Raw genomic sequence first — 115343 nt, 5'->3', positions numbered from 1 at the left:
GCTGGTCATATTAGAGAGCTGGGAAGAACTGCCTTCATACATGAAGCAGACGTCACGAATAAAAACCATGTCGAATCCATTTTTAGTGAGCTGGATTCAAAACAACTCAGCATCGATATTTTAGTCAATAATGCAGGCATGAACATACGTTCAAAGGCTCTGGACGTGTCTGATGATGAATGGGACACAATTATGAATACGAATCTTAGATCTGCCTTCTGGTTTTCGCAAAAAGCTGGAGAACGCATGAAAGAAAACGGCGGAGGGAAAATTATTACGATTTCTTCTGTTGCTGGCCATGTTGCGCTTAGAACCGGAGTTGTCTATGCTTCAACGAAAGCTGCGATTATCCAGATGACTAAGAATCTGGCATTGGAGTGGGGACAGTTCGGTATCAATGTGAACAGCATCGGTCCTTGGTACTTTAAAACACCGTTAACAGAAAAACTGCTCGCTGATCAAGAATACTTGAATGATATTTTGGCTGTTACTCCGCAAAAGAGAGTGGGAGAATTGCCGGATCTCGTTGGCCCCGCTGTCTTTTTAGCAAGTGATGCCGCAAATTATGTGAATGGACAGACTTTGTTTGTAGACGGCGGAATGACCATTCAAGGTTTTTAAACAATTGTTTTAGTAAACTAGTGAAATATTTTTCGGAATTTTGTATCTTCCTGTATGAAAATTTCATTTTTCGTTAATAATGGAGCTACGCAAGCAATAATTCTTTATGTTTGAAGGAGGATTTCTATTATGAAAAAAATGGATTTAGTAGATGCAGTACGTAATGCAACAAGCATGAACAAAAAGGAATCAGCTCTTGCGGTTGATGCGGTATTAAATGCAATTACAGATGCTTTGAAAAACGGTGAAAGTGTTCAGTTGATTGGATTTGGAACATTTGAAACCCGCAACCGCAACGCACGTAAAGGACGCAATCCTTTAACTGGTGAAGAAATCATGATCCAGGCAAGCAATGTTCCTGCATTTAAGCCAGGGAAATCGCTAAAAGAAGCAGTAAAAGCGGTATAAATGTCACTATTTTTCAGAGACACTTCCTTCATTGGGAGTGTCTTTTTGTATTTTCAGTAGGCTGCTATCGCCATTTTTGTTGTTTTGGAAGAAGTTGATTTCTGTTTCAGGATGCTCACTTTCCGAGGCGTGCGGTAAACCACCTTCGCGCCTTGCGAATTTGAGTGGTATTCCTGTCTAAATTCAACATCTAGCTCTTCGAATAGATTTTGGGAATAGGAATAAAGTCCAAATTTGACTAAGAGTGACATATAAAAATGTCGTTAGCCAAGTTTCTTTTGTCATTTAAAGGCGAAAAAAGTTGAAATTTGACGTTCGAATTAAAAAAAATGAAGAAGGAAACGGGCTGTCTATCTTTAAATAGTACACAATAAGAAGTTCTAGTAAAAAAGGGTGAGAGAAATGAACATATTAGAACACGACGAACTTCCTTCAGTAAGTACATTTAAAGAAATGATAGATGTTCTTCCTGAATTTGTGTGTTTGAAATATCCGAATGGAACTTGGGCAGAAGCAAACCGCTTTGCATTAAATATTTATGGAATATATGAAAATCCTTACAAAGGAAAACAACTGGACGAACTTCAAACAAGGCTTCCTCAAGAAATGATTGAGCGCTGTAAATTATCTGATCAAAAGGCATGGAGCACCAGGAAAAACATTAAAATAATGGAAAAGATCACATTGGAGAACGGCCGCATCGTTATGCTGGAATTAATTAAGCATCCAACATATACAGATGACGGAGAACCTCAGATGCTGGTTGTAACGGGAAGAGATATAACGTCACATAAGCAAAAAGAAGAAGAGTTGAGCGTGGCACTAGATTTATTAGAATCTGTTTTAAAAGGAACAACTGATGCTATTCTTATTTTAAATACAAGACAAGAAGTTATTAAGGTCAACGATGCTTTTGTGCAGATGTTCGGCTGGGCTGAGGAAGATTTTGCAGAAGATAATCCTTCACAGCCAGTCATTACACCAGATTATTTAAAAGAAGAATCTATTGAAATCATACAGCTTCTTAAGCAAGGACAGTCTGTTCCCCTCCATGAAACACAAAGAATTCATAAGGATGGAACAGTTTTTGATGTGTCTGCTTCTTTTTCAAACATCTGTGATATGAAAGGGAAAATAATGGGGTTTGTTATCGTCTACAGGGATATTACATCACAGAAAAAAGTGGAAAGAGCATTGCGCGAAAGTGAAGCAAAGTATCGTTTAATTGCGGAAAACTCTACTGACTTGATTACTGTTATTGATCCTGACGGGTCTGTTCAATATGTATCCCCATCCCACTTCGCTGTTCTAGGTTACGAAGAAGGTGAAGTTAAAGGGTCGATATTAGACCTTATTCATCCTGATGATATTGAAGGGATAAGTGAGCATTTTTCAAAGTCTCTTACTAATAAAGAGATGTTTCAAACTGAATTCAGATTATGTCATCGTAATGGAAACTGGATGTTAATAGAAGTGAGCGGTGTTCCTGTTATGACAAAAGATGGGCAAGTAGAAAGTTTAGTAACCTTTGCGCGAGATGTGACGAAAGCGAAACAAACTGAAGAACTTATGCTTAAATCAGAGAAGTTATCTGTCCTTGGTGAATTGGCTGCAGGCGTTGCGCATGAAATCAGGAATCCACTGACTTCATTAAAAGGGTTTACGAAATTACTATCTGATGCTGATGATGGAATTCGGCAAGAATATTTACGGATTATGGAGTCAGAACTCAACCGGATCAACGATATCGTGAGTGAATTAATGTTAGTAGCCAAACCGCAGGCAGTCAGTTTTGAATATACGAACATGAAAGACTTAATTTATAGTGTTGTCAGGCTTTTGGAAACACAAGCGATTATTAAAAACATTCAAATCTGGGTTAACATCCAAGACAATATTCCGCCAGTATATGGGGTGGAGAACCAGTTGAAGCAGCTTTTTATCAATCTACTGAAAAACGCGATAGAGAGCATGGATGCTGATGGTGAAATTCACATCAAAATCGAGAGGCGGGATAATTCTATTGTGATCGTTATGAAGGATGAGGGATGCGGAATTCCTCCAGAGCGTCTAAAAACTTTAGGAGAACCTTTTTATACAACGAAAGAGAAAGGAACTGGCCTTGGCTTAATGGTTTGTTTTAAAATCATAGAAGAACATGGCGGCGAGATTCGTTTCTCTTCTGTTGAAGGTCAAGGAACTAAGGTGGAAATCGAAGTTCCAACATATCCTGTTCATGAGGTTTAATCGTTATAAAACCAGACCACACTGTTCATAAGGGAGTGTGATCTAAATGGGGAAATACCGAATATTTTTTGTCTACCGCATTAAAGATTTAAATTATATTCATGTTCACGGAATGAATATGGATGAGAAAAAGCTATTTACTGTGATGATTTCGTCACCTATGGATCAAGTTGATCTCACTAGTCATTATCATCAGCTGCCGGACGATTTGCTAACTGTTCTGGAAACCGAAAGCGGCCGCATTAATAATGGTGTATATGACTTAGTACATTGGGAACCGTACACGTATCATTGAACTCCTTTCCTTTTTGTAGGAAGGAGTTTTTTTGTGTAAAATGTTCCTAAAAGAATAAAAGGAGAACATGGATGACACAGAGTGAGATTATCGACCTGTTGACTAATAAAATTAAACTCGTTCGAACAGAACTAGGTTATACACAAGATAAAATGGCGGATATTTTAGGGATTTCTAAAAAAACACTGGTCCAAATTGAAAAAGAGAGAGTAAAGGCGAGCTGGACGGTGATCGTTGCTTTATGTGCTCTCTTTCGGAATTCTGAAATTTTATATCACTCATTAGGCGGTGATCCGTTGGAAGTGATGGAAGTGGTTGTTCATGATTATGTGGCAAGTCCTAAGGAGAAAACGTGGGGCGGTCATTTGTGGTGGAAAGAAGTGCTTTCACAAAATGGTTTTAAGCTTCAGCAAAATGTGATCAGTAAGCATTATCGAATACTGGATGAAAATGATTACAGAATATACAGCTCTTATGATGAAGATGAGGCAAAAAATCGACTGAAAGAAATATAAGAATTCACACGTATGTGTAATATTTAAATAGTATTTATATTTACGTCATACGATATTTACAATGTACTGTTACTTTTGGAGTGTAAGTTGCTTTAATACACTGAAGGGAGTAACACACATGAAAAAACCAAATAGATGGAAATCAAAGTTAACTGCTTTTATTATTGCTTGTACGATGACGGTGCCGGCAGGACAGGCTTCTGCTTATTTTTCAGGAATTGACAAGCAAGATGGCGGTATAGGTAATACTACTCATTATTTAGATCAAGTTCCAAATATTGCGCTAGATCCGAAAGTTGATAATATTATTTACCCTCTCATGGCTACACCAGCGATTAAGAAAAATGGATCAGAACTTACGGTTAAGGTAGATACAAAAGGGAAAGAACCAGCAGGCTGGGACATTTCCTTAAATCCTACGGAAGCGGCTAAAGTAGATGGTTCTTTTCAGTTACCAGTTAAAAGTGTGAAAAAAGGATCTTCTTACTGGAAAGAAAGCTCATCTATTTATGAAATTACAGTCTCCATACCAGATGATGTACCGGAAGAACTTTTTGATCTGCAGGTTTCCTATACAGGTGATGGTTCGCGAATTACAGATGATGAGCCAAATTCAGTTAAAATCATAAAAGAATATAAAAAAGATTTTACTTTTATTCATTTAACAGATATTCATGTTGGTTCTCCAAGAAACATAGCAGATCCTAAAAATGCAACTGAAGCGGGAATGTGGGATCCCGACCTGAATAAAAGATGGCTGTATCTTCAAAAAACAATTAAACAAGTCAATTTATTAAAACCTGACTTTGTTGTTTTAACAGGTGATCTTATGTTCGGACAAATGAATCCGCAAGAATATATTTATGAATATGAAGAGACTTATCGAATTCTTAAGCAATTCAATGTTCCTGTTTATCTCGTGCCTGGCAACCATGATTATTATGCTCAGGATGCTACATTAGCAGATGGCGCTAAGTATTGGGAGCAATATTTTGGACCGCAGTACTTCTCGTTTGATTATGGCCCTTATGCACATATGATCGGATATAACTCATTTGATTGGGATAAGTTTGACCGGCAGGGACATGGAACGGTTTCTGTTCCTACATGGGGCGGTCAAGTTCGTGATCAGCAAATGGATTGGATAAAAAAAGACCTGGCTGATAATGGTGCAGTGTCGAGTCCAGAACAGATTAAAGGTTTGTTCTCGCATCACAACCCGATTTGGCGCGACCGTGACATCTGGCCGGCATCTGATCCTAATGTGGTGGATTATTGGAAAGAATATGACGCAAAGCATAACCCGCAAAACTTATCTACGTTGTTAAAAGGAGAAAAGCTTGGAAATGATTATGATCAGCAATGGCATGGTGAAGGAGCGCATGAGCTGATTGATGTGATGAAACAAAACGGTGTGGACATATCCCTTCATGGTCATACACATATTGATAACATCACAGAACAAGATGGCATACTTTACTCAACTACGTCGTCTATTGAGTTAACAGGAAAACCATGGGTAGGTTATCGCTTGTTTGAGAAAGATCCTGCAAATAAGAAATTCAACTCGTATATATACGAAGGTCCGGATAAATCAATGCCGGTCTATGAAAATGGAAACACAGCAGCAGGAGTTGTTTCTTTTGAAAATAACTTTAAATTGCCGAATGATGGATCACAAGTTTCTCAAACTGCAACTGTCACAAATCGGTTAAATAAACCGGTAACGATCAGTATTCCTTTCTATATGAAGCAAGGCATCTATACACCGTCTAAGGGAGAAGTGATTGAAACGCAGCTTTACGGAACAAAACAATTTGTAGAAGTAAAAACGACGATCCCGGCCAACTCTACTCAAGCAATCGATCTAAATCGTTAAAGGAAATCACCTAAGCTAAGCGCTTAGGTGTTTTTTTTGTACTTATTAATTGAATATAGATATTTCCTAATTTTCAGCTAAAAGAATTTCTAAATGAAACCGATAAAAAGAATGGAACACGAGACTTTAGGATAACGTCGAAATACCTAGAAAAGGAGCAAGTGAAATGTCACTTAGCACTCAATCTGCCAAAATGGTTATAGTTACATATGCTCAAGAGCAATATAGCCTTAATATCGAACATGTTTCATCCATCGAAAGGGCGATGGATATTACACCAATGCCAGAGATGCCTACTGAAATTTTAGGAGTTATACATCTTAGGGGCAACATCATCCCAATCATTGATTTTGGTCAATTGATCGGAAATGAAAATATTGCAATAACGGATAATTCTAGAATTGTAGTTTTACAAAATGAACAAGGGTTTTTGGGTATTTTAACGGAAGCGGCCACAGATGTCATTGATATTCAAACAGAATCGATTCAGTCACCAGGTAACTTTTCACGAAATGAGGATTCGGTCATTCAAGGTGTAGCCAAGCATCAAGATCAGCTCATTATGGTTCTGAACTGTCCTTATATTTTCAAAATAATAAATGCATAAGAAGAGGTGACTTATGAAATTGACTTTAAGAAAAAAATTAATTGGTTCTTTTTTAACGATTGCCGTGTTGTTTGCTGCAACTTGCGGTGTGTTCTTTTATTTTTTGAAAGATATGCAGAATACGTATAATGACCTTTTGGATAGAAGGGCAGTCATATCGGAAAATGCAAAAGAGATTGAACTGATGGCGACAATTCAGAATAATAGTATTAGAGAATATTTGCTCGATCAGTCTTCTGACAGTAAATCAAAACTTGAAGAAGCATCTGCTAAAATTGATCAGCTTGTAGTGGAAACCCTGAAAATGGTTAAAGCTGAGGCAGATAAAAATAGATTGGAAAAGATCCAGACGTTAAACACAGATTATAAAAATGAATCCAATCGCGTTCTATTAAATTCTTCAAGCAGTATGGAAGCGGCAAATACATATGCTTCAAGTACGCTGTTTCCAATAGGAAAAGAAATGATTAAAGTGACAGATGAAATGGCGAATCGTCAGGATAATTTAATGGCTGAAGGCAAGATGGATGTAGCAGCTGCTGAAAAACAAGTTGTTTCCATCATCACGATATTAGGTATCGCAATTGTCATCGCTGCAGTAGTGATCGGCTACATTATCTCTAGAATGATCGCAAAACCCGTGGTGAAAATGGCAGATATGCTCAATGACATCGCTGACGGAGATCTGACGATGGACCCAATCCAAATAAAAAATAAAGATGAAATCGGCATGCTGGCAGAAGGAATCAATCATATGGGGATGAACCTTGCCGGCTTGATCAGGCAAGTAAGAGCTACTTCTGAACAGTTAGCAGCATCCTCTGAAGAGTTATCTGCTAGTGCTGATCAGACGAGTTTGGCGACAGAACAAATTGCAACAACAATTGGAGAAGTCGCAGGAGGTTCTCAAGAACAAGTCAGGACGGTTGAAAATATTGTTGAAGCAATGAATCAGCTTTCAGCAGGTATTCAGCAAATTTCAGTGAGCATGCAAACCATGTCTGAATCATCATCAAAATCACTTCAAGTGGCAGAAGGCGGAAATACTACAATTCGTAAAACAATCGGACAGATGGATGCGATTCACACGTCGATCTCGAATACTTCTGAAGTCGTTAAGAATTTAGGAGAACAATCTCAAGAGATTACGAACATTGTAGATGTAATTACGGATATCTCAGGTCAAACGAATTTGCTGGCATTGAACGCTGCCATTGAAGCTGCTCGTGCCGGGGAGCAAGGAAGAGGATTTGCGGTCGTTGCGGATGAAGTTCGAAAGCTTGCGGAACAATCATCATCTTCTGCACAGCAGATCGGACAGTTGATTACGAGTATTCAAGAATTAACAGATCAAGCTGTAAAAGCAATGGAAAGCGGTACAGAAGAAGTGGCGAGCGGAAGAAATCTCGTTCATGAATCTGGTGCAGCGTTCCAAAGCCTGTTTGAGAGTGTTGCTGAAGTATCCAATCAAGTTGGCGAAATTTCAGCAGCTACACAGCAGATGTCTGCAAGCACTGAGCACGTGGTACATTCTATCGAAGTTATCTCACACATGGCTGAAACCGCAGCTTCATCTACACAAGAAGTATCTGCATCAGCAGAGGAACAACTAGCAAGTATGGAAGAAATCTCATCATCCTCCAATGCATTATCACAATTGGCAGAAGAGATGAACGAAACGATCAATAAATTTAAGGTATAAATGTAAACCGCCAACCCGGGAACCAATGGTTGGCGGTATTTTTATGGCGTAATCCAATAAACGAAGTGCAAAATCCAACAAACAAAGGCGATAATCCAACAAACGAAGTGAACAATCCAACAAACGAAGACGGTAATCCAACAAACGCCGATGAAAATCCAAAAATCACCTTCACGAAGCCTTTTTAATCGATATCAACCCAAACAAAATTAGTTCCAAAACAAAAACACACGGGATTTCACCGTGTGCTCTTTATAATTGCTATTCTTCTTTATAAAATCGATCGCCTGTATTGGGGTTATAGTAGACACGTTCTTTTTTTCCGGTAGTCGGATCGATCGAAATTTCGTCTGTCCAAATATAACCAGAAGGTACTTTGGATGTGCTGTTTTTCTTATATCGCTTATCATAGTACAGCCATGAAAGTATGAATAAAATGATAAGTGCGACAAAACAAAGGATCTGCCAGCCGATAAATAGGTTGAGCGCCGTCATTCTTTTTCTGCAACAACAGCCGTTCCGTATGCAACGATCTCGCTCATGTTGTTGCCCATTTCGCCAGAGTCAAAACGCATCATGATGATAGCATTTGCTCCCATTTCGGAAGCGTTTTTTACCATGCGATCGATCGCTTGTTTACGAGCATCCTCTAACATGGAGGTGTACTCTTTAATCTCTCCGCCTAATATCCCGCGAAGTCCTGCCATGATGTCGCCGCCGATTCCTCTAGCACGTACAACAACACCGAATGTAGAACCTTTTACTTCTTTTATTTCGTAACCTTTAATGTTTTCCGTAGTGACAACGATCATCAACAGAAACCCCCTATTATTTTTCTACTCATTCAAACGAATAAACAAGCTTTAAGTTTCATTACTATAATATGATTTTGCCTGGATTCAATATGTTATTTGGATCCAATTGTTTTTTTATACCGCTCATGATCGGCAGTGTATCCGCATGTTCTTCTGCTAAATATTTCGCTTTTCCGATACCAATTCCATGTTCACCCGTGCATGTTCCACCTTTTTGAAGGGCATAGTTCACAATACCGGCATTTACCTTGTCCGCTTTTTCACGCTCCAGTAAGTCGTTTGGATCGTACATCAGAATCGCATGGAAATTTCCGTCACCCACATGGCCCAATACAGCACCTGGAACTCCAACAGTATCCATCACTTCCCTTGCATTAACTATAGCGCCTGATAGTTCAGACAATGGGAGACAAACATCTGTGAACATCATCGACTTCCCTGGAAAACCATGTTTAAATGCATATGCTAAATGGTGGCGTGCTTCCCAAAGTTTTGCTCTCGCTAATGAGTCTCGTTCTTCCACCCATTCGATGCCACCGAAACTTTCCAGCAATTCTTTTGTTAAAGCAGCCTCATATGCAACACTCGCAGGATTTCCTTGGAATTCCAAGAAAAGAGTAGGTGCCTCGGTGTAAGAGGTATCGCTGTTTTTGTTTACTTGTACAATCGAACGTTCATCAACAAGCTCCATCCGTGCAATCCCAGTTCCAGATCCAAGAACAGAGGCAGCCGCTTCAACGGCAGATTGCACAGAATCGAACGTACAACGAGCCGCAAGAATCGCTTCAGGAATGCCATAAACTTTTAGTGTGATTTCTGAAAAAACACCGAGAGTTCCCTCTGAACCTACAAACATACTGGTCAGATGATAGCCTGCAGATGATTTTGCAGCTAATCCGCCAGTATTGATGACTTTACCATCAGCTAGAACAACTTTGAGATTACGGACTTGATCACGCATGATTCCATATTTTACACTCGTTGTTCCGCTCGCATTTGTTGCAGCCATTCCACCGATTGTCGCGTCTGCACCTGGATCAACAGGAAAGAATAAGCCGTATTTTTTTAAAGCGAGGTTTAGCTGAGTTCGAGTTACACCAGGCTGAACTTTTACTAAAAAGTCTTCAGGGCGCACTTCGAGGACTTGGTTCATCTCTTGAAAATTAAGTGAAATTCCGCCTTTTACAGGGATACAATGACCTTCGAGGCTTGAACCTGCTCCAAAAGGCACGACAGGAATTTTATGTTCGTTTGCGAATGACATAATAGAAGAAATTTCTTCAGTAGAAGAAGGGTATACGACTACATCAGGTGAAACAGGTGTATGATAGGATTCATCACGGCTATGCTGCTGTAAAATCGTTTCATTTTGGGTAGCTCGTTTTTCAGATGTGCGTTTTTTCATTTCGAGTAATAAATCAACTTGTGCAGTCTTCAAGAAACACACTCCTTTTTTTAGGGTATAGGTATATTTTACATACAAGTAAGCAAAAATCCTTTAAATAACATGAAAATCGACAAAAATGCCTAAACTAAGGATTGAGGTGATGAACGGTGCTGAAAAGAAAGAATTTATGGCATGGTATACTTTTAACAATATGTTTCACGATAGCCATTTCGGGCTGTGGAATGAATAACAGCTCAAACCAATCCGAGGGGAGAGAAGAACCGGTAATGGGTGATGGGAAAAAAAGTGAGAATCCAAAGCGGCCAGAACACCAGCAAAACGGAATTGCAGCCGGCAGGATTGAATCTGCATTGCAGCTGCAAGAAACTCAGAATGAAAAGGGAATCCTTTTTCGCTATACGTTAAAAAATCAAACGGAAAAAGAAAAAGAATTTCATTTTTCAACAAGTCAAAAATTTGATTATGTGATTAAAGACAGCAACGGGAAAGTGATCTACCAATATTCAAAGAATCATATGTTCATGCAAGTTTTGTCTTCATTGAGATTGAAACAAGGAGATACATTTAAACAAGATCTATTAGTTAAAAATTTAGAGCCTGGTTCCTATGAATTGGAAGTTTGGTTAACACCAAAAGGGGAAACAGAAGATTATCGACAAAAAATCACTTTTAAATGGCAGTAAAATAGGGAAAAGATGAGTTAAGAGCTTATCTTTTCTTTTTTTATTTCCAGTAAAAACAAAATACTTGAAAGTCAAAAAAGGTCAAAGTATAATGTGATTAAAGATGAATGGTCAAAGAAGGTCAGAGTTAAACTTTCGTCAGCCATTTCTCAATCTAACAAATCAATTAATTATAGGGGGTTACAAATATGCGTTGTGAACAATGTGAAGTTAATCCTGCTACGATCCAGATGAGTATTTCAATGAACAAAGAGAAGAAGCAATTTGTACTTTGCTCTAATTGCTATCATAAAGTAAAACAAGAAATGAACAGCGGAGGAGGAGTAAACATGAACTTTTCTTCTTTCGATGATATATTCCAACAAATGATGAATGGTCAAGCATTTAATGACCAGCACATTGAAAAGCAGGAACAAACTCAAAAAGGAAAACGCAGCGGAGGCTTTTTAGATAAATTTGGACGTAACTTATCAGACGCGGCAAAAGCAGGAATTATTGATCCAGTCATCGGCAGAGATGACGAAATTCGAAGAGTGATTGAAATTTTAAACAGACGTACGAAAAACAACCCGGTCTTAATCGGGGAACCAGGTGTAGGTAAGACAGCGATAGCAGAAGGTCTGGCAACAAAAATCGTTGAAGGCAATGTGCCAGCTAAACTGCTGAACAAAGAAGTGTACTTACTTGATGTGGCATCACTTGTTGCAGATACTGGTGTAAGAGGCCAGTTTGAAGAACGAATGAAACAACTAATCGCTGAACTGCAAAAGAGAAAGAACGTCATTTTATTCGTTGATGAAGTCCACCAGATCGTTGGTGCAGGATCTGCTGAAGGGTCAATGGATGCAGGTAATATTTTGAAACCGGCACTTGCTCGCGGTGAACTTCAAATGGTTGGTGCGACTACATTAAAAGAATATAGACAGATCGAAAAAGATGCTGCATTAGAAAGACGATTCCAGCCGGTTATTGTTAACGAACCGACTGCGGATGAAGCCTTTGAAATTTTAAAAGGGCTGGCACCTCGATACGAAGAATACCATCAAGTGAAGTTTACAGAAGAAGCTTTGATGGCTTGTGTTCAGTTATCACAACGTTACATCCAAGATCGATTCTTGCCTGACAAAGCAATTGATTTAATGGATGAAGCAGGTTCAAAGAGCAATCTTAAATACATTACAATTGAAAAATCAACTGTAGAAGAGCGTCTAGAACAGATCGTTAAGGAAAAAGAAAAAGCTGCAACAGATGAAAACTATGAACTAGCAGCCAGACTTCGCCAAGAAGAGCTTGTGCTGGAAGAAAACTTAAAATCACAAGAAAATGATAAAGAGGCAGCAATTGTTCAAGTGGAAGACATTCAACATATTGTCGAAACGAAAACGGGAATTCCGGTTCGTAAATTGCAGCATGATGAACAATCTAAAATGAAAGAACTTGCCGAAAAATTATCATCACAAGTCATTGGTCAGACAGAAGCGGTTGAAAAGGTGGCAAAAGCGATCCGCAGAAGCCGTGCAGGCCTAAAAGCGAAAAAACGTCCGATCGGATCGTTCTTGTTTGTCGGACCGACAGGTGTAGGTAAGACAGAACTTACGAAAACTCTAGCAAAAGAACTTTTCGGTGATGAAGACAGCATGATCCGTTTAGACATGAGCGAATATATGGAAAAACACGCCGTTTCCAAGCTTATTGGTTCACCTCCAGGATATGTTGGACACGAAGAAGCGGGACAGCTGACTGAACTGGTTCGCCGTAAGCCATACAGCATTTTGTTATTAGACGAAATCGAAAAGGCTCATCCTGATGTACAGCATATGTTCCTTCAAATCATGGAAGATGGGCGGTTAACTGACAGCCAAGGACGTACAGTAAGTTTTAAGGATACCGTTATTATTATGACAAGTAATGCAGGCGCTGGTGCTAAACAAACTAAGAAACTCGGATTCAACCAAGAACAAGTTGAGAAGGAAACACAAATTCTTGATTCGTTGGGAGGCTATTTCAAGCCAGAGTTTCTCAACCGTTTTGACAGCATCGTTCAGTTTCAGTCGCTAAAAGAAGAACATCTTGTGAAGATTGTAGACTTAATGCTCGAGGAGCTTTCAGAGCAATTGAAAGAGCAAAACATCTCAATCTCTGTAACTTCTGCTGTAAAACAAAAGTTGGCGAAATTAGGCTACCACCCAGCATTTGGGGCAAGACCATTACGCCGTATCATTCAAGAACAGATCGAGGATAAAATAGCGGATGTTTTATTAGATGAAGAAGCATTAGAAAAACTAGTGGTTAATGTAGTAGATGGACAGATTGTGGTTAAGAAAGCTTAAAAACAATAAAACCTTGCAAGGGAGTTTTTCCTCCTGCAAGGTTTTTATTTTATATTTTATGGACTGATAACATCAGCAGTAAAACAAGATTTCTTTACATACATACAAATTCATCTATACAATAGGATAAACGAAAAAATAAGCCATGCGCCGTGCATGGCAGGATTAAACACAAATAAATCTCTATGTTCTTTAAGAGTTGTCTTTGGAGCGGATAATGGTAAGAACAAGCATTGAAAAACCAATCATTAACGACATCGCTTCAAATACTGTCATACAAAATCCCCCCTTAATAAAATAGGTGCTAGAACTCGTACAGAAATTAGAGAAGGAAAACTATTGTATAATTTCCATTTTATCCCGATTTGTATTTTGAAACAAGAATCCTAATGACTATTTCTCAATAACGATATTAGGTATATGGGTTTATTTTCCTAATATGTTTTCTACATAAAAGTTATTTTATTTTTACAAGGAAATGATAATAGTGAAATAGACCTATCAATTATACAATTTACTTATCCAAAAACAGGTGTTGCAAGCAAAAGAGCAATTAGGAAGATGAAGACACCAAATAAAAACAGCAAACTTTTTCTAGCCATTTTTTTCAATCCCCCTTTGTGTATTTCAATGTATAGAAAAAAGGGGAGCTTCATGACAATTATTTAGGGAAAATTTCGAGGAGGAATATGGATTGGATACATCTTATGTTTGGTATGTGAGTTATGGTTCAAACTTAATGGAACATCGATTTTTATGCTATATACTTGGTGAGCAGCCGGAAGGATCCACACTTAAAGAAAGAGGATGCCGAAACCCTGCGAAACCATTGCAGATTGGAAAAGCTATTTTGCCATATCCTCTTTATTTTGCAGGGAAACGTACGAAGTGGGGAGATGGCGGAGTTGCTTTTATTGGCCATGAAAAGAATGATAAATATAAAACGTTAGGCCGTAAATATTTGGTTACTTCTGAACAATTTTTAGATGTGACTGCTCAAGAAAATAGTTGTGAAGAAATCGAGGCAGATTTAGAGGAAGTAAAGGAAAAAGGGTTTATACATGTGGAGGGTGCCGGATGGTATGGCCGAATGGTTTATGTTGGGGAAGAAGAAGGATATCCAATGGTTACCTTTACGTCAAATCTAGACATCGATGAGCAGCCATTAAACAGTCCGCCAGTGCCTTACATGATGACAATCGCGAAAGGTTTGTGCCAAATCGGTTTATCAAAAGAAGAAGCTGTAACTTATTTTGCCGAATGTCCTGGTATTAAAGGGAATATGGAAGAAGAGGAAATATTAAATATCATCGATTCACTATTTTAATGTGACAAAAGGTTTATGCGTTGAAGCATAAAAGAGGATGATTACCGTTTATCGGAATGTATGTAGGCCAAGCGGTATATGACTTATGGAGCTTTCAAGCATGTAATCTTCGTGAGATAATGAAGTCCCCTATACATAGAGAGGTGCTTTCTACATGATGAAGCACCTCTTTTTTTATGCGTTTTTTTATGCATTCACTTCAAGTCTTGTTATGGAAATGATCGTTTCAGAGCAATTAAACTGACTGGCGATTATATATTTCACTTGTTCATGGAGATTTGTATTTCCAGGTTCTAAATCTACAACAACATTACCTTGCGTAATCTGTTCCTGGCCATGGCTGAGTAGGAAATCGACAATAATTTTAGCCATCTGTTTTCTCCTTTTTTATTTGGTGTTTTACCTATTGTTGAGATATTCGAAAAAGTTTTGAAAATAATGTCTGTTTTCTATGAAATCAGGTGAAAAGTATCGAACTAATCTGAATATTTCCATTTTCCTTACTTTTATCACAGGTTATTCCACTTTGATGGAGAAATTTATAGGAAGAAGGTCAGGTGAACTTTTCGAGGGGGAGTCAATGGTGGAGGTCGTTCTTCAGAAAAAGAGCAAACGGAGAAGATTGACGTGGAAAAAGAGTTTAGTAATGATCAGTGTTGCTATAATTGTTATCATTGGCGCAGCTTTCGGATCCGCCTATTATTTGCTGCATAAAAGTCTGCCGCAAATTAGCGGAGCGATTTCTTTAAACGGCCTGGATGCTGAGGTTAATGTACAAAGAGACAAAAACGGTGTTCCCCATATTAATGCAAAAAATATGAAGGACCTCTTTATGGCTCAAGGATTTGTAACTGCTCAAGACAGAATGTTTCAGATGGACTTAAGCCGCCGTCAAGCATCTGGTATGTTAAGTGAAGTGATAGGTGAAAAAACGCTGCAGCGCGACCGGTTTTTTAGAACACTTGGGTTACGAAGAGCTGCAGAAGCATCCTACAATGAATATTCTTCAGAAGCAAAGCAATATCTTCAATGGTATGCAGATGGAGTGAATGCCTATCTTAAAAAAGCAAAGAAAAACAATACATTGCCGATTGAGTTTACCCTTGTTGGCTATGAACCAAAGATTTGGACACCGACAGATTCACTTGTGATTGGAAAATATATGGCATTTGATCTTGGAGGTCACTGGGAGGGTCAAGCGTTCCGTTACTATTTAATGGAAACCTTTAATAAAGAAAAAGCGCTCGATTTGTTTCCGGGCTATCCAGCAGATGCACCTGCGATTATAGATGATTTAAAGAAAAGCGGAATCAATTTTGAAAAAAGTTTTGCTGATGCTGTTATTCCTGACTTTAGTAATGGAAGCAATAACTGGGTTGTTTCAGGCAGTAAAACAAAGTCAGGAAAGCCTCTTCTAGCAAATGACCCTCACTTGCAGCTTGGAACACCAGCGATTTGGTACCAATCCGAATTAAGTGCACCAGATTATAATGTAAGCGGAGTAATCTTTGCAGGAATACCAGGCATTATCGTCGGTCACAATGACACAATCGCATGGGGTGTAACAAACGTAGGTCCAGATGTACAAGAATTATATGTAGAAAAAAGAAATCCTAAAAACCCAAATGAATTTCAGTATATGGCGAATTGGGAAAAAGCAACAATCATAAATGAAGTGATTAAAGTTAAAGACAAACCTGATATAAACCATGAGGTGGTAATTACTCGACATGGTCCGGTTATTTCAGAGTTTGCCCATCATGATCAGCCAGGTGAAGCGCTGGCTTTACAGTGGACGGCACTTCAGCCATCCAAAGAACTTGAAGCAGTTATTCAGATGAATCGATCAAAAAACTGGGAGCAATTTGAAAAAGCGCTTCAGTCTTTCCATACTCCTGCTCAAAACTTTGTCTTTGCCAGTAAGGACGGTACAATTGCTTACAAAGCGAACGGACTGATTCCGGTTCGCAAGCAAAAATATACATCTTTGCCTGTACCGGGCTGGACAGATGAGTATGAATGGAATGGCTACATCCCTTGGGACAAGCTGCCGACTGTAGTGAATCCGGTGAAAGGTTTTGTAGCAACAGCCAACAACAAAGTGACAGATGACTCTTATCCATATCATATTACTGACTCATTCGCACAGCCCTACAGAGAAGAGCGAATCGTGGAAGTGCTGGAACAAAACAAGAAGTTTACGGCAAAAGATATGCAAGCGCTGCAGTTTGATCAATACGATAAACAAGCAGAAGAACTGCTGCCGATATTAATAGAACAGCTGGAAAAGGACCCTCTGGATAAAAGGGAGAAAAAAGCGATAGCAGTATTGAAGAAATGGAATTTGAAGGACAGTAAAGATAGTGCTGCACCGCTTATTTTCCATAGATGGATGGAAGCGTTCAGCGATGAACTCTTTCAAGATGAAATCAGCGAAGATATGCTTAAAATGTTTGATGGGCGTGAGCAGGTTGTTGACGAATTAATTCGCAAAGCATACGCAGGAAACCCTGGCCCATGGATAAAAGAACACGGCGGACTTGAAAACGTAACAAACAAATCGTTCACTCATGTCATGAATGAACTTACTGATCAATACGGTGATGATCTTACAAAATGGAAGTGGGGTTCTTTTCATTCACTTACTTTTGAGCATCCGTTATCTGCTATCAAGCCTCTGAATCTTTTATTTAATCCGGAGACGGAAGAAATGGGAGGAAGCAGAGTAACTGTAGGAGTCGCTGGATGGAACCGTGAGACGGGCAATGTAACTCATGGGGGAGCATGGCGGTATGTTATTGATATGGCAGACACAGCGAAAGCTTACCATGTTGTGGGTCCAGGTCAATCCGGACATGTCTTAAGCCCGTGGTACGATGATCAAGTTAAAGACTGGTCGAGCGGAAAGTACCATGTGACAGATACGATAGTTAAAGATTACGATGATGATGGTCATCTAGTATTAAAGCCTGACCAAGAAAAATAACAATAGTGGACACTTGTCTCAGTCAAAATAATAGGTTGGACATACCTTGTAGAGAAGGGGGAAAATCAGCAGGGAGGTTTAACCTTTGTCTTACGAAGTGTATCACATGTGCCGCCGTTATATTGGCAGGTCAGTTCTAATTACATGCACTGATGGAAAAAAGTATCATGGTATATTAAAACATGTTGACGATCATAAAGTATATATTTTGCCGTACAGAGACGGTATTTATGAAGATGACCGCTTTTTTGTACCAGCACTAATCGGCTTAACACTTGGTGCGATTGCTGGTTTTGCGCTAGCACCACGGCCATATCCAGTATATCCACCGCTTCCTTATCCCGGCTATGGGCCATATCCATATTGATGTTGAATGTGAGTTCTTCTTTTGTTATTTAGGAGAACTCTTATTTTTTGTTAATTGATAAGCGGTGAATCTCTTCGTCATCTTTGTTTCTGCGGTACTCACGTATGTGTAATACGCTTCTGCTCCTGCGATTACTCGTCGCAACTCGAGGTCTTCGTGCAATCTATGCTCGTCGTTCCTCGAAACTACATTTCCTCGACCTTCTTGCTGCTCCTGCGATTACTCGTCGCAAATCGTAGTCTTCGTGCAAGATTTGCTTTTTTCTGAATTAACAAATGATCTGGTTGATAAGCGGCGAATCTCTTCGTATCAAAACTTTTCGTGATTTTTGATTGAAGCCGGCAGGAAATATGAACATACAAATGGAAAATAACGTATACACATCAAATAAGAAGACTACCTTTCTATAGTAAGATTTTTTAGAGTCAAACAAAGGGGGACTTAATATGAAACTGGCTTTTTTGTTTCACCCGGTTAAAGACTTGCAAGAATCACAAAAATATTATGAAGGACTTGGTATGACTGAGGCTTGGAGGGAAGGTAACCATGTTTTAGGGTTAACCATGCCTGAAAGTGAAGTTCAGCTGATGATTGAAGAGGATGAGCATGAGTTAGGTCCGGGAGGCGTTTTCCTCGTTGACAGTGTGGATCACTTTTATGAAGAAAATGAATCAAGGTTAAACTTTATTAAAATGCCGTGTACCATTCCGCCGGGCAGATATGCGATTTATAAAGATGAAACTGGAAATCCGATCCGAATCATTGATTTTACAAATAAAGACTAACGGAAACGCTTGGCATGCCAAGCGTTTTTTATTTGCTATGGTGTCGAAATTTGTAAAAAGACTTAATTATTTTGAATTAGACTCAATTCGGTCTCAAACAGACTCTATAATTAGAAATTAGACTCAATTCGGTCTCAAACAGACTCAATTCTACCTCAATCAGACTTAATTCACCTGCAAGCAGACTTAAAAAAGGAATACACTTATAAGATGCTTATGATTATTCTTCGAGAAGTTCCTTTTATTATTCAAAACAAAAAAATACCGGCCTGCAGAAGCGGCCGATAGATATTAATGATAAAAATCAATGTCCTCGCTTAAATTTGGGTCAGACATGTCTCCTATGTAGTTTATTAAACTTTCGCCTTCAAAGTAATATGGTGAAGTATCCTCAAGCCAGCTCTGATATTCCTCGAAATCTTGATGAAAATCACCAGAAAAGAAGCGGTGAGCGATGTTGTTTGTTAATGTGTCGATAATTACGATACCTCTGTAGCTTTGCCGATCTGGTTCATCATAATCACATGCTATATAATAACTCATCTTTATCACCTCTTTAAATAGACAGTACTAATAATGTTGCAATATAGTCCTTTCTTCATACCATTATTTTAAAAATTGAACATACATTGAAACGGTAAGTCATAAAATACTTACTCATCATTCAAACTGGCTTAACAATCAGGCTGTATGATTTTTATGATGTGGTTGAAATGAGGGAAGAGGAGATGAAGAGTTATTTTATGATCCAGGAGAGAATCGAACCAAAGTGGATCCATGAAATGGTTAGAAAAGCAAATGAGTATGAAAACTGCGAGATTTTTTTGGAATGTCATACGCTAAAAGTTAATGCAAAGAGTCAATTAAGCATGAGTCTATTGAATGGAATGCAAGGGCTTTGTTGTGTATATGCAAGCGGAGAAAATTGCAGAGATGCAGTAGAACAATTAAGGTCTATCGGTACGAGGGTACTTCCTTAAATAATTGCTATGTGAAAAAGGGCAGTTGCGCGCAGCTGCAGGTTAACGTCGATCGTATAAATCCAGCTGTCAGAATAGTAAACAAAGAGCAAAATTTAATGAGAAAAAAGTAAAGGCTGACGTATTATTTACGTCAGCTGGTTTTATGTCAGCGATTCAGCATGGTTTTTATAAAATCATCAACGAAGAATTTGTAATCAAATTTCAGGACAATATCTTGGAATGTTACATCTGGCAGGATTTCCGGCTTCGCCCGGAAATCAGCTATGCTAAGTCCTCTTGAAATACCGTCGTTTACGACAGAGACTTGTTTTGTTACTTTTTGTACTTTTTCAGGATTCATTATAGCCCATACTGTAAATAAGTCATGTAATGGTGTGCCTTCAATTCCTGGGATGAGTTTTTGGTAAGCTTGAAAATAAAAATCAAAAATGGATTTTATTAATTGACCAAATGGTGGCTTCATATTCTGAGCCAAGTAATCAATTGTTTCAGGTTTAATGATTGCATAATTAGTTACGTTGAGCGGAACGACTGTGACGTGGCTGGCCTGAGCCAATACAATGTTAGTTGAGACGGGGTCACCGTGGAAATTCGCCTCAGCTATTGGTGTGACGTTTCCGGGAACTAAAAATGCACCGCCCATAATGTAGTACTCTTTTACTTTTTTCATTGTATCTTCGTTGAGGGTAAATGCTGTAGCTAATGAAGAATTCCTACCAACATCCACAATTGTGACATCTTCATAATAGTCAATTAATTTAAAAATCGTGCAAAATTCTAATAGCTGATCTGTTATATATTCAGGAGGATTGATGGGACCGAGTCCTTCTGCGCCATGAATTTCAGGATAATAGACATTTGCTTCACCTGTTACAGACCGAATAGCGCCTCCAATAACAGGGATATCTTTTCGATTTGCGAGTTCCAGCAAGTAGTAAGCATTTTGAGCTGTTTGTTTTCGGTTTACATTTCCATAACCTGCAACAATGCCGATGAGGTTAATGCTTGGATTGAATAAAGCATAGATAAGAGCAAGCGTATCGTCTATTCCTGGATCACCGAATAAAAGTATGTTCTTTTTCAAAATACTCATCCTTCTTTTATATGATTCTGTACTATATGACTTCATGCGATTCCGTGAAACTTATCTAGGAATAAAAAAGAAAAAGGACTTGTAATCTAATTTAAAGGGTCTAAAATGGAAGCATAAATAAAACGACCTCAATTTCATTGAACGGAAGAAAAGAAGGGATTTTTTTTGCAGAAGACCGTATTTTTATTAGTAGGAGCTTTATTGCAAGGAACGGCGATGGCTGTTTTTTTATTTCCGCATTTTATACCGTCAGGCGGAGTAGCTGGACTTGCTCTATTAAATGAACATTTTTTTAATATATCTCTTGCCCTTACATTATGGGTGATCAACTTCGGGCTGCTTCTCCTAGCAATAAAAAAACTTGGAAAACAAACAGCTTTATGGACCATTTTCTGTGTGGCAGTTACCTCAGTGACAGTAGATTGGCTGAGTGCAATCATAAATGAACCGGTCAACAGTGTGTTTCTGGATGTTTTATACGGAGCAGTTGTTTTTGGCACAGGTGTTGGCCTGTTGTTCCGATTTGGTGCTTCATCTGGCGGAATGGACATTATTGCATTAATTTTAGCAAAATGGACAGGGAAAAAGCCGGGAAACTTCTTGTTTTGGATCAATAGTGTTATATTGCTTCTGACTGCGCTGACGGCAGGTTATGAAATTATCTTATATGCTTTGATTTGTCAGTGGATTTCAACGAGGATTATCGATTTTGTGCGTACTGTGGAAGTGAAAAAGAAAACAAAGCAGTTTATGTAATAAAGGGGTGCCGGTCTTTAAACCAGCACCCATTTTCCGTTCAGTGTATTCTTTTTAGCAATCTACTTTATGGGCCCATGTCGTTCCTACGATAATGAGAAGGATAAATAGAACTACGATGATCGCAAAGCATCTTCCAGCTCCATAACCACCACCACAACCATACCCTCCATACCCCCCGCCATACATGGGAGCGTTTGCTAGTGAAGCATTTGCCATTGAAGCATTTACCGGTGAATTTGCATACATTCTAATATTCCTCCTTACAAATTTTAACTATCAACTTCGATACAGTATATGTATTAGGTGAAAACCGTGTATGGACAAATGCATAGTTTTATTACAAATAGGCGAAAGCGTATTTATGAAAAATTTGGATGTTATGTTTTTGTTTGATTGGGGTAACTATTAATCAAAGGAGGCGTTATCCATGCAAACCGCAAGCGCTGTAAGGACAACAAATAAGTTATTTAAAACTCAATCGTGGGCATTGATCGGGCTTGGTACTGGTGCATTGTTCTGGCTCTCTTTTAAACCAAACCGAATTAAAACGAAGATGAAATTAAAAGATATGAAGAGAAAGATTAGACCGCATGCAATCGAAGGTACTCAGCTTCCGATCAATAAAGCGGGTCATCCTGATCCAATGGATATAGATGACAACAAGATGGTAGAAGAAGGAGCAATGTACTCAGTCAACTATTATAATGATAAAAAGCAATAAAAAGGATGGAGCTGAATCCATCCTTTTTTCTTGTATAATTTTTTAATATGATGGTCAGAGTAATGGCATCCTTAAAGCTTTTTCTATGGGTGAAAAAGGAATGTAAGCAAAAGGAGAAATGAGTCGGATATTGTGAGATTAGGTCCTTGAATGAGGACTTTATGATGATAAAGTCATGTAAATATTTGTCCATAAATGTAACTTTATTTCTTCTTTTGTGGAAACTGTTTTCAAGTGTCATAAAACGGTTCATAATAGCGATAGGATAAATATGTTGTCAAAGAGGAGCCGATCTTGGTGGAAAAAAAAGAATGGGATAACTCTCTTTTAATGGAATGCATAAAAGAAAAGAAAGAAATGCTTGTCGTGCTGGCTTATGAAAATGGACTGACGAATTATAAAACGGTGAAATGCAGTCAAGAACTTGATGTTTTGTTGAACGTTTTTCAAAGGCAGTCATCCTGCTAATTATCGTTTATTAAGGATTAATTCATCTGTTAGCTGATCGATTCGAAATAATATGGCTTTTTTTGTGACTAAAGGATAGTTGCCGTGGAACTCAGATAAGAGTTCTCGAATCTCCTGGATCAGAGAAAGATCCTGGGGTGGGATGTTCTTAGCTGATTCAGCTTTTGCTTTAAAATAAATCAAATTATCCTTCACATGAACACCTCATTTTTAAAAATATGTTGGATACTACTTCCATATAATGGCCGTAATACCTTCTGAAAGTCGAAATGTTTCCTTTCTACAGCAGAATGTGACAGAATTATTTTATCGTTAAAACATCCATGTAGTGTAGGAGGAATAATAATGACCGCAATTAAATCGCTGCAAGACACAACAGTTCTGCATAATGGTGTAGAAATGCCATGGTTCGGGCTGGGTGTATTTAAAGTTGAAGAAGGACAAGAAGTTATTAATTCCGTAAAATGGGCAATTGAAGCTGGATACAAAAGTATCGATACAGCTGCGATTTACAAAAATGAAGAAGGTGTCGGACAAGCCATCAAGGAATCTGGCGTATCTCGTGAGGAACTATTCATCACGACAAAGGTTTGGAACAAAGATCAAGGCTACGAATCAACACTTGCTGCTTTTGAAACAAGTTTGGAAAAGCTTGGCCTGGAATACCTCGATCTATATTTGGTTCACTGGCCTGTAAAAGGAAAGTATAAGGAAACTTGGCGTGCATTAGAAAAGTTATATAAAGATGGAAAAGTAAAAGCAATCGGAGTTTCTAATTTTAAGGTTCACCATTTAGAAGATATTTTGGCTGATTGTGAAGTGAAGCCGATGGTGAATCAAGTAGAATACCATCCTCGCTTATCATTAAAAGATTTGCTTACATTCTGTAAGGAAAACCAAATTCAAATGGAAGCATGGAGTCCGCTTATGCAAGGAGAATTGCTGGACGAGCCAACGCTTGTTGAACTTGCTGACAAATATGGGAAATCGGTTGCGCAAGTGATTCTTCGCTGGGACCTGCAAAATGGAGTGGTTACCATTCCAAAATCAGTAAAACAGCACCGTATTGTTGAGAATGCAGACATTTTTGATTTTGAATTATCTGTTGATGATATGGCGAAAATAGACGCATTGAACGAAGACCGCCGAATCGGACCAGATCCAGATACTTTTGACTTTTAATTGAACTAAAAAGGGGGGTCTGTCCCGGGGACAGACCCCCTACAAATACATAACTTTTATTAGAGGCTGGCCAAAAGTTTTTTACTTTGGAACAGCCTCTTTCGATTTATAAAGGCTGTGTCGTTTTCAGGTGTACATTAAAGATGTGAAAATTAAACATTTGTTTAATTTAATCTTATTTTTGTTTGATCGATACCGTTTTTTGTTTGATTACCTATAATTTTTGTTTGATTCTTAATTTAATTCCTCTGTTGTGTTTTCCTGATGTAGAGTTTTTTATTTTTTAGCCCTTATACTGAATTTCCACTCATCGTTTTAAGTTCACCTCTCTGAATTGCCACTGATTATTAACCACGAAAGAAGATTTTCAGTTATAAGAGGCAGCAGGGTTCCCGTTTCCATCCTCATTGTTTAGGGAAAGGCTAAATAGAGTGGATTTCGTACAATAGAAAACCAGAATAAAGTCATTCGAATTTACGGATTAATATAGTTACTTGACAAAAGTAAGTGATATAATTTACACTTAACTTACAAAAGATAAGTTAGATAAATTGAAAGGATGTTTCTTTTTATGAAAACCGCAGGAATTCACCATATCACTGCTATTGTAGGAAATCCTCAAGAGAACGTGGACTTCTATGCAGGAGTGCTCGGTCTTAGACTTGTAAAGAAAACCGTTAACTTTGATGATCCAGGAACATATCATTTATATTTTGGAAACGAAACAGGTAAGCCCGGAACAATCATGACATTTTTTCCTTGGCCGGATGCTTATCGAGGCAGAGTCGGTTCAGGTCAAGTAGGAACGACAACATTTGTCGTGCCAGAAGGAGCACTTCCATTTTGGGAAGAGAGACTTGTTCAGTTTAAAGTAGAATATAAAAAAACAACTCGATTTCAAGAAGAGTCTCTCCAATTCATAGATCCTCATGGCTTGCATTTAGAACTTGTAGCAAGACGCGAAGCTGAAAAGAGCGAATGGAGCTTTGGCGGTGTTAAACAAGAATATGCAATAAAAGGCTTCGGCGGGGCAATCTTACTTTCTGCAGCTCCTCAGCAAACAGCAGCAGTTTTAACTGATGTAATGGGGCTTGAAGATCTCGGCCAGGATGGAGACTATATCCGCTTTAAAGCAAATGGAGATTTAGGGAACATTATTGATATCAAATTATCTCCAGAACCAAGAGGAATTAGCGGAGTAGGGACAGTTCACCATATCGCATGGAGAGCAAAAGACTATGATGAGCATAAAGAGTGGCAGGAGTATGTGAGTTCAAACGAATTGCATGTAACTGACATCATTGACCGTCAATATTTTAACGCGATCTATTTCCGGGAAGAGGGACACATCTTATTTGAAATAGCAACTGATCCGCCAGGTTTTACACGTGATGAAACAGAAGAAGAATTGGGCCGGAAATTACTTCTTCCGCCTTGGCTCGAAGAGCATCGTGAACAAATCGAAAATCACTTATTGCCAGCAGAAGCCAGAATTTTAGAGGAGGACAACTAATTGAAACATTTGTTTAAAAAAGGAACTGACGAATCGAAGCCGGTTTTATTGTTATTGCATGGAACTGGAGGTAACGAAGAAGATCTGCTAACTCTTGCAGAAATGATTTCACCCGAGTCTTCGGTTATAAGTGTTCGCGGAAATGTTTCTGAAAACGGGATGCCTCGGTTTTTCCGCCGTTTATCAGAAGGAGTTTTTGATGAAGAAGATCTTATTTTCCGAACGAAAGAACTGAATGACTTTGTAAACGAGTCTGCCAAGAAATACGATTTTGACCGGAGCAATGTTGTAGCTGTCGGATACTCGAACGGAGCAAACATCGCAGGCAGTTTAATTTTTCATTATGAAAATGCTTTAAAAGGAGCCATTCTCCATCATCCGATGGTACCGATAAGAGGAATCGAATTACCTGATCTCTCGAATTTGCCCATCTTTATTGGCGCGGGAAAAAATGATCCTATCTGTCCTCCCGAAGAAACGGAAGAACTTGATAAAATGTTAACTGAAGCGGGAGCGGCTGTACATGTGAAATGGGAGATGATGGGGCATCAGTTATCAAGATCAGAAGTGGAAGATGCAGCAGATTGGTTCAGCAAAAACTTTAATTAAAGCAGGTGGTTGTATTGAAATCAATTGACCCGAATACGCTTTCCTTAAAAGAAAATTATAAGTTTCTAACCGGCAGTATTATTCCAAGACCGATTGCTTTTGTAAGTACTTTATCAGAAGAAGGGGTCCTTAATGCTGCACCTTTTAGCTATTTTAACGCGCTGACAGCTGATCCGCCTCTTATCGCCATATCGATTGGCAGGAAAGATGGCGTGCAAAAAGATACATCGCGAAACGCAGCAGCAAAAGGGGAGTTTGTTGTTCATATTCCAGATGAATCGTATATTGAGGCGGTAAACAAAACGGCGGCAAATCTCCCGCCAGATGAAAGTGAAGTGGATCTTGCTAAATTAACTCCAGTTGATTCTATTAAAGTAAAGATCCCTGGAATTGCTGAGGCAAATATAAGAATGGAATGCGTGGTAGAGCAGATTATTCCGTTAGGAGGAACACCGGAAAAGCCTGCAACAGACCTCCTGATCGGGAAAGTTGTACACTATCATATCTCAGATGATCTTTATAAAGATGGGAAAATCCATGCTGGAAAATTACGTCCTGTAGGTAGACTTGCAGGTACAAATTATACAAAGCTCGGCGAATTATTTTCACTGGATCGACCTGAATAATTTTTTTTATAAGTTCTCTCTTTAAAAGAGGGAGCTTTTTGTTTTGTCAAAAAACGACATTGTGGACAAGTATACAAACGAAAGCAGGAGATTGTCACTAATCCATAAGAAATAAAAGTAATTCCAAAATTAGGAAAAAATGCCTTGTTTTTATTATTTTTAACTAGGTCATGTGTATGATGAAGTCTTCTTTAAATTTGAGAATGTTGAATAAAATCAATCTTTACACCATTTTCAATATGCTAAAAAAGGATACATTGAATCATTTTCTAAGCATGTTTTCTCATTTTTTTACAAATCTCTATAAATTTTTTGAAGTCGGTTCCTTTGAACTGAGTCTTAAGACATTATTTTCTACAATAATTTCATAAATAAATAATCTATGGGTTCAAATAGTCGCAAATATAATAGATCGAACTCGTGCAAAGGGTTTATTTTCCATTTTCAGCGTTTTAAAACGACAAATTCTAACATTTATTTACAGCATTTATCCGTTATCGTTTATTTAACAACAAAGAATTACTAAATTTTCAAAATTTAAACAGGAGGTGTGATAGGGATTTACTTTTTATTGGTTATTTTGTACGACAAAAATGAATAGGGAGGGAAAAGCAACGTGAGTAAAAAACGGAGAAATTTTAGATGGTTATCCGTATTTTTAACTTTTTTAATGATCGTACCAATGATGTTCCCGTCTCAAGCAAATGCCGTATCAAAAGACAAACCTTCCACATCGGCACGAAAGGCACTAGTCGATGGAGGGAAAAGTAAGATCTCCTCAAAACTCAATGAACAATTTAGTAAGAAGGACAAAGTTACTTTCCTCATAAAGTTTCAAGATCAAGTAGATACAGCAAAGGTAGCAAAGGCTGCCGTAAAAGAAGCTAAAACACAAAAGTTAACTGGAAAACAAACAAGGTTAATGAAACGTTCCACAGTTGTTTCCTCACTTCGCGCAATAGCGCTCGAAACTCAAGATCATGTGAAAAAATATTTAGAGAAGCAAGAGAAGGCAGGAAAAGCGGAAAAAGTCCAATCTTTCTATGTTGTTAACGGCATGGCTGTAACGGCTACGAAAGAAGTTATGGAACAAATTGCTGCTTTCCCTGAAGTTGAAAAAGTCCTTCCAAATGAAACAAGACAGCTAATTCAACCTGTAAGCTCAGTTAAAATCCCAGAAAAAAAATCTTCTTTACAAGTTGAACCGAAAAGCGAAACATCATCCATAGAATGGAATATTGATCGTGTAGGAGCGCCTGCTGTATGGAATATGGGCATTGACGGTTCTGGTACTGTTATTGCTTCGATCGATACAGGTGTTCAATGGAATCACCCGGCTTTAAAAACAAAATATAGAGGGTATAATCCTCAAAACCCAGATGCTCCTGATAATCAGTACAACTGGTTTGATGCAGTTGGCGGACAAGCAGCTCCGTATGATGATTTAGGACATGGATCACATACTACCGGAACGATGGTAGGGTCTGAACCTAACGGAGCAAACCAGATTGGCGTTGCACCTGGTGCAAAATGGATTGCTGTAAAAGCATTCTCTGCAAATGGTGGAACAGATGTTGATCTGCTTGAAGCGGGAGAATGGATTTTAGCACCAAAAGATGCTCAAGGAAATCCCCATCCGGAAAAAGCGCCAGACGTCGTGAATAACTCATGGGGCGGCGGACCAGGACTCGATGAGTGGTACAGAGAGATGGTAGCAGCATGGCGTGCGGCTGACATCTTCCCAGAGTTTTCGGCAGGAAATACAACCATTTTTAATCCAGGAGGACCGGGTTCTGTTGCTACCCCTGCAAACTATCCTGAATCATTTGCAACAGGTGCAACTGATATAAACGATCATCTGGCGAGTTTCTCACTGCAAGGTCCATCACCATATGATGAGACAAAACCTGAAATTTCCGCACCTGGGGTAAACATTCGTTCATCTGTACCTGGAAGCGATTATGAAGGCGGATGGAACGGAACGTCGATGGCAGGTCCTCACGTAACCGCGATCGCTGCTATGCTTCGTCAGGTAGATGCAAATTTATCAGTTGAAGAGATGGAAGAAATCTTGATGTCTACAGCTACACCGCTAACAGATGCCACATTCCCTGAGTCGCCTAATAATGGGTATGGACACGGACTGGTAAATGCTTTTACTGCCGTCTCTTCTGTTATTACCGGTTTAGGTAGAATTGAAGGAACGGTTACGAAACATGGTGAAGATAATGTTGCGCCTTCTATCACCCATGAAGGGCCATCACAATCATATAAAGGAATGCCTATTAATCTAGAAGCTCAGGCTTCAGATGATATCAGCGTAACTTCTGTAGTATTAAGCTACCTAAATGAAGATGGAAGCTGGACAGACATTGCTGCTGAAAGAACGAGCGGAGACTACAAATCTGGTACTTATACTGCAGTATTGCCAGGTTCTGCTCTCAACGGCGATCAAATCGTTTACAAATGGAAAGCAACGGATTATGGCGGTAATGAAACGTCAACGGATAACTATACTGTATCGCTGCTGCCGGGTATCTCTGTAGGATATGAAGAGGATTTTGAAGGAGATGCAACAGGATGGTCCTCTTACGGAGCAAACAACAGCTGGGAAAAGGGAATGCCAACAAGTGGACCAGGGGCAGCAAACTCTGGTACGAATGTTTATGCGACAAATCTGGATGGAAATTACGATAATAAAGCAAACATGACACTTGTTATGCCTCCAGTTGACCTTCCGGAAGGAGACAGCTACTTACAGTTCAAGCAGTGGCATGACTTGGAGCGCAACTACGATTACGGACATGTTTTTGTATCAACAGATATGGAAAACTGGACACAAAAACTTCGTGTTAACTCCACATCTGGCGGGTGGATTGATGGAGAAGTAAACTTAAGCGAATACGCAGGACAACGTGTATATATCGCATTTAACGTGACAACAGATGGTTCTGTTGTAAAAGCAGGATGGTATTTAGATGATGTAAAACTGCAAAGTCAGCCATTATCAACTGCACAAAAAGCGAAAGTAACAGCAGCACCGGCTGTTGAAAAATTAGCTTCTGCTGAGGCGAAACCGAAAGTGGATCCAGCCAAGATTTTACCGGTAGAGCCGATTTTGAAAAAGGATTCTGTTAAAGATAACGCAGCACCGATGGTATTACCGATTCAAGCTGAAGTGAGTGTACTTGAGACAGGCAGATCCGTTTACACAAATCCGCAAGACGGATCGTACGGTATGACACATGCTGCGGGAACTTTTACGGTGATGGCTGAAGCTTACGGTTATCGTTCAGCTTCCCAAACTGTAAATATTGAAAGCGATGGTGTTGCAGCAGCTAACTTTACACTTGAGGAAATTCCTAAAGGTACAGTTTCCGGTTCGGTTACAAATCAAGTAACCGGAGAACCAGTAGCAGGGGCAACGGTTATGCTTATGGAAGATGCAGCGGTGGCACCTGTCGAAACTGCAGCAGATGGTTCATATGAAATGACTGCTTACGAAGGAGATTACACTTTAAAAATTGTTGCGCCATCCTACTATAGCCAAGAAGTTTCGGTTACGGTCAATGGCGGAGATAATACTGAGCAAGACATAGCATTGAAACCATTTATCGGATACCCCGGAGAAATCGGCTATGATGATGGTACAGCTGAAAATGCACGTGCATTCTATGATGCAGGTAATGGCTGGGCAGTGAAAATGTCACTTGCTTCCGGAAATGAAAGAGCAATGGTAACAGGCGGATTATTCCGATTCTGGGATACTGAATGGCCAATTCCAGGCGGAACAGATTTCCAAGTAGCGGTGTATGACGCTAGCGGCCCAGATGGAACACCAGGTAAAAAGTTAGCAGGACCTTTTAATGAAACAGCACTTCGAAATGGTGAATGGACACATATCGACTTAAGTGAACATGGCATCATGGTAGAGGGAGACTTCTATATGGTGTACATCCAATCACAGCCAAATCCAAACACTCCGGGTCTTGGGACAGATGAAGATGGCGAGTGGTCAGGAAGAAGTTATCAGTTAGTAGGCGGGGCATGGTCGCCATCACCTGAGGATGAAGGAAACTATATGATCCGCGCAACGGTGAACTACGAAGTAACGGCGCCAGTAATTACTTCACCTGCCGATGGATCATTTACAAATGATGAGAACGTAACTGTATCAGGAACAGCAGCACCAACTACAACTGTTAAAATTTTTAACAATGGTGAAGAAGTAGCAAGTGCTGCAACAACGGATGAAGGTACATTCTCAGCTGATCTTACCCTAAATGATGGAGCTAACCGATTAACAGCAAAAGCGGTAACAGAGTCTGGATCAACGGATGAATCTGCACCAGTAACGGTGACACTTGACCAGGCAAAACCAAGAGTAACGATTACTTCGCCGACTGATGGCATGAAGACGAATCGTGAATCTGTAACTGTAAAAGGCAACGTTAATGAAGCAAATCTGGATTGGGTAAAAGTGAACGGACAAAAAGCGAAGGTAGATGCGGATGGCAACTATAGTCATCGTATGCTGCTAGATGAAGGAGAAAACGTGATTAAAGTTGTAGCTCAGGACAAGGCAGGAAACCGCCACTCTAAATCAGTGAAGGTTTATGCGAAGTTCGAAGCTCCAGTTGTCCAAAACTTGAAACCTGATACAGATAAACAACTGAAAAGCGGTGAATCCGTGAAAATTGAATTTGACAGTGAGCCAGGGTTAGATGCGGTATTTGTAATCCACATGCCACTGACAAATGCGAGTATAACGGCAAACGCTACGGAGCTTCCGATGCGAGAAACGTCTGAAGGGCATTATGAAGGTTACTACACAGCAACATCCAACGTAAAAGCACCAGGAGCTGTTGTAGAAGTTATCGCTTCAGATGACTATGGCAATGAAACACACGAAACAGCAGCAGGAAAATTGTACATTAACGCTAAGAAATAAAATAAAGACCGGGTTCTTCCTATAAAAGAGGGAGTTCTCGGTCTTTTTTTGCAATATCATAAGGTTAACTTGTTTGCAGTAGGGTAATTCAAAGCAGAAACACGTTAAAGTCGATAGTATAATTGCAACTAAGGCTGACGTAAAATGCTTGAGTCAGCCAAGTTTTCTTTATGAATTGCAACCACGTTTGATGAGTTAATCACGCGAATTTTGATGATAATATTGCGGATTTTTCTTTATTCTCGCGGATTATTTGATAGATCGGCGAGTCGACGTGATGTGACAAAACGCACTAATGAGACACCTTGTTCATTTAATTGTTTTTGTAATCGCCATAATATGTGGAAATCGGATACATAATATGTGTTATGATGATATGGATGTGAATTTGAGGAGAGTGGTTTAATGAACGAACATTCAAAGTATGATATTCGTGAGTGGAAGAAGAAATTAGCGCCATTTGAACGCCCGCGTATATCAGCAAGTGTATGGCAGTTGATTAATTCAGTTGGGCCGTTCCTAGTTTTATGGGTATTAGCCTATCTGAGTTTAAATATATCGTTTTGGTTAACATTAGTTTGTGCGGTTCCTGCTGCTGGCTTTTTAGTTCGTACATTCATCATTTTTCATGATTGTACACACTATTCGTTCTTTAAAAGCCGTAAAATGAATCAAATCGTTGGCATGTTTACGGGCTTATTTACGTTTTGTTCGTATGAACAGTGGAAAAACAGCCATGCGACACATCATGCAACAAACGGAAACTTGGAAAAGCGCGGTGTAGGTGATGTTTGGACGATGACATTGCAGGAATATGCAGATGCATCATGGCTAAAACGTTTGCAATATCGCGTTTATCGCAACCCAATCGTATTATTTTTAATTGGACCATTATATATCTTTTTGATCGAGTACCGTTTTAATGCGAAAAATGCTTCGAAAAAAGAAAGAATCCACGTTTGGATCACAAACGTTGTGTTAGTTTCAATTGTATTGGCAGTCGGATTTACGATTGGCTGGAAAGCATTCCTTTTAGTCGAACTGCCGATATTCTATATTGCCACATTCTCAGGCGTATGGCTTTTTTATGTACAGCATCAGTTTGAGGATGGTTACTTTGAGAATAACGAAAAGTGGAACTATGTTGAAGCAGCCTTGAAGGGAAGTTCTTTCTACAAGCTTCCAAAAGTACTGCAATGGTTCACAGGAAATATCGGATTTCATCACGTTCATCACCTGAATTCACGTGTTCCAAACTATCATCTTGAAAAAGCGCATAAAAGTGATCCAAGACTTCAAGATGTACCAACATTGACGTTATTATCAAGTTTAAAATCACTGAATTTTAAATTATGGTGTGAGCAGTCTAAGAAATTTATTGGTAACAGAGATATCCGAAACTTTATAAGAAAAAATAAAACCGCATAATGTTGTGTGAGCCGTCTTCAAGGAGCGTCGAGTAATCGTTTCTGAGAAGATGGCTTTTTTTGTTTGCACCGAACGCCTATATTTAAACATATAATGCTAAGAAAACGAAATCATCTGCATAGCTTTAATAAAAGGAGGAGGCGAATGAGGTTAAATGTAGAGTATCTGCCATTAAGTAAAATCAAACCTGACCCTGCAGTTCATGTTACTGAGCATGTTAAAAAATTAAGAAATATGATGTGGGACTGCATGCACATTATTGTAGTGAAAAAAAATAGTAAGGGTCATTATTCGATTGTGAGTGGAAAGGACCGCTTCGAATATCTTCGAAAACATACAAAAAATAAATACGCGCCATGTATAATAGATGAGAATAAGATTACAACAGAGATCAAATATTGGATGCGGAAATGGTTTCATTCCCAGACCTTAGAGCAACACAGACAACTACCATTTTTGGAGCCATTTACACCAAAAAGCTTATCCATCATAAAACTGTTTTTGAAACAAGAACCATCTTTTAAAAAGTTAAATCCATTTCAAAAGCTTAAGGTCCTTTTAATAGCTGTTCAATATAAGAAAACAACGATTCATTGCATGAGATTAATGATGAATAGCCTTCATAAAAAGGGAAACTGATTTCGGCCGGAAATCAGTTTTTTTGTGTTTTGCGTAATTATTACTATAATAAATAGGGACAAGGCTCCGTAGCTCAGTGGATAGAGCGTCGGTTTCCTAAACCGTGCGTCGGAGGTTCGAGTCCTCTCGGGGCCGCCATTTTCTCAAAAAAAACGTGTACGCCTCAATTACGAAGGTACACGGTTATTTTATATCCCATAAGTCACTTAGTTTTATTGTTGGATCTACTCTTTTAACAGCAGATAATACTTTCCGAATGGTAATCATTCTCGGGTTTTTATTCGGGTTTTTCGCTAAATTTTCAGCAACTTTTCTTTCAATTCCAGAGGCGCGGATTAGCCAGTCTGTATCTCTATTATGTCGTTCGAGCCATCTGCCAAGTTTACTGCGTTTCTGCTCCACTTTTTCCATATTTGATGATACCCCCAAGTCATATTCCTTTTTCTCTATATTTTTAATTACCCGATTGTAAAATTTTAAAACTTTTTATTATACACATCCGTACATCTTTTGAACTAAATGGAAATAAACAAACCATTAATAAGATAGATAATTTGCACTTTGTTAGGAGTAAATACCTAAAAATCACAAAAACAGAAAAAATAAAAATGTTTTTGTAATATAAATTAATCTTCTTTTTTATTATTTGAATTTTGCAATTATTTATTTTATAGTGAATGAAAAGGGGTGTTTGTATGGAAGAGGTCAGAAATCTTTTGCACGGAATCAATAGAAAATATAATCTCTTATTGAAAAATTATTGCAAGGAAGTTGAGGGGAATATATCTCTTGTTCATTGTCAGATTCTCTTTGAACTTCAACATCATAATCAGCCGTCCATGCAGCAGGTTGCTGATTTGATCGGGGCTGATATCACAACTTTCAGCAGACAGATACAATCCTTAATGAAAGCTGATCTCGTAAAAAAAAGTGCAAACCCGGATGACAAAAGGATCTATTTTTTAACATTAACCGAAAAAGGAAAACAAACAGCAGAGAAAATAGACCTCTTAATGAAAGAAAGCTTAACTGATGGTTTCTCACATTTGAGTGAATTTGAACGCAGCACGGTCATGCACTCTTTAAAACTCGTTACACAGCAAATGAGACCTCCGAGTCCTTTGTAGGAGAACAAAATAAAAAGAGTAACTGGAGTGTCCAGGTACTCTTGTTTTCATAATTTGAATGTGATTATTAATCATACATCTATCTATCTGTCAGCTAATGTTTTTCTTTCCTTACTGAAAGAAGTAAGTGAACCAGCAGCTGCTGTAATTGTGGGTCATGAATGTTTTTCTTGGTGAAATGACGTTTAATTAAATCACGTATAATCACTTCACTCATTTTTCTTTTCCCCCTTTCATTTGTGTTTTCTCCATAATTCTAGCTTAATCGATAAAAACCCTTTTAAATGTCGAAACAATAGTACTCGTTCCCTAGTTTTTAAGAAGAGTAAATGATAGCAGGACATTAGGTATAGATTTTTAGTAAAAAAAAACCAGCCTAACGGTTAATCCGTTTAGCTGGTTTTATTCGTTACTTTTTTCGGGCTAAGTATAGGGCAACAACATGCTGTTTTGTGATTTGGCCACCGTGTTTCATAATAACCTCTTCAATTCCATCGTATAAGGCTTGTTTTTGTTCCACTGGCAAAACTTGATGACCAGAATGGGTGTTTAGTAGTCCTATATATTCTTCTGGTTTATATAATTGTTCCCATTTGTATGTATGGACTTTTAATTGATGGAAGTGCTCGGACTCCGTTGTTTGGAGGCTCCGGTTTTCAATGACTTCTTCTACAGCAGGTACATCTCTGTCATCCAGATGAGGGGCGTGTTTTTTGTATATAGCACTTATTTCTTGATAAACAGGTTCTTCGGAAGAAACATGTTCAAACCAAAAAAAGGCGATTACACCATCTTCTTTTAGACAGGAAGCTGCTTTTGGATATCCAATTTGAGCTGGAATAAAATGAAAAGCAGTTCCTGAAAATGCGAGTGAATAAAGAGCATCCTTCGATTCCCATCCCTCAAAAGGAGAATGAATCACATGAACGTCTGGATAGTTTAAAAATTTTTCTTTAGTGAGTTTTGCTAAATTTTCACCGTATTCAATACAGGTAATATTTTCATAGCCCATGTTTAAAAATCCTTCTGTCGCTTTACCTGTTCCGCAGCCAATCTCCAGAAGAGAGTCATTTCTATCGAGGTTTGCATACTGCATGATATCGGTGAACATTTCATTCGGATAATTTGGACGGTATTTTTCATATGAAGAAGCAATGTAATTAAACGATTGTTTAAGTGAATTCATCAGAAACAGCAACCTCTCTAGTATAATTAAGGAAAATGATACCAAAAAAGCAAGGAGATTGAAAAGTGTAAAATGTAACAGGGGTCTGTCCCGGGTCTGACCCCGGGACAGACCCCTGTCTTTTTTATTCTTTTATGTTTTGTCCCATTGAATGGTTCCAAAGAGAAATTCTTCCTTGAAGGCTCAAAAATAGTTCCTGCAGATTATCCAGCACCTCAAAGGTGAAGGCTTCTCAATGATAAGGAAAGACAATGTTCCAAAAAGAAGCGAACAGTTCAGAGTCGGACACGATAAAGGAAACAACATGTTTTACAACGTTTTTCAAAATCGTTCACCAACTTCCATTTAAAAAAGCCAGCCATAGCTGTAAAGCCTGGCCAACTTTACACTATAATATGAAGCATCTTAATTGTATGAAACGGCTATTTGTTTAAATCAGAGATTTCTTTCAAAAAATGTGTGTATAACTATAAATCCTCAAGAGCCAAAAGTGTTCTATTTCTTTTCTTTTTTTTCATATGATAGAGAGTGGAAAATGAAGAAAAGGGGGGGCTTTATGGAAAGGGATTATTTAAGATGGTCCGAACATCCGTATGCGGGAGAACAATTTCCCCCTGCAAATCCAGTTACGCCTGAAGCAGGATCTTGGCCGATGTTTTTTATAACGAGAAGAGGCGAGGAGTTCATTGATCCTTTTGGAAGGACAATCAGGTGGAGAATTAAAAATCCAAATACGATTGATTGGGCAAGTGAACTGCTTGTTGTTCAAAAGACACTGCAGAATATAACGCCTCAGCAAATACAGATCGCTCAATATTGGGGCACGGGAGAGGTAAGCAAACAAGTTACTCCGATGATTTATAACTTAATGGAAACGTACGGTATCGCTTCTACAAGAGCTGCAAGGTTTTTGGGTCTGTACCAAGCGTCAGTAAATGATGCGTTTGTGATGACTTGGTATTTTAAATATTTATGGGATGTTGCTAGACCTTGCCAATATGATAAAAACATGAAGACGATTCTATTTACACCGCGCTTTCCAGGTTACCCATCTGCACATGCAACAATGGCTGGATGTACTGAAATGATATTAAGCTACTATTTTCCGCAAGAAAGTATGAGAATTAAACAAATCATGGAAGAGTGCGCAATGTCTCGATTATATGCAGGAGTCCATTTTAAAGTGGACAATGATGAAGGATTATCTTTAGGAAGACAGATCGGGGAAATGGTCGTTGCATTAATCAAATCGCAAAATGTTAATTAGTCATTCGTTGATTTAAAAGCAAGAAGGTCTAGGAAGTGAAGGTTTGAGGAACAAAGCGAATTACAGATACGTTAGTACCGGAGAAACTAAAGTGGCAACGTATTTAATAAACAAAAAACCGGACGCCAATGCCCGGTCTTTTTGTTTGGTATCTAGTTTTTTCTATAAACATATTCTTCTTTCGGCTTTTCGATTGTTTTCCAGCTCTTCACCTTAACATAAGGTATTTCTGATTTAAATGGCTGATAATACATCGTTTCAATTTCTCCATTAATCTGAATCCATTTATCATCTGGGAACTTGGTGCCTTTAGGAAACTCGACCATCATTCCAAAAACTCCAGAGTCAGCGATACAATGGATGATACCAAACCGAAGGAGGAACAGCTGGTTGCTTTTCGTTTTTGACTCCTCATCATTATATGTGAAGCCTTTGAATTTAATATTTTTTCCGAGAAAAAGACCTGGTTCGTAATAAATGCTCTCCATACCTTTTAGATAGTTTTCATCGTTTAACACGATATTTTTTTGATCCGTAAATGATTTTGATTCCTTTTTCATAATACTTTGATAGCCTTCTGCACCATAAAAAACACTTCTGTCAGGTTTTAAAAACTGGTGTTCTCCGTAATCATCCTTGTTCTCTACTCCCTTAAAATGAAAACCCTTTGTTTTTACTGTTTGCGCATCAAGGGATGCTATCGGGAAAAACAGTCCTGAAATGATCGGGAAAATAAGAACAATACTAATAAAAATACTTTTAAGGCGGGATGGCTTTTTATGGTCATGCCCGCAATCAGGCAGAGCACATGATTCACCATCATGATGATGATGGCCGTCATCATCACCTTTTGCGTAAATATAAAATTGAACAAGAGTTAATAAACCAAGTATGAAAATAGCTGAAAAAGAAATATAAGAATACTTCATGTTGATGTATTTGCTTATGTTTCCGGTCGCGTGAAGATGCATAAACAAAAAGGTAAAACCGGTCAATATTAAAATTCGTATCATTTGTTACGCACCTCCTTTTTAAAAGAATAATGATCCGATTAAGACGAGTACGGTAATATATCCGATCAAACTGAACACAAGTTTCTTTCTAAAAGAACCAAGCATCATTAAGACGTTTTTGATATCAAGCATCGGTCCCATTACTAAGAATGCAACAATTGAACCGATCGTGAATGTACTTTGAAAGGAAGAGGCAATAAATGCATCCGCTTCAGAACAAAGGGATAATACAAAAGCTAAGCCCATCATTACAAGTGATGATGAAACTTGACCTTGTCCGATTTCTAATAACGTTGAAGTTTTTACATACGTCTGCATGCTTGCTGCGATAAAAGCACCGATTACTAAGTATTTCCCCACAGAGAAAAATTCTTCGACAGCATGAACTAGAGTCCCTGTTATTTTGTTGGAGAGTGATAATTTTGGTGCAGGCTCAACAGTTGCAGCCATTTCTGCGTGTGCGTGGTGACTAGAAACAGCACCTGTTTCTGTTTTGAGCACACTTGTGTTCTTAAATTGTATAGAAAGGATAAAACCTACAATCATCGCTACGATCATCGCAAGTCCGCCTCGGTAAACCATTACATCCCATTTGTTTCCGAATGCAACATAAGTAGAAAAAAGAACAACTGGATTTATAACAGGGCCCGTCAACATAAAAGGAAATGCTGCATAAGCGGGTACACCTTTTGAAATCAGTTTACGTGTAATCGGAACAATCCCACACTCACAAGCTGGAAAAATTGCACCGATAACGGTTCCGAATAATACAGCTAATATTTTATTTTTCGGCATAATTCGTGCCACCATTTCTTCGGTAACAAACATTTGAATGATACCTGCGATAAGCACACCTATAAGAACAAAAGGCAGTGATTCAATCAGGATGCTGATGAACACGGTATTCATTTGATAAAACGTTTTGTCAAACATCCCAACACCTCCAAACCATTAACAATAAAATTGTTAAATCTTAAAATTTCATAAAGTGAACTACTATACAATAACTCCAATATACAACAAAAATCAAAGGAAATTTTATCTTAAGTAAAGAATTACATAATGTCGGGAAATGGGGTCTGACCCCAAACAATTTATTTCCCGCGCTGAAATTGAGCAAAAGGGGGCATGTGATGAACCATTTTGAGCTTCGTCCGAAACGCCGTTCGGCATTTCGGATTTCGCTAGGTAAAAAATACTACACGATGAAACGATACCTAGAATGGTTTACAGACAAGAAGAAATATGCAAAAATCGCAAAAAACGAAAAACTGCCTTTTGTCAGTTTTTCGCATAGAACTGTATTGCTGCGTAAATTAAAAGACGTAGACATGTGGTTTCAGCACAACAAAGTAAAAAATCTCAGCATTGCCATTCAGAAATTGAATGGTACTCTCATTAAACCAGGTGAGACATTTTCGTATTGGAAAAGTATCGGGACAACGACTAGAGCAAAAGGATATGTAGATGGAATGGTTTTGTTCTATGGAACCTTTCAAAAAGGAACAGGTGGAGGATTATGCCAGCTTTCAAATCTCATTTACTGGATGACGCTTCACACTCCGTTAACCGTAACTGAGCGACACAGACACAGTTATGATGTATTCCCTGATTCCAAACGGACACAGCCTTTTGGGAGCGGAGCAACTTGTGCCTACAATTACCTTGATCTTCAAATCCAAAACAATACGGATCAAACCTATCAGCTTTATCTTTATTTAACAGATACACACCTTGTCGGAGAATGGCGCACGGAAAACGAAGAACTTCATAGCTATCATGTTTATGAAAAGGAACATTGGATCACGCCTGCCTATTGGGGTGGCTATCTTCGTCACAACCTTATCCATCGAAAAGTGTTTAACAGACAGAAGAATCAAATTGATGATCAATATGTAACTGAAAATCATGCGATTATGATGTATGAACCACTCTTAGAATCAACCCAGCAAGAAGCATAGACGCAAAACCCTTGGCCCATTACATTCGGACCAAGGGTTTTTTATTTATTCTTTAAGCTCTGTTATTTGATAGTGTTGATAATCCTTGGAAGTCAGAAGTTCAGAAATTCTTTCGTATTGTAAAATATAAATTCCTGAATTATTGTAGAAAAGATAAAAAGAAAAGGGTAATGATAATAGAAAGAGAGAAGGAAGGGCTGCCAATGATCCGTACGATAGCGGTAGTTAATCAAAAAGTAATAATAAATCCGCCATTAGAGCGCTTAGATGAAATTCAGGCTGATTGGGTTTGGGTCGATTTTGATAGTCCAATAACGAAAGAAACGAATCTTTTGCGGACGTTTTTCGATTTTCATCCACTCGCGGTTGAGGATTGCGTGAACTCTTTGCAGCGTCCAAAAGTGGAGTTTTATGAAGAGCATCTATTCTATGTTGTACATGCCCTAAATGAAAAAACGCTCGATGCAACCGAAGTGGATATCTTTAGTACAAAAAACATGATCGTCACTTTCCATAAGACAGAAGTTCCAGAAATCGATTTTGTCTGGAGCTATTTGAAAGAGTTAAAGACGGTGCCACAGGAACTCGGGAAAAATGAGCTTCTTCATAAATTAATAGATAAGCTAGTCGATATGTATTTTCCAATCATGCACCAATTGGAAGAACGCGTCATGTCCATTGAAAGCAATGAAGATGATGAAGCACCAAAATTAATCAACCAGATCTTTGATATTAGGGGAGATTTGCTGTCATTACGAAAAACGGTAGTACCTATGCGTGAACTGCTGTATCGGATGCTTGAGTCTAAACGAGTTGGTTTGGATGCAGATGAAAGATCCTACTTTCATGACATCTATGACCATTTGCTGCGTTTGACAGATATGATGACTTCAGCCCGTGAGATGACTTCAGATATACGAGATAACCATATCTCGCTAAACTCATACCGCATGAATAATATTATGAAAACACTCACAGTAATCACAACTATTTTCATGCCTCTGACTTTTATTGCTGGTTTGTACGGTATGAATTTCGTAAACATGCCAGAACTGAAGTCTCAAAATGGCTATTTCTACGTATTAGGTATGATGATATTGCTTGGTCTTCTTATGACACTTTGGTTCAAGAAAAAAGGCTGGTTTGAACAGGATTAGTCATCTGTATCTTTTTCAATCTGTTTAAAACGCTCCTAACAGGGGAATCTACTTGTAAGACCTAAGTTTTAGGAGGAAAAGAAGATGAAAAAAGATATCATCGGTACATATGACAGGGAAGCAGCAGCGTTAGAAGCAATTAAAGGTCTTGTGGCAAAGGGATACAGCCCTTCAGAAATTTCGATTGTTGCGAAAGACGAAGAAGTGCTGGACCAGATCTCAGACAAAACTCATGTAAATGAAGAAAAAGTGAACGATGATGATGTGGATAGCGCTACATACGGAACAATTGCTGGCTTTTTAACCGGTATTGGCGGAGCGATTGCTGTACCAGGTCTAGGAGTTCCTGGAGTGGGTCCGTTATTAGCAGCAGGACCTTTTGCATCCATGTTTGATGATGGAGATGAAGACATGAAAGATGTCCTCCTAAGAATGGATGTATCAGAAGAAGATGCTGAACGATATATGCAAGATTTAGAGGATGGAAAAATCATTGTTATGGCAGAAAGAAAATAATGTATTAAAGGACGCCAAATAGGGTGTCCTTTATTTATTCGAATAGAATTTAAAGGCAAGGAAAAAATAAACACACTATGCTGCAAAAAGTCAGGTGAGTTTACATATGTTTTTTCGTATTCAAAAGAGTCATCATTCTACTTTTCGAATCTTTGCCTTGTTGATTTCAGGTTTATTTTTTGTTTTACTAACCGCAATCAGAAACAATGAAACTTTTCATTCATTGGACAAAAGATCCAGCCAGTTTTTTTATCGAACAAAATTCTTCTCTAATCCTGTGATGATTTTATTCTCAAGACTGGGATCTGGTTTTTTTACAGTGCCTTTAGGCGTGATGCTGTACATTAGCTACAAACATTCCAAGGAGAGAAATAAAAGCAATTTTATCCTTTTCAATGTTCTTGGAATCAGGATGTTAAATGCGCTATTAAAACAACTGTTTAAACGGAAACCACCTGAATGGGAAAGACTTATTGATGCAAGCAAATATGGGTATCCAAGTGCACATACGATGAACGCTGCTGCCTTTTACAGTCTGCTGCTTTTTTTAACAGGGTTGTGGAGACATGTTTGGGCAAAATGGACTTATGCAATATTCATTTCCATGATCGGATTAAGCAGGATAAAACTAGGTATTCATTATATGATTGATGTCCTTGCTGGAACAGCAGCTGGAATCTTCGTTCATGTTTTGACGACGATACCAACTTATAAAAAGTAAAGGGTCACCATGTAAAATGGTGTCTTTTTTGTGTGGGATTGAATCTTTTTTCATAGTCATTCAGTATAATTAGATATAGATAAAGACGGGGGAAACGATTATGGGGATCTTAAATGCATTCTTAGTTCTGCTGATTTCTTTAGGTTTAGTGTATAGTATCCTCCTTATTATCAGAAAGTTTAAGGAGAAGAAAAAGGCGTTTCCTATCTATAAACTATCTTATAGTGGAGAATATGCACAAAAGAACATTTGGACGAAAGAAATCATATTACTGATCATTTTATTTCAAGGGTTAGGCTTTTTAAAATTATGGTTTGCAGTAAATATACTTTTGCTTACTTTAATCGTTTTACTTATCGCGTTATTTTTCTTACAGCTGTCTCGAGGTGTTCTTGGTGAAATGGGAATCGTATCAGCTACAAGATTCTATCGCTGGGACGAAATCAACTCTGTTGAATGGATTACAGATCTGCAAGCTGACAACCCAGGGTATCCAAGCTGGGGGCTTGTTCGTTTTCACGCTGAAAAACGAACCGTTGAATTTATCATTAAGAAAAAAGTTGAAGAGGAAGTGCGTTCCTTTGTAGAACAGCAGATGGCTGATGTTTCGGCTAAAACAGTGTGATTAGCCATTGTCTGTCAATGCTTTTGAAGGTGCTTCCAAAATTCTGTATAATACATATAGTTTCATTATATTTTTTTGTCAGAGGAGACAAGCATGAAATACGAAGAGTTTAAAGAAATCATACATGGAAGAAGAAGTGTCCGTAAATTTACAGATGAGTCTGTAGCAAACGAAGATATTCATGAAATTATGGACTGTGCCCGTTATGCTCCGAGTGATACAAACTCACAAACATGGGAATTTATTGTGATTCGGAATAAAGATAAAGTAAAAAAAATCGAAGAAATGACATGGGATGGTATTCACAAGCTTGCTGCGAAAGCAGAAGAGAATGGAATGACGAAGGAAGCAAAATTGCTTACGCGTTCTTTCGGACCTTATGCGACAGCATTTTCAGGTGCTCCAGTCTTAATCATTTGCTTAGCAACACCTTATGAGTCGAAGTTCCGTGAAAAAATCTTTGATCCTATTGAATTAGCAGAGGAGTCTGTGTGGGAAGAAGAAGGTATTAAGAGCAGCTGTCTAGCGATACAGAATCTTATGTTAGCCGCGCATGCACGAGGCCTTGGTACTTGTCCGATGACTGGTCCTGTACTACTTGCTCAAGATGCCATTCGACAATATTTAGAGATTCCTGCTCAAAAACAGATCAACATGGTAATTTCACTCGGTCACCCGCAAGACCAGCCAAAAAAGCTCGCACGTAAAGCGGTAGAAGAAATTGTGACGTATGTAGATTAATAAAACTGGCTTTAACAGGGAGTCTGGGACCTGTAAAAGCCGGTTTTTGTTTTTGAAGAGATACGAGCGCGATGCAGAAAATACGAGCGCGATTCGAAGAATACGAGCGAAACCTGGAATAACCGATCAATTTGATTTTTAACTTGTACCATTCTGCCTTCATTCACCTCAACAAATAAGAAAAAAGGATTTTTTTCGACATATACCGAATTTATCTTTATAGCAAAAGTATATTGAATAAAGAAAGAGGATTCTTTATGAAAGAAACATTAGACTTAATAGACTTTGCCCTGCAAAAAAGTGGATTAGATCCACTTAAAGATCCGACTCAGGTTCAATACTTGGGTGAGGGCGCATGGCATCAAGCATATCTCGTTCAACTGCGGGTTGGGGAAGCTGTTGTTGTAAGGTTTCCAAAAGCGGTAGCATACGGGAAGAAGGTAGAATTTGACGAGACGGCATGTCTGGCAGAATATGAAGGAACGAAAGCGTATTATAAACTGGCAAATAGCGTTAAACCAGGTATTTGTCCTGAATTTTTTCAATATTATGTTGGTAAGAATAAAACGTTTACTGTTGAATCGTATGCTGGAAAACCGATTAAGCTTGAAAACTTTACGTTCATGGAAGCATTCCAGACGGGTGCAGAAATGGGTGAATTTTTCCGATACATGAACATGGCACAGCACGGGTTAAAAGGCTTCGGATACTTAAGATGGAATGGTACAAATATTGAAGGACAGTTCCAGTCGAGTGTTACAGAGTTCATGAAAGAAGAGAATAAAGAGTACTTAAACGACTTTAAAGGGTTTATCCTAAATTATGATCGGCATGTTCATCCAGCAGCAATGATTCAACTTGAGGAATGCATGAGAAACAGGAATCTTGATGAATCTCAAATTGTATTTACGAACCAGGATACTTCTCCTGAGAATATATTGCTTCACGGTGATGGAAGAGTATGTCTAATCGACCCAGTACCGCTTTTGTACAGTGGAGATTCGTTAGCAGGTAATTTTATAAACAATTATCATACACTTTATGCAACTTTCTTTAATTCACCACGTTACGCAAAACATCAGTTCGATCGATTTGAGGAAAAGCTGCAAACTATAGTTGATGGTTTTATGGAAGGCTATTGCAATGGTGATGCTGATGTAAAGAAACGGGTGAAACAAGAGGAGTTTATCAAACTGACAAGCTTGACCGCTTTTCAATTCAAGGTATTGCACAGTGATATGACGTTAGAACAAAAAATTCGTTACGGCGAAAAAGAGGCGATTGCAAACAGAATCCCTGTACTTGTTAAAAGAATTGAAGAGTTTCAGTGGAATTTAGATAGAAGCGGAACAAAATTGGCATAACCAGCATATTACATTCATAATCTAAATTTAATCGTTCGTGCAATGATAATGAGACTTTTGAATGACTTTTAAGATTTTTCTAAAAACGGTTGACTTTCGAAAATGAGATGCCTATAATCCTATTCAAGAACAAAATAAACATCTTCACATTATTGTGGTAAACCATATAAAATGAATATCTCTTATCCAGAGAGGCGGAGGGACTAGGCCCTATGAAGCCCGGCAACCAACAGACCACAACGGTTTGGAAAGGTGCCAATTCCTACAGATCATATTTGGTCTGAAAGATAAGAGGAGGACATCAAACCCTCTTCTTAGGAAGGGGGTTTTTTATTTTTCCCTCTTCTCAATACTTCAACATTACTTCCTAGCCTAAACCTTATTCCTGCTTTTATACCGATTTACATTCCATGATTAAATCACCTAAAGGAGAGATTCGATGACTAAACAAATTTTCCGAAGAGAGCTGAGAGCCCATGACCTATAAAAACTTGATTGAGCCAGCGCGAGAAGCCGGTAAGGTTATGTTAGGGGAGTTTACGTTAGAATCCGGTCAATTAATAACAGACTTAGAATTAGCTTTTGAAAAGGTGGGGAATTCTAGAGGTCCTGTGATTCTGCTTTGTCATGCACTTACTGGAAATCAAGATGCATATGGCACAGAAGAGGATCCTGGCTGGTGGAGAGGTCTCATCGGACCTGACAGCTATATTGATACTAATCTTTATCAAGTTATAACATTTAATGTGCTTGGCGGCTGCAGCGGCTCAACAGGCCCTGCTTCGATAAATGCCGGAACAGGCAGACCTTATCAAGACAGTTTTCCTTTCATAACGGTTAGAGACATGGTCCGTGCAGAGAGGTATGCGCTCGAAGGATTAGGAATTCCGAGATTGTCTGCTGTAATTGGAGGATCGTTAGGAGGCATGCAAGCCTTGGAATGGGCTGTTCAGTTTCCTTATCTAATTGAAAAAGTGTTCGTTCTTGCAGCAACTCCTCATTTAAATGATTACGGAATTGCGTTTAACCGATTGGCGATCCATGCGATTGAAAATGATCCAGTGTACAAAAGCGGAAACCGTGAAGAAGGGGAACGATTAATTGGATTGGAAATTGCGAGAATGGCGGGACTTTTAACTTATCGTCAGCCAAAGCTTTTTAACGATCGATTTCAGCGTACAATCCGGGATGGGGATGCAGAAGGCAAGTCTTTTTACCAAGTAGAATCCTATATGACATATCAGGGGGAGAAGCTTACCACTCGTTTTGATGTAGATAGTTATTTGACTCTTCTGTATGCGATGAATGCACACGATATTGGCGATAAACTAGGCGGATGGAAAAGGGCAGCTTCTCAAATTCAGGCAGAAGTTCACGCATTCGGTTATACAGGAGACCTCATTTATCCTCCAGAAGAAATTGAGGAGTTCGTAAAACAAACACGATACGGAACGTTCTATTCGATTGAAACCGATTTTGGACATGATGGTTTTTTAGTAGAGTTTGATAAATGGGGTCCTTATATAAAAGCGGCCTTATCACAGGAGAGTGGGTTGAAATATGGCACCTATTAAAGCAGCTTTGCTTGGTTTCGGTACAGTTGGGCAAGGAGTTTATGAAGCACTAAAAACACACAAGAGGCAGCTGGAATCTGTATTTGGGAACGAAGTCGTGATCGAGGCTATCCTCGTGAAGGATGGTTCGAAAAAAAGAGATGTGGATCCTGATGTACTTGTTACGACAGACTTTGATGCGATCTTAAGAATTCCTGATCTGCAGATAGTTTTTGAAGCGATCGTGGGTGAAGAGCCGGGGTTCACGTATTTAAGAAAAGCGATTGCGCTAGGCTGCCACATCATCACAGCGAATAAAGTGATGTTTGCCAAACACGGCAGAACACTGCTGTCGAAGGCGGATGAGGAGGGTGTTGGAATCGGTTTTGAAGCTACAACAGCTGGTGGAACACCAATCATTCGCAGTATTTCACAGCTGCTGCAAGTAAATGAAATACACTCGATTGAAGCTATCTTGAACGGTACTTCTAATTATATTTTAACGACAATTCGTGAAAAAGGATTGCCATTTCTAGAGGTCTTAAAGACGGCTCAGGAACTCGGATATGCAGAAGCAGATCCTGTAAACGACGTAGAAGGCTATGATGCTTTTTATAAGCTGATGATTCTAAGTGAACTTTCTTTCGGGAACGCTCCAAACTGGAATGATGTTGAGAGGCAGGGCATAACAGAGGTCGCACAGGAACATATTGAATTGTTCAGCCGATGGGGTTATAGGATCAAACACTTAGCACGGATCCGAAAAGAGGGTGAACAGCTTAGTGCATCTGTAAAACCCGTTTTGGTAGACACTGATCATTCCTTATACGGTATCGAAGGGGTGCAAAATGCAGTGATGGTGGAAACAAGTCTCGCCGGAAAAGTAACGATACAAGGTGCTGGAGCTGGAAAACTTCCAACGGCAAGTGCCATGGTAGAAGACTTAACCTTTGTGCTGCAGCCTAAGCCTGTAAACTTAAAACTATTTACGCAGGACGTGGAACAAAGAGCAATTGCTAGTGTCCAAGAATCTCAGCAAGCTCTCGTTGTGATTGGAAAAGACCCGTTATCAGCAGATCTGGCCTCTTTTGATGCAGTCATTGTTAAGCAGGAAGAATCAGCAGGTCTCATCTATCGTTTGATTCATTGCTCAAGTGAAGCTGCTCTTGCCTTGAAATGTGATACTTCTCTTCATATTTATGAAGTTGCGTGTGATCAGCTTGAGAAGGTTGACGATCTAAGTGAGGTCGTGAATTTTTAATAATGATATCTCTGGTGTCATACCAACTGTTTAATAAAGAAGCCGCAGAGTGGACCCTGCGGTTTTTTTGTAGATATCTTTTCGGAATGAAGATTACATACAAAAAGGCTGTATTCACACACTCAAATTTCAATATTCGCACGCAGCACGATTTCAAAGGTTCCCCAGAGTTCAAATGCATAAAAAAGAAGCCAAAACCGCAGTTTTGGCACCTTCTTAAACCATTGTTATTATTTATTTCATTGGAATTAATGCGTTGTAGCGGTCTGCAGCTTTTTGGTCATCTGTTTTACTAAAATCATAGTTATAAATCGCGCCTTCCCAATCTCCATACATTGGGTTTGGTAATTGAATATACTTTGAACCTAGTTCACTCGCAATCTGATCTACATTAGCAAAACGTTTTTTTAAGTCTGCTTTATAAAAAATATCAGATAGATCATTGGCATTATCACCAATAAGCATGACGATTTTATTAGTCTTAGAGATTTCGTCCTGACGGATGCCTTTTTGAGAAGTTGTTGTTTTTAATAAAACATGTTTGTCGTCTACGTTAGGCAAACCGTGAAGATTTAAGTTTTTCATCGTATCTTCTTTTTCTGAAACAGTACGGTTGGAAACATAGAAAATTTCCACTCCTAATTTATCAGCCGCTAGTAAGAAATCTTTTGATCCTGGAATAAGTTCTGCTTTAGCCATGTGAATCCATTCAGACCAGCCAGCAGGATATGCTGCATTGTTTTTAATTGCCCATGCAGTATGAGGAGAATTATCTAAAACGGTTTCATCAATATCTAATACGACAGCAGGACGAATCTGGTTCTTCTTGAGTTGGATCGTACCATTCTTAACCTTATAATCTTGCATTGCCATTTCCTGAAGCTCTTCAGCAGCTTGATTGTAAGTTTGAATCTGCAAAGCTTTGTTTTCTGCTGATGTTTGGAACCAGTTTGTAGCCATAACGGTTTGTTCTTGACTGCTTTTTTCAAGATCTGCTTTCGTTACACCTACACCCGTTAACGAACCAAGTCCGAACGTACCCGCGAGTGCGACAACGGCAAATGATTTTTTCATGATAATCTCCCCTATGTAATTTTTTTAGAAGGCAGCTGAACACTTTACCCCTATATTAATAAAATATCTTTCATTGTAAATAGTTTCAATATTTTCTTTAATTTGAATGATAAAAATATATATTTAATAACATTTATTAACATATGATGGGATTAATGGTTGAAAAGGATGAATAAGGAAATGTTATTTTAAAATTTTTTCTCCTGTTAATTTAAGTAGCCTGTCCATATATTATAAGGATGGCTAATAACAAAATTTTCACATTTTAATCCCGTTAAAAGAAATAAAGTATTATAATTTCTTTGTGATGATTAAACATAAACGGAGGAAATGATGATGAGTACAGTCTCAAACGAGTACAATATGGGAGATTTCAGAATAGTTGTGCGTGAAACGAAAGAAGGCACTAAAACAGCACGATTAAGTTCAGGATTTCACGGAGGCATTCTTGAAGTGGAAAAAGAAAAAGAAGGTATCCGCATTAAAGAAATGGAAGTAGGAAGTGCTCATATTACACCTGAACATTTAGCAATGCTATTGTATTTATCGGGTGTTTCAACAGAAGTAGTGGATGAAATAAAGAAAATTGAAGAAAACTTTCGTACAAAGGCATAATAAAAGAAAGAAAAGGCTCAAAAGAAGTGGTAAGACTATCTTTTGAGTCTTTTTTTGATATTAGAGTAAATTACGACGCGCCATCAGGAAAAAACCTTTTCGAATCTGCCTTCTACGTCAAATGAATTAATGATTTATTCAAGCTCATTCTATGTAAAATAAATGAAAATGATAGATAAATAGAGAATATAACCGATACATGATAAAAAGATTAAGGAGCTGCCTTAATGAATCATCCAAAACATATTGTTTCAGTTTCTGCTCTTGTTCAAAATGATCAAGGAGAAACGCTTTTATTAAAAACACATTTTAGACCGGATACTTGGGAGATGCCTGGTGGCCAAGTGGAAGAAGGGGAGCCTTTAGAAGAAGCGGTTTGCCGTGAAGTTTTGGAAGAGACAGGGATTGAAATAGAACTGGTCGGGGTTACAGGTGTCTATTACAATACAACAAGACACGTTTTAACGATCATATATAAAGCGAAATACATAACAGGAACGATTGTCATACAGCCTGAAGAAGTACAAGATGCAAGATTTATAGCGATCGATGAGCATAATATTTCAGACTGGATAACAAGACCCCATTCGAGATCTAGGACCCTGCATGCAATGGCGAATAAAGAAACGATAAAAAGTGAGTCTTGGAAAATGGATCCTTACGAGTTGATCAGCTGTACGTAATATTTCTTTACAACATTTTAAAAGCCTGCTCTCATCAGAGGCAGGCTTCTTCTCTCTCTGTTCTCTCTCTAATCTGTCTTTATCACTGTTTTTCATACGAGTGGTTGATAAAAGCAAAAGGTTTAACGCGTTTGGAAGATTGCTTATTTCTTTCCATTAGCACCAGCCGTAACCACCGCCATAACCGCCGCCATAACCGCCGCAGTAACCGCCGTCATAACCACCGCACCAACAAGCACCAACAATGATTAACAAGATAAATAGTACTACGATTAAAGCAAAGCTATTACCGTGTGACTTAAATCCCATTTACCCCACCTCCTTCTTTACATAGACAATTTATTAAAGGTACAAGTTTAAGGTTTGGGCGAGATTAGCCCATTTTTCACGGACAAAGTTTGATTGTAGTAAATACAAATATCTTTTACTAATTTTTACAATTAGATATAATTACACAAAAAAGAGGGGATTTAGTTGGCCGATTTTATTCGATCTTTAGATATGGCGATTGTCGGTATATTTACCTTGGTATTTCCGATCATGAGTATTCTGGCAGGTATGATAGGCGGTTTGTTCAAACTGAAGAGCTGGAAAACCACACTCATTGTCATTCTCTTCTTCTTAATGATTTTTATTTATTATTCATGGCTTATTTATTCAAAACATTTTTTGTTAAATGGTCCTTATATTTATTTGATTTATTATGGCATTTTAGCGTTTGGAGCTAATCAGCTTGTTTTGACTATAAAAGTAAGGAAGAAGGTATAAAACATGTACGCAATCGTTGCAAATTTAGATCAAGGATCTGATGATAAGATTTGTGGGTGGAGGGAGAAACTGAAGGAAGCATCTGTCTCACAATATGAAATGAAGCCCCATGTGACGCTTGCGACTCATGAAGAGTTAGATGTTAAGACATTTCAGGACAAAATGAACAAATACTTTCAACGTGAACGATCAATCCCTTTGTTCTATCCGTCGCTCGGAATGTTTCTGAACAGCGGTACGTTGTTTCTAGCGCCGACTAAGGATAGGGTTTTAACAGAATTTCATAACCGCTATCACGACCATTTTAAAGAATGGGTTAACCCCAAATCATTATATGCGCCAGGACAATGGGTTCCGCATTGCACGATTGCAAGCCATTTATCACATGAGAACTTAGTGAAAGCCTTTGATTGTTGCGCAGAATGGATCGAGCCATTTCACGGACAACTCGTCAGTATCTCTTTATTAGAAACACATTTTGAAAATGGGGAATGTGTAGAAGTAAAATACCTTCATACAGTGAATTTATCAAAATGATGATTAGAGCTGACAGGAGAAATTATCTGTCAGCTTTTGTGTTTTAAAGACAAGTCTTTCACAAATGTTTACAGCTGACGTTTTAAAAAATTTGATGTATGGTAATACCTATGAATAGAGAAAGAGAAAGGAATATGATACATGTGGAATGAGTTTAAAACATTTATTATGCGCGGCAATGTTATTGACCTTGCGATCGGGGTCATTATCGGTTCGGCTTTCAGTAAGATTGTTACGTCTCTAGTTGATGATGTTATTATGCCGCCGATCGGACTTTTGCTCGGGAAAGTTGATTTTGCTAATCTGTATATTAATCTTGGGAATAAATCGTATTCTTCTTTAGCAGATGCACAAAAAGCTGGAGCGCCAACTCTTAATTACGGTCTGTTTATTAATCAGATCATTAACTTTTTACTCATTGCGGCCGTCATTTTTATCGTTGTTAAACAAATTAATCGTTTTAAGAAAAAGGAAGAAGTTAAAGAACCGGATACAAAGGAATGTAAATATTGTTTATCTGTTATTCCATTACGTGCTGTAAAGTGTCAAAGTTGTACAGCTAATTTAAATGAAGACGACTCAGTGAATCAGCCATCTTATTAAAGGATGGCTGATATTTTTTTCAAAAAAGGCTCAGTTAAACATCGTTGTTGAAATTGTTCAAAGGATTATCAACACTATCAATTAACTGAACTTCAAAAAAAAAGCTGAGCCAAAAGAGAAAACTTTGGACCAGCAGATATTATTGCTTATTTTTTGATTAGACCGATTTCAACAAGGCGCTCATATAGGAAGTCACCAGCAGTGATCGGCGGATACTTTTCAGGATTGTCCTCAGATATACAAGTTGGGATTGTTTCTAATAAGCTGTTCGGGTAAGGATGAACAAAGAATGGCATTGAATAGCGAGATGTATTCGCACCTTCCGGATTGACTACACGGTGTGTAGTCGCTGGAATTACTTCATTTGTAATTCGTGACAACATGTCTCCAGCATCAACGATGATCTGTCCTTTTTCAGCTTTTACAGGAACCCATTCTCCTTCACGAGTTAGAAGCTCTAAACCTGAAGCAGTAGATTCTACTAATAGAGTGATCAAGTTAATATCTTCATGTTCTCCAGCGCGGATTGCGCCTTTATCCATAGTTTCATCAAGCGGCGGGTAGTGAATCGCACGAAGAATGCTGTTTCCGTCTTGAATCATATCTGCAAAAAAGCGAGGGCGAAGATCCATTTGAATCGCCAGTGCTTCAAGCATGTTGCGGGCTACTCTTTCTAATTCGCGATAAAAGTTTAATGCATTTTGACGAAGTTCAGGCAGTTCTTCCGGCCAAACGTTTGCAGCATAATCACTTGAAAGCGGGTGGCCAACAGGCAATTCTTGTCCAACATGGAAGAATTCTTTTAGATCTCCAACTTTACGGTTTTTAGCATGTTCTTTACCGAAACCCGTATAGCCGCGAGCTCCTCCTTCAACACCTTCATGCTTTTGTTTAATCTCTGTTTCAAGGCTGAAATATTTTTCCCAAAGCTCATAGTTTTTCTCAATTAATTGAGTGTTAACGCCGTGACCTTCAAGGATGATGAATCCTGTTTCTTTTAATCCAGCTTCAAACTGAACACCGAATTCTTTACGCTGTTCAGATGTACCATGTGTAAAATTCTTTAGGTTTAATGTTTTCACTAGTGAATTAGTTAATGTAGACATATTAATGTCCTCCTAAACTTTTATGAAATCGCTTTCAAACATTTAAAATTTTATCATAAAAGCATTGAATAGCAATAACTATTTTTTGTTAAACGTTATCAGACGAAGATATTCAAAGCTTAAGAACATCAATATTATGGTACGATTAAGCTATTATATTAATGGCTGGGCGATCGGGGCAGGTGAAAGTATTGACTCAATCTATCAAAATTTCTGTCAGGACACTAGTAGAATATGTATATCGGTCAGGAAGCATCGAGTCGGGATTCAGAACGGCAACATCCTTAACAGAGGGAACAAAGGCTCATCAGAATATACAAAAAACGTATGGTGAATTAGATGCTGCTGAAGTGTTTTTGCAGACTCAATATGAATATGAAGGAATAAATTATAATGTGGAAGGCCGTTGTGATGGACTGCTTTTTCATGATGAAACATTCACGATCGATGAAATAAAATCAACAGCAAAGCCATTAGCTGATATTTATCGTGACTCTTATCCGGTTCACTGGGCACAGGCAAAATGCTATGCATATATGTTTATGAAAAAAGAAGAAAAGACAGAAATGACGGTCCAGCTTACATATGTACAGGTCGAGTCTGGTGAACAGAAACGTTTTCAAGAGGTTTATACGAGGGATGAATTAGAGATATTCATGCTCGATCTCGTGAAAAACTATGCAACATACGCACAGCTGAGAATGTCTAATCAGCTAAAGCGAAATGAAACAATACAGGATCTGTCTTTTCCTTTTAATCAATATAGAAACGGACAGCGGAAATTTGCAGGCGCAGTTTATAAGTCGATACTGGAAAGAAAAACGCTGTTTGCAAATGCACCGACAGGTACGGGGAAAACGATATCGACCTTATTTCCTGCAATTAAAGCAATCGGTGAAAAGGCAGCAGAGAAGATTTTCTACTTAACAGCGAAAACACTGAACCGCAAAAATGCCGAAGAAGCGTTAGTGATGATGAAGGAAAAAGGGCTGTTTTTTCAAAGTGTTACGATTACGGCGAAAGACAAAGTTTGTTTAAAGGACGAAACGCGATGTGATTCTTCTTATTGCGAGTTTGCGGATGGTTATTATGACAGGATTAACGGCGCAGTTCTGGACATTTTACAGAACGAAACGGTGATGGACAGGGATGTTATAAGTGAGTATGCACAGAAACATAGAGTGTGTCCGTTTGAATTTTCGATTGACCTGGCTTATGCAGGTGATGCTGTCGTTTGCGATTACAACTATGTGTTTGATCCGCGGGTGTCCTTTAAACGCTTGTTTGAAGAACAGAAAAAGCACACTGTCCTGTTAATGGACGAAGCACATAATTTAGTAGATCGTGCCCGGGGGATGTATTCTGCGGAAATCATGAAATCTCCTTTTTTACAGCTGTCACGTGATTACAAAGGAAAGCATGAAGGTGTATGGAGGACTTCGAAAGCTATCAATGATGAACTTCTTCATATGAAAAAAGAAATCGGGGAAAAAGAAACGATTGAACAAGAGCTGCCAGAAAAATTAATAGAATGTCTGGAGTCTTTTATGATGAAGGCGGAGCAGCTCCTTGCAAGTGGAGAGAACAACGAAGCCCTGCTTGAGGCGTACTTTTCGGCCATGCAGATGGTTAAAATCTCGGCCTATTATGATGAACGGTTTGTCACGTTTATTGATTGTTACAAAAGTGAAGTCAGCGTACGGCTGTTTTGCCTGGATCCATCTCATTTATTGCGGCAAACAGGAAAAAAATACAACGCGAGGATCTTCTTTTCGGCTACGCTTTCTCCGCTATCCTATTTTCGGGAGATGCTTGGAGGCGGGGAAGAAGATTATGTTATCCGTATGCCGTCCCCTTACGAAAAGGAGCAACTGGACGTTTTCATTCAACCGCTTTCGACACGATTCAGAGATCGTGAAAAAACAATTGATCCAATCGTGGAAATGATAATAGATTTAGTTGAAAAAAGGCCAGGGAACTATTTAGTCTTTTTCCCTTCTTACCGCTATATGACAGATGTGTATGAACGGTTGCTGGAGAACGATCCGGACTTTCAGCCAATCGTGCAGTATCCATCGATGAAAGAAGAAGAACGCGAAGAATTTTTGGCTAACTTTGACGGTGTACACGAAAAATCTCTTGTTGGGTTTGCAGTGATGGGCGGTATTTTTTCAGAAGGGATCGATTTAAAAGGAGACCGTTTAACAGGTGCCGTCATTATTGGGGTTGGATTGCCGCAGGTGGGGTTAGAGCGGGATACGATGAAATCTTATTTTCAGGAGTCAGGTAAAAACGGATACGATTTTGCGTACGTTTATCCCGGAATGAATAAAGTTTTGCAGGCAGGCGGAAGAGTCATTCGTTCTGAAGAAGATCGCGGAACCCTCGTGCTGGTAGACGACCGCTTTTTGACGAGGAAGTACATAGAGATGCTGCCGGAAGAATGGCAGGAATTTGTTGTCTTGAGGAGATAGATTTCTATCGAATAAAAACACTTGGATTTGCTCCAAGTGTTTGTTTTTTTATTTTTTATAAAGCCCTGCCCATAGAAAGGGTAATCCGAATGTAGGAGCGGGCTGAATGATTTCGTTCATTTTACGCAACTCGAGTTCTTGAAAACCTGCAAAAACGTCTCTCATTTTTTCAATTGTGTAGCCAAGTCCGCCTTTCATCGTACGTTCTTTATAAACTTCAACATCTGATACATCCATTCCCATTCCTTCAGCATCAAAGCACGTTATAGCGAAATGGCCATTTTCTTTTAAACAATTGTTTAATAGATTAAGATAACTGACTCTGCGATGAGGAGGAACGTGATGAAAACAGCCACAATCATAGATAAAATCGTAGTGTTGATGAAGAAAGTCCATTTTAAAGATATTTCCATGAATGAAGTTAACTTTTACTCCCTTTTCAGCCGCTTTTTCTTGTGCCCATTGAAGACCTTCAGATGAAAGATCCACAGCATCCACTTCATATCCAAGTTCTGCAAGATAGATTGCATTTCGTCCAGGACCGCATCCTAATTCAAGCACCCGCCCAGGTTTGATACGTCCGCTCTCTACATAGTTCACTAGATTCTCATCAGGTGCATCAACAAAAAAGGGAATCTTCTTATTTCGATTTAAATAAAAAGAATTCCAAAATGCCCCTTCATCACGTAATAAAGAGTCAAGCATGTCGTAAATGTGTTCCGTTTTTGTAATCGTATTTGTCAAAAATTCGTCCGCCCTTCATATTAAAAAATCGGCTTTTGACTGACACGGAAGGATAGTTTTATTATACCAAAATTTAGGATGACATTCTCGGAATTAAGTGAACGTGGATTTGCGTTTTAACGTGCAAATTTGAGCATCATTGCTTTAAAGCAAATGGCAGGGAGCGAGTTAAAGGGATTTATCACATCCAGAATGTAAATCAGTTATCACAGCCCTTTAAAGAGCTGGACGGAGCGTTTTAATGGTGCAGCGACTAAATATCTAGACCATTATTTGAGCTAGTTCCAATTCTTAGACACCATCAAACATATAAAAGATAACTTTACGATAGCCCAAATGGTTTTAGACAGTTGTTTTTTCTCAGTCCCCACACCTTATGATAAACTAAAGTTATCAAAATTTTCAAAATAACTGTACGTTCATTGTTCCGTTAGCGAGATTTGGAAAATAGATTCGCGAATTAACCGGGTTTCAAACCTGATGTGGTGATGAGATGTGAAGCTATTATGAGTGCGGTGACATAACTAGGAGGTTTCCACTATGACAGCTTTCTTTAAACCTATGGCGTTCCAACTGAAAACCGAACGACTTGATCTGAGTATGTGGGAGGAATCCGATTCAGCGTGGATAAGAAAACTAGTTGGTGAACGTGGTGTGGACATGCCGACTCTTGAATCCGCCCGCAGCTCGATTATCGAGATGCGCAAGAAAGCAGTCGAAAATGGCATTTCTCTTCTCACTATTCGCCGCCGAGACGAAGGCGATTTCATCGGATACTGTGGCTTGATTATCGGTCGTACCACACTTGAAGAGCCGGAGATCGCATATGAGCTGTTCCGCAGCGCTCACCGAAAAGGCTATGCGACTGAGGCAGCATCCGTGGTCCTGGACGCTGCGATTGCTACCGGGCGCCACAGGCTTTGGTCGACTGTAGGCGCTTGGAATGTTGCTTCCTTCCGAGTTCTAGAAAAGATAGGATTTAAGCGGCACCACAGCACGTGGGACGACGAGCGCGGCGAGATAGTTTGGAACGTACGCGATCTTTAGAGATTTCGAACTGATCCGAAACTATGGAAAAGGAGAAAAGGTCATTACTTTAGGGGAGAATCCAGGTACAGGTAAAAATACTGGTTTATAACCGAAATAGTGACAAACTATAATCAATACAAAGCATTTATTCCTGCTGAAGCAGTGACAAAAAAGGTGACTGGACAAAAAATCTTATTGCACTAACTGAGTGAAAATATGAACCATTCTAACAAAAAAGACGACACAGAAGCGGGTAAATCCACTTTTGAGTCATCTCGGCTTTATTCTTCTATTTGTTTTTTTCTTAGCAACAATGATTGGTAATTCAAGCTTCCTCCAGCACCTTCAACAACGTGAAAATCCATGATTTCAAATAAAGGAGATACGACTTCTTGAATTCCTTCATCAGTATAAAAAGAGAAGAAGCGCTTAGGGATATAGGAATCGTCTTGCCAGACACCTTCTGAGTCATTCCCTCCATAAACCCCCATATAGAACAATCCATCATCTTTTAAAACGGTATGTATAGAATGTAAAACGGCAGGAAGGCTGATCTTTGGAACATGGAGCAGCGTATTCATCGCCCAAACGGCGTGAAAGGATTGCTCATCAAAATTCATAGAATAATAATCCATTACTTCTGCCTTTAACCCTTTAAAACGGCATGTTTCAACCATGTTTGGAGAAAGGTCGATACACGTAACATCTAAATTATGTTCTTGCAAATATTTTCCGTGCTGGCCAGAACCAGCACCTATATCAAGTACAGTATCCATGTTTTTTTGCTGAAGTGCGTGGATAAATAGATCGAGCTCTGTAAGCTTCCAATCTTCTATTTCCATCTTATTTCGGAAATCCGCTTGTTCATTATAGCTAGCTTTCAGACTTTCTTTTAACAAAAGATCCATCAAGGTCGCTCCTTTATTGCTTTTTAATAGGAAAAGCAAAACAATAGATTCATTATAGCGGAATATAAGAGGCTGGTAAATTCAATTTGAGAGAAAATTCTGTTATGGAAAACCCTTACATAGCGTTGAGAGCAGATGTAAATTGGATTGTAGTAAAAAAGTTGTGTTCTTAAATGCCAGTTGTAAGTGTAAAGAACAACTTGTAAAATGTTAGTAAATTAAATGTTTTGAAAAAATGTTTGAATATGCAGTTTAAACGAGGACTAATCCATTGTCTTGGCGAAGAGAAGTATAGCAGATCTTAATAAAAGGGAGTGGGCAGGTTTGGAACAATTATTTAATCTATTAGCAAATTATAAAGATGAGATGGTGGAAATTCGCAGGCACCTTCACCAAAATCCTGAACTCTCATTTGAAGAAGTACAAACGCCGGCATATATCGCAGGATACCATGAAAAGTTAGGGCTGGACGTAAGAAGGTCTGTAGGCGGAAGAGGGGTAGTTTCTACGCTTAGAGGCGGCAAACCTGGTAAAACAGTTGCTTTGCGAGCTGATTTTGATGCACTGCCGATACAAGAGGAAACAGATTTATCGTTCAAATCGAACGTACCGGGCGTTATGCATGCTTGCGGTCATGATGGTCACACCGCGACACTTCTTGTTTTAGCAAAAGTGTTAACTGAAATGAAAGACGAACTCGAAGGAAATGTTGTATTCATCCACCAGCATGCAGAAGAATTGGCGCCAGGCGGGGCAGTTCCTATGATTGAAGACGGTTGTCTAGATGGTGTCGATGTAATTTACGGTACACACCTATGGGCGCCGATGCCAACTGGAACAGTCGGTTACCGAACAGGTCCAGTAATGGCTGCAGCAGACTCATTTACGATAAAAGTGCAGGGAAAAGGCGGTCATGGTGCACAGCCTCATAAAACAAAAGACAGTATAGTAATTGGAGCACAGCTTGTTTCCAATCTGCAGCAAATCGTGAGCAGGCGGGTTAATCCGCTGGATGCTGCGGTAATATCTGTTGGCGCTTTTGAAGCGAAGAATGCTTTCAACGTGATCGCGGACACAGCTACACTTACAGGGACTGCCCGAACGTTTAAAGAAGATGTAAGGGTGACGATTGAGCAAGAAATCGACCGTATTGCAAAAGGAACATGCCTTGCTGCTGACGCTTCTTATGAATATATTTATAAGCGCGGTTATCCTGCAGTAGTCAATCATAAGGAAGATACTGAATTTTTCGTTGAAGTGGCAAGAAAGGTTCCAGGAGTTGTTAAATTAGAAGAAATTGAGGCGCAAATGGGCGGCGAAGATTTCGCGTACTATCTAGAAAAAGTCCCTGGAACCTTCTTCTTTACCGGTGCTGAAGATGTTACTTGGGAAGAAACCTATCCGCATCATCATCCTAAATTTAAAATTAATGAAGATGCATTATTGATAGCAGCGAATTTACTAGGAGCTGCAACGCTTACTTACTTGAAACAAAACTCAGAAGAAAAATTGGAAGTGACGAAATAACGTGGAAGCCCCGGATCTCCGGGGCTTTTTCAATATTAGTCTGAAACTACAAAACGTGAATAATCTATTGCTATACCGCCACCATTACCGTCAGTGTTGTCAGTTTCGTCAGTGACGCCGTTGCCGCCAGTATCAGTACTGTTAGTGCAAGGAGGACCGTTATGTTCAGACGATTTCTTTTTTTTCTTTTTTTTCTTTTTAGATGAAAGACCCTGAGAAATTGAATCGTTTTGTAGGATAGAGCGAAGACCGCTTACTAAACCATCTCCGGATCCTGCGTTGCCAGCAGATGCAGTTGAACCTTTACCGTTAGGAGATTCACCTACACTCATGCCTTTACCCTTTCCTCCGTTGCCGCCTTTACCATGACAACTGCTAGAAGAAGAACTTTCGCATCTTTTTTTCTTAATCATTAATATCACCCCCATATTACTATATGAGAGTGTAAAGGGAGTGCTTGTACAAATCACCATTTTTATTCTTTTTCTTCTATATTTTAATATTACTTAATAGATAGGCTTTCACAGTCTCAAGAATCATTTTAAAGCAGATGAACCCTATTACTCACATAAGTTATTTCAATTTTACAAATAGTAATTTGCCGATTATATTGAATGAAAGGACAGATAACAAGGGGCGTACATATGAAGAAAATCCATTATGGGTGGGTTATGGTTGCAATTACGTTTTGTATTTTAATAGTAGGCGCAGGCATTCGGTCTATGCCCAGCGTTTTGATGGTTCCATTAGAAAACGATTTTGGCTGGAACCGCTCAGTTGTCTCTTTATCTCTCGCCATCAATTTTTTTTACGGATTAGATTGGGTGGCTACCGTACCTCCTACAATAAAATTAACTTCAGATATATTCGGAAAAGAAAGAGCAGGCATATTGTTTGGATGGATTATGGCAGCCCATCAAATAGGCGCAGCCATTGCAGCATTTAGTGGAGGTTTGCTGCATGACATGCTGGGAAGTTATTACTTTAGTTTTATTTCAGCAGGAGCGTTTTGTGTAATGGCAAGTTTGATTGTTATGAAAATTGGCCGAACCTCGAAACCACATTTGAATGAAAGTTCCCTGCAGGTATAGTAAAACATTGGTAGAGTTAATGATTGACAATTTGGGCAAGATTCCTGAGAGGATAGTACGTATTAATCAAACGAGTTTAAGTACTCTTTAAAAGAAACGTCTAGAATTTTTCTAGGCGTTTTATAATTGGAAAATATTACTTGTCATGTGAACATGATTCCTTTTATAATAATAGTGTAATATTACACTATTCTAATCAGGTGGGTTGATGATGAAAAAGAGATGGATTGTTGCTGCAGTCTTGATCTATTGTTCAGCATTATTTTCGAGTCTGCATGTGTTCTCTAACCAACAGCAAACAGATACAGTAAGAGATGCTGGAAACCTTTTACCGACTAGGATGAAAATTGTTCCAGCGACCCGTTCAACGAAAGAACTGCAGCAATGGATGAAGGAAGCAATTCGAAATGATGAAACAATTGCCATTGCTGGTATGCAGCACAGCCAAGGCGGGCAAACACTCTACCCTAACGGTACTTTGATTGATATGAAAAGTTACAACCAGATTTTAGACTTTCAGCCGAAAGCGAAGAAAATTACGGTTCAAAGCGGTGCGACTTGGGCTGATATACAAAAGAAAATCAATCCATATGGTTTATCGTTAAAAGTGATGCAATCGCAAAATATTTTTACAATAGGCGGTTCTCTTAGTGTAAATGTTCATGGCAGGGATATTCGATATGGCTCATTAATGGATACAGTCGAGTCTTTTCGTTTATTAAAAGCAGATGGTGAGATCATTAATGTGAGCCGGAAAGAAAACAATGAGTGGTTTCCTTACGTGATTGGAGGTTATGGGCTTTTTGGCGTTATTCTTGATGTGACACTGCAGCTTGCTGACGATGAGCTATACCAGCACCGTACAGTGGAGTTGGATTATTCACAATATACGGCCTACTTTAAAGAGAATGTGAAGAACGACCGGTTTGTACGAATGCATCTTGCAAGATTATCAGTTGCTCCTGATTCATTTTTGAAAGAAATGTATGTAACAGACTATTTGCTCGCAAATGACCAAAAGAAATTAATAGAATATGAGGATTTAAAAGAAGAAAAGATTGTGACACTTCCGAAATTTATGCTGGGATTATCACGTTACAGTGATACGGGGAAGAATCTTTTATGGAATACACAAAAGAAGTATTTCATCAATAACGATGGAAAGTATGAATCTCGAAATAATGTAATGAGATCCGATAGTGAATTTATGGAATATGAGAATGCGAACCGTACCGAAGTGCTGCAGGAATATTTTGTACCAGTTGACCAATTTACGGCATATGTGGATGACCTTCGGATTTTGTTAAGAAAGGAAGATTTGAACCTTTTAAATATTACGATTCGCTATGTCGAGCATGATGAGAATGCGGTGCTGTCTTATGCAAAAGACGATATGTTTGCTCTAGTGCTGCTGATCAACCAGGGACGATCAAAACAAGAGACAAAGAAGACGGAAAGTATAGTACGAAAAATGATCGATATCACATTAAAGCATAACGGCAGTTATTATTTGCCATATTATTCGTATCCTTCAAAGTCGCAGCTGCGTGATGCTTACCCTCGAATTGACGAGTTTTTTGAGAAGAAACGTGAACTGGATTCGGGTGAACGGTTTAAAAATCTGTTTTATGAGAGGTATGGAAAATGAATTATCGTACATTCGTAACATCACAAAGTCTGTTGATGACAGCAAGCTCCATGGTATTTCCGTTTTATTTGCTGCTGATCCGGAACATTGGAGACAGCTATTCGCAATTTGGTTTGGCATACGGGTTATTCGCTTTAACTGGTGCAGTCGTTCACCCAGTCATTGGGAGGCTTTCTGATAAAATAGGTGACCGGACACTTTTGCTGCTTTACACATGGGGAATGGCAGTAATGATGCTCGTCGTCCCGATTATCGAGACGATAACCGCACTCTATGTTTTGCAAATCGTGATGGGCATTTTGGGAGCGGTTCAAAAAACAACTGAAAAAACAGCGTTATCGAGACAAACGACAGGCAAACAGATTGGACAAAAAATAGGAAACTATCATTTATGGACGAGTGTATGGGGAGCGGGAGCAGTAATTGCAACTGGATATTTGATTGATTTTCTTACGATTGGAAGTTTGTTTTACCTGGCTTCTTTTTTGTATGTAATCTCATCTGTCATTTTAATGAGGTCGTCTTCAATGAATTTGATCCATGAAACAACTAAGCCCGTGCAGACTTGAACTGCCGGGCTTTATCTATGTCATTCCATCGATTCTGTAATCTTAATCATGTCTTCCTTCGTCCATGGATTGTTGGTTTTCTCCGTAACAATGAACGAAATGAGATACGGTGTTTTTTCTTTTTGATCAGACCATAAAAGTTCCTTTGTAATTACGCGGTTTATCCGTATATCGGCATACGTGCCATCTTCTAGTTTGACAGTCATAGGCATATTAGAATCCATTTCTTCCACTCTATTAAAATAGGTGGTTACATTTCTTTCAAATATTGGATTTCAGTAATTTGATTATTGATCTTCTTCCTTTTTCATACGCTGCCAAATGTTTTGAATGAATCTTTTTACAATGTCTTTTCCGGCAAAAATTGCACCCAGCCAAAATGTTATTTCTCCGGCTATTACTAAGATTGTGACAAGAACAGTCTTCGTCGTACCGCTAAACGATAAAAAAGGGACGACGAGAATAAATCCCCATAAAATAAATGATGTAATGATTAATATAATACCTAGTGATTTTTTCATGGATGCATACTCCCTTTTTCTCTAGTAAATGATCACTAACATACGAGATGACGGCTGAAAAAGTTCCCAATAGCTGTTTCAACTATTAATTTTACAACAATTGGACACATTTACCAATTTTAATGTATTGAAAATCTTTCCAAATTTGGATAATGTAAAATCAAAAGTTGTGAAATTGGGGGACGATTGAATGGAACTTGTGTATCAAAATAGAGAAAAAGATATAGAAGTTTACGAAGATGAATTTGGAAAAATAACCTTAAAAGAAAACCCGAATGAAGCAGCAGTCATGGTTGCCGTAGAGGACGAAAGTTTAATTTTAATCAGTCAATATCGCCCTGCTGTAGATGAAGTGATTATCCAGCTTCCAGGCGGGGGAATGAAATTGGATGAGAATCCTGAAGACGCCGCTAAACGCGAGCTTTTAGAAGAAACAGGGATCGTTTGCGGCGAAACCGTATTTTTAGGGAGTATCCAGCCTAGTGCTTGTCTGGCAAATACGATTACACACGTATATTTTACTCGAGAAATTCTTGAGTACCAGCAGCAGAAGCTAGAGAAAAAGGAAGCTTCCATTCAATCTTTTCATATACCGATTGAACGAGCGTTTTATAATATCGAACAAGGAACCTGGAAAGACAGTGAATTAGCACATGGATTACTGCTTGCACGGTTAAAAGGATTGATCTAGATAAACAATATACATATTTTAGACAGACAGAGGCGGCTCAAAAAATAGAAAGTGCTTTGAAAATATGCCAAAATAACAGAAAGGAGGGATTCTTATGGTAAACAGTATTCATGATCGCGCGATTTTACATAACGGTGTCCACATGCCGTGGCTGGGTCTAGGTGTATACAAGGCCGAAGAAGGCGAAGAGGTTGTTCAAGCGATAAAATGGGCGCTCGATGCAGGTTTCAGAAGCATTGATACAGCAAGTTTTTATGATAACGAGACAGGCGTTGGGAAAGCTATCCGTGAATCCAGCGTACCAAGAGAAGATCTTTTTATCACCACAAAAGTTTGGAACACTGATCAAGGTTATGATCAGACACTTGCCGCATTGGACGCGAGCTTAGAAAGGCTGGGTCTTGAGTATGTCGACCTTTACCTGATTCACTGGCCTGTACCTGGAAAGTACAAAGAAACGTGGAGAGCCGTGGAAAAAATCTATCAAGATGGAAAAGCAAAGGCGATTGGTGTAAGTAATTTTAAACAGCACCATTTGGAAGATCTAATAGCTGATGCCCAGATCAAGCCGATGGTGAATCAAGTTGAATACCACCCGCGTCTTACTCAGGAAGATTTATTATCCTATTGTAAAGACCAAGGCATTCAGCTTGAAGCATGGCGTCCACTTTTAAAAGGTGAAATTTTCGATGAACCTGTTTTAGTAGAAATGGCAGAAAAACATAACAAAAGTGTGGCACAGATTATTTTGCGCTGGGACATTCAAAATGGTGTTGTAACAATCCCAAAATCTGTTACAAAACATCGAATTGAAGAAAATGGTGAAATATTTGATTTTGAATTAAGTGAAGAAGAAATGTCGCGCATCTCTTCTCTGAATCAAAATAAGCGAAATGGCGTAGATCCCGACGATTCCGAATTTTATAAGCAGTTTGAATAACTATATGATGCTGACTATCGACTTAGATGGTCAGTTTTTTTATACCCCTTTTTGTTTCAAAAAAAATAAATCGGGAAGAATGAAACCGTAGATAAAGAAAGGAAGTGCGTGTATGTCAAAAAGAATTCTAATTGTAGTTACAAACCACCAAAATATCGGAACGAATAAAACTGGACTTTGGCTTGAAGAGTATGCCGTTCCATTTAATGAATTTCGTCAAAGCGGCTATGATATAACAGTAAAAAGTATTCAAGGCGGCAAGATTCCGCTGGATCCCAACAGCTTAGAAGGAGTTGATCGGGAAGAATACAAAGAAGCTTTATCGATTCTGGAGGATACAGCAAAGCTTAGCAATGAAGATGCTGTCAGCTACGACGCTATCTTCTTGCCGGGTGGTCACGGGACAGTCTTTGATTTTCCAAAGAGTGAGGAATTAAAAGAAGTGGTAAGCCAGATGGCACAAACGAACAAAGTTATCGGCAGTGTTTGCCACGGACCAGCAGGACTGACAACGGCGACCCTGAAAGATGGTACGCCAATCGTAAAAGGAAAGACTGTTACTGCTTTCACGGATGAAGAGGAAGAAGAGATGCAGTTGACGAAGGAAGTGCCGTTTTTATTAGAAACAAAGCTTCGTGAACTAGGAGCTGAATTTCAGCGAGCTGGTAAATGGGAGGATTTCGCGGTTACGGATGGCAACCTCATTACAGGTCAAAATCCTCAATCAAGCAGAAGTGTAGCTATCGGGATGATTGAAGTACTGAATAAACAATAAATAAGAATGATGGAAACGACTGGCTGATGCTGGTCGTTTTTTTTGTGCTGACGTTTGAGACGGATGAGAATTGATGCTAATGGGTGTGGTTGTGTCGACATGTGTCGAAATGTGTAGAAAGACTTAATTAATTTAAATGAGACTCAATTCATGCAAAAAGAGACTCAATTCATGTAAAAAGAGACTCAATTCATCCACAAAGTGACTCAATTCACCTTTATTCAGACTCAAATCAAAACTAGTACCAATGGAAAAGAGCGGACACGGACTTTTCTGGGAAGAGCATGGAAAAGTAAATCGGGAGCTGAACCAATTCATAGGTTAAAAAGGAATATGAAATTGTAAAGAGAATTTTTTAGAAGGAAATACATTTTAGGAGAAAAATAATGAAAGTAAATTTACGAAAAGTGACGCGCGACAATTGGGAAGAAGCCCTGAATCTGCAGGTGAGAGAAGACCAATTGAGTTTTGTCCCTTCTGTAGCTGTTTCGCTTGCGAAAGTATACATTAAGCCAGACGGTGATCAAGTGGAGTACCTTCCTTTTGCCATTTATGACGGAGATAGAATGGTGGGTTTTATTATGCATGCTTATGAGGAACATACGACCTATAGCTATTGGATCAATGGTTTCATCATTGATGCTTCCCAGCAGAGGAAAGGCTTTGGACGCGCAGCATTAATGGAAATGATTGCTTGGATTCAAGAAAAATTTGCGCAATGCAGCGAGATCCGATTAACGGTGCATAAAGAAAATCAATATGCAAAAAAACTTTATGAAACGATTGGATTTAAGAAGACAACACAGATGTTTGGTGACGAAGAGGTTTGGCTGTTGTCTATTGAATGAGGGTGGAAAAAAATGAACAATCAATTAGAATTGCTGCCTGCTTTGCTTTAATGAAATTTATTTAAAATACATTAAATGAAGGTTGTCATGATGATCTAGTGTGGCAAGTAAAACTTCAGACAACTTTGTTTGTCGATTCTGCAGTTGTTGTATGAGCCAATCTTTACTTTTTCCAGTCTCGAAAAGCTCTTTATGATTGATTTTCCCCTCTTTAATAATGATTTGCGGATAATCAAATGGCTTTGGAGGGAAGTTCATATCTTTTGGTGTTACAGTTTGGAATTGAGGATGTAAAAAAGATGTGACGGTACCATTTGATTCAAATAAAGCCAGAGCTACTTGCTGGATGTCAGTCACCCTATGTTTTCGAAGTTCTGAAAGTAAAATGTCTATAGAGATGCGTGCTTTTTTTAAATTGTGATATAAAATTTGTCCGTTTTTAACAACCATTAATGGTGCAGGATCAATTAGTTTTCGTAATGGATTCCAGTGAAGTCCAATCCATGTAAAACCTACATATAAAATTATCATAACAGTCATAGTGATAAAGGATCCCTTTAAGCCAAGATGCTGATCTGATAGAGGATGGGCCATGATATTTCCAAAGATCAATGCAATGATAAAATCCAATAGCCGAAGCTGTGAAATGGTTCGCTGTCCCATTAATTTTACTGCTAATAACAAAAAGAAAAAGGCAAAAATGGCTCTTAATATCCATTCTATTGCTGTTAAAGATTCCTGGCTCTGATAAAAGTCCAACATGTATGGCACCTCTGAAAAATTTTGATTTTGTTAGTATAGTCGAAAATTATCAAATTTTAACCGGCCCGATGCTGTTAGTTTTTAAATGGGTACCGATATTAATAAAACCAAGCTTTCTGAAAGCATGTAGAAGTTCTAAACAAATTATTCTATTCATACAAAAAGGATGAACCAACATGAACACAATCATACCTAATCGTTTACAGCATGGAGACGAAATAAGAGTCGTAGCACCTTCAACAACGCACCGAATCATCTCGGAAGAAAATGCCAAGCAAGCTATTGCAGCTTTTGAAAAGTTAGGCTTGAAAGTAACGTATGGCAAAAATATTATGGCTACAAGTGCTTTAATGACTGCGCCAATTGAGAAGCGTATTGAAGATCTGCATGATGCTTTTCTGGATCCAAATGTAAAAGGGGTTTTTTCAACAATTGGCGGCTTCACTTCTAATCAGCTTTTAAAGTATTTGGATTATGATTTAATTCGTGCTAATCCAAAGATATTTTGCGGGTATTCGGATATTACAGCACTCCAAAATGCGATTTTCACAAAAACAAGGCTAGTTACGTATTCGGGTCCGGCATTTTCTTCGCTCGGAATGAAAAAAGGATTAGAATATACATTGGAATATTTTAAGAAAGTATTGATGGAGGATTGCGAGGTCGAGTTAAAACCATCATCTCAATGGAGCAATGACAGTTGGTATCGAAATCAAGAAGACCGCGAGTTTATTCCGAATTCTGGATATAAGGTGATTCATGAAGGAAGTGCTGCAGGCCGTTTGATCGGAGGTAATCTTTGTACACTTAATCTTCTTCAAGGAACGGAGTATATGCCGGATTTAGAGAATTCTATTTTATTTTTAGAAGATGATTCTGAAGTAAATGCACGTACTTTTGACCGGGATCTGCAGTCACTTATTCATCAGCCGAGATTTATTGGTGTTAAAGGATTAGTTATCGGCCGTTTTGAAAAGGTGTCCCATATTTCAGATGAAGAGCTGCGCTATGTAATACAAACGAAAGAAGAGTTGAGCAACATACCGGTTGTTGTAAACGCAGATTTTGGACATACAACTCCGATCTTTACCTTTCCGATTGGAGGAAGGTGTGAGTTGGAAGCACAAAAAGGCAGAGTTTCTATCAAAATATCAAATCAATAAAGGAAAAAGTCGCCAACTGGCGGCTTTTTTTATTTGGTTATGAAGCGGGATGTGAGAAATACGAGCGCTATATGAGAAATATGAGCGAAATGAGAATTCGCCATCAGAATATCACCCTTGATCCTTATGTAAGACAAAGGACTTTGGAACTATTGCTCAAATACAGCAAGGAATATTTCTGTAAACAAGTTAGGCATAAACTATCATTGACGATGATAATCATTATCAACTATTGTTATACATGTAAATAATAATGAGAATCATTTTCAATACAGAAATTTTATTTTCAATAAGGAGGAGCAAACATGAGCACCTTACAAATAGAAAAGAACAAACAATACCTTAAACAACAGGAGGAAAGAGAGTCGAACGCAAGATCTTATCCGAGGCGTATTCCGATCGCAATTGAGGAAGCAGAAGGGATTTATGTGAAAGATGCTGACGGAAACAAATACATAGACTGCCTTGCTGGAGCAGGCACACTAGCTCTTGGCCACAACCATCCAGTTGTAATTGATGCGATCGAAAAAGTACTGCATGACAAACGGCCATTACATACATTAGATTTAACAACTCCTGTAAAAGAAGAGTTTGTGAGTGAAGTATTTGCGAGTTTACCAGAAAAATTTGCCCGAAAAGCAAAGATTCAGTTTTGCGGACCAACAGGAGGGGACGCGATTGAAGCAGCGATCAAGCTTGTAAAAACGGCAACAGGAAGAAGAAGCATTCTTTCCTTTCAAGGGGGGTATCATGGAGCAACTCACGGAACGATGGCACTTTCAGGGAATTTAGGACCAAAGGAAAAAGTACAAGGGTTAATGCCTGATGTTCATTTTATGCCATATCCGTATGCATATCGTTGTCCGTTTGGAATCGGGGGAGAAGAGTCGCACAAAATCAGTGCACAATACATTGAGAATCTGCTTGATGATCCAGAGAGCGGTATTTTGTCCCCGGCAGCGATGATCTTTGAAGTCGTTCAAGGTGAGGGCGGATCCATCCCAGCACCAATCGAGTGGCTGCAAGAAATGCGTCGTATCACAAAAGAGCGCAACATACCTTTAATTATTGATGAAGTGCAAACAGGAATTGGGCGTACTGGAGAGCTATTCGCTTTTGAACATGCAGGCATCATTCCAGACGTAGTTGTCCTTTCAAAGGCAATCGGCGGTAGCCTTCCGTTATCGGTAGTGATTTATGACAAGGAACTTGATAAATGGTCACCGGGAGCACATATCGGGACGTTCCGCGGTAATCAGATGGCTATGGCTGCAGGAACTGCAACATTGCGTTATATCAAGGAAAATCGATTATCACAGCATGCAGCAAAGCTTGGTGAAAAGCTGATGCTGGAGCTATCAATCTTACAAAATGAGATTCCGGAAATCGGTAATGTTCGAGGATTGGGCTTGATGATAGGAGCAGAGATTGTTAATCCGCGTGTTCCATCAAAATTGAAAGGCACATATGAGGCGAACCCTGAACTTGCAAGCCGTATACAGCGAGAGTGCTTTAACCGGGGACTAATTCTAGAAGTCGGAGGAAGACATGGAAGTGTCATCAGATTCTTGCCTCCATTAATCATTACGGAAGAACAGCTGGATGATGTGATCGCGATATTTACAGATGCGGTAAGAGCCGCACTAAATTAGAGGTGCAGCATGAACACAACTTACTTTGATCGTTTTTTTCTAAATGATAGTGAAGAAAGTCTGCAAAACTTTCAGCACATGGTGTTTGAGACACAGCACCTTTTGAATGAGTTTTATAGCCAGAACACTAATGCTTTTAACGGCAAGCAGCCAAAAGACATTGAAGATGAAATAAATAAATTATCACTTACTTCAATAAATGGAGACGATCCTTATAGTGTTCTCAATGATATAAAAAAAGCAGTTGTGAATAACAGCATTCATGTATCACATCAAACCAGCATCGGGCATTTACATTGTCCACCACTTCTGCCGGCGATTTCCGCCGAGCTGATCATTGCCGCGCTTAATCAGTCAATGGATTCGTGGGATCAAAGTTCAGCAGCGACTTATTTGGAAGAAAGGCTCATTCAATGGGTGATCCATAAGCTCAATCTATCAACACGAGCGGACGGTACATTTACGAGCGGAGGCACACAATCCAACTATATGGGACTGCTGCTGGCACGTGACCGATTTTGTGATCAAAAATGGGACTGGAATGTGAAGGTGTATGGCCTTCCACCAGAATCGCATAAGATGCGTATACTTTGTTCAGAAGATGCTCATTTTACTGTGAAAAAATCAGCATTCCAACTTGGACTTGGTGAAAAAGCGGTTGTGACAATCCAAACCGATGAGAACAAAAAGATGAACACATCCATCTTAAGGAAAGAAATTGACCAATTAAAAGCAGAGGGATTGTATCCGATGTGTGTTGTTGCAACAGCTGGAACGACTGATTTTGGCAGCATCGATCCGATTTCAGATATCGGTGTCATCGCGCATGAGAATGGACTTTGGCTGCATGTCGATGCAGCTTATGGCGGCGCATTAATGTTAAGCGAAAGACACAAGACAAAGCTGACAGGTATTGGAAAAGCAGATTCCATTACAATCGATTTTCACAAGCTGTTTTATCAGCCGATCAGCTGCGGCGCTTTTTTTGTAAAAGACAAATCGAGCTTCCGTTACTTAGCTCACCATGCGGACTATTTGAACCCAGAAAATGATGAAGAAGACGGGCTTGTTCATTTAGTCAGTAAATCAGTGCAAACAACGAGACGATTCGATGCGTTAAAACTTTACATGTCCCTTCGAATGGTCGGAGAAAAGAATTTCGCTAACATGATTGATTACACGATTCATTTAGCACAGCAAACCGTTACTGTTATGAAACAAAAGAGCTCGATCGAAGTTTGCAATGTAAAACCAGAGATCAACGCAGTTGTTTTCCGTTATGTAGATGCATCTGAAGAGAGATTAAACGAATTGAACACGTTTATATATAAGATGCTCATCCATACTGGTACAGCACTAGTCGCAAAAACGAAAGTAAACGATCAAGTGTATTTAAAATTCACATTATTGAATCCACGAACGACAATCGTGGATATTGAAGACATTCTTCATAGTATTTCTCAATTTGCCGCAGAGTACGAAAACAGGGGGATCGCCCAATGACGAAGCATAAATTACGAGCAGAACAAGCAAGCATGCAAAGTTTTATAAATTGTTATTTGAGAGAAACGCAAAATTATAAGGAAGTGAATCAAGAAGCAGAACATATACAGTGGAGCGGGGAAAAACGAGCGAAATGGATAAAGATATCCCTTGAAAATCAAGATGCAGAAATTTTTGCAGCAATTAAGCATTGGTCTTTAACAGGACGCCATTTATTCCATTTTCCACTTTTAATAAAGTCTGGAACGAAATTTGTGACGCTCGATTACATCACTTTAGTATCACTCCTATCTAAAGAATTATTGCTGGAGCATAGCCGAGAAGATGCTGAAGATGAGCTGATGCTTCGCACGATCCTAAGCAAACAAAACATTCAGAGGTATTTAGAAGAGCGAGAGAGTGATGGAGAAAATCTGCAAAACAGTTGTTTCACGTTTATAGAAGCAGAGCAGTCGCTTCTATTCGGGCATTTGCTTCATCCGACACCGAAAAGTAAACAAGGAATGACATTCGAACAGGAAGCCCTTTATTCTCCAGAACTAAAAGGCTCTTTTCAGCTTCACTTTTTTCATGTGGACCGTTCGATCGTCAATCAGGATTCAGCAGGCAGTGATTTAGCTGAAGAGATTACATTGCAGCTGCTGCAAAAAGATGCAAACTTTGTAAGGGATATCGAACAGGACGCAAATTCGGTTTTCATTCCGGTTCATCCCTTACAAGTTCCGGTTCTTTTGAACTCTGCCCACGTACAAAAGAACATAGCAGAAGGGAAGCTCAGCTACATCGGACCATATGGAGAAATGTTCTCGGCGACTTCATCGATGCGGTCGGTTTATAGCCGTGATTTTAAACACATGTTTAAATTCTCCGTACCGGTTAAGATCACAAACTCGCTTCGCGTCAACTTAGAAAAAGAGCTTCATAGAGGAGTAGAGGTTACAAGGCTCATGCAGTCTGAAATCGGACAAGAGCTAAATGAGTTCTTCCCGGCATTTCAGATTATCCAAGACCCGGCTTTCTTGAACATTCAGACTGAAAAAGAAACATCTGGTTTTGAAGTGGTGATCAGAGATAATCCATTTTATGAAAATGATCAAAATGCAAGTTTGATAGCAGGACTTTGTCAGGATCATGGCTATGGAGGACGTTCTCGAATCGCTGCAATCATTCACGGACTTGCTGAAAAAGAAAACAGAGCAACTGAAGAAGTAAGCCAGGAATGGTTTTCAGAATACTTGTCAATTTGTTTAGATCCGATGCTTTGGCTGTTTGAAACATATGGAATAGCACTCGAAGCACATCAGCAAAACTCGATCGTTCAGATGGAAGGTGGGTATCCTAGTAAATTTTATTATCGAGATAATCAAGGCTATTATTACAGCGAATCGAAAGCAGATCTATTAGTGAAACAGCTGCCAGGCCTCAACAGAAAAAGCGTCACGATTTGCAGTGATGAAGTGGCAGTTGAACGATTCCGTTATTACTTTTTCATGAATCATTTATTTGGATTAATCAACAGTTTCGGATCTGCAGGACTCATAGAAGAATCAAAGCTTATGAAAATAGTAAGAAACCGTCTTGTTCATCATGACACATTAACTGGCGGCAAGTCTGAACTGTTAAGAAGTTTGCTGGATTCGAAAGAACTTCCTTGTAAAGCGAATCTGCTTACTCGTTTTCATGATATGGACGAGCTTGTCGGTTCACTCGAAAGCCAATCGGTTTATACAAACATTCCAAATCCGTTACAAAAGGTGTTGACGACAGATGCAGTCAGAAGCTAGTTATTATGATTCGTCGATCGAAAAGACCATATCCTTTGTAAAAGTAGATTTAGAGAGGGATGCAGCAATGCTTCATAAGTGGCAGCAGCAGCCTTATGTGATTCCGTATTGGAAACTTGATATTCCGTTTGCATCATATAAAAAACATCTGGAGAACTTTTTGGAGGACAAGCATCAGACTTTGTATCTGGGCTTGATCAATGGTGTTCCGATGAGCTATTGGGAATCGTATTGGGTAATAGGCGATGTAGTTGAAAAATGCTATGGTCCTGAAACATATGATCAAGGAATCCATCTTTTGGTTGGAGCGGATGCTTATCTTGGTAAAGGGTATGCTTTGCCGCTTTTGCGTGCGATGGTTCATTTTCAGTTTTTATCAAAGGAAACAAAAAAAGTAATCGCTGAACCAGATATTCGAAACCACAAAATGATACATGTTTTTGAAAAATGCGGTTTTGAAAAAGTGAAACCAATCGAGCTGCCGGATAAGACAGGTATGCTCATGTACTGCCACAGAGAGACGTTTGAGAGGAGATGGAACGATGTCTTTACAGAAGCCACAACCTGAAAAAGTGTTTGATATTATCGGAGTTGGCATTGGCCCATTCAATCTTGGACTAGCGGCGATGCTGGATGAAACAGAGGGAAAAGAAGCCCTCTTTTTTGAGAAAAAAACGGAGTTCAACTGGCATAAAGGGATGCTGATCGAAGGAACGACATTACAGGTCCCATTTTTTGCAGATTTAGTGAGTATGGCAAACGTGAAAAGCAAGTATACGTTTCTGAACTATTTACAGGAACATAACAGACTGTACCATTTTTATTTTCTGGAGAACTTTCATATTCCGCGTACAGAATATAATCACTATTGCCGGTGGGCTGTGAGCCAGCTTGAGTCTTGCCGTTTTGGTATGGCAGTGGAGCAGATTTTGCCGGTGGAAAGTGCCTATGGTCAATTGTATGAAGTCATTGTAAAACACGAAGATTCAATTGAAACAAAAACCTATTACACAAAACATCTTGCTGTAGGTATTGGTACGAGCCCTTCTGTTCCAGCTCATCTTGAAAAGAAACTAGGTACAAAAGTTATACATTCGTCGCAATACATGGAGCGAAAAGAGGAATTGCTGGATGTAAAATCCATCACGGTGATCGGGTCAGGACAGAGCGCTGCAGAGGTTTTCTACGATCTCGCGCAAAATCAGGATAACGATTCGTATTCGCTGAACTGGTTTACAAGGTCACAGGGTTTTTTCCCGATGGAATATTCGAAGCTTGGTTTAGAGTATTTTTCGCCGGATTATACGAACTTCTTTTATCAATTACCATCACCCAAAAAGGACGAGCTATTGCAAAAGCAAGACCTTTTATATAAAGGGATCAGTATGGATACGATCGCGGATATTTATAATCTACTATACGAAAAATCAGTAGGTCAGGAAAAACCGGAAATCTTTTTGCAGGCGATGACTGAGCTTGTTCACTTAGAAAAAGAGGAAGATACAAACCTCTTATCTATGAGACAAACCGTCACAGGTGATGTCTTTGAATTGAAATCAGATGTCGTGATTTTAGGAACAGGATATGCCCCCTCATTTCCTCATTTTCTTATGAACATGCAGGAAAAAATCGAGTGGGATAAGAAAAACAGATACCAGATTTCACACGATTACCGCTTACAAACAAAAGGGAGCGATAACAATCACATCTTCATTCAGAATGGAGAGCTGCATACACATGGTGTCGGTGCTCCTGATCTTGGTCTTGGTGCCTATCGGAATGCAGTAATTATAAATAAGCTCTTTGATGAAGAAATCTATCCGGTTAGCCAGAAAAATGTGTTTCAGACGTTTGGAACGGAACCGTCATGGAAACAAATTCCCGTTCGCTAAACACGTTCCTTTTAAGTTGTGTCTTTTTGTTTGTATACACGGAGGTGTTGTTGTCACCTTTCTACCCTCAGTTTTTTAAAAAGGTGTACGGGATAACTGACCCTGAGATAACAGGAATTTATATTATGACATGCCGCTTGGTTGTTGTCGTCTTTACGCCGATATGGGGCTATATAGCGAAAAAAAAGAATAACAGTTCCGCCTTGCTTGTCATTGGGCAAGGGGGAACAGGGATCTCCTGTTTTTTAATGGCGGTATCACAAACGTTTGAAATGTTTATGGAAGCGAGTATTTTATTGCTGATTTTTAAGAGCAGCTACTTTTTGCTCTATACAATCATGATGGACCAGAACAAGAATCGCACAACAGGTGCTGCAGCAAGTTATCACGCAGTTCTTCAAGGCGCTATTGCAACGGCGACAGTATGTTCTGGATGGGTGATCCAGATGGGAAATCCTCTTCAGATCTTCTGGATTATCGGGGGGATGGAATGCATGCTTGGGTTCTTCAGTTATTTTATGCTTAAGAAAACGATAAGCAAGCCGAACCAAGAAGATGCAGGAGTGAATAAGGCAAATAATCGTCTGCTGCCGCAATTTATTAAGTTCGGAATCGTTGTTTTAACACTGCATTTAGCTGTGAATATGATTCGTCCATTTTTCACGACATATACGGAAACGATTTATAAAACGAATACGATGACAAGCAGTATTCTGTTTTTAATCCCTAGTGTAATGGCGATTATCGCTCTGCCGCTCATTCAGAAATACAGCGGAAAATGGGGCTGGAACGGTTATGTTGCGGCAACGGTGATGATGGTTTCAGGATTGTTTTTTCAAGGGATCGAAACAGGAATCGCTGGTCTGATCCTATTTCGCTGTTTGTTTGGAATAGGGGCAGCCTGGTGTTTGGCGCGCATGGATGTTTTCATTTTTCAATCGAGTGTTAACGCACACGGTGATTATAGCAAGGCTGCGGCCATCCAAAACGTTGGCTTGCTCCTGGCACCCGTAGCAGCATCATCGATTGTAAATGTACGATCTTTATCACAAGTCTTCATCTACGCAAGTCTGCTCGTCGTATTGCATTTTGTTGTGTTTTTATGGAGCATGTTCACTGATCAAAGAGACAATGAGGAAATTCACATACATAAGGAGGAAAAGCATGCTTTATCTAAATGAAACAGAATCGATTCTAAAAAAAGATACGTGGGAAACCGTTAACAAAAATTTACTCGCAAAAATGTTTGCGGAATATATGTATGAAGACATGATACATCCTGAAGAAATAGAAGGTGGTTATGTTTTTACGGTTGATGAAGACCGTAAATATCGTTTTCAAGCTGAAAAACGCTGCTTTGACAGCTATGATGTAAATCCAGGATCGATTGAAGTTTTGGAGGATGAAGAATGGAAACCGGCAGTAAGTGCGATTCGTTTTTTGACAGATATTCAGCCGATGATCGGAATGTCTTCTGAAACGGCGGGGCATTTAATAAAAGAGTTGAACCATACGCTAATAGCTGATGCGACTCTATTAAACAATCATACGAAAACTTCGGACGAACTGGTTGATCTAGATTATGCTGAACTCGAAGGCGAGATGTCCGGTCATCCATGGATCACATATAATAAGGGCCGAATCGGTTTTGGCTTTGATGATTATGCAAAATATGCACCTGAGAACCAGCAGGAGACGAAGCTGTTTTGGATCGCTGTTCACCGCGACCGCGCACAGTTTCAGTCAGTAAATGAGCTTCATTATGAAAAGTTGATTCTTAAAGAACTCGACGATATTATTCTTCAGCATTTTAATGAAATTCTCCGGCAAAATGGGAAACAGCCGATCGATTACTATTTTATTCCGGTTCACGAATGGCAATGGAAAAATGTCCTGATTCAAAACTTTCCAGAAGATTTAGCAAATGGTATGATTGTCCCTTTAGAAGAGGGAACCGATCATTACTTGCCTCAGCAGTCAATCAGGACGTTTGTTAACACAACGAATAAGCTAAAATCTCATGTGAAGCTCCCAATGAGCATTTTAAATACACTCGTTTATCGCGGACTTCCTTCAGAACGTACCTTGATTGCGCCGATGGTTACAGAGCATATTAAAGGAATCTATGAGCGTGACAGTTTTTTAAAAGATGAATGTGAAGTCGTACTGCCAGGAGAAGTAGCGAGCATAAATGTCGACCATCCGCATTATAGCAAGTTAAAAGGGGCGCCTTATCAGTATTTAGAAATGCTCGGAACGATTTGGCGCGAAAGCATCTATACGTATTTAAAAGAAGGAGAACAGCCGATTACGTTAGCAGCACTTCATCATGTCGATGGAAACGGGAAGCCATACGTGCAAAGTCTGATTGAAAAGTCTGGACTGAGTGCAGACGAATGGGTGAAACAATTCTTTGGAGTTGTGATGCCGCCTCTTCTGCATTTCCTTTATCAATATGGAACAGTTTTTTCACCGCATGGCCAGAATACGATTTTGATCTTAAAAGATTACAAGCCTGAAAGATTAGCAGTAAAAGATTATGTGGATGACGTAAATATTTCAGATCAGCCTTTCCCGGAGTTAGAGGGTGTAAGTGAAGAGTTGCGTACAGTATTACGCAGTGAACCGCCTGAAGGATTAACTCAGTTTATCTTTACAGGACTCTTTATTTGTCATCTTCGCTACATGTCTAATGTGCTGGTAAGGAACGAACTTATGGAAGAGTTGGCGTTCTGGACACACTTGGCAAAAAGCATTGAAGCGTATCAGAAGCGTTTCTCTCATTTAGAAGAACGGTTTAAGCTGTTTGATTTCTTTAAACCAGAGCTGACAAAATTGTGTCTAAACCGAAACCGTATGGTGGACTACGGCTATGGTGATGGAGATGATCGCCCGCATGCTTCAGAGTTTGGGAAGGTTAGGAATGCTTTGCACGAGCTTCGCATTGATGTTTGATAAGCATCGAATCTCTTCGTCATTTTGTTCTTCCGGTGCTCATGAGTAACTATGCTCCTGCGATTACTCGTCGGAACTCGTAGTCCATGCAAGCTTTGCTTGTCACTCTGATCCCCAGAACTTCACTTCCTCAACCTTCTCGCTTCTTAAACATCAACAATGAGAATAAAGGAAAAGAAATGGAGAAAGTCGCTTCTGCGGCTTTTTTGTTTTGGCAGATAAAGGGTTTTGGGTTAAAAATTGAAACTTCTGTCTTTTTATTTTTGTATGTAATAATATGTAAAAGAAGTGTTTTTAAGGGGGGATACATAGATGAACGAATTTGGTTCAGGGGACATGATGTTTGAGTTAGTACCTATTATTATTGGTGTCATCTTTCTTATTGTAATTGGAGCGATTATTTTCGCCATTTTTAAAGGAATCAGCCAATGGAATTACAATAACAAACAGCCTCAATTGTCTGTTGCCGCTGAAGTAGTAACGAAACGGACCAAGGTAAGCGGGGGGGCAAATGATACTTCTGCAAGCACCAGTTATTATGTTACTTTTGAAGTAGAAAGTGGAGATCGTATGGAATATCATGTGAAATCACAAGATTACGGACAGTTGGTTGAAGGAGACAGAGGAACTTTATCTTTTCAAGGAACACGATTTTTAGGATTTATTCGAAACAAAAAAACGGAATCCATCTAATAGGCTGTTCATAAATAACCCTGGGAGGTTAACAGATGAACGAGTTTGAAACGATGAGTTACCATGAGATCAATATGCTTATTGGCGTTATAGTTTTTACGATAGTAATGGCGGCTTTTTTGTTCAAGCTAATGGAACGTTTCAGACAGTGGAACTTCAATAATAATGAACCGCTTGGGTCCGTGAGTGCGATTGTAAAAGCGAAACGTACACGCATAGATGGCGGTTCAAATGATACAACACGCACTGATTATTTTATAACGTTTGAACTGAAAAACGGTGATCGTAAGGAATTCAAAGTAAAGCCTGAAGAGTTCGGAGTCTTAGTTGAAGAAGATAAAGGGACATTGGAATATCAAGGTACCAGATATGTTGGATTTGCACTGAAAAAAGATAGAAGTAAGCTATAGAGAAAAAGGAGTTGTTTCAACATGCAAACAGAACTTGAAAACTATCAAGCAAGTGTTATTAGAGCTTTTTTTGATAAAGAAGGAAAGCTGAAGAATATACCGTCACAAAAAAAGAAAAAGCTTGTTGTATTGGAGCACATTATCAGACAACTTGATGATAATGAGAAGATAAGTGAACCTGAACTTAATCAATTTATTAAAAGATATCACGAAGATTTTTGTACGATTCGAAGAGAATTTATCATCAATGGGTTCATGGAACGTGAATCGGGATCTTACATGAAAAGACCAGAGGATATGTGGGTGAAGTGGCAAGAGTTGAAGTAGTAATTTAAGAAAGTAGTGAGCCCGCAGAACATTGCTGCTTAAACAATATAGTCATGAACGTTTTAGTAGAAGCGGTACATGCATTTATTAAAGGCTATTGTAATACTAATGAATTATCAATTGAACAGGTATGCAGGTCATTGAAGTTTGTATGGTACTTGGAAAGTACATGGTGGATCATCCCTAAAATGAACCATGTGGGTGAACCGGCGAAAAGGTTTGCAAAAGAAATGATCTGGTTAGCCCAAAACATTGTTAGGATGGATTCAATCCTCCTTGGAAAAATGTAGCTGCATAATTTACGTTTTAACAAATCTCTGTAAGGGAACATCCTCATTAGAAGAAAAAGAGGAGTGGTGAAGTGGAGACGAAACAATTATGCTTGCTGACTAAAGAAGATATGACAAATCCGGATCGAGTTCCAGCATGGGTCATTGAAGAATACAAGACCTTTCATGAAACAGTTACTGACAAAACGTTTCCTTGCTATTTTGGTATGTCTGCAGAGAAAAAAGGTGAACTTCGGTATGCTTATATGACGCATGATGACTGGTCCAACTTGCCAGAAGCTATTAAGGAATTCAACAAGCTCTTTGATGCACCAAAGCTCATTCGCCATGGCTTGTTTGTATTTGTAGAACCTGAAAAAGAAGAGAAAGACATCCCTCATTATCGTCAATATTTCTGGGATATCCTCCAATACCTTCACCAAGAAGATGATCAGCCTTGGCCTGAACAAATTCCGAAAGATCCAGATCATCACTTGTTTGCCTTTTCATTTGATAATGAACCCTATTTTGTATTCGGGAATGCCCCAGCATACAAGCAGCGGAAAACACGTGATCTAGGGAACAGCTTAGTACTTGGTTTCCAGCCACGCCGGATTTTTGAGGGATTGGAAGGAACATCCCCAGGCGGAAGCATGTCACGTGAAAAAGTTCGTGAACGCGTAGAGAAGTGGGATAATCTGCCGAAGCATCCGAACATCAGCCATTATGGCGATCCGGAGCATCGAGAATGGAAGCAATACTTCATTGGAGATGATGTTGAACCGATTCAAGGGAAATGTCCGTTTCATCATAAATAAAACAGTTGAGTAAAGAGTACACATCACTGTATGTGTGCACTTTTTTTTGAAGAATTAGAAGGGTTGTTGGGAGAGAAGTAGCGAGCATTGTCAAAAAGAGTCGGTTCGTGCGTATCTGTATAAAAAGTGTGGCATTCATACGAAAATTCATGAGATTATCAATGATTTTTTTGGTATTCTTACTGCTTTTTGTGGATAAAACTTTTTACTGCCAAATTAAATGGATAAATAGCTTTGAAATCGCTATTTATCCTCATTTTTAAACGTTTTTACTAGTTGGGATGTTGTTTGGATCTTTATATTGGCGGATGTTACCGATAAATATCACAATACTAATAACTGTTGCAGTAAAATAAGCCTTGTTAAAGTTAAAACTGTCGATTGAGCTCTTATTGACCCAAACATGATAACAAAGTTTAGTTGCCATAATGACGAAAACCATTACGATCATGAGCATTATATATTGATACAAAGTCTTTTTAGGAACCAAAACCAAACCTCCTAATTTTTTACTAATGAACTTATTCTTCAGTACTATACAAATTCCTTTTTATTGTTTTCTATAAATCCTATATTCATAGTCTCTCCAAGCATTCATAAGCTTTTTAATACGAATTGCCTGCCATGGATTAAACATGGTTTGTCCGTGTTTGTTAAAAGCAATTTCGTTACTTAATACATATGCGGCAAAGAAAAATTTCTATTTGTAAGACCGCAGCAAATTAAAGAATAACAAGAAGTATATTTAATGGTAATTTTATACAAAATAGATAGTAGCCATTCGGGTGGATTCGTCTTCCCGGGTGGTTTTTATTTTGCAGCTTCGGTGTCGAAATTTAGAAAGACTTAATTCCTTACCATTTAAACTTAATTCCTCCCAAAACAGGCTTAATCCAGAAAATTCGCTTCAAATTTATTATCACATTTCGGTCCCGAATGAAGATTTAGTTGATTTTTTTAAAACACTGCGAAAAAACCTGTCTATCGTTTGAGAACGAGTGTGGTTTCATCTTACTTCTACTTGTTTTAGGGAAATCAACAAAGGTTGTTAGAAAGTTTTTAGCCATTTTTGGAAAAAATGAAAATAAACTAATTGAGGGACGTTTACGGTATAGCGATTTAAGGGAAAAGCACATTAGGAACCAAACCAAATGGAGGTTAAAGATGGCTACCGTAATTAAAGGAGAATTTAATCTCATGAACTGTGACAGTGAATACGGACAATTAAAGAAAGTAATCGTCTGTGAACCAAGATTTATGAAAATTGATGAAGTAATTAATGAAACGCAAAGGCATTTTGCGAAAGATAATATTAATATGGAACGTGCAATGGAACAGCATCAACAGTTTGTACAAACACTCAAAGATAACGGTATAGATGTTTATAAACTGCCTCCAAGAGAAAAGTTTCCTGAACAAGTGTTTACAAGAGATATCGGGTTTACGATAGGGGATACAGTATTTGTTTCAAGGATGGGCAGTACCATACGCGACGGGGAAGAAAAAGTTCTTCGCAGCTGGCTGCTTGAACATCAAATCAATCTTTCGCTCATTGAAGGAGACCGCATTGAAGGCGGAGATGTGATCATTCACGGCAGGAGAGTGTATATAGGGGTAAGCGGCCGAACAACAGAAGCGACGATAAAGGAACTGCAAAACCAAATCCCTAACATGGATGTGATCCCAGTTCCATTCAATCCGATCTTTTTGCACCTTGATTGTGTATTCAACATTTTATCTGAAACAGAAGCCCTTGTTTACGCGGATGCGTTTGAAGAGGAGACGCTGAAACTTCTTGCTTCACACTTTCATTTAATTGAAGTAAACAAAAAAGAACAATTTACGATGGGTACGAACGTGCTATCGATTGGAAACAAAAAAATCATAAGCTTACCATGTAATAAAAGTGTGAATGCTGCACTGCGTGAACGAGGATACCAAGTGATTGAAGTAGATATATCAGAAATCATTAAATCGGGCGGATCATTCAGGTGTTGCTCTATGCCTTTATATCGGGAAACGGTTCATTAAATAACAAAAGGTGTCTCTGCCGTAATAGGCAGAAGCACCTTTTTTTACTATATAAAGAATCAAGACGTAGTGATAAGTTTAGGTTGAAAGTATAAGTGCAACAAACATTGACGGAAAACTCTTGGAATCAGTCAAGTTTTCTTTAAATCTTCACTTCAGCAGATACATGTAATGGCAGAACGATTGAAAAAGTTGTCATAATTTCATCGGATGTGCAGCTGATTGTACCTTTATGTTTTTCAATGATTTTTTTACATACAAAAAGTCCTATACCTGTTCCAAGCTCCTTTGTTGTGAAAAAAGGCTCAAAGATAGTTTTCATCGTCTCAGGAGGAATGGCAGGTCCGTTATTTGAGATGTTAATTTGAACATGAGATGCGCTTTGATCCAGCTTGCTATAGATCATGATTCGCCGGTTTTGCTTTTTTTGCCTTAACGCATCTATTGAATTCATGATTAAGTTAATCAAGACTTGTTTCAGTTCATCCTTATGTGCGCGCAGAATGGTTGTTGGATCAATCCGCGGAACTACGTTTACGTCAGCATCTACAAGACTTGGGTACATGAAGTCCAGTATGTCTGAAAATAAATCTTCAAGAGGGAATTCTTCGGCTTCTCTTTCTTGCACTCCTTTTCGTGAGGCATGCAAAAATTGAGAGATGCGAAAGTTAAGCTGAGTCAGTTCATGGCTAATAATATCGATATATTTCAGGTTCGGATTCTCCTGCTGCATCAGTTTCACGAAGCCCATAACAGCTGTGAGCGGATTACGGAATTCATGAACGAAGCTGGATGACATTTGACCAAGAATCGTAAGGCGTTCTTTATGGCTTTGATTAATAAACATTGTTTTTTCTTGGATTTCAGCATCTTTCAGCTGTGTATATTTTTTCACAGCATGATACAAAAATTCATCAAAAAGCGAGTTAATGTTTTCGAGTACAGGCTGTAGATGTTCAATGGATATACGCGACCCAGTAACGAAACGGATAATTTCACTGCGGCCTATATTTACGTTATAAACGAATTCGCCAATATTAATATCTGCTTCAAGCCTTTGGGTTGCCACATCGTGTGCAAGCTGTATGACTTTCTCATGCGATAAGTGACCTTGCAGAGAACGTTTAACTAATTCAAAAATATGTACGGCATTTTCAATCACTTTATCTTTATGTATATCATTGGTGGAAATGATGACTTTATCATACCAGTCATGTAAATAAGTAGGCAGATTTTTATCCATATAAGCAATTAGACTTTCTGTAATGTCCACAACTAGCACCTCTTCCAACAATAAAATCATAGAAAGATAGAACAAATATTGTTATGTAAAAATCGTTCCTACTACATATAGTAATTGATTGCTAATTGAAATGCTATATACAGTTTACAATTTTTTCTTAAAAAAGTGCAAATTTAAGGTAGGTAAATCGAAGGGCAGTACCGAAAAGTATTATTGAACTTCATTACCCATAAATTCTTCGTTATCATTTCTTGCTATCCTTCAATAGTCCGTTAAATTTTCTAACTATTCAAAAAATATTTTGTAATTTCATAATATGAAATTTCGAGATTGTTCCAATCATTTTTTTTCAATATGATAAACGCATACTAAAAAGGAGTGATTTTTTTTAGATGACTTTCTCAAATTGCATATCCGCTTGAGGGGGAGAATTGTTGATATCATCTGTTCAAAAAATGACAAGGATATTAAACTGTTTCACCAAGAATGAACCAGCTCTAGGAAACTTGCAAATTGCAGAAAAACTTCAAATGAACCCAAGTACTGTTCATCATATCGTGAGGACCCTTTGCCAAGAAGGTATATTAATTCAAGACAGTCAAAAAAAATATAGATTAGGATGGAAGCTCCTCGAATGGAGCAACCATGTAATGTACCAGCAGGACATCAATACTGATGCACTTCCTTTATGCGAAGGTTTGGTCAGAAGATTTAATGCAACCGTACATATCGGAATGTTTGATAGCGGGGAAGTACGATTCGTCTTGCGAGTCGCATCTAAAGATTCAGTGCCAGTCCCTACATATATTGGTGATACACTGCCTGCTTATTGTTCGAGTACTGGAAAAGTTTTACTGGCTTTTAATCCCTCACTTATTAAGCCGACGATCGCAAAGGGACTTCTGCAGCGTGCAGACAATACCATTACATGTGTCGAAAAACTGAAAGAAGAAATGAAAACGATTAAGTCTAATGGTTATGCCATAAGTAATAATGAAAACGAGATGGGGCTGTATGGAATTGCAGCACCAATTAAGTCCTATACTGGACAGACGATTGCTGCCTTAAATATGGTAGGTCCTGTAGCATATATGATGGGGCAAAATACACAAAGTATGATTCATCATGTGGTCAAAACTGCAGAGTCTATTTCAAAAGAACTAGGTTTTATCAGCGTTTATTGAAAGCGCTTTCTTTATATTTACTCTGTTAAACATCGTTGTCGAAAAGGCAATGAAAATCTGCCACACTCAGGCTAGAAAAACGGGCTGCCGAGACCCCGCAGGATGCAATACGAGGAGGCATGGGGGAGTGGTTTTTTGACTTCCAGGGATTGTCATCACGATCAATTAACAGAGCTTTTTTATGAAACATTTAAGGAGGTAAGGTGAGTGGGAATTAGAACGGGTGCGCAATACATGGAAGGGTTAAAATCACGGACACCGGAGATTTGGATGGAAGGCAGAAGGGTTACAGATGTTGTAAATGAGCCTGTTTTCAAACAGCCGATCCAAGAAATTGCCAGATTGTATGACATGCAGCACGATCCGCAATATCAGAATGATATTACACACATTTGCGCTGAAACAGGTGAGCGCGTGAACAACTCGTTTTTGCATCCAAAAAGCTTTGAAGAAATGATGGCACGGAGCAAGCTTTTTGAAGTTTATGCTAAAGCTACTTTTGGGCTCATGGGGCGAACGCCGGACTTTTTAAACGTCGTAGTTACAGGTATGGCTCACAACGGGTGGTTCCTTGATCAATACAACCCGGATTGGTCGGTCAATATTAAAAATTACTACAATTATATTAGAGACAACGACTTGTTTTTAACACATGCGATCATAAATCCGCAAAATGACCGCAGTAAGAACTCTCATGGTCAGAAAGATACATTTACACACCTTGGAGCAGTAGAAGAAACCCCTGATGGGTTGATTGTTCGGGGAGCTAAAATGCTGGCGACGCTTGCACCGATTACGGATGAAGTCATTATTTATTCGTTCCCAGGGTTTGCTCCGGGAGATGAGCGATATGCGTTAGCGTTTGCGATCCCGATTGATACTCCCGGACTTAAGCTTCTTTGCCGTGAGCCGATGCAGGACGGGAAACGTTCTTTGTTTGACCATCCATTAGCATCAAGGTTTGAAGAAATGGATGCTCTTCTCGTGTTCAACGATGTACTTGTCCCGTGGGATCGAGTGTTTCTTTATAACAATGTTGAAGCAGCTAACTTCCTTTATCCGAAAACGGGGATCGCTCAGCAGCCCGCACATCAGTCAGGCGTGAGAGGGTATGTAAAACTGGCGTTTGCAACAGAAGTCGCTTGCAAATTAGCCGACTCCATAGGCGTAGATGTATATTTAAATGTTCAGCATGATCTCGGGGAGCTTGTACAAAATGTAGAGGTGATCCGTTCTTTATTACGTGTTGCTGAGTATGAGCATGAAACAACAGCATCAGGTGAAGTGATGCCGAATGGAGCGGCGCTGGAAACTATTCGGGGCATGCTTCCTAAAATGTATCCGAGGGCAATCGAAGTGATCCAGGTTATCGGAGCAGGCGGCCTGCTCATGTCTCCAACAGGTTATGACTTTAACGCGCCTGAAATCAGGGATGATATTGATAAATACTACCTCGGACGTGAAGGTGTTGACTCGCTGGAGCGGGTGAAACTGTTTAAGCTCGCTTGGGATCTTTGCGGTGAAGCTTTTGGACAGCGGCTTCTTCAATACGAACGGTACTATACAGGAGATCCAATTCGCAAAAGAGCGATTTTTTACAATGGCCATAAAAGAAAAGCAAGTTTCTCCATGGTAGATGAGGCACTGTCTGTAACCGAAAATATCGTTGAAACCCAGCCTAAGCTGGTTAAATAAAGGGAGGTAATTAAAATGAGTTCAAGTACAGCAACTTTAAAATCTTTTAACCTATTAAAATTTATTGAAGAAAACAAAGATTTGCTCAAGCCCCCGGTAAATAACAAAGTCATTTGGCAGGATTCAGAGTTTATCGCCATGATCATCAGCGGACCGAATAAAAGACGTGACTTTCACGTTGATCCATCAGATGAGTTTTTTTATCAGATTAAAGGCAGCTGTTATGTAGAAATTATTAACAATCAAGAGAAGCGTGAAGTTGTGGAAGTAAAAGAAGGTGATGTGTTCATGTTGCCTGCAATGGTTCCACATTCTCCACATCGCGTTGCGGATTCGTATGGCCTTGTTATTGAACGTAAACGTGCCCAAGGTGAGCTTGAAGACTTCGTTTGGTTCTGTGACCGCTGTGATTCTGAAATGCACAGAGTAACCGTTCAACTGAACGATATCGAAAAGCAAGTGAAAGAAGCGATCCATAGCTTCAACTCCAATGAACGTGTTCGACTCTGCAAGGACTGTGGCTATCAGATGCCTGAAAATGTGGAGGAATGGAAGTGCTAAGAATCGACTTTCACACGCATATCATTCCAGAGTCATTCCCTGACTTTGCTGAAAAGTATGGTGGTGAGCGTTGGCCCGTTTTAAATCGTACTTGTACGTGTGGAGCATCCATTATGGTTGCCGGGAAAAACTTTAGAGATGTAACAGATCAAGTATGGGATCCGAAAAAACGAATTCTTGATATGGACAGAGAAGTGGTAGACATTCAAGTTCTATCCCCGATTCCTGTAACGTTCTCTTATTGGGCTCCGCCAGAACAGGCAGAAATGATGGCAAAGGTTCAGAACGATTTTATCGCAAAAACAGTAAGTGAGTATCCCAAGCGATTTGCTGGACTAGGAACGGTGCCAATGCAGGATGCAAAGACCGCAATCCGGGAGATGGATCGGTGTATGAATGAACTTGGTCTACATGGAATTGAGATCGGGACAAATGTGAACGGGCAAAATCTTGATCATCCTGATTTTATCGAGTTTTTTGAGATGGCGGAAAAATGGGAAGTGCCTCTGTTTATCCATCCTTGGGAAACGCTTGGACGTGACCGTATGGCAAACCATAATTTCATGTACACAATCGGAATGCCAAGTGAAACGGCTCTTGCTGCCGCTTCTTTAATATGGAGCGGGATGATGGAAAAGTTTCCGAAGCTGAAGATTTGTTTTGCGCATGGCGGTGGTTCTTTTCCGTATTTGATTCCTCGTTTGGATCAGGGTTGGCATGTTTGGCCGCATCTAAGGCTGACGACACATCCGCCGAGTCATTATGTAAAACAATTTTATTTTGATTCGCTGAACTATGATCCGGTAAACATCCGCTATATGATGGAGCGTTTTGGTGCAGACAGGATCTTTATGGGCTCGGATTATCCGTTTTTATTGCGTGAAATCAACCCTGGAAAAGTAATCGATGAAACGCTCGAACTAACGGAGCAACAGCGAAAAGCAATGCTTGGCGGTAATGCTGCAGAATTTTTAAATCTAGAAAAAAGAAAGAGGGGTGCGGCAGTTGCAAGTCATTCAAACACCGGAGTCTAAGCTGCACAGTTTAGGTCTTGTTTTACCTGAAGTGCGCCCTTCTGTCGGCAACTATGTCAGCTGTGTTCGAGTCGGCAATCTGCTTTTTACAGCAGGACAAGGTGTAGATCAGTATCACGGAAAAGTAGGGGTTGATCTGTCGCTAGAAGATGGATACGCAGCATCGAAACAATCGATGCTGAATCTCCTTGCTGTTGTTCAGCACGAACTCGGCAGTTTAAACAAAGTGAAACGAATTGTAAAATTGCTAGGTTTTGTAAACTGTACAGAAGATTTTATTGATCAGCCGAAAGTCATCAATGGAGCTTCAGATCTGCTCGTTGAGATTTTTGGTGAAAAAGGAAAGCATGCCCGTTCCGCTGTTGGCATGGCTCAGCTTCCAGGAGGCACAGCGATCGAGATCGAAATGATCGTGGAGATTGACGAAGAGAAGGAGGACTAGCACAAGTGAACTCCGAAACCGTGACACAATTAGTTAAAGTGAAAAACACAAAATTATTTATAGATGGTGAATATACGGACGCACTATCAGGGGATACGTTTGAATCGATTAATCCTGCTACAAATGAGAGATTGGCGTTCGTCGCAAATGGAAGTGAAGCCGATGCAAAAAGAGCGATACAATCTGCTAAAAAAGCATTTGACAGCGGTGTCTGGAGCAGGATGCCTATAGAAGAACGCTCAGACATTTTATGCCGAATGGCTGATCTTATTATGGAAAACGTGGATGAACTCGCAATGGTTGAAACACTTGATGTCGGAAAACCCATTAAAGAGAGCCGGGGATTCGATATCCCCAGAGCAGCATCAAATTTTCGATTCTTTGCAGAGATGTCCAAGTACATGGTGAGTGAGCATTACGATAAGCACAACATTATGTCTTATGCAAAATACAGTCCCGCAGGCGTAACGAGCTTGATCATCCCATGGAATCTTCCGTTCATGCAGATGACATGGAAAGCCTCAGCGGCACTCGCAGCTGGGAATACGGTTGTTGTAAAACCAGCTTCCTATACGCCTCTTTCTGCAGTTATGTTTGGAGAAATCGCAAATCAAGCAGGACTTCCGCCTGGGGTGTTAAACATCATAACCGGGCCAGGGAATTCAATGGGTGCTGCGATGACGACCGATCCTAATGTTCGCCGTATTTCTTTTGTCGGTGAATCGGCAACAGGGAAAACAATCATGAAGAACGCTGCCGAGAACCTCATTCCCGTGTCTCTTGAGTTAGGCGGCAAATCAGCCAACATTGTGTTTGAAGATGCTGATCTAGATGAAGCGGTAAAGGGCTCGATCGATGCGATCTACCGCAACCAAGGGGAAATCTGTTTAGCAGGTTCACGATTACTTTTACAAGAAAGCATCTATGATCAGTTTTTAGAGAAGTTTACAGCTGCAGTGAAAAAGATTAAAGTCGGCGATCCAACATTAAAAGATACCGATATGGGTGCCCTCGTTTCGAAGAGTCATCTTGAAACAGTAGAATCGTATGTTGAGATTGGTTTGAAAGAAGGAGCCAAACTTGCTTGCGGCGGTAAACGTGTGGCAGGTCTTGAAAAAGGAAACTTCTATGAACCTACTGTTTTGTATGATGTGAACAATAAGTGGCGTGTCGCACAGGAAGAAATCTTTGGACCGGTGCTCGTCGTGATTCCTTTTAAAACAGAAGAAGAAGCGATTCAGATAGCGAACGATTCACAGTATGGTTTAGCCGGAGTCGTTTGGACGAACGATATCAGGAGAGCTCAGCGTGTTTCGGCAGCAGTAGATTCCGGATTATTATGGATTAACTGCTGGTATATTCGTGATTTGCGCACACCGTTTGGCGGTTCAAAAGCAAGCGGAATCGGCAGAGAAGGCGGAAGGCATAGCTTTGAATTCTATTCAGAAGCGAAAACAATAACGATGAAGTTATAAATAGAAATAGGTAAAACGTGATTGGTATCCAGTCGCGTTTTGTACGTTGAAGAGAGACGGGAGGATTTATTTATGCTGCAATTGGTTTCAAAGTTAACAGCGGAGCTTTTGGAAGCTGAACAAAACGTGGCTCCCATCGCACCATTAACAACACGATATCCTGAGTTGTCTGTAAAAGATTCGTACCGCATTCAGCTGGAATGGGTTGATAGAAAGCTTGAAGAAGGACGAGTTGTAATTGGAAAAAAGGTTGGTCTTACGAGTAAAGCGATGCAGGATATGCTAGGCGTAAATGAACCGGATTACGGGCATCTTCTTGATTACATGAAGTTGTCTTCTGGAGCGGTGTTGTCGAGAAAAGATTTTATCAAACCAAAAGTAGAAGCGGAAATTGGATTTATTTTAAAAGAAGATCTGAGAGGTCCAAATGTAACATTTGTTGATGTTCTCATGGCTACTGAAGCGGTTGTTCCGGCACTTGAAGTCATCGACAGCAGAATAGAAGATTGGAAGATTCGTCTTGTGGATACAGTGGCAGACAATGGTTCTTCGGCACGTGCGGTAGTGGGTGAACCTTTTTATGATCTAGAGAAAATAGATTTGCGTACGTTAAGTATGGCATTAATGAAAAATCAGGAACTGTCCTCAACGGGTGCGGGTGCAGCGGCACTAGGACATCCAGCTCATGCCATTGCATGGCTAGCTAACAAACTAGCAGACTACAACTTGTCTTTGAAAGCAGGAGAGCTTATTTTGCCTGGAGCTCTATCAGCCGCCATTGACGTAGATGCTGGTGATGAAGTAACAGCGTCTTTCGGTAAATTAGGTTCAGTTTCCATCTCGTTTTGTGATTAAACTTCTGTAAAGAAAGGACCTATCAACGTGAAAAAGATAAAAGCTGCCATTATCGGTTCTGGGAATATTGGAACAGATCTAATGTACAAGCTTCAAAAGAGTGAATGCCTTGAACTGACAGCGATGATCGGAATTGACACAGATTCGGATGGACTGAGACGGGCTAATGCATCCGGATATCGTGTGTTTACAAATGGAATCGATGATTTAGTTGAACGTCCGGAGCTTGCCGATATTGTATTTGATGCCACTTCTGCAAAAGCGCATAAAAGACATGCTGCCATTTTAAAAGATATGGGGAAAATGGTAATTGATTTAACACCAGCGGGGATTGGTCCCTTCGTATGTCCGCCTGTTAATTTAGGTAAACACTTGGATTCAGCAAACATCAATATGATTACTTGCGGGGGACAGGCAACCATTCCGATCGTTAATGCCATAAACAAAGTGGCTGATGTTACATATGGAGAGATTGTGGCCACGATTTCATCAAAGAGTGCAGGTCCGGGAACCCGTGCAAATATTGATGAATTTACGATTACAACGCGCCGCGGCATTGAGGAAGTTGGAGGGGCAGATCTTGGCAAAGCGATTATTATTTTAAATCCAGCAGACCCGCCGATCTTGATGAGAGCTGTCATTTATTGCGAAGTGAAAATGCCAAATGAAGTTTTAATCAGGGAGTCTATCACGGAGATGCAACAAAGAGTCCAGCATTATGTTCCGGGTTATCGGTTAAAGCAAGAACCGCTGTTTGATGGAAACCGAATCACGGTATTTGTTGAGGTAGAAGGAGCAGGAGATTATTTTCCTGAGTATGCCGGGAACTTGGACATCATGACTGCAGCTGCAAAGCAAGCAGGAGAAATGATCGCTAAACATCTTTTAGGACAGGATCAACAAGTTAAAAAGGCGGTGGTCTCTCTTGAAACGAAATAGCACTTTACCTTTGCAGTTTACAGAAGTTTGTTTGCGCGATGGCAGTCATGTGATGGCTCATCAATTCACAAAAAAGCAAGTATATGATGCAGCCAAAGCTCTTGATCAAGCGGGTATGCATTATATTGAGGTCAGTCATGGGGATGGCTTAGGGGGTTCAACCATACAGTACGGGAGATCACTTGTTGATGAGATGAAACTGATTGAAACCGCAGCTGCAGCATGCAAACATGCAAAAATTGCTGTGCTTCTCATACCAGGGATTGGAACGGTACACGAGTTGAAGCAAGCCCGTGAATTAGGTGCAAGCCTGGTGCGGGTCGCGACACATGTAACGGAAGCGGATGTATCACAGCAGCATATTTACATGGCGCGTGAACTTGGCATGGAAGTAATGGGTTTTCTTATGATGGCTCACTCAGCACCAGTCGAGAAACTCGTTGAACAAGCTAAATTAATGGAATCATACGGGGCACAAGGTGTGTATGTAACAGATTCAGCAGGTGCGTTATTGCCTCATGAAGTGAAAGAGAGAATTTCCGCCTTGAGGAATTCACTCGATATCGAAGTTGGCTTCCATGCGCATAATAACCTTTCTGTAGCAGTGGCAAATACACTTGTTGCCATTGAAGAAGGAGCGACACGTATTGACGGCAGTGTCCGCTGTTTAGGTGCAGGTGCCGGGAACACACAAACAGAAGTACTCCTTGCCGTATTAGATCGAATGGGTATAGACACAGGAATTGACCTTTATAAAATGATGGATCTCGCAGAAGACATCATCGGACCAATGCTGCCAAGTTCACAGGAAATCAAAAAAGGAAGTCTGGCGATGGGATATGCAGGCGTATACTCTAGCTTTCTTTTGCATGCTGAACGAGCGGGTAAAAGGTTTGGATTGGATCCGCGGGATATATTGATGGAACTAGGTCGAAGAAAAGCGGTCGGCGGGCAGGAAGACCTTATTATAGAAGTAGCGGCAGAACTGGCAAAACAGTCAAAATTGGAGGTATAAAAGATGACAGTTACAAACCGGTCAGATATCGAATATGTTGACTATCTGCTTCGAGCAGAACATGAAGTAAAAGAAGTGGTGAAAATTACGGATCAGTATCCTGAATTAACGATTGATGAAGCTTATTCGATTCAGAAAAAGCTCATCGAAAAACGTATGGAGAAAACCGGTTCAAAACGACTTGGCATTAAACTCGGGTTGACGAGTAAAGCGAAGCAGCAAATGATGGGTGTACACGAAGCCATTTACGGTTATTTGCTTAGTGATATGCTGGCGTATGAGTGGGAACCATTGCAGCAGCACAGACTTATTCATCCTAAAGCAGAACCAGAGATTGCTTTTATTATGGGTGAAGATTTAGAGGGCGAACACGTAACGGCTGATGATGTGATGAAAGCAGCCAAATATGTCGTTGCTGCGATCGAGGTAATCGACAGCCGTTACAAAGATTTTCGTTTTACATTAGCTGATGTTGTAGCCGATAACTGTTCTTCTGCCAAACTAATCTTAGGGAGCAAGATGGTTAAACCAGAAGAGCTGGATTTGGCAGAGATCGGGATGGTTATGAGTAAAAATGGCGAGATCGTGACAACAGGTGCGGGGTCCGCTGTTTTAGGACACCCCGCTGAAGCTGTTGCATGGGCAGTGCAAAAGCTGGCAATGCGTAATGAAGGACTGAAAAAAGGAGATGTTGTCCTAAGCGGAGCGCTCTCAGAAGCAATCGCATTCGATATGGACGACACAATCGTTGCTCAGTTTGATGGTTTAGGTTCTGTAACCCTGTCTTCGAGATATGTGAAATAGGAGAACGATAGATGCCGATTATACATGTGCATGTGATTGAAGGAAGAACAGACGAACAGCTGAGTGCCTTAATGGAAAGCCTCTCTGCGGCGGCTGCAGAAAGTTTGGATGTGAAAAAAGAACAAGTCCGGGTGCTGATTCAAGAAGTTCCGAATAAGCATTGGGGAGTTGGCGGGAAGCCAAAAGAAAAGAGCTGAGTTGATCAGCTCTTTTTTGTATAATGGAAAAAATCTCGGTTGATTTTACAATAATTTACGAGTTTCTACTTCGGTTGAAATGAACCTACAAACCTACTTAGATACAAACAACCCTGTTGCTTTTGTAATTGGAATATAGCCGCCTTTTTTTTCTTTTAGATCTTCCAGGTACTGTTTGAAACTTTCTAGTTTATCACCAGATAATACCTCGTTTACTTCCGTATCTGTTGAGTGAAGATACTCAATAATGGCTTCTGTTTCCGTAATTTGAAGATCACCTGGAAATGGAATTAATTTCACAAAAGAAAACTCACTCTTTAATTGTTGTCCGCCATTTTCCATTCCAAATGCTTGTGCATGTGAATAGGCGGAAGAATAGTCTAAATTCGAATCAAAATTTGCTAGTATCTCACCGAACTCTTTCAAATGATCTTGTCCGATTGTAGATGAATAAAACAAGCCCCCTGGCTTTAGAACTCTTTTAATCTCTGATAAAGCTTGAGTGCGATCAGGTACATGATAAAGCATGTGATTCGCAATGATAATGTCGAAGCTATCGGCTTCAAAAGAAATCTCTTGCACATTGATTTGCTGAAAGCTCATATTTGGCACGTCTTCTAAATTGTTTTGAGCATCTTGCAGCATACCTGGAGAGAAGTCGGAAAGGGTAATGTTCCAGTCAGCGGGAATACGTGCTTTATTTTTTACCCAAAAAGCACCGCTGCCGCAGCCTAATTCTAATATTTTGCTGTTGGGCTGGATTTTATATTGATCAAACAGCCACTCATGCCAATCTGTTTTGTTCGTGCTGTATTGTTCATGAATCCGAATGCGAATATCTAAATTAGAAGCATTTTTATATTGTTTGATGACGTTTTCCATGAAATGATGAGCCTCCTATTAAAACGAAATCTAGTTTATTATTGGTCTTTCTTTTGTGGAAAGCAGATCTTCCAAAAATATTTTATGGTCCAGAAATAAATCGTTTGGTAAATGATCTAATGGGAAAAATTCATTTTCAAGAGATTCTTCGTTTTGTTGCACTAATGTTCCTTCATAATCGCGGCAAGTAAAAACGATATGTACCATTGCCACTTGATCGCCATTTTCAAATGTTTTTTCATAATCTGAACCAGAATAAATGCCGAAAAGTTCAAGCTTTTTTAACACTAATCCTGTTTCTTCATACACTTCTCGTCTGGCAGTATCTTGTACGGTTTCATTAAAATCCATAAAACCACCTGGCAAACCCCAATGACCGTTATCTGACCTCTTTTGTAAAAGTATGCGGTTTTGTTGATCAAATACAAGAGCCCCCGCAACAACCATAATCACTTTTTCCTTACCAACCAAAGATCGTAAGTGTTTTATGTAATCCATACTTTTCTCCCTTTAAGTTTTTATCAGACTTAATTCGCTTTAATTAGACAACCTTCCTTCCTTTATTTACAAGAAATGTGAATAATACAACCTCATTTTGACATAGAAGTTAACGTTAGTGACTTTGAGGAGGGAGCTTGATGATAAAGAGGTTCAACAGGCTGGCGATCGCTTTGCCAATGCCGACTAACCCTGATGCCAACGCCGCAGCTGCAGTTCAGGAATTGTTGGGCGGACGCTTTGGAGAGATGTCGACGCTTAATAACTATATGTATCAGTCTTTTAACTTTCGAAAAAAAGGAAAGCTAAAGCCGTTTTTTGATTTAGTGTCCAGTATTACTGCAGAAGAGTTTGGGCATGTGGAACTTGTAGCAAATACGATTAACTTGATGATTTACGGTACCACTCAACCAGGTGATGTAAACGACACACCGATGGCAGCAGCAACGGACAAACGGAACACGTATCATTTTATTTCTACTGCCCAAACTGCGTTTCCATTCGATTCGATGGGGAAATCTTGGAGTGGTGATAATGTTTTCTGCAGCGGAAATTTACTTCTCGATCTCCTTCATAACTTTTTCTTAGAGTGTGGAGCAAGAACACATAAAATGAGAGTTTACGAGATGACATCGAATCCTGTTGCACGTGAGATGATAGGCTATCTTCTTGTTCGCGGAGGTGTTCACGTTTTGGCTTATGCGAAAGCAATTGAGATGGTAACAGGTGTGGATATGAAGAAAATGATCCCTATTCCGAATTTGGATAACTCAGCGTTTGAAACAACCAGAAAGTTTGAAGCAGAAGGGATCAACCGTAAGCTGTATACGTTTAGTGATACGGATTACCGCGATATCGCATGGATATGGGCAGGTCAGCATCCAACAGACGGAGGACCTCTGGAAGTCGTGATTGGCGCACCCGAGGGTGGTCCAATGCCAGAATTACGATCTATTCCAGAAGAATTTGCACCGGGAATCTCACAGGAAGATTTTATGGAAATTGCTAAAAGACTCCAGAAGAATGCAGGGATGATTTAAAAACCGGTGTAGCTCAGCCGGTTTTTTGTGTTAAGATTTATATGTTTATTTAGTGGTTTAAAAATGAAGGGAAGTCTTCTGACATGACATATAAACAAATTAAATGGCTGATTCTGCTTTTGCCAACTCTTTGTGTGGCAGTTTGGGAATATGCACGGCATACATTTTTAATGCCTTATATTTCGATGGATACAGGGAACTGGCTATCGGCTTTAATCGTTTTTATTGTAACTTTTTACTTTCTAAAAATTCTTTTTGGAAGACTTGAAAAAATGCAGCGTGAACTTCAAAAAGAAAGGTCTGAAAAAGCAGTCTTGGAAGAAAGAGAAAAAATTGCAAAAGAACTGCATGATGGTATTGCACAGTCCTTATTTTTCCTATCTGTTCAGGTAAATAAATTAAACAGCAATGAAAATCATCCGCAGTATAAAAAATTGAAAAAAACATTACAGCACATTCATGATGATACGAGACAGGCTATTCAAAATCTGCGTACTTCAACTGTTGTGCCAGAAATAAATTGGACAAGCTCTTTGTATCAATTTTTCGATGAAATTGAAATGACTCATTCCTTTACCATTCACAGAGATTGGAATTTAAGAGATGACGAATTGACGGTAAAGGAAAAAATTGAACTCTCTGCTTGCATAAAAGAAGCGATTATCAATGCAGTTAAGCATGCTGAAACTAATGAAGTTTGGGTAAGTGCACAACACTCTGATTCTGGGTGGACATGCAATATAACTGACAATGGAAAAGGTTTCGTTCTAAACAAAGATAATGATGGATTCGGTTTAAAAATTCTTCAGGACAGAGTTTCTTCTATGGGCTGGGAATTAGGAATGCAGAGTGAATCAGGAAAAACAAATGTATCAGTTGTGAAGGAGGAACCTGCATGAAACAGCCAATCCGGTTATTGATCGTCGATGATCACCTGCTTGCGCGTGAGGGTATAAAAGAGATCCTTGAAGGTGAAAAAGAGTTTGTAATTGCAGGTGAGGCAACAAATGGGATACAAGCGATTGAACTGACAAAGAAACTCCTTCCTGATCTGATTTTAATGGATATTTCAATGCCAAAGATGGACGGTTTTGAAGCGACAAAAGAAATCAAACAGTTGTTTCCTAACATCAAAATCGTAATGATGACGGTGTCCTATGATATTACAGACTGGTTTGAAGCATTAAAGCGGGGTGCTCAAGGGTACTTATTGAAAAACTTGAACACGGAAGATTTGCTGAATGGATTGAAAGCTTATTCGCTGGATGAAATTCCAATGTCAAAAGAGATGGCATTTCGAATCTGGAAGGAGTTCAAGCGAGACGATAAAGGAGAACAAAAACTTTCAGTAAGAGAACAAGATGTCCTTCAGCTTGTGGCAAAGGGACATTCAAATAAAGAAATATCAAATATCCTGGGGATATCTGAGAATACGGTTAAAACGCATATGAAAAATATTCTTGGAAAACTTCATTTAGAAAACCGGGTTCAGCTCGCAAACTATGCTTTTACGAATGGAATTGTATAAATCAATAGGGATAGGTGTGTCATTAATTTGACACACTTTTTTATTATTTAATCACCCTTTTGAGTGATTTAACATTTTGAATCTTTGTTTATACTCTTTTTATTGATTAAGAAAAAGGAGTTTTGATTTATGCAATCCTATGCAGAACAACTGCCAGAACGGGATGAAGTTTCGAGTAAGAAAACGAATAGCTTGTATCAAACTTTTTGGCGCTGGCACTTTTATGGCGGAATTATTTTTGCTCCCTTTTTAATATTGCTAGCGATCAGCGGAGCTCTTTACCTGTATCAAAGTGAAATTGAAACCACGATTTACAAAGACAAACTAGTTGTTCAACAGGGTGAAAATGCGCTGCCGCTTTCACAGCAAGTAGATGCAGTAAAGAAAGTGTATCCAGACGCAGAAGTTACTTCGATACGTCTTCCAAAAGAAAAAACGAGAGCAACTTTAGTGAAAATAACGAAAGATGATCTTGTAACCCAAGTGTATGTGAACCCTTACTCGGGGAAAATAACAGGAACAATTTTGGATGAAAAGCATTTTAAGAATGCGATTACAAAGCTTCACAGTGAGTGGATTGTTGGAGGCACTTTTGTTAACAGGCTTGTGGAGCTTGCTGCCTGCTGGACGATCATTATTTTATTAACGGGTTTGTATATTTGGTGGCCAAGAAAACGTGCTTCGATAATGGGAGTGTTGATTCCAAGGTTCAGTACAAAGGGAAGAATCTTTTGGCGCGATATGCATGCTGTGCCTGCTTTCTGGCTGTCTTTCATGATTTTAGTATTAATCCTAACAGGCTTGCCATGGTCAGGTGTAATAGGAGAAAATTTGAATAAGCTTGCAACTTCTGCCAAAGCCGGATATCCGGAGTATGCTTGGGCAGCGCCAAAAGCAGAAAAGACGACCGATCAAATTGCAGAAGATATACCTTGGGCAACAGAAAATGTCCCAGTCCCTGCGTCTAAAAAGGAAAATGGATCGTTGTCTGTTGATCAAATCGAGTATTTGGCACAAAAATATAAAATACAAAAACCATATACGATATCAAATCCCATTGGAGAAGCTGGCGTATTTACAGTAGCTTCTTCAAGAGATAAACCGGAAAATGAGGCAACCGTGTACTTTAATCAATACAACGGTGACATTGTTGAAGATATAAGGTTTAGTGATTATGGCTGGATGGCCAAGGCGATTTCAATCGGTGTCGCTGTGCACGAAGGTCATTACTTTGGCTTGGCTAATCAAATTTTGGGAACCATTGCTGCACTTGGTCTTGTGGGAATTGTCATCATGTCACTTATTATGTGGAGAAAAAGAAAGCCTTCTGGCAAACTAGGTGCACCGAGAAAAGCGGATAAAAAAATAAAACCTATTTTCTTAGTCCTGATGGTCATTACAGGTGTTTTAATGCCGTTAGCAGGAATCTCGTTTATTCTTGTGTATGTGCTGGATCGATTTGTGATTCCTAAGATCAAGCCGTTACACGCTTGGTTGTCGTAACGTTTAATATTTAATAGAGGTGAGTAATTTTGAAGAAAATCATTTTACTAATATGTCTGTCCCTTTCGTTGGTGCTGTCTGCATGCGGAGGGGGGGCACATGAGAACCACGAAAATCATAAAAATCATGAAAGCCACGAGCAGCAAGGCGGTAAAGATGAAGCGTCTCAGTCATTAGACTGGGACGTTCAGTCGTTTTCTTATAAAGAGCAAAATGGTGAGGATTTCAGCTCTGAAAATTTAAAGGGAAAAGTGTGGCTTGCAGACTTTATCTTTACAAATTGTGAAACAGTCTGTCCTCCAATGACTGCTCATGTAGCTAAACTGCAGCGGATGGCAAAAGATAAAAACGTGAATGTTGATTTTGTTTCTTTTTCGATTGATCCAAAGCGTGATGATGCAAAAGCTTTGACAGCATTTGGTGAAAATTATGATGCTGATTTTTCAAATTGGCATTTTGTTAGCGGCTACGAACAAAAAGAGATTGAGCATTTTGCAAAAGATTCATTTAAAACTCCGATTATCGCAGACCCGAAATCAGATCAGTTCATGCACGCTACTGCTTTCTTCTTAGTGAATAAAGAAGGCAAAGTTACATACCGGTATGAGGGAGTCGAGGATACACCGTTTGAAAAGATTATTAAAGATGCTAAGAAATTGAGTGCAGAGTGAAATGAACTGGTAATAGCAGCAGGAATGATGTAAACAGACTTAAGGAAATCCTTAAAAACGAAAAAATATTTAAATTGTAAGGGGACAGTCCTGGGACTGTCCCCTTTTTCACTACTCTATTTGTTCACACAATAGTAAGGGTTCTGAAGGCACTTTCTATTTGATTTGTGGTAAAACTGTTAGTAGATACGTAATATTGGAGGTAATCTTAGATGAACCCGATAAAAACACTAAAAACGGTTGGCTATCTAGAAGGATTGTCATTCCTTATTCTGCTTGGAATTGCGATGCCGATGAAATACTTCATGGACATGCCGCTGGCGGTTACGGTTGTAGGTTCGCTGCATGGTCTGTTATTCGTACTTTACATTCTTTCGATTTTGTATGTTTGGAATGTTAAAAAGTGGCCACTAATGCGCACGTTCCTTGCTATGGTTTCATCAGTTATCCCGTTCGGGCCGTTTATTTTTGACAGAAAGTTTTTAAAAGATTAAAAGATTAAAAGAGGATGTCCGTTTGCGGACATTCTTTTCCTATTTTAGGGGGAGTGTATTCCCCAGGTGTACATCAAAAGCAGAAGTATATCTTTTTGTTTGATAGATTTTAATTTTTGTTTGATTGAGGTTAATTTTTGTTTGATAGACCCCGATTTTTGTTCGATAATACACTTTATCACTTCAGTGTGTTTTTCTCACATGGAAAGTGCCTCTCCTACAAGCAAAATACCAACAAATTTTGCTCGAATTTACTTTTATTTGGTCATCATCCCCCACTTTTATTAAGTTATTGTTTGGTTTGTTTTAATTTTCTTTTTTTCGGCTAATTATACTTTAATATATTTTTTAAATGGTGTTGCTTTAAAGAGCAATTGGCATGATGGACGAAAATAGTCAATATATATATCAAAGCGGCGCAAACATTCCCAATAACATCAAAGTGAATACATACTTTAGGACGTTTGATTCCTACTGAAGCAAATAGTAAAATCCTGAGCTGAAAAGAAGGAGGATCTTTATGGCGATTGAACATGTAGCTGTCCGAAAGCTAAGTGAACAATTTTCGACGATACGATCTTTATCAGAAAATCTCGCCTCAAAACTTCAAAGCGAAGATACAATTATTCAGGCAATGCCTGATGTGAGTCCCCCTAAATGGCATCTCGCACATACAACTTGGTTTTTTGAACGGTTTATTTTAAAAGAAAAAGATGAAGCGTATGTCCCTTATAATCCTCAGTTTGATTATCTTTTTAATTCGTATTACGAAACGATCGGCTCCTATCATCCCCGTCATTCCAGAGGTGTGCTTTCAAGACCTTCTATGGAAGAAGTCTACGCATACCGAAAACACGTGAATGATGCTATTTTACAATTATTAGAACACTATCACGATCAGCCTCCACAGGAAATTCATGATTTAATTGAAATCGGTCTTCAGCATGAGCAGCAGCATCAGGAACTGCTTTTAACCGATGTGAAATATAACTTTTCTTGTAATCCATTGCTTCCTAAGTTTGCAGAAGCTAATTCTGCTAAGTTATCACCGTTAAAAACAGAAACTTCATTTATCGATATAGAAGGAGGATTAGTCCATATTGGATTTGAAGGTCCAGGGTTTTCTTTTGATAATGAACGTCCAAGACACAAGGTTTATCTGGAACCATACAGATTAGCATCACATCCTGTTACGAACGGGGAATACATCGCGTTTATAGAAGCAGGCGGGTATGAGCAGCCGGAACATTGGCTTTCTGATGGGTGGGCGTCTGTAAAAAAAGAGAAATGGAAGCATCCTTTATATTGGCGGAAGACTGAAGATGGATGGTACACGTTTACATTAACCGGAGAGAAGAAACTAGATTTAGACGAACCGGTTTGTCATGTTAGTTTTTATGAAGCAGACGCTTTTGCAAGGTGGAGCGGAAAACGATTGCCGACAGAGGCAGAATGGGAGCATGCGTGTAACCATTTGGATTCATCAGGTAATTTTGTTGAAAGGGAAGCCTATCATCCGACAGCAGAAGAATCGAATTCACAATCACTTATAAAAAAAGCTTTTGGTGACATATGGGAGTGGACGAGCAGCCCGTACACTTCCTATCCAAGAAGTAAGCCACTAGAAGGGGCACTCGGAGAATACAATGCAAAATTCATGTGCAACCAGATGGTGCTGCGCGGAGGATCGTGTGCAACATCCGAAACACATATTCGCCCGACGTACCGAAACTTTTTTCAGGCTGATAAAAGATGGCAGTTCAGCGGCTTGCGATTAGCGGAGGACAAAGAATGAAAACCGTAAAGCAAAACGTCCATTATCATGTAGGCAACGAAACAGAAACGGATATGTACAGTGAGGTGCTGGATGGGTTAAAAAAATCGGCGAAATCCGTATCCCCGAAATACTTTTACGATAAAAGAGGTTCAGAGCTGTTTGAAGAAATCACGATGCTGAATGAATATTATCCAACACGAACAGAACTGCTTATTTTAAACGAATATAAATATGAGATGGCAAAGGTGGTCGGATCGAATAGTGCCTTAATAGAGTTCGGAAGCGGAAGCAGTGAAAAAGTCCGGACACTTTTAGGAGCCATGAATGGATTGCAGGAATATGTAGCGATCGATATCTCAAAGGACTTTTTGTACCAGTCAGCTAGAGCACTTTCGATGGAGTATCCGAATCTTCAAGTACATGCAGTATCTGCCGATTACACCGAAAAATTTACGATGCCTCAACTACAATCTGAACGAAAGGTTGTGTTTTTTCCTGGTTCAACAATCGGAAACTTTGAACGAGATGAAATGATAACTTTTCTAAGCAAAACTGCACAGTTCCTAAAGCCAGGGGGCGGAATGTTCATTGGAGTTGATCTCAAAAAAGATCCCACATTACTGAACGCTGCATACAACGATAAAAAACGGATAACTAACAAATTTAACCTGAATTTACTGAACCGTTTTAACCGGGAACTTTTAGCGGATTTTAAGCTCGAGCATTTTAGGCATCATGCCTTTTATAATCAAGAAAAAGGCAGGGTAGAAATGCATCTTGTGAGCTTGAAGAATCAGAGGATTACCATCGGAAACGAAAAGATTGCTTTTAAAGAGGGAGAGACCATTCATACCGAAAACTCGCATAAATTCACGATTGAAGAGTTTCAGGATATCGCACGAAATTGCGGATTTATACCTAGGAACGTGTGGTGTGACGAGAAGGAATGGTTCAGTATTCATTATTTAGAAGTTTAATTAATGCAAAAGGACCGGCAATTCGGTCTTTTTGTTTATTTAGGCTATTTTCGTTTTTTGACTATCTTTTACAATGTTGCTCCAAATGGACTTACAAGCGTATTTGTAGAGATACTCTTCATAAAGTATGATGGAGGAAAAATGTTTATTAGAGGTGCATGTTTGTGCTGGGAGCTATCTTTTTGTTCGTAATTGCAGGTCTTGCGGAAATTGGCGGGGGGTATTTGATCTGGCTTTGGCTCAGGGAATCCAAGCCATTTTCATATGGTGTTGCAGGAAGTTTAATATTAGTAGCTTATGGAGTGATTCCGACTTTTCAAAACTTCCCATCTTTCGGGAGAGTTTATGCGGCGTATGGGGGTGTTTTTATCGTGCTTGCAGTATTGTGGGGATGGATGGTCGATAAGAAAACACCAGACCTATATGACTGGATTGGAGCTGGAATTTGTATAATCGGTGTTTCTGTTATGTTATGGGCACCGAGAACGTAACAGACTAAATCGTTTCTTTTGGTTTTTTCTAGTTGAACGTACATAATAAAGGAAAAGATAAGAAAAGAGGTTGTTCACATGGAGTTGAAAGGAATTCATCATGTCTCAGCGCTAACGGCAAAAGCGCCAGAAAATTTTAAGTTTTATACGGAAGTCATGGGACTTAGGCTGATCAAAAAAACAGTGAATCAGGATGATACTTCCGTCTATCATCTGTTTTATGGCGACGAAAAAGGGAATCCAGGAACAGAACTGACATTTTTTGAAATTCCGATGGCAGGCCGCAATCATGAAGGCAACAACAGCATTTCGGCGATTTCGCTTCGCGTGAAAAACGACGCAGCCCTTTCCTATTGGGAAGACAGGCTCAAGGAAAACGGCATTGAAACAGAAGGAATCAAAGAGCGGGCGGATCGTAATACGCTAGCTTTCCGAGATAAAGAAGGTCAGCGTCTCATATTGGTTTCCGATGAAAATAATAAAGGTGTTGCTGGCGGACAGCCTTGGAGCAAGAGTACAACTCCAGAAGACGCTGCCATAATAGGACTTGGACCTGTTCGGCTTACTGTTCCGGCGGCTGAACCAACTGTACAAGTATTAACCGAACTACTAGGATTTCGCAGTAAAGGAACGTATTCAGCAGAAGCTGCAGGGCAGCCAGACATTCTCGTTCTTGAAACTGGAGAAGGCGGCAGCGGTGCTGAAGTTCATGTAGAGGAGCGAAATGACATTCCGCAAGAGCGTTTAGGACGTGGGGGAGTGCACCATGTTGCTTTCCGTGTGGATAATGAAGAAGAGCTTCGCCAATGGATTGAAAAGGTTCGAACTTCAAGATTTCCGAACTCTGGTTTTGTGGATCGTTTTTATTTTAAATCACTTTACTTCAGGGAACCGAATCGCATACTTTTTGAACTTGCGACAGACGGTCCTGGATTTGATACGGACGAAGAACTGGAGCATCTCGGGGAATCACTCGCATTGCCGCCGTTTTTAGAGCCGCAGCGTGAAGAAATTGAAGCAAGATTGCAGCCGCTTGATACAAAATCATAATTTTAGATTAAAACGCTTGGATGAGTATAAAGTCCGAGCGTTTTTTTAATTGCTTTAAAAAATGATGACTAAAAAGAGGGGAATTAGGAAAAAGTAAAAAGCGCTGAAACAATTTAAAAAAACAATTTATTTGTAAGGACTGGAGGCATACTAGTGATCAATTTTACTTGGCTGGCGAGCATGCTTTTCTTAGTACAACCTGTTCAAACTGCAGACACTTTAACGATCAACCAACAAGGAGAACAAGTTGCCGAAGTCAATCGTGCCAGTTTTGATCTTGGTATTCCCGGTATCCCAATGATCGACGAGAAGAAATACAATCTATTTATCGATAAACTGGATCAAAAGGTTTTCAAGTCCCCTGTTAATGCAAGGATTAATGAACAAGGCGGAATTGTTCCCGGAGAAGTTGGATACCGTTTGAATCGAAAAGCATTTAAAGAGACTTTTTATACTTATTTTTATGGGAGTGGACCTGTAAAAGCAGATATACCAGAATTAAATGTTTACCCAAAAGTAGACAGCGAATTAATTGCTCACATTAAAGTTCAGAGAATTGGCCAATACGTTACATACTTTAATTCGAATAATAAAAGCCGTTCAAACAATATTGACTTGGCAGCAAAAGCGATTGATAATCATGTGGTTTTTCCGAATGAGACGTTTTCATTTAATAAAGTGGTAGGAAATCGAACGTTAGGAAAAGGATACATGCGGGCACCTATCATTGTAAGAGGTGAGCTGTCTGAAGGTGTCGGCGGAGGAATCTGTCAGGTGTCTTCTACTTTATTTAATGCTGTTGATCGTGCAGGATTAAGAATCGTACAGCGTTATTCTCATAGCAAACGCGTTCCTTATGTTCCGCCTGGGCGTGATGCGACGGTAAGCTGGTACGGACCAGATTTTCAGTTTCAAAATAACTACAACCAGCCCATTTTGATCAGAGCAAAAAAATACGGTGGAAGTATGGTTGTCTTGCTTTATTCATCAGATGTAATTAATGTTGAACATCGTAAGGTACCTAACGCTTCATCCACATTGCCGAAAGAAATTCACGTAGAAAAAAATGTTCATAAATCAAATCCTTAACCCTGGAGAAGCTCCGGGGTTTTGTTTTTGAAAAAAAATGAAGGATATCGTGAATGATTAAAGAAAAATATGTAGTTGAAGCATACTTCTTGTAGGATTAGGGCAGTGCGTTTGTAGGATTACCTGCTTATATGCATACACCAATAATTAACCAGATTAGGAGAACAAAATGATTCAAGAATTTAAGGTTCTAATTGAACAGTTTGGCGATATTGAGCGGCAAATTCGTGTTTGTTTGCCAGAAGGATATAAAGAAAGCCGAGATTGTTATCCTGTGCTCTATATGCATGATGGTCAAAATCTATTTCGTGATGAGGATGCAAGCTATGGTGTTTCATGGGGGTTGGAAGATTTTCTTAAAGAGTCGAAAACCCCTCTCATCATTGTCGGGATTGACTGCAATCATGAGGGGTTCGAGCGGCTGAATGAATATGGTCCATGGGAAAACCCGACAGTGGGTCCAGAGCTTCTTCAGATCGAAGGTGTTTTTGGCGGAAAAGGAGAGTCATATATTGAGTTTCTTCTTTATACGCTCAAACCTTTAATTGATGAAAAATACCGGACTAAACCGAACGAAACATTAATGGCGGGCAGCTCCATGGGCGGTCTGATCTCTACTTATGCTGCCTGCCGATATCCGCATATTTTTCGTAAAATTGCCAGTCTGTCCACAGCATATTGGTTTAACCAAAACGAGATAGAAAATTTCATAGAAAGAAGCGATCTATCTGCAGCAGAGAAATTTTATTTGGATATCGGATCTGATGAAGATACTTCCAAAGTAGATTCGAAGCATTATATTCGTTCTTCAGAAAAAGTTTATGAAATACTAAAGAAAAAGGGAGTCGACGTTCGCTTTGAGGTGATTGAAGGCGGTAAGCACCACGAATCTTCCTGGCGTGAACGCATGCCAGAAATCATTCATTATTTGATGGATTAGGAGCTGAAGAAATTGGTAACCTTTGAAAAAATGAATCATGCTGCATTTCAGGAGTACATGGCATTTATGCTGCCGGATTATGCACGTGATACAGCCGAGCATTACCTTTTAACAATCGATCAGGCAAATGAAAAAGCAAAGAAACAAATGGAAAGTTTATTGCCAGATGATGAGAATTCAGATGGACATTATTTATTCGAAAAAAAAAAGAAGAGAAAACTGCGGGTTATCTCTGGTTCCATGTAAGGAAGGATGAAAAGCAGGCATTTCTTTATCATATTTACATTCATGATACGTTCAGAAAGCAAGGGATAGCAAAAGAGGCTATGAAATTCTTTGAAGCAGAATCGAAAAAATTAGGTGCCGATTACCTTGGACTTCATGTTTTTGGAACGAACTTGAATGCGATAGAGCTCTATAAAAAAATGGGTTATAACCAGGCTTCAATTAATATGAACAAAGCTATCTAACCAAAAAGGAGAGGGTAACATGCTTAAAATCGGACTGCAGCTATACTCCATTCATTCAGAGGCTGAACAAAACTTTTTAGACACATTAGAGAACGTTAGGAACATGGGATATGACAGTGTACAATTTGCTGGTTTATTTGGAATTTCTGCAAAAGAAGTAAAAAAAGTATTAGATTCTACAGGATTAACCGCGGCTGGTGCACATATTCCTTTCGATCAATTTTTAGGAGAAGCCTTTAAAAGGCAAATGGACGACCAGCTCGTTTTAGAGAACGACTTGATGATCATGCCTTACCTTACAGAAGAACAGCGAAAATCATTGGACGATTATAAACGTGCAGCAGATATTTTGAATGAAGCCGGATTCCGCAGCAAGGAGTTTGGAATTAAGGTTGCTTACCACAACCACGATTTTGAATTTTACACACTAGAAAATAAGATGCCTTTTGAGTTGATATTCACAGAAACAGACCCTGAGCTTGTAAAAATGGAGTTGGATACATATTGGGCAAAATATGCGGGATTAGAACCAGCTGAACTTTTGAAAGCGTATAAAAACCGGTGTGTGTCATTCCACATTAAAGACATGAAACAAAAAGGTGATGAGAAATCTACCACAATTGCGGGTGAAGGAGTTCTTGATATAAAAGGATTTTTAAATCTAGCAGATGAACAAAAAGTGGAATATGTTGTCATCGAACAAGAGCATTTTGAAGGGAATCCCCTTTTAGAAGTGGAAAAGGGAGTACAGAACGTAAAAGGACTGTTATAGCAGATTAGGAGTTTGATCCATGCAATTTTTTCAGATCATGCCATACAAAGAAAACTATTTTCAGGATATCCAAAAGTTAAGCCAGCAAGAAGGATGGTCACAGCTCGCAGAACGTAATGAGGAAACGCATCAGGCCTGGAAAAATTCTAATATCACTTTTGTTGTAATGAATAAGGAGAAGTTAGTAATTGGATACGTACGAGGCTTAACTGATGGAACAGTAACGACATACATTTGCGAGATGCTGATCTCAAAAGAATACCGTGGACATGGAATTGGGACCAAACTTTTAAAGCATGTGCATGACTTATTTCCAAAAACAAGAATGGAAATGCTGGCATCGACCACCTCGCATACTTTCTACGAATCCCAGAAGTTTAGACCATTTTACGGATTTCGAAAAACATACGATGAATGAATTTTTATTCTCAGGAGGAATTTTGTATGAGTGAAAAAGTAACGAGTATTGCACCTGTTCAAAGTCATATTAATAATGTTTTTGTCCACGTATCTGATCTGAAAAAATCTGTAGAATGGTATGCAAAGATTTTAGGGATAACGATTGATTTAGAAACTGTGAATTCGCCGGTTCATAACATTCCTGTTACAGGCCAAACGGGACTTTCACTCGATGATCATACGTTTGATCCTTCCTTCCATCGCGCTCCGGGATCAGGTCCGATGTTTAATCTATACGCACCTGATATTGATGCTGCGTATAACGACATTAAAAATAAAAACGTAAAAATTACTCGTGAAATAGAATGGCATGGTGAAGTCGCTTGGTTCAATATAGAAGATCCTGATGGAAACATCGTTATGATCTGTAACTGCTAAAATGGAGGATAACATGAAAGAAACGATTACGATTCTTCACACAAATGATTTGCATGGACATTATGATTTTGCGCTGAGACAAGCTGCTTATATGAAAAAGAGAAAGAAAGAGCTTCATGCTAAAAATGAGAGCGTTTTATTAGTAGATGGCGGAGACCATTTAGATATGAGCATGAATGAGTGTTTAGCAACTGAAGGCTACATTCATCTCGAAATGCTCGTTGCTTCAGAGTATGAAGCGATGGGTGTCGGTAATAATGAGCTATTGCGGCTGCCAAAGGAAAAAATCAAGCAGTTAAGTCTGGACTCGGAAGTGCCTTGGCTTTTATTGAATCTGGAAGAAGCAGACGGTTCAACAATCGGTGGAATAAAAGAAACACTGATAATCGAAAAAGGCGAGCATCTAAAGATTGGTTTGTTTAGCGCTACAGATCAATTTGAGGATATATACGAAATAAAGCATGGTTTTCGAAATCGTGATACGTTGACAGCTATTCAAGCTGGTGTTGCTTCATTAAAAGAAAATGGAGCGAACCTCATCATTTTCCTTTCACATTTGGGATACGAAGCAGATTTAAAACTTGCTCCCCTGCTGTCCGGCCAAATCGATGTAATCATAGGGGCACACTCCCATACTGTATTAAAGAAACCAGAAGTGGTTTCAGATGTCATTATTGCTCAAGCAGGATGTTATGGACAGTATGTTGGTGAATTAAAACTAACGGTAGATGTTAATGACAAAAAAGTAGTAGAACATTGCGGTCATTTAACGGAGATTACGCTAGAAGACGAAATGGATCCTGACTTATTTGAAGTAATGGAAAAGGGACGTCGTGAGGCAGAAACATTTCTGTCAGAAATTATTTATCAGACAGATAACGACATCTCGCATGAGCAACTCGTAAAAATGTGTGCCGATAGTTTGAAAGAGTATTGGGAAACAGACGTCGGTATCATGTATGGCGGAGGAATGGCTGAAGGTTTGAAGAAGGGCGAGGTGACGAAAGGGACACTTCTGAACATCTGTAAAAGCATGCATACTCCAGTGGTTATGACAATAACAGGAATGCAGCTTGCAGGGCTGATTAAAGAATCATACAACAATGAAATTGCGAGTAAAAAGGTTTATGGAAACGGGTTCCGTCCGCATGGGATACCTTTTGGCAAGATTCAATTTTCAGGTGTAAGCTGGGTTGGCCATGATGATGAGATTTCTAATATTCTCGTAAACGGCGAACTTATCGATTTAAGTAAAACTTATACAATCGGTACGGGAACTCCTTTCTTATACGAAGAAGTATGCGGTTATCAAAGTGTAGTAGGTAATGAATTAATTGAACTTGGCAAAGATATCATGATCAAAGATGTTTTGATCAACTATTTAAAGAATCAATTTAACACTTCTAAAAACAAATCTGCCTTCTAACGAAAAGAGTCCTCTAAACATATAGAGGACTCTTTCATGTATTAAGACGCAAAAGGAACAAAGTAACGGAACATGAAGGATGCGAAAGGTTAAAATATAAATCTAATTCATAATAATTAACGAAATTAAATATGTAAGAGGGTATTTATTATAAGTGTAGAACTATATGTGTGTAAGGCACCCATACACATTTCGTCATTATTTTCGAAATCTCTAATCACAAGAGGTGTCCATCAATTCTCGACTAATCGGATAGTGAAAAAGTTTTCTATTGAAACCACCAACAAAACTGACCTGTTATTATGCCGGATTTTCTTGCCTGGTATAAAGAAACCGGATACTGGATTCTCAATATCGAAATGCCAAAAACGCTTCAAAAGACTTATTTTGAGTTTTTCTGGATTACTTTTTTCTTCATAAGGGAAAAAATGAATTATTGCATATTAAAGAGAACGGACATTCGGAAAATAATTGGGGTGATGGGTTTATGAGCAAAACAGACGAGGAGAAATTATGGGACACTGGTACATTTGATTTTTCAGAAGGCGACCGAATAACATTTCATAATACAGAACAAGGTTTGGAAAAAACCTATACAGTAAAATGTATTAAAGACAATGGTGACATTGAACTGGTGTATACATCAGTAAGGCATTACAACCCCATTCAATAAATGGGGTATTTTTTTTGTTTTTTTATGAATGTGGAGGTTTGTCTGGTAAATACTAGTTGAAGTCAAGGGATATTTTTTTGAGTTAGAGAGGAATAATATTTCTGTATGTTTTAAAAGTTGCTTAAAAGGATAAATATGAGGAAGCAGGATTAAAAAGGAGGGACCAAATGATGGGAAAGAAACCAGTCATTGGACTCACGAGTACAATTATGGAAACGAGCACAATTGAGAATAAAGAACAAACGATTCCAACTGTGGTCGTATATAATAAATTCGCTGAAACCGTTAGAGAAGCTGGAGGAATACCGATTGTTATTCCGATGGGAGATGCTGAGGAAGCATCCACATATGTGGATCTCTGTGATGGGATTATATTTACAGGTGGAGAGGATATAAGTGCTCTCACCTATGGTCACAAACCGCATCCTGAAGTGAAACAGGTAAACAAGCGTCGGGATGATTTTGAAATGGAGCTAGTACAAGTTGCACATAAAGAAAAAAAGGCGATCTTAGGCATGTGCAGAGGGTATCATATGATCAATGTAAGTTTTGGAGGCTCCATCATTCAAGATGTTAAAAGTGAGTTTAATGAGAGCATCAATCACTTTCAGCTATCAAGCACTCGTACAGAGCCTTCACATTTAGTAAAGATCGAGGAGGACAGCCTTCTTCACGAAATTATCGGAGAAAACGAGGTTGCCGTTAACAGTTTCCATCATCAGGCGATTGGAGACGTGGGAAAAGGATTGCGTGTAACCGCAAAAGCGGAAGATGAAGTTATTGAAGCTCTGGAGCTAGAAGATCGAGACGGCTCATTTTTACTTGGAACGCAATGGCATCCAGAAGAATTGCGCCATGAAAACGAAAAGATGATGAACATCATCAAGACATTTATAAAAGAAGCAAGTAAATCTAAATAATACATAAAAGCCTCCATTTCTGTGGGGGTTTTTATTATGGTCTAAAGAGTGGGTTCTGGATGGAGTTGATTTGTGTCGAATTTTGTAAAAAGACTAAATTATTTTAGATTAGACTTAACTATCGTTCAAACCGACTTAATAATTTTAAATGAGACTTAATTCATGAATTCCGCCCAAAAAAATCAGCCTATTTTTTCTCTCAGCAGGACTATTATTGATTCAAGATGAATTTTTTAGATGTGATCGATAATTTCCTAATAGGAAATCTGCATTATTAGTTTGTTAATCGTTGATTAAAACACAAAAAGATCGATCTTGCTTAAGATCTAGTAAGAATAAGGAAACTTTTTACTTCCCCATGCGTAAGATTAGGTAGAAATCATTGAGGAGGTTGTCTCATGAGTGTGTCGAGACTTTTGAAGTGGGTATCGGGTGGTATTGAAGCGTTTCTAGGTATTCCGTTTTTAGGAGGAATAATTGTAATAGCATCAGGCTGGGCTCCGCTTCAGTTCATGTTTTTTCTTCATTTAGTTACTTTTATAGTGTGTCTAGTTCAAAAACAAAGATTCCATGGCAGCATAGTAGGTATGATTACATCTCTCGTGGCATTTATTCCAGGATTGGGAATGGTCATGCACCTCCTTACAGCAGTCATTTTGTTTATTGATGCGGTAAGAGGGGATCGAAAACGCAATGATCATATCATTAACGTTAAATAAACTGGACTCATAGAGACCAATTGGAGCACTTTTCAACGGGATGTTGAGAAGTGTTTTTATTTACGTTGTTATCAAAAAAGGATATGAACATCGGGTATATAAAGTAATGAATATACGGGTTAAGGAATTGAAGAAGAAGGAGGAAACTCGACAATGGAAGATCATCTTGTTTTTGTTTATGGAACACTTCGGAAGAATGAAGCGAACTCACATTATTTGCATCAAGCCGAGTGTATTGAAGAAAATTGTAAGCTTGAAGGTCAACTGTATGATACAGGCCACGGTTACCCAGCTTTGTTTCAAGAAAAAGGAGACAATCCTGTTATAGGAGAGGTTTACAAAGTAACGACTGAACAATTAAAACAGTTGGATCGACTAGAAGGGTATGAAGAGGGTTGTCAAAATAACTTGTATGAGAAATTAACCTGCAGGGTAAAGACTCAACAGGGTGAAAGAGACTGCATCGTTTATGTAATGAATAAAAAAATGAAACATTTTAAGCGGATTTCAGATAATGATTGGATTAAATATAGGACCTAAAAACAAAAGAGGTCACCAGAATTGGTGAACCTCTTTAAATATGAAAATGAGAATCATCTCTATTTATGAATCAAGTTAGTAATACAATTTACTGCAGAGTCAACATCATGAAACTTTTCAAGAGAATCTGTTTCAATTAGAATGACATCAAAGGTTTCGTCGTTTTTAGAGTAAGTTACAGAAAAAACAGCAGTGTTGTTTTCTCCAAAGGTGTGGGTAATATCAGACTCGATATATTGTTTACTTTGCAAATTCAAAAGTATGGTTTTCACATCTTGTTGGTTCATGATACATCGTCCCCTTTCTATTATGGGGGAACTTGTTAAGAACCCAAATAATATAATATTTTCCTTGGTTAACTTTTATGCTAACATAGTAAATTTGGAAAGTACAGGTGTCAGAGGCGTTTTTTGCTAAATGTTGCTAAATACTTATCGACAGAATAGCTTCCACTTCGACATTTCCTTTCAATGCTCGTGAAATCATACACGAATTTTCAGCTTTTAAAGCGAGTTTTTGCAGTAAAGCCATATTTTTTTGGGAAGTATCATGTTTGATCGTGACAACAGGTTTGTGAATAATTTTTTTGTACGTAATTACTCCGTTCGTAACATCCACAATTCCTTCCGATTCCATTGTTAAATCCACTGTTTCTATTTTACTTCTCTCTATCATAGCTGCGAGTGTAATAATATAGCACGTTGCAGCAGCTCCCAGCAGCATTTCATCAGGGTTTGTTCCAATCCCTGGCCC

126 protein-coding genes, 1 tRNA gene, 2 pseudogenes and 1 riboswitch (2 of these 130 cut by a window edge) are annotated in these 115343 nt (G+C 39.1%); of the genes and pseudogenes, 100 read left to right on the top strand and 29 right to left on the bottom strand.

The window, feature by feature from the left end:
* The 9 genes from RGB74_RS15670 to RGB74_RS15630 form a co-directional block, all read left to right on the top strand.
* Positions 1 to 621 carry the 3' portion of an SDR family NAD(P)-dependent oxidoreductase gene (locus RGB74_RS15670; protein WP_310760227.1) on the top strand. Its footprint begins 150 nt before the window's first position, so 621 of the gene's 771 nt are visible here — the last part of the coding sequence; its start codon lies beyond the left edge, outside the window; the stop codon is at positions 619 to 621.
* A gap of 129 nt (positions 622 to 750) precedes the next feature.
* Positions 751 to 1029 carry an HU family DNA-binding protein gene (locus RGB74_RS15665; protein ID WP_066286854.1) on the top strand — a complete coding sequence of 93 codons (279 nt, stop codon included), beginning with the start codon at positions 751 to 753 and terminating at the stop codon, positions 1027 to 1029.
* A gap of 402 nt (positions 1030 to 1431) precedes the next feature.
* Positions 1432 to 3276: a PAS domain S-box protein gene (locus tag RGB74_RS15660; protein WP_310760226.1), complete on the top strand. Its 1845-nt coding sequence runs from the start codon at positions 1432 to 1434 to the stop codon at positions 3274 to 3276.
* A gap of 46 nt (positions 3277 to 3322) precedes the next feature.
* Positions 3323 to 3571 (top strand): hypothetical protein, encoded by a 249-nt coding sequence (locus tag RGB74_RS15655; RefSeq protein WP_310760225.1) that lies wholly within the window; start codon positions 3323 to 3325, stop codon positions 3569 to 3571.
* Positions 3572 to 3642: 71 nt separating this feature from the next.
* A complete protein-coding gene (locus RGB74_RS15650) occupies positions 3643 to 4086 on the top strand; it encodes a helix-turn-helix transcriptional regulator (RefSeq protein WP_310760224.1) in 444 nt (147 codons plus the stop codon).
* Between the two features lie 118 nt (positions 4087 to 4204).
* Entirely contained in the window at positions 4205 to 5965 is a 1761-nt protein-coding gene (locus RGB74_RS15645; protein ID WP_310760223.1) for a metallophosphoesterase family protein, read from the top strand.
* Positions 5966 to 6131: 166 nt separating this feature from the next.
* Positions 6132 to 6572, top strand: coding sequence for a chemotaxis protein CheW (locus RGB74_RS15640; protein WP_310760222.1), 441 nt, complete (start codon positions 6132 to 6134; stop codon positions 6570 to 6572).
* Positions 6573 to 6585: 13 nt separating this feature from the next.
* Complete coding sequence (locus tag RGB74_RS15635) at positions 6586 to 8274, top strand: methyl-accepting chemotaxis protein (RefSeq protein ID WP_310760221.1); 1689 nt, start codon at positions 6586 to 6588, stop codon at positions 8272 to 8274.
* A 29-nt stretch (positions 8275 to 8303) separates the two neighbouring features.
* Complete coding sequence (locus RGB74_RS15630) at positions 8304 to 8462, top strand: hypothetical protein (protein ID WP_310760220.1); 159 nt, start codon at positions 8304 to 8306, stop codon at positions 8460 to 8462.
* Positions 8463 to 8535: 73 nt separating this feature from the next.
* Here RGB74_RS15630 and RGB74_RS15625 read toward each other — a convergent pair whose 3' ends face one another.
* The 3 genes from RGB74_RS15625 to RGB74_RS15615 all read right to left on the bottom strand — a co-directional run bounded on the left by RGB74_RS15625 (position 8536) and on the right by RGB74_RS15615 (position 10494).
* Positions 8536 to 8769, bottom strand: a complete 234-nt coding sequence (locus RGB74_RS15625) for a hypothetical protein (protein WP_310760219.1) — start codon at positions 8767 to 8769, stop codon at positions 8536 to 8538.
* Positions 8766 to 9086 carry a YbjQ family protein gene (locus RGB74_RS15620; RefSeq protein ID WP_310257353.1) on the bottom strand — a complete coding sequence of 107 codons (321 nt, stop codon included), beginning with the start codon at positions 9084 to 9086 and terminating at the stop codon, positions 8766 to 8768. The genes RGB74_RS15625 and RGB74_RS15620 overlap by 4 nt, the downstream gene beginning before the upstream one ends.
* Before the next feature lie 64 nt (positions 9087 to 9150).
* Positions 9151 to 10494: an FAD-binding oxidoreductase gene (locus RGB74_RS15615; RefSeq protein WP_310762903.1), complete on the bottom strand. Its 1344-nt coding sequence runs from the start codon at positions 10492 to 10494 to the stop codon at positions 9151 to 9153.
* Between the two features lie 149 nt (positions 10495 to 10643).
* Here RGB74_RS15615 and RGB74_RS15610 point away from each other — a divergent pair, with 149 nt between their 5' ends.
* Positions 10644 to 11180: a BsuPI-related putative proteinase inhibitor gene (locus tag RGB74_RS15610; RefSeq protein WP_310760218.1), complete on the top strand. Its 537-nt coding sequence runs from the start codon at positions 10644 to 10646 to the stop codon at positions 11178 to 11180.
* 188 nt (positions 11181 to 11368) lie between these two features.
* Positions 11369 to 13510, top strand: a complete 2142-nt coding sequence (locus RGB74_RS15605) for an ATP-dependent Clp protease ATP-binding subunit (protein WP_310760217.1) — start codon at positions 11369 to 11371, stop codon at positions 13508 to 13510.
* Positions 13511 to 13702: 192 nt separating this feature from the next.
* Here the strand turns inward: RGB74_RS15605 and RGB74_RS20150 are convergent, their stop codons facing one another.
* Complete coding sequence (locus RGB74_RS20150) at positions 13703 to 13786, bottom strand: putative holin-like toxin (protein ID WP_226536613.1); 84 nt, start codon at positions 13784 to 13786, stop codon at positions 13703 to 13705.
* Between the two features lie 418 nt (positions 13787 to 14204).
* On the opposite strand from RGB74_RS20150, the gene RGB74_RS15600 reads away from it, so the two are divergent.
* On the top strand, positions 14205 to 14837 hold the full coding sequence (locus RGB74_RS15600; protein WP_310760216.1) for a hypothetical protein: 633 nt from the start codon (positions 14205 to 14207) through the stop codon (positions 14835 to 14837).
* A 186-nt stretch (positions 14838 to 15023) separates the two neighbouring features.
* Here RGB74_RS15600 and RGB74_RS15595 read toward each other — a convergent pair whose 3' ends face one another.
* On the bottom strand, positions 15024 to 15209 hold the full coding sequence (locus tag RGB74_RS15595; RefSeq protein WP_310760215.1) for a hypothetical protein: 186 nt from the start codon (positions 15207 to 15209) through the stop codon (positions 15024 to 15026).
* Positions 15210 to 15417: 208 nt separating this feature from the next.
* On the opposite strand from RGB74_RS15595, the gene RGB74_RS15590 reads away from it, so the two are divergent.
* The 3 genes from RGB74_RS15590 to RGB74_RS15580 all read left to right on the top strand — a co-directional run bounded on the left by RGB74_RS15590 (position 15418) and on the right by RGB74_RS15580 (position 18975).
* The gene (locus tag RGB74_RS15590) at positions 15418 to 17823 is read left to right on the top strand and encodes a penicillin acylase family protein (protein ID WP_310760214.1); all 2406 of its coding nucleotides are present in this window, start codon (positions 15418 to 15420) and stop codon (positions 17821 to 17823) included.
* A gap of 85 nt (positions 17824 to 17908) precedes the next feature.
* Positions 17909 to 18190: an LSm family protein gene (locus RGB74_RS15585; RefSeq protein ID WP_310760213.1), complete on the top strand. Its 282-nt coding sequence runs from the start codon at positions 17909 to 17911 to the stop codon at positions 18188 to 18190.
* A 446-nt stretch (positions 18191 to 18636) separates the two neighbouring features.
* Positions 18637 to 18975: a VOC family protein gene (locus RGB74_RS15580; RefSeq protein WP_310760212.1), complete on the top strand. Its 339-nt coding sequence runs from the start codon at positions 18637 to 18639 to the stop codon at positions 18973 to 18975.
* Positions 18976 to 19266: 291 nt separating this feature from the next.
* On the opposite strand, the gene RGB74_RS15575 is transcribed toward RGB74_RS15580, so the two are convergent.
* Entirely contained in the window at positions 19267 to 19518 is a 252-nt protein-coding gene (locus RGB74_RS15575; RefSeq protein ID WP_310760211.1) for a hypothetical protein, read from the bottom strand.
* 185 nt (positions 19519 to 19703) lie between these two features.
* Here RGB74_RS15575 and RGB74_RS15570 point away from each other — a divergent pair, with 185 nt between their 5' ends.
* Entirely contained in the window at positions 19704 to 19955 is a 252-nt protein-coding gene (locus RGB74_RS15570) for an HPr family phosphocarrier protein (RefSeq protein ID WP_310760210.1), read from the top strand.
* Between the two features lie 148 nt (positions 19956 to 20103).
* Here RGB74_RS15570 and RGB74_RS15565 read toward each other — a convergent pair whose 3' ends face one another.
* Positions 20104 to 21051, bottom strand: a complete 948-nt coding sequence (locus RGB74_RS15565; RefSeq protein ID WP_396135981.1) for a nucleoside hydrolase — start codon at positions 21049 to 21051, stop codon at positions 20104 to 20106.
* Positions 21052 to 21216: 165 nt separating this feature from the next.
* On the opposite strand from RGB74_RS15565, the gene RGB74_RS15560 reads away from it, so the two are divergent.
* On the top strand, positions 21217 to 21807 hold the full coding sequence (locus RGB74_RS15560; RefSeq protein WP_310760208.1) for a YitT family protein: 591 nt from the start codon (positions 21217 to 21219) through the stop codon (positions 21805 to 21807).
* Positions 21808 to 21861: 54 nt separating this feature from the next.
* Here RGB74_RS15560 and RGB74_RS15555 read toward each other — a convergent pair whose 3' ends face one another.
* A complete protein-coding gene (locus RGB74_RS15555; protein ID WP_396136072.1) occupies positions 21862 to 22026 on the bottom strand; it encodes a YjcZ family sporulation protein in 165 nt (54 codons plus the stop codon).
* Positions 22027 to 22237: 211 nt separating this feature from the next.
* Here RGB74_RS15555 and RGB74_RS15550 point away from each other — a divergent pair, with 211 nt between their 5' ends.
* Positions 22238 to 22531, top strand: a complete 294-nt coding sequence (locus RGB74_RS15550) for a hypothetical protein (protein ID WP_310760207.1) — start codon at positions 22238 to 22240, stop codon at positions 22529 to 22531.
* 297 nt (positions 22532 to 22828) lie between these two features.
* The gene (locus tag RGB74_RS15545) at positions 22829 to 22999 is read left to right on the top strand and encodes an aspartyl-phosphate phosphatase Spo0E family protein (RefSeq protein WP_310760206.1); all 171 of its coding nucleotides are present in this window, start codon (positions 22829 to 22831) and stop codon (positions 22997 to 22999) included.
* Here RGB74_RS15545 and RGB74_RS15540 read toward each other — a convergent pair whose 3' ends face one another.
* Complete coding sequence (locus RGB74_RS15540) at positions 23000 to 23194, bottom strand: hypothetical protein (protein ID WP_310760205.1); 195 nt, start codon at positions 23192 to 23194, stop codon at positions 23000 to 23002.
* Positions 23195 to 23344: 150 nt separating this feature from the next.
* On the opposite strand from RGB74_RS15540, the gene RGB74_RS15535 reads away from it, so the two are divergent.
* The 8 genes from RGB74_RS15535 (at position 23345) to RGB74_RS15500 (ending at position 34085) form a co-directional block, all read left to right on the top strand.
* Positions 23345 to 24181 carry an aldo/keto reductase gene (locus tag RGB74_RS15535; RefSeq protein WP_310760204.1) on the top strand — a complete coding sequence of 279 codons (837 nt, stop codon included), beginning with the start codon at positions 23345 to 23347 and terminating at the stop codon, positions 24179 to 24181.
* Between the two features lie 571 nt (positions 24182 to 24752).
* On the top strand, positions 24753 to 25694 hold the full coding sequence (locus tag RGB74_RS15530) for a ring-cleaving dioxygenase (protein WP_310760203.1): 942 nt from the start codon (positions 24753 to 24755) through the stop codon (positions 25692 to 25694).
* On the top strand, positions 25695 to 26303 hold the full coding sequence (locus RGB74_RS15525) for an alpha/beta hydrolase (protein WP_310760202.1): 609 nt from the start codon (positions 25695 to 25697) through the stop codon (positions 26301 to 26303).
* A gap of 14 nt (positions 26304 to 26317) precedes the next feature.
* Positions 26318 to 26929, top strand: a complete 612-nt coding sequence (locus tag RGB74_RS15520) for a flavin reductase family protein (protein WP_310760201.1) — start codon at positions 26318 to 26320, stop codon at positions 26927 to 26929.
* A 616-nt stretch (positions 26930 to 27545) separates the two neighbouring features.
* Entirely contained in the window at positions 27546 to 31880 is a 4335-nt protein-coding gene (locus RGB74_RS15515; protein WP_310760200.1) for a S8 family serine peptidase, read from the top strand.
* A gap of 405 nt (positions 31881 to 32285) precedes the next feature.
* Positions 32286 to 33308, top strand: coding sequence for a Delta(5) desaturase DesA (locus RGB74_RS15510; protein WP_310760199.1), 1023 nt, complete (start codon positions 32286 to 32288; stop codon positions 33306 to 33308).
* 144 nt (positions 33309 to 33452) lie between these two features.
* On the top strand, positions 33453 to 33947 hold the full coding sequence (locus RGB74_RS15505; protein WP_310760198.1) for a ParB N-terminal domain-containing protein: 495 nt from the start codon (positions 33453 to 33455) through the stop codon (positions 33945 to 33947).
* 62 nt (positions 33948 to 34009) lie between these two features.
* A tRNA-Arg gene (locus RGB74_RS15500) sits at positions 34010 to 34085 on the top strand.
* Between the two features lie 45 nt (positions 34086 to 34130).
* Here RGB74_RS15500 and RGB74_RS15495 read toward each other — a convergent pair.
* The gene (locus tag RGB74_RS15495) at positions 34131 to 34358 is read right to left on the bottom strand and encodes an XRE family transcriptional regulator (protein ID WP_310760197.1); all 228 of its coding nucleotides are present in this window, start codon (positions 34356 to 34358) and stop codon (positions 34131 to 34133) included.
* Between the two features lie 284 nt (positions 34359 to 34642).
* Here RGB74_RS15495 and RGB74_RS15490 point away from each other — a divergent pair, with 284 nt between their 5' ends.
* Positions 34643 to 35074, top strand: a complete 432-nt coding sequence (locus RGB74_RS15490; protein ID WP_310760196.1) for a MarR family winged helix-turn-helix transcriptional regulator — start codon at positions 34643 to 34645, stop codon at positions 35072 to 35074.
* A gap of 94 nt (positions 35075 to 35168) precedes the next feature.
* Here the strand turns inward: RGB74_RS15490 and RGB74_RS15485 are convergent, their stop codons facing one another.
* Together RGB74_RS15485 and RGB74_RS15480 are read right to left on the bottom strand one after the other, a co-directional pair.
* On the bottom strand, positions 35169 to 35291 hold the full coding sequence (locus RGB74_RS15485) for a hypothetical protein (RefSeq protein ID WP_310760195.1): 123 nt from the start codon (positions 35289 to 35291) through the stop codon (positions 35169 to 35171).
* A gap of 192 nt (positions 35292 to 35483) precedes the next feature.
* Positions 35484 to 36260, bottom strand: a complete 777-nt coding sequence (locus RGB74_RS15480) for a class I SAM-dependent methyltransferase (protein ID WP_310760194.1) — start codon at positions 36258 to 36260, stop codon at positions 35484 to 35486.
* A 556-nt stretch (positions 36261 to 36816) separates the two neighbouring features.
* On the opposite strand from RGB74_RS15480, the gene RGB74_RS15475 reads away from it, so the two are divergent.
* The gene (locus RGB74_RS15475) at positions 36817 to 37527 is read left to right on the top strand and encodes a vanadium-dependent haloperoxidase (protein ID WP_310760193.1); all 711 of its coding nucleotides are present in this window, start codon (positions 36817 to 36819) and stop codon (positions 37525 to 37527) included.
* Between the two features lie 152 nt (positions 37528 to 37679).
* On the opposite strand, the gene RGB74_RS15470 is transcribed toward RGB74_RS15475, so the two are convergent.
* Positions 37680 to 38540, bottom strand: a complete 861-nt coding sequence (locus RGB74_RS15470) for a TIGR03943 family putative permease subunit (protein ID WP_310760192.1) — start codon at positions 38538 to 38540, stop codon at positions 37680 to 37682.
* 18 nt (positions 38541 to 38558) lie between these two features.
* A complete protein-coding gene (locus RGB74_RS15465) occupies positions 38559 to 39473 on the bottom strand; it encodes a permease (protein ID WP_310760191.1) in 915 nt (304 codons plus the stop codon).
* A 200-nt stretch (positions 39474 to 39673) separates the two neighbouring features.
* Between RGB74_RS15465 and RGB74_RS15460 the strand changes: the two genes are divergently transcribed.
* The 9 genes from RGB74_RS15460 (at position 39674) to RGB74_RS15420 (ending at position 48439) form a co-directional block, all read left to right on the top strand.
* Complete coding sequence (locus RGB74_RS15460) at positions 39674 to 40501, top strand: VanW family protein (protein ID WP_310760190.1); 828 nt, start codon at positions 39674 to 39676, stop codon at positions 40499 to 40501.
* 203 nt (positions 40502 to 40704) lie between these two features.
* Positions 40705 to 41658, top strand: a complete 954-nt coding sequence (gene corA / locus RGB74_RS15455) for a magnesium/cobalt transporter CorA (protein ID WP_310760189.1) — start codon at positions 40705 to 40707, stop codon at positions 41656 to 41658.
* 84 nt (positions 41659 to 41742) lie between these two features.
* On the top strand, positions 41743 to 42174 hold the full coding sequence (locus RGB74_RS15450) for a general stress protein (protein WP_310760188.1): 432 nt from the start codon (positions 41743 to 41745) through the stop codon (positions 42172 to 42174).
* Between the two features lie 106 nt (positions 42175 to 42280).
* Positions 42281 to 42895, top strand: coding sequence for a phosphatase PAP2 family protein (locus RGB74_RS15445; RefSeq protein ID WP_310760187.1), 615 nt, complete (start codon positions 42281 to 42283; stop codon positions 42893 to 42895).
* Positions 42896 to 42995: 100 nt separating this feature from the next.
* Positions 42996 to 43520, top strand: a complete 525-nt coding sequence (locus RGB74_RS15440; protein ID WP_310760186.1) for a hypothetical protein — start codon at positions 42996 to 42998, stop codon at positions 43518 to 43520.
* Positions 43521 to 43613: 93 nt separating this feature from the next.
* A complete protein-coding gene (locus tag RGB74_RS15435) occupies positions 43614 to 44261 on the top strand; it encodes a nitroreductase family protein (RefSeq protein ID WP_310760185.1) in 648 nt (215 codons plus the stop codon).
* Between the two features lie 257 nt (positions 44262 to 44518).
* The gene (locus RGB74_RS15430) at positions 44519 to 45625 is read left to right on the top strand and encodes a hypothetical protein (RefSeq protein WP_310760184.1); all 1107 of its coding nucleotides are present in this window, start codon (positions 44519 to 44521) and stop codon (positions 45623 to 45625) included.
* A 179-nt stretch (positions 45626 to 45804) separates the two neighbouring features.
* A riboswitch (SAM riboswitch) is annotated at positions 45805 to 45919 on the top strand.
* A gap of 182 nt (positions 45920 to 46101) precedes the next feature.
* The gene (locus RGB74_RS15425) at positions 46102 to 47199 is read left to right on the top strand and encodes a homoserine O-acetyltransferase MetX (RefSeq protein ID WP_310760183.1); all 1098 of its coding nucleotides are present in this window, start codon (positions 46102 to 46104) and stop codon (positions 47197 to 47199) included.
* Entirely contained in the window at positions 47186 to 48439 is a 1254-nt protein-coding gene (locus tag RGB74_RS15420; RefSeq protein ID WP_310760182.1) for a homoserine dehydrogenase, read from the top strand. Before RGB74_RS15425 ends, RGB74_RS15420 begins: the two co-directional genes overlap by 14 nt.
* Before the next feature lie 234 nt (positions 48440 to 48673).
* On the opposite strand, the gene RGB74_RS15415 is transcribed toward RGB74_RS15420, so the two are convergent.
* Positions 48674 to 49513, bottom strand: coding sequence for a 5'-nucleotidase, lipoprotein e(P4) family (locus tag RGB74_RS15415; RefSeq protein WP_310760181.1), 840 nt, complete (start codon positions 49511 to 49513; stop codon positions 48674 to 48676).
* Positions 49514 to 49849: 336 nt separating this feature from the next.
* Between RGB74_RS15415 and RGB74_RS15410 the strand changes: the two genes are divergently transcribed.
* Positions 49850 to 50128, top strand: coding sequence for a hypothetical protein (locus tag RGB74_RS15410; RefSeq protein ID WP_310760180.1), 279 nt, complete (start codon positions 49850 to 49852; stop codon positions 50126 to 50128).
* A 227-nt stretch (positions 50129 to 50355) separates the two neighbouring features.
* Positions 50356 to 50811, top strand: coding sequence for an NUDIX hydrolase (locus tag RGB74_RS15405; protein ID WP_310760179.1), 456 nt, complete (start codon positions 50356 to 50358; stop codon positions 50809 to 50811).
* 228 nt (positions 50812 to 51039) lie between these two features.
* Here RGB74_RS15405 and RGB74_RS15400 read toward each other — a convergent pair.
* Positions 51040 to 51120, bottom strand: a pseudogene (locus tag RGB74_RS15400) (YjcZ family sporulation protein); the annotation flags it as partial.
* Positions 51121 to 51285: 165 nt separating this feature from the next.
* Between RGB74_RS15400 and RGB74_RS15395 the strand changes: the two are divergent.
* The 3 genes from RGB74_RS15395 to mscL all read left to right on the top strand — a co-directional run bounded on the left by RGB74_RS15395 (position 51286) and on the right by mscL (position 52719).
* The gene (locus RGB74_RS15395) at positions 51286 to 51579 is read left to right on the top strand and encodes a hypothetical protein (protein WP_310760178.1); all 294 of its coding nucleotides are present in this window, start codon (positions 51286 to 51288) and stop codon (positions 51577 to 51579) included.
* Positions 51580 to 51582: 3 nt separating this feature from the next.
* Complete coding sequence (locus tag RGB74_RS15390) at positions 51583 to 52116, top strand: 2'-5' RNA ligase family protein (RefSeq protein ID WP_310760177.1); 534 nt, start codon at positions 51583 to 51585, stop codon at positions 52114 to 52116.
* A gap of 141 nt (positions 52117 to 52257) precedes the next feature.
* The gene (gene mscL, locus RGB74_RS15385) at positions 52258 to 52719 is read left to right on the top strand and encodes a large conductance mechanosensitive channel protein MscL (RefSeq protein ID WP_310760176.1); all 462 of its coding nucleotides are present in this window, start codon (positions 52258 to 52260) and stop codon (positions 52717 to 52719) included.
* Positions 52720 to 52865: 146 nt separating this feature from the next.
* Here mscL and RGB74_RS15380 read toward each other — a convergent pair whose 3' ends face one another.
* Positions 52866 to 53825, bottom strand: a complete 960-nt coding sequence (locus RGB74_RS15380; protein WP_310760175.1) for an isopenicillin N synthase family dioxygenase — start codon at positions 53823 to 53825, stop codon at positions 52866 to 52868.
* A 191-nt stretch (positions 53826 to 54016) separates the two neighbouring features.
* Here RGB74_RS15380 and RGB74_RS15375 point away from each other — a divergent pair, with 191 nt between their 5' ends.
* Entirely contained in the window at positions 54017 to 56299 is a 2283-nt protein-coding gene (locus RGB74_RS15375; RefSeq protein WP_310760174.1) for an ATP-dependent DNA helicase, read from the top strand.
* Positions 56300 to 56347: 48 nt separating this feature from the next.
* On the opposite strand, the gene RGB74_RS15370 is transcribed toward RGB74_RS15375, so the two are convergent.
* Positions 56348 to 57004, bottom strand: a complete 657-nt coding sequence (locus RGB74_RS15370; RefSeq protein ID WP_310762901.1) for a class I SAM-dependent methyltransferase — start codon at positions 57002 to 57004, stop codon at positions 56348 to 56350.
* A 170-nt stretch (positions 57005 to 57174) separates the two neighbouring features.
* Here RGB74_RS15370 and RGB74_RS15365 point away from each other — a divergent pair.
* Both RGB74_RS15365 and RGB74_RS15360 read left to right on the top strand, forming a co-directional pair.
* Positions 57175 to 57454, top strand: a pseudogene (locus tag RGB74_RS15365) (IS1595 family transposase); the annotation flags it as partial.
* A gap of 129 nt (positions 57455 to 57583) precedes the next feature.
* Positions 57584 to 58090, top strand: coding sequence for a GNAT family N-acetyltransferase (locus RGB74_RS15360; RefSeq protein WP_310760173.1), 507 nt, complete (start codon positions 57584 to 57586; stop codon positions 58088 to 58090).
* A 263-nt stretch (positions 58091 to 58353) separates the two neighbouring features.
* Here RGB74_RS15360 and RGB74_RS15355 read toward each other — a convergent pair whose 3' ends face one another.
* Positions 58354 to 58980 carry a class I SAM-dependent methyltransferase gene (locus RGB74_RS15355; RefSeq protein WP_310760172.1) on the bottom strand — a complete coding sequence of 209 codons (627 nt, stop codon included), beginning with the start codon at positions 58978 to 58980 and terminating at the stop codon, positions 58354 to 58356.
* Between the two features lie 324 nt (positions 58981 to 59304).
* On the opposite strand from RGB74_RS15355, the gene RGB74_RS15350 reads away from it, so the two are divergent.
* Positions 59305 to 60507, top strand: a complete 1203-nt coding sequence (locus tag RGB74_RS15350) for a M20 family metallopeptidase (RefSeq protein ID WP_396135980.1) — start codon at positions 59305 to 59307, stop codon at positions 60505 to 60507.
* Between the two features lie 35 nt (positions 60508 to 60542).
* Here RGB74_RS15350 and RGB74_RS15345 read toward each other — a convergent pair whose 3' ends face one another.
* Positions 60543 to 60920 (bottom strand): hypothetical protein, encoded by a 378-nt coding sequence (locus tag RGB74_RS15345; protein WP_310760171.1) that lies wholly within the window; start codon positions 60918 to 60920, stop codon positions 60543 to 60545.
* 231 nt (positions 60921 to 61151) lie between these two features.
* On the opposite strand from RGB74_RS15345, the gene RGB74_RS15340 reads away from it, so the two are divergent.
* The 3 genes from RGB74_RS15340 to RGB74_RS15330 all read left to right on the top strand — a co-directional run bounded on the left by RGB74_RS15340 (position 61152) and on the right by RGB74_RS15330 (position 63815).
* The gene (locus RGB74_RS15340; protein ID WP_310760170.1) at positions 61152 to 61598 is read left to right on the top strand and encodes an MFS transporter; all 447 of its coding nucleotides are present in this window, start codon (positions 61152 to 61154) and stop codon (positions 61596 to 61598) included.
* A gap of 211 nt (positions 61599 to 61809) precedes the next feature.
* Positions 61810 to 63246 (top strand): FAD-binding oxidoreductase, encoded by a 1437-nt coding sequence (locus tag RGB74_RS15335; RefSeq protein ID WP_310760169.1) that lies wholly within the window; start codon positions 61810 to 61812, stop codon positions 63244 to 63246.
* Positions 63243 to 63815, top strand: a complete 573-nt coding sequence (locus RGB74_RS15330; protein WP_310760168.1) for an MFS transporter — start codon at positions 63243 to 63245, stop codon at positions 63813 to 63815. Before RGB74_RS15335 ends, RGB74_RS15330 begins: the two co-directional genes overlap by 4 nt.
* Before the next feature lie 20 nt (positions 63816 to 63835).
* Here the strand turns inward: RGB74_RS15330 and RGB74_RS15325 are convergent, their stop codons facing one another.
* Together RGB74_RS15325 and RGB74_RS15320 are read right to left on the bottom strand one after the other, a co-directional pair.
* Entirely contained in the window at positions 63836 to 64039 is a 204-nt protein-coding gene (locus RGB74_RS15325) for a hypothetical protein (protein ID WP_310760167.1), read from the bottom strand.
* 63 nt (positions 64040 to 64102) lie between these two features.
* On the bottom strand, positions 64103 to 64336 hold the full coding sequence (locus tag RGB74_RS15320) for a transporter suffix domain-containing protein (RefSeq protein WP_310760166.1): 234 nt from the start codon (positions 64334 to 64336) through the stop codon (positions 64103 to 64105).
* 190 nt (positions 64337 to 64526) lie between these two features.
* Here RGB74_RS15320 and RGB74_RS15315 point away from each other — a divergent pair, with 190 nt between their 5' ends.
* From RGB74_RS15315 to RGB74_RS15300, 4 genes are all read left to right on the top strand, one after another.
* A complete protein-coding gene (locus tag RGB74_RS15315; RefSeq protein ID WP_310760165.1) occupies positions 64527 to 65027 on the top strand; it encodes an NUDIX hydrolase in 501 nt (166 codons plus the stop codon).
* Between the two features lie 94 nt (positions 65028 to 65121).
* The gene (locus RGB74_RS15310) at positions 65122 to 65967 is read left to right on the top strand and encodes an aldo/keto reductase (protein WP_310760164.1); all 846 of its coding nucleotides are present in this window, start codon (positions 65122 to 65124) and stop codon (positions 65965 to 65967) included.
* A gap of 112 nt (positions 65968 to 66079) precedes the next feature.
* A complete protein-coding gene (locus tag RGB74_RS15305) occupies positions 66080 to 66742 on the top strand; it encodes a type 1 glutamine amidotransferase domain-containing protein (RefSeq protein ID WP_310760163.1) in 663 nt (220 codons plus the stop codon).
* 386 nt (positions 66743 to 67128) lie between these two features.
* Positions 67129 to 67590, top strand: coding sequence for a GNAT family N-acetyltransferase (locus RGB74_RS15300; protein ID WP_310760162.1), 462 nt, complete (start codon positions 67129 to 67131; stop codon positions 67588 to 67590).
* A gap of 57 nt (positions 67591 to 67647) precedes the next feature.
* Here the strand turns inward: RGB74_RS15300 and RGB74_RS15295 are convergent, their stop codons facing one another.
* Complete coding sequence (locus tag RGB74_RS15295; RefSeq protein WP_310760161.1) at positions 67648 to 68352, bottom strand: DUF421 domain-containing protein; 705 nt, start codon at positions 68350 to 68352, stop codon at positions 67648 to 67650.
* A gap of 185 nt (positions 68353 to 68537) precedes the next feature.
* On the opposite strand from RGB74_RS15295, the gene RGB74_RS15290 reads away from it, so the two are divergent.
* From RGB74_RS15290 to RGB74_RS15235, 12 genes are all read left to right on the top strand, one after another.
* Complete coding sequence (locus RGB74_RS15290; protein ID WP_310762899.1) at positions 68538 to 69515, top strand: S66 family peptidase; 978 nt, start codon at positions 68538 to 68540, stop codon at positions 69513 to 69515.
* 305 nt (positions 69516 to 69820) lie between these two features.
* Positions 69821 to 71167, top strand: coding sequence for an aspartate aminotransferase family protein (locus RGB74_RS15285; RefSeq protein WP_310760160.1), 1347 nt, complete (start codon positions 69821 to 69823; stop codon positions 71165 to 71167).
* A 9-nt stretch (positions 71168 to 71176) separates the two neighbouring features.
* Positions 71177 to 72670: a pyridoxal phosphate-dependent decarboxylase family protein gene (locus tag RGB74_RS15280; protein ID WP_310760159.1), complete on the top strand. Its 1494-nt coding sequence runs from the start codon at positions 71177 to 71179 to the stop codon at positions 72668 to 72670.
* Positions 72667 to 74454, top strand: a complete 1788-nt coding sequence (locus tag RGB74_RS15275; protein ID WP_310760158.1) for an IucA/IucC family protein — start codon at positions 72667 to 72669, stop codon at positions 74452 to 74454. The genes RGB74_RS15280 and RGB74_RS15275 overlap by 4 nt, the downstream gene beginning before the upstream one ends.
* The gene (locus RGB74_RS15270) at positions 74438 to 75022 is read left to right on the top strand and encodes a GNAT family N-acetyltransferase (RefSeq protein WP_396135979.1); all 585 of its coding nucleotides are present in this window, start codon (positions 74438 to 74440) and stop codon (positions 75020 to 75022) included. The genes RGB74_RS15275 and RGB74_RS15270 overlap by 17 nt, the downstream gene beginning before the upstream one ends.
* Complete coding sequence (locus RGB74_RS15265; protein WP_310760157.1) at positions 74997 to 76346, top strand: lysine N(6)-hydroxylase/L-ornithine N(5)-oxygenase family protein; 1350 nt, start codon at positions 74997 to 74999, stop codon at positions 76344 to 76346. The genes RGB74_RS15270 and RGB74_RS15265 overlap by 26 nt, the downstream gene beginning before the upstream one ends.
* The gene (locus tag RGB74_RS15260; protein ID WP_310760156.1) at positions 76322 to 77527 is read left to right on the top strand and encodes an MFS transporter; all 1206 of its coding nucleotides are present in this window, start codon (positions 76322 to 76324) and stop codon (positions 77525 to 77527) included. Before RGB74_RS15265 ends, RGB74_RS15260 begins: the two co-directional genes overlap by 25 nt.
* The gene (locus tag RGB74_RS15255; protein ID WP_310760155.1) at positions 77511 to 79301 is read left to right on the top strand and encodes an IucA/IucC family protein; all 1791 of its coding nucleotides are present in this window, start codon (positions 77511 to 77513) and stop codon (positions 79299 to 79301) included. The genes RGB74_RS15260 and RGB74_RS15255 overlap by 17 nt, the downstream gene beginning before the upstream one ends.
* Before the next feature lie 312 nt (positions 79302 to 79613).
* Positions 79614 to 79994 carry a DUF2500 domain-containing protein gene (locus RGB74_RS15250; RefSeq protein WP_310760154.1) on the top strand — a complete coding sequence of 127 codons (381 nt, stop codon included), beginning with the start codon at positions 79614 to 79616 and terminating at the stop codon, positions 79992 to 79994.
* Positions 79995 to 80029: 35 nt separating this feature from the next.
* Entirely contained in the window at positions 80030 to 80404 is a 375-nt protein-coding gene (locus RGB74_RS15245; protein WP_310760153.1) for a DUF2500 domain-containing protein, read from the top strand.
* A 21-nt stretch (positions 80405 to 80425) separates the two neighbouring features.
* Positions 80426 to 80731 (top strand): DUF2087 domain-containing protein, encoded by a 306-nt coding sequence (locus RGB74_RS15240; RefSeq protein ID WP_310760152.1) that lies wholly within the window; start codon positions 80426 to 80428, stop codon positions 80729 to 80731.
* A 400-nt stretch (positions 80732 to 81131) separates the two neighbouring features.
* Entirely contained in the window at positions 81132 to 81818 is a 687-nt protein-coding gene (locus RGB74_RS15235) for a YqcI/YcgG family protein (RefSeq protein ID WP_310762897.1), read from the top strand.
* A gap of 259 nt (positions 81819 to 82077) precedes the next feature.
* Here the strand turns inward: RGB74_RS15235 and RGB74_RS15230 are convergent, their stop codons facing one another.
* The gene (locus RGB74_RS15230) at positions 82078 to 82308 is read right to left on the bottom strand and encodes a hypothetical protein (RefSeq protein WP_310760151.1); all 231 of its coding nucleotides are present in this window, start codon (positions 82306 to 82308) and stop codon (positions 82078 to 82080) included.
* A gap of 674 nt (positions 82309 to 82982) precedes the next feature.
* Here RGB74_RS15230 and RGB74_RS15225 point away from each other — a divergent pair.
* Positions 82983 to 83849, top strand: coding sequence for a dimethylarginine dimethylaminohydrolase family protein (locus RGB74_RS15225; RefSeq protein WP_310760150.1), 867 nt, complete (start codon positions 82983 to 82985; stop codon positions 83847 to 83849).
* 142 nt (positions 83850 to 83991) lie between these two features.
* Here the strand turns inward: RGB74_RS15225 and RGB74_RS15220 are convergent, their stop codons facing one another.
* Positions 83992 to 85122 (bottom strand): histidine kinase N-terminal domain-containing protein, encoded by a 1131-nt coding sequence (locus tag RGB74_RS15220; protein ID WP_310760149.1) that lies wholly within the window; start codon positions 85120 to 85122, stop codon positions 83992 to 83994.
* Between the two features lie 404 nt (positions 85123 to 85526).
* Here RGB74_RS15220 and RGB74_RS15215 point away from each other — a divergent pair, with 404 nt between their 5' ends.
* The 11 genes from RGB74_RS15215 to RGB74_RS15165 all read left to right on the top strand — a co-directional run bounded on the left by RGB74_RS15215 (position 85527) and on the right by RGB74_RS15165 (position 95293).
* Entirely contained in the window at positions 85527 to 86276 is a 750-nt protein-coding gene (locus RGB74_RS15215; RefSeq protein WP_310760148.1) for an IclR family transcriptional regulator, read from the top strand.
* A 207-nt stretch (positions 86277 to 86483) separates the two neighbouring features.
* Positions 86484 to 87971 (top strand): 4-hydroxyphenylacetate 3-hydroxylase family protein, encoded by a 1488-nt coding sequence (locus RGB74_RS15210; protein WP_310760147.1) that lies wholly within the window; start codon positions 86484 to 86486, stop codon positions 87969 to 87971.
* A gap of 15 nt (positions 87972 to 87986) precedes the next feature.
* Positions 87987 to 88532, top strand: coding sequence for a 3-hydroxyanthranilate 3,4-dioxygenase (locus tag RGB74_RS15205; protein ID WP_310760146.1), 546 nt, complete (start codon positions 87987 to 87989; stop codon positions 88530 to 88532).
* Positions 88520 to 89566 carry an amidohydrolase family protein gene (locus RGB74_RS15200; RefSeq protein WP_310760145.1) on the top strand — a complete coding sequence of 349 codons (1047 nt, stop codon included), beginning with the start codon at positions 88520 to 88522 and terminating at the stop codon, positions 89564 to 89566. The genes RGB74_RS15205 and RGB74_RS15200 overlap by 13 nt, the downstream gene beginning before the upstream one ends.
* A complete protein-coding gene (locus RGB74_RS15195) occupies positions 89538 to 90008 on the top strand; it encodes a RidA family protein (RefSeq protein WP_310760144.1) in 471 nt (156 codons plus the stop codon). The genes RGB74_RS15200 and RGB74_RS15195 overlap by 29 nt, the downstream gene beginning before the upstream one ends.
* Before the next feature lie 5 nt (positions 90009 to 90013).
* Positions 90014 to 91483, top strand: coding sequence for an aldehyde dehydrogenase (locus tag RGB74_RS15190; protein ID WP_310760143.1), 1470 nt, complete (start codon positions 90014 to 90016; stop codon positions 91481 to 91483).
* A gap of 72 nt (positions 91484 to 91555) precedes the next feature.
* Positions 91556 to 92338, top strand: coding sequence for a 2-keto-4-pentenoate hydratase (locus tag RGB74_RS15185; RefSeq protein WP_310760142.1), 783 nt, complete (start codon positions 91556 to 91558; stop codon positions 92336 to 92338).
* Positions 92339 to 92365: 27 nt separating this feature from the next.
* Positions 92366 to 93277, top strand: coding sequence for an acetaldehyde dehydrogenase (acetylating) (locus RGB74_RS15180; RefSeq protein WP_310760141.1), 912 nt, complete (start codon positions 92366 to 92368; stop codon positions 93275 to 93277).
* Positions 93264 to 94292, top strand: a complete 1029-nt coding sequence (gene dmpG / locus RGB74_RS15175; protein ID WP_310760140.1) for a 4-hydroxy-2-oxovalerate aldolase — start codon at positions 93264 to 93266, stop codon at positions 94290 to 94292. The genes RGB74_RS15180 and dmpG overlap by 14 nt, the downstream gene beginning before the upstream one ends.
* 3 nt (positions 94293 to 94295) lie before the next feature.
* Complete coding sequence (locus RGB74_RS15170) at positions 94296 to 95096, top strand: 2-keto-4-pentenoate hydratase (RefSeq protein WP_310760139.1); 801 nt, start codon at positions 94296 to 94298, stop codon at positions 95094 to 95096.
* Between the two features lie 11 nt (positions 95097 to 95107).
* The gene (locus RGB74_RS15165; protein WP_310760138.1) at positions 95108 to 95293 is read left to right on the top strand and encodes a 4-oxalocrotonate tautomerase; all 186 of its coding nucleotides are present in this window, start codon (positions 95108 to 95110) and stop codon (positions 95291 to 95293) included.
* A 93-nt stretch (positions 95294 to 95386) separates the two neighbouring features.
* Here RGB74_RS15165 and RGB74_RS15160 read toward each other — a convergent pair whose 3' ends face one another.
* A complete protein-coding gene (locus tag RGB74_RS15160; RefSeq protein WP_310760137.1) occupies positions 95387 to 96175 on the bottom strand; it encodes a class I SAM-dependent methyltransferase in 789 nt (262 codons plus the stop codon).
* A 30-nt stretch (positions 96176 to 96205) separates the two neighbouring features.
* On the bottom strand, positions 96206 to 96673 hold the full coding sequence (locus RGB74_RS15155) for an NUDIX hydrolase (protein WP_310760136.1): 468 nt from the start codon (positions 96671 to 96673) through the stop codon (positions 96206 to 96208).
* Between the two features lie 140 nt (positions 96674 to 96813).
* Between RGB74_RS15155 and RGB74_RS15150 the strand changes: the two genes are divergently transcribed.
* The 22 genes from RGB74_RS15150 (at position 96814) to RGB74_RS15045 (ending at position 114590) form a co-directional block, all read left to right on the top strand.
* Positions 96814 to 97713, top strand: coding sequence for a manganese catalase family protein (locus RGB74_RS15150; RefSeq protein ID WP_310760135.1), 900 nt, complete (start codon positions 96814 to 96816; stop codon positions 97711 to 97713).
* A gap of 83 nt (positions 97714 to 97796) precedes the next feature.
* Entirely contained in the window at positions 97797 to 98612 is an 816-nt protein-coding gene (locus RGB74_RS15145) for a sensor histidine kinase (protein WP_310760134.1), read from the top strand.
* Positions 98609 to 99241 carry a response regulator gene (locus RGB74_RS15140; RefSeq protein ID WP_310760133.1) on the top strand — a complete coding sequence of 211 codons (633 nt, stop codon included), beginning with the start codon at positions 98609 to 98611 and terminating at the stop codon, positions 99239 to 99241. Before RGB74_RS15145 ends, RGB74_RS15140 begins: the two co-directional genes overlap by 4 nt.
* Before the next feature lie 129 nt (positions 99242 to 99370).
* A complete protein-coding gene (locus tag RGB74_RS15135) occupies positions 99371 to 100744 on the top strand; it encodes a PepSY-associated TM helix domain-containing protein (protein ID WP_310760132.1) in 1374 nt (457 codons plus the stop codon).
* Positions 100745 to 100773: 29 nt separating this feature from the next.
* The gene (locus tag RGB74_RS15130; protein WP_310760131.1) at positions 100774 to 101415 is read left to right on the top strand and encodes an SCO family protein; all 642 of its coding nucleotides are present in this window, start codon (positions 100774 to 100776) and stop codon (positions 101413 to 101415) included.
* Between the two features lie 212 nt (positions 101416 to 101627).
* A complete protein-coding gene (locus RGB74_RS15125; RefSeq protein ID WP_310760130.1) occupies positions 101628 to 101909 on the top strand; it encodes a DUF3817 domain-containing protein in 282 nt (93 codons plus the stop codon).
* Positions 101910 to 102429: 520 nt separating this feature from the next.
* Complete coding sequence (gene egtB / locus RGB74_RS15120; protein WP_310760129.1) at positions 102430 to 103704, top strand: ergothioneine biosynthesis protein EgtB; 1275 nt, start codon at positions 102430 to 102432, stop codon at positions 103702 to 103704.
* Positions 103701 to 104663, top strand: a complete 963-nt coding sequence (egtD, locus tag RGB74_RS15115) for an L-histidine N(alpha)-methyltransferase (RefSeq protein ID WP_310760128.1) — start codon at positions 103701 to 103703, stop codon at positions 104661 to 104663. The genes egtB and egtD overlap by 4 nt, the downstream gene beginning before the upstream one ends.
* Positions 104664 to 104821: 158 nt before the next feature.
* Positions 104822 to 105154, top strand: a complete 333-nt coding sequence (locus RGB74_RS15110) for a YnfA family protein (protein ID WP_310760127.1) — start codon at positions 104822 to 104824, stop codon at positions 105152 to 105154.
* 78 nt (positions 105155 to 105232) lie between these two features.
* Positions 105233 to 106204, top strand: coding sequence for a ring-cleaving dioxygenase (locus RGB74_RS15105; protein WP_310760126.1), 972 nt, complete (start codon positions 105233 to 105235; stop codon positions 106202 to 106204).
* Positions 106205 to 106384: 180 nt separating this feature from the next.
* Positions 106385 to 107293, top strand: coding sequence for a VanW family protein (locus tag RGB74_RS15100; RefSeq protein ID WP_310762896.1), 909 nt, complete (start codon positions 106385 to 106387; stop codon positions 107291 to 107293).
* A 169-nt stretch (positions 107294 to 107462) separates the two neighbouring features.
* Positions 107463 to 108233 carry an alpha/beta hydrolase gene (locus tag RGB74_RS15095; protein ID WP_310760125.1) on the top strand — a complete coding sequence of 257 codons (771 nt, stop codon included), beginning with the start codon at positions 107463 to 107465 and terminating at the stop codon, positions 108231 to 108233.
* Positions 108234 to 108245: 12 nt separating this feature from the next.
* On the top strand, positions 108246 to 108479 hold the full coding sequence (locus RGB74_RS15090) for a hypothetical protein (protein WP_310760124.1): 234 nt from the start codon (positions 108246 to 108248) through the stop codon (positions 108477 to 108479).
* The gene (locus tag RGB74_RS15085; RefSeq protein WP_310762895.1) at positions 108428 to 108703 is read left to right on the top strand and encodes a GNAT family N-acetyltransferase; all 276 of its coding nucleotides are present in this window, start codon (positions 108428 to 108430) and stop codon (positions 108701 to 108703) included. The genes RGB74_RS15090 and RGB74_RS15085 overlap by 52 nt, the downstream gene beginning before the upstream one ends.
* Before the next feature lie 19 nt (positions 108704 to 108722).
* The gene (locus RGB74_RS15080; protein WP_310760123.1) at positions 108723 to 109475 is read left to right on the top strand and encodes a sugar phosphate isomerase/epimerase family protein; all 753 of its coding nucleotides are present in this window, start codon (positions 108723 to 108725) and stop codon (positions 109473 to 109475) included.
* Positions 109476 to 109494: 19 nt separating this feature from the next.
* Positions 109495 to 109893: a GNAT family N-acetyltransferase gene (locus tag RGB74_RS15075; protein ID WP_310760122.1), complete on the top strand. Its 399-nt coding sequence runs from the start codon at positions 109495 to 109497 to the stop codon at positions 109891 to 109893.
* A gap of 26 nt (positions 109894 to 109919) precedes the next feature.
* Positions 109920 to 110312 (top strand): VOC family protein, encoded by a 393-nt coding sequence (locus RGB74_RS15070; protein ID WP_310760121.1) that lies wholly within the window; start codon positions 109920 to 109922, stop codon positions 110310 to 110312.
* Positions 110313 to 110325: 13 nt separating this feature from the next.
* Complete coding sequence (locus tag RGB74_RS15065; protein WP_310760120.1) at positions 110326 to 111738, top strand: bifunctional metallophosphatase/5'-nucleotidase; 1413 nt, start codon at positions 110326 to 110328, stop codon at positions 111736 to 111738.
* Between the two features lie 487 nt (positions 111739 to 112225).
* The gene (locus RGB74_RS15060; RefSeq protein ID WP_310760119.1) at positions 112226 to 112411 is read left to right on the top strand and encodes a hypothetical protein; all 186 of its coding nucleotides are present in this window, start codon (positions 112226 to 112228) and stop codon (positions 112409 to 112411) included.
* A 167-nt stretch (positions 112412 to 112578) separates the two neighbouring features.
* Positions 112579 to 113331 carry a gamma-glutamyl-gamma-aminobutyrate hydrolase family protein gene (locus RGB74_RS15055; RefSeq protein ID WP_310760118.1) on the top strand — a complete coding sequence of 251 codons (753 nt, stop codon included), beginning with the start codon at positions 112579 to 112581 and terminating at the stop codon, positions 113329 to 113331.
* Positions 113332 to 113729: 398 nt separating this feature from the next.
* Positions 113730 to 114050 (top strand): hypothetical protein, encoded by a 321-nt coding sequence (locus RGB74_RS15050; RefSeq protein WP_310760117.1) that lies wholly within the window; start codon positions 113730 to 113732, stop codon positions 114048 to 114050.
* A 153-nt stretch (positions 114051 to 114203) separates the two neighbouring features.
* Positions 114204 to 114590 carry a gamma-glutamylcyclotransferase family protein gene (locus RGB74_RS15045; RefSeq protein ID WP_310760116.1) on the top strand — a complete coding sequence of 129 codons (387 nt, stop codon included), beginning with the start codon at positions 114204 to 114206 and terminating at the stop codon, positions 114588 to 114590.
* Positions 114591 to 114649: 59 nt separating this feature from the next.
* Here the strand turns inward: RGB74_RS15045 and RGB74_RS15040 are convergent, their stop codons facing one another.
* Complete coding sequence (locus tag RGB74_RS15040) at positions 114650 to 114877, bottom strand: hypothetical protein (protein ID WP_310760115.1); 228 nt, start codon at positions 114875 to 114877, stop codon at positions 114650 to 114652.
* Positions 114878 to 115013: 136 nt separating this feature from the next.
* Positions 115014 to 115343, bottom strand: the 3' portion of a protein-coding gene (locus RGB74_RS15035; protein ID WP_310760114.1) for an OsmC family protein. The gene runs 114 nt beyond the window's last position; the window shows 330 of its 444 coding nt (coding positions 115-444); the start codon falls outside the window, past its right edge; the stop codon is at positions 115014 to 115016.

This window comes from Bacillus sp. NEB1478, assembly GCF_031582965.1.
Taxonomy (GTDB): domain Bacteria; phylum Bacillota; class Bacilli; order Bacillales; family Fictibacillaceae; genus Fictibacillus.
This window is presented reverse-complemented; position numbering and strand designations above follow the sequence as displayed.

Coding starts and splice junctions, on each gene's coding strand:
- RGB74_RS15665 (WP_066286854.1), top strand. CDS start 751: ATGAAAAAAATGGATTTAGTAGATGCAGTACGTAATGCAACAAGCATG.
- RGB74_RS15660 (WP_310760226.1), top strand. CDS start 1,432: ATGAACATATTAGAACACGACGAACTTCCTTCAGTAAGTACATTTAAA.
- RGB74_RS15655 (WP_310760225.1), top strand. CDS start 3,323: ATGGGGAAATACCGAATATTTTTTGTCTACCGCATTAAAGATTTAAAT.
- RGB74_RS15650 (WP_310760224.1), top strand. CDS start 3,643: ATGACACAGAGTGAGATTATCGACCTGTTGACTAATAAAATTAAACTC.
- RGB74_RS15645 (WP_310760223.1), top strand. CDS start 4,205: ATGAAAAAACCAAATAGATGGAAATCAAAGTTAACTGCTTTTATTATT.
- RGB74_RS15640 (WP_310760222.1), top strand. CDS start 6,132: ATGTCACTTAGCACTCAATCTGCCAAAATGGTTATAGTTACATATGCT.
- RGB74_RS15635 (WP_310760221.1), top strand. CDS start 6,586: ATGAAATTGACTTTAAGAAAAAAATTAATTGGTTCTTTTTTAACGATT.
- RGB74_RS15625 (WP_310760219.1), bottom strand. CDS start 8,769: ATGACGGCGCTCAACCTATTTATCGGCTGGCAGATCCTTTGTTTTGTC.
- RGB74_RS15620 (WP_310257353.1), bottom strand. CDS start 9,086: ATGATCGTTGTCACTACGGAAAACATTAAAGGTTACGAAATAAAAGAA.
- RGB74_RS15615 (WP_310762903.1), bottom strand. CDS start 10,494: ATGAAAAAACGCACATCTGAAAAACGAGCTACCCAAAATGAAACGATT.
- RGB74_RS15605 (WP_310760217.1), top strand. CDS start 11,369: ATGCGTTGTGAACAATGTGAAGTTAATCCTGCTACGATCCAGATGAGT.
- RGB74_RS20150 (WP_226536613.1), bottom strand. CDS start 13,786: ATGACAGTATTTGAAGCGATGTCGTTAATGATTGGTTTTTCAATGCTT.
- RGB74_RS15595 (WP_310760215.1), bottom strand. CDS start 15,209: ATGGCTAAAATTATTGTCGATTTCCTACTCAGCCATGGCCAGGAACAG.
- RGB74_RS15590 (WP_310760214.1), top strand. CDS start 15,418: ATGGTGGAGGTCGTTCTTCAGAAAAAGAGCAAACGGAGAAGATTGACG.
- RGB74_RS15580 (WP_310760212.1), top strand. CDS start 18,637: ATGAAACTGGCTTTTTTGTTTCACCCGGTTAAAGACTTGCAAGAATCA.
- RGB74_RS15575 (WP_310760211.1), bottom strand. CDS start 19,518: ATGAGTTATTATATAGCATGTGATTATGATGAACCAGATCGGCAAAGC.
- RGB74_RS15570 (WP_310760210.1), top strand. CDS start 19,704: ATGAAGAGTTATTTTATGATCCAGGAGAGAATCGAACCAAAGTGGATC.
- RGB74_RS15565 (WP_396135981.1), bottom strand. CDS start 21,051: ATGAGTATTTTGAAAAAGAACATACTTTTATTCGGTGATCCAGGAATA.
- RGB74_RS15555 (WP_396136072.1), bottom strand. CDS start 22,026: ATGGCAAATGCTTCACTAGCAAACGCTCCCATGTATGGCGGGGGGTAT.
- RGB74_RS15550 (WP_310760207.1), top strand. CDS start 22,238: ATGCAAACCGCAAGCGCTGTAAGGACAACAAATAAGTTATTTAAAACT.
- RGB74_RS15535 (WP_310760204.1), top strand. CDS start 23,345: ATGACCGCAATTAAATCGCTGCAAGACACAACAGTTCTGCATAATGGT.
- RGB74_RS15530 (WP_310760203.1), top strand. CDS start 24,753: ATGAAAACCGCAGGAATTCACCATATCACTGCTATTGTAGGAAATCCT.
- RGB74_RS15510 (WP_310760199.1), top strand. CDS start 32,286: ATGAACGAACATTCAAAGTATGATATTCGTGAGTGGAAGAAGAAATTA.
- RGB74_RS15505 (WP_310760198.1), top strand. CDS start 33,453: ATGAGGTTAAATGTAGAGTATCTGCCATTAAGTAAAATCAAACCTGAC.
- RGB74_RS15495 (WP_310760197.1), bottom strand. CDS start 34,358: ATGGAAAAAGTGGAGCAGAAACGCAGTAAACTTGGCAGATGGCTCGAA.
- RGB74_RS15490 (WP_310760196.1), top strand. CDS start 34,643: ATGGAAGAGGTCAGAAATCTTTTGCACGGAATCAATAGAAAATATAAT.
- RGB74_RS15485 (WP_310760195.1), bottom strand. CDS start 35,291: ATGAGTGAAGTGATTATACGTGATTTAATTAAACGTCATTTCACCAAG.
- RGB74_RS15480 (WP_310760194.1), bottom strand. CDS start 36,260: ATGAATTCACTTAAACAATCGTTTAATTACATTGCTTCTTCATATGAA.
- RGB74_RS15475 (WP_310760193.1), top strand. CDS start 36,817: ATGGAAAGGGATTATTTAAGATGGTCCGAACATCCGTATGCGGGAGAA.
- RGB74_RS15470 (WP_310760192.1), bottom strand. CDS start 38,540: ATGATACGAATTTTAATATTGACCGGTTTTACCTTTTTGTTTATGCAT.
- RGB74_RS15465 (WP_310760191.1), bottom strand. CDS start 39,473: ATGTTTGACAAAACGTTTTATCAAATGAATACCGTGTTCATCAGCATC.
- RGB74_RS15460 (WP_310760190.1), top strand. CDS start 39,674: ATGAACCATTTTGAGCTTCGTCCGAAACGCCGTTCGGCATTTCGGATT.
- corA (WP_310760189.1), top strand. CDS start 40,705: ATGATCCGTACGATAGCGGTAGTTAATCAAAAAGTAATAATAAATCCG.
- RGB74_RS15450 (WP_310760188.1), top strand. CDS start 41,743: ATGAAAAAAGATATCATCGGTACATATGACAGGGAAGCAGCAGCGTTA.
- RGB74_RS15445 (WP_310760187.1), top strand. CDS start 42,281: ATGTTTTTTCGTATTCAAAAGAGTCATCATTCTACTTTTCGAATCTTT.
- RGB74_RS15440 (WP_310760186.1), top strand. CDS start 42,996: ATGGGGATCTTAAATGCATTCTTAGTTCTGCTGATTTCTTTAGGTTTA.
- RGB74_RS15435 (WP_310760185.1), top strand. CDS start 43,614: ATGAAATACGAAGAGTTTAAAGAAATCATACATGGAAGAAGAAGTGTC.
- RGB74_RS15430 (WP_310760184.1), top strand. CDS start 44,519: ATGAAAGAAACATTAGACTTAATAGACTTTGCCCTGCAAAAAAGTGGA.
- RGB74_RS15425 (WP_310760183.1), top strand. CDS start 46,102: ATGACCTATAAAAACTTGATTGAGCCAGCGCGAGAAGCCGGTAAGGTT.
- RGB74_RS15420 (WP_310760182.1), top strand. CDS start 47,186: ATGGCACCTATTAAAGCAGCTTTGCTTGGTTTCGGTACAGTTGGGCAA.
- RGB74_RS15415 (WP_310760181.1), bottom strand. CDS start 49,513: ATGAAAAAATCATTTGCCGTTGTCGCACTCGCGGGTACGTTCGGACTT.
- RGB74_RS15410 (WP_310760180.1), top strand. CDS start 49,850: ATGAGTACAGTCTCAAACGAGTACAATATGGGAGATTTCAGAATAGTT.
- RGB74_RS15405 (WP_310760179.1), top strand. CDS start 50,356: ATGAATCATCCAAAACATATTGTTTCAGTTTCTGCTCTTGTTCAAAAT.
- RGB74_RS15390 (WP_310760177.1), top strand. CDS start 51,583: ATGTACGCAATCGTTGCAAATTTAGATCAAGGATCTGATGATAAGATT.
- mscL (WP_310760176.1), top strand. CDS start 52,258: ATGTGGAATGAGTTTAAAACATTTATTATGCGCGGCAATGTTATTGAC.
- RGB74_RS15380 (WP_310760175.1), bottom strand. CDS start 53,825: ATGTCTACATTAACTAATTCACTAGTGAAAACATTAAACCTAAAGAAT.
- RGB74_RS15370 (WP_310762901.1), bottom strand. CDS start 57,004: ATGCTTGACTCTTTATTACGTGATGAAGGGGCATTTTGGAATTCTTTT.
- RGB74_RS15360 (WP_310760173.1), top strand. CDS start 57,584: ATGACAGCTTTCTTTAAACCTATGGCGTTCCAACTGAAAACCGAACGA.
- RGB74_RS15355 (WP_310760172.1), bottom strand. CDS start 58,980: ATGGATCTTTTGTTAAAAGAAAGTCTGAAAGCTAGCTATAATGAACAA.
- RGB74_RS15345 (WP_310760171.1), bottom strand. CDS start 60,920: ATGATTAAGAAAAAAAGATGCGAAAGTTCTTCTTCTAGCAGTTGTCAT.
- RGB74_RS15340 (WP_310760170.1), top strand. CDS start 61,152: ATGAAGAAAATCCATTATGGGTGGGTTATGGTTGCAATTACGTTTTGT.
- RGB74_RS15335 (WP_310760169.1), top strand. CDS start 61,810: ATGAAAAAGAGATGGATTGTTGCTGCAGTCTTGATCTATTGTTCAGCA.
- RGB74_RS15330 (WP_310760168.1), top strand. CDS start 63,243: ATGAATTATCGTACATTCGTAACATCACAAAGTCTGTTGATGACAGCA.
- RGB74_RS15325 (WP_310760167.1), bottom strand. CDS start 64,039: ATGGATTCTAATATGCCTATGACTGTCAAACTAGAAGATGGCACGTAT.
- RGB74_RS15320 (WP_310760166.1), bottom strand. CDS start 64,336: ATGAAAAAATCACTAGGTATTATATTAATCATTACATCATTTATTTTA.
- RGB74_RS15315 (WP_310760165.1), top strand. CDS start 64,527: ATGGAACTTGTGTATCAAAATAGAGAAAAAGATATAGAAGTTTACGAA.
- RGB74_RS15310 (WP_310760164.1), top strand. CDS start 65,122: ATGGTAAACAGTATTCATGATCGCGCGATTTTACATAACGGTGTCCAC.
- RGB74_RS15305 (WP_310760163.1), top strand. CDS start 66,080: ATGTCAAAAAGAATTCTAATTGTAGTTACAAACCACCAAAATATCGGA.
- RGB74_RS15300 (WP_310760162.1), top strand. CDS start 67,129: ATGAAAGTAAATTTACGAAAAGTGACGCGCGACAATTGGGAAGAAGCC.
- RGB74_RS15295 (WP_310760161.1), bottom strand. CDS start 68,352: ATGTTGGACTTTTATCAGAGCCAGGAATCTTTAACAGCAATAGAATGG.
- RGB74_RS15285 (WP_310760160.1), top strand. CDS start 69,821: ATGAGCACCTTACAAATAGAAAAGAACAAACAATACCTTAAACAACAG.
- RGB74_RS15280 (WP_310760159.1), top strand. CDS start 71,177: ATGAACACAACTTACTTTGATCGTTTTTTTCTAAATGATAGTGAAGAA.
- RGB74_RS15275 (WP_310760158.1), top strand. CDS start 72,667: ATGACGAAGCATAAATTACGAGCAGAACAAGCAAGCATGCAAAGTTTT.
- RGB74_RS15270 (WP_396135979.1), top strand. CDS start 74,438: ATGCAGTCAGAAGCTAGTTATTATGATTCGTCGATCGAAAAGACCATA.
- RGB74_RS15265 (WP_310760157.1), top strand. CDS start 74,997: ATGTCTTTACAGAAGCCACAACCTGAAAAAGTGTTTGATATTATCGGA.
- RGB74_RS15260 (WP_310760156.1), top strand. CDS start 76,322: ATGGAAACAAATTCCCGTTCGCTAAACACGTTCCTTTTAAGTTGTGTC.
- RGB74_RS15255 (WP_310760155.1), top strand. CDS start 77,511: ATGCTTTATCTAAATGAAACAGAATCGATTCTAAAAAAAGATACGTGG.
- RGB74_RS15250 (WP_310760154.1), top strand. CDS start 79,614: ATGAACGAATTTGGTTCAGGGGACATGATGTTTGAGTTAGTACCTATT.
- RGB74_RS15245 (WP_310760153.1), top strand. CDS start 80,030: ATGAACGAGTTTGAAACGATGAGTTACCATGAGATCAATATGCTTATT.
- RGB74_RS15240 (WP_310760152.1), top strand. CDS start 80,426: ATGCAAACAGAACTTGAAAACTATCAAGCAAGTGTTATTAGAGCTTTT.
- RGB74_RS15235 (WP_310762897.1), top strand. CDS start 81,132: ATGACAAATCCGGATCGAGTTCCAGCATGGGTCATTGAAGAATACAAG.
- RGB74_RS15225 (WP_310760150.1), top strand. CDS start 82,983: ATGGCTACCGTAATTAAAGGAGAATTTAATCTCATGAACTGTGACAGT.
- RGB74_RS15205 (WP_310760146.1), top strand. CDS start 87,987: ATGAGTTCAAGTACAGCAACTTTAAAATCTTTTAACCTATTAAAATTT.
- RGB74_RS15200 (WP_310760145.1), top strand. CDS start 88,520: ATGGAAGTGCTAAGAATCGACTTTCACACGCATATCATTCCAGAGTCA.
- RGB74_RS15185 (WP_310760142.1), top strand. CDS start 91,556: ATGCTGCAATTGGTTTCAAAGTTAACAGCGGAGCTTTTGGAAGCTGAA.
- RGB74_RS15170 (WP_310760139.1), top strand. CDS start 94,296: ATGACAGTTACAAACCGGTCAGATATCGAATATGTTGACTATCTGCTT.
- RGB74_RS15165 (WP_310760138.1), top strand. CDS start 95,108: ATGCCGATTATACATGTGCATGTGATTGAAGGAAGAACAGACGAACAG.
- RGB74_RS15160 (WP_310760137.1), bottom strand. CDS start 96,175: ATGGAAAACGTCATCAAACAATATAAAAATGCTTCTAATTTAGATATT.
- RGB74_RS15155 (WP_310760136.1), bottom strand. CDS start 96,673: ATGGATTACATAAAACACTTACGATCTTTGGTTGGTAAGGAAAAAGTG.
- RGB74_RS15150 (WP_310760135.1), top strand. CDS start 96,814: ATGATAAAGAGGTTCAACAGGCTGGCGATCGCTTTGCCAATGCCGACT.
- RGB74_RS15145 (WP_310760134.1), top strand. CDS start 97,797: ATGACATATAAACAAATTAAATGGCTGATTCTGCTTTTGCCAACTCTT.
- RGB74_RS15140 (WP_310760133.1), top strand. CDS start 98,609: ATGAAACAGCCAATCCGGTTATTGATCGTCGATGATCACCTGCTTGCG.
- RGB74_RS15135 (WP_310760132.1), top strand. CDS start 99,371: ATGCAATCCTATGCAGAACAACTGCCAGAACGGGATGAAGTTTCGAGT.
- RGB74_RS15125 (WP_310760130.1), top strand. CDS start 101,628: ATGAACCCGATAAAAACACTAAAAACGGTTGGCTATCTAGAAGGATTG.
- egtB (WP_310760129.1), top strand. CDS start 102,430: ATGGCGATTGAACATGTAGCTGTCCGAAAGCTAAGTGAACAATTTTCG.
- egtD (WP_310760128.1), top strand. CDS start 103,701: ATGAAAACCGTAAAGCAAAACGTCCATTATCATGTAGGCAACGAAACA.
- RGB74_RS15110 (WP_310760127.1), top strand. CDS start 104,822: ATGTTTGTGCTGGGAGCTATCTTTTTGTTCGTAATTGCAGGTCTTGCG.
- RGB74_RS15105 (WP_310760126.1), top strand. CDS start 105,233: ATGGAGTTGAAAGGAATTCATCATGTCTCAGCGCTAACGGCAAAAGCG.
- RGB74_RS15100 (WP_310762896.1), top strand. CDS start 106,385: ATGCTTTTCTTAGTACAACCTGTTCAAACTGCAGACACTTTAACGATC.
- RGB74_RS15095 (WP_310760125.1), top strand. CDS start 107,463: ATGATTCAAGAATTTAAGGTTCTAATTGAACAGTTTGGCGATATTGAG.
- RGB74_RS15080 (WP_310760123.1), top strand. CDS start 108,723: ATGCTTAAAATCGGACTGCAGCTATACTCCATTCATTCAGAGGCTGAA.
- RGB74_RS15075 (WP_310760122.1), top strand. CDS start 109,495: ATGCAATTTTTTCAGATCATGCCATACAAAGAAAACTATTTTCAGGAT.
- RGB74_RS15070 (WP_310760121.1), top strand. CDS start 109,920: ATGAGTGAAAAAGTAACGAGTATTGCACCTGTTCAAAGTCATATTAAT.
- RGB74_RS15065 (WP_310760120.1), top strand. CDS start 110,326: ATGAAAGAAACGATTACGATTCTTCACACAAATGATTTGCATGGACAT.
- RGB74_RS15060 (WP_310760119.1), top strand. CDS start 112,226: ATGAGCAAAACAGACGAGGAGAAATTATGGGACACTGGTACATTTGAT.
- RGB74_RS15055 (WP_310760118.1), top strand. CDS start 112,579: ATGATGGGAAAGAAACCAGTCATTGGACTCACGAGTACAATTATGGAA.
- RGB74_RS15050 (WP_310760117.1), top strand. CDS start 113,730: ATGAGTGTGTCGAGACTTTTGAAGTGGGTATCGGGTGGTATTGAAGCG.
- RGB74_RS15045 (WP_310760116.1), top strand. CDS start 114,204: ATGGAAGATCATCTTGTTTTTGTTTATGGAACACTTCGGAAGAATGAA.
- RGB74_RS15040 (WP_310760115.1), bottom strand. CDS start 114,877: ATGAACCAACAAGATGTGAAAACCATACTTTTGAATTTGCAAAGTAAA.